This window comes from Streptomyces sp. NPDC051322 (genome assembly GCF_040689485.1).
Classification (GTDB): Bacteria; Actinomycetota; Actinomycetes; order Streptomycetales; family Streptomycetaceae; genus Streptomyces.
In genome coordinates this window covers 129,535-244,877 of sequence record NZ_JBFBAK010000001.1, presented here as the reverse complement: position 1 = coordinate 244,877, position 115,343 = coordinate 129,535, and the positions used below count along the sequence as shown (strand labels likewise).

The 115,343-nt window shown below is 69.4% G+C and carries 90 protein-coding genes, 1 tRNA gene and 2 pseudogenes (1 of these 93 running past the window's edge); 52 read left to right on the top strand and 41 right to left on the bottom strand.

All coding sequences use genetic code 11. From position 1 onward, the window contains the following. From trpA to lgt, 3 genes are all read left to right on the top strand, one after another. Nucleotides 1-138, top strand: partial view of a tryptophan synthase subunit alpha gene (gene trpA / locus AB0436_RS01120; RefSeq protein WP_366465531.1) — the 3' portion only. 675 nt of this gene lie to the left of the window's left edge; the window shows 138 of its 813 coding nt (coding positions 676-813); the start codon falls outside the window, past its left edge; its stop codon occupies nt 136-138. Between the two features lie 72 nt (nt 139-210). After that, nucleotides 211-1,032: a thioredoxin domain-containing protein gene (locus tag AB0436_RS01115; protein WP_366465530.1), complete on the top strand. Its 822-nt coding sequence runs from the start codon at nt 211-213 to the stop codon at nt 1,030-1,032. An 84-nt stretch (nt 1,033-1,116) separates the two neighbouring features. After that, the gene (lgt, locus tag AB0436_RS01110) at nt 1,117-2,076 is read left to right on the top strand and encodes a prolipoprotein diacylglyceryl transferase (RefSeq protein ID WP_366465529.1); all 960 of its coding nucleotides are present in this window, start codon (nt 1,117-1,119) and stop codon (nt 2,074-2,076) included. A gap of 148 nt (nt 2,077-2,224) precedes the next feature. Here the strand turns inward: lgt and AB0436_RS01105 are convergent, their stop codons facing one another. The 11 genes from AB0436_RS01105 to AB0436_RS01055 form a co-directional block, all read right to left on the bottom strand. Further along, nucleotides 2,225-3,070, bottom strand: a complete 846-nt coding sequence (locus tag AB0436_RS01105) for a CoA ester lyase (protein WP_366465528.1) — start codon at nt 3,068-3,070, stop codon at nt 2,225-2,227. Further along, a complete protein-coding gene (locus AB0436_RS01100; protein WP_366465526.1) occupies nt 3,067-4,287 on the bottom strand; it encodes a CoA transferase in 1,221 nt (406 codons plus the stop codon). The genes AB0436_RS01105 and AB0436_RS01100 overlap by 4 nt, the downstream gene beginning before the upstream one ends. Further along, nucleotides 4,284-5,201: a ribokinase gene (gene rbsK / locus AB0436_RS01095; protein ID WP_366465525.1), complete on the bottom strand. Its 918-nt coding sequence runs from the start codon at nt 5,199-5,201 to the stop codon at nt 4,284-4,286. The genes AB0436_RS01100 and rbsK overlap by 4 nt, the downstream gene beginning before the upstream one ends. After that, on the bottom strand, nt 5,198-6,589 hold the full coding sequence (locus tag AB0436_RS01090) for an ADP-ribosylglycohydrolase family protein (RefSeq protein WP_366466105.1): 1,392 nt from the start codon (nt 6,587-6,589) through the stop codon (nt 5,198-5,200). The genes rbsK and AB0436_RS01090 overlap by 4 nt, the downstream gene beginning before the upstream one ends. An 83-nt stretch (nt 6,590-6,672) precedes the next feature. Beyond that, nucleotides 6,673-7,830 (bottom strand): ADP-ribosylglycohydrolase family protein, encoded by a 1,158-nt coding sequence (locus AB0436_RS01085; RefSeq protein WP_366465524.1) that lies wholly within the window; start codon nt 7,828-7,830, stop codon nt 6,673-6,675. Beyond that, complete coding sequence (locus AB0436_RS01080) at nt 7,827-9,032, bottom strand: ADP-ribosylglycohydrolase family protein (RefSeq protein ID WP_366465522.1); 1,206 nt, start codon at nt 9,030-9,032, stop codon at nt 7,827-7,829. Before AB0436_RS01080 ends, AB0436_RS01085 begins: the two co-directional genes overlap by 4 nt. Beyond that, entirely contained in the window at nt 9,029-10,210 is a 1,182-nt protein-coding gene (locus tag AB0436_RS01075; protein ID WP_366466104.1) for an ADP-ribosylglycohydrolase family protein, read from the bottom strand. The genes AB0436_RS01080 and AB0436_RS01075 overlap by 4 nt, the downstream gene beginning before the upstream one ends. A gap of 53 nt (nt 10,211-10,263) precedes the next feature. Beyond that, complete coding sequence (locus AB0436_RS01070) at nt 10,264-11,589, bottom strand: sugar ABC transporter substrate-binding protein (protein WP_366465521.1); 1,326 nt, start codon at nt 11,587-11,589, stop codon at nt 10,264-10,266. Then, nucleotides 11,589-12,443: a carbohydrate ABC transporter permease gene (locus AB0436_RS01065; RefSeq protein WP_366465520.1), complete on the bottom strand. Its 855-nt coding sequence runs from the start codon at nt 12,441-12,443 to the stop codon at nt 11,589-11,591. The genes AB0436_RS01070 and AB0436_RS01065 overlap by 1 nt, the downstream gene beginning before the upstream one ends. Further along, nucleotides 12,440-13,399, bottom strand: a complete 960-nt coding sequence (locus AB0436_RS01060; RefSeq protein ID WP_366465519.1) for a sugar ABC transporter permease — start codon at nt 13,397-13,399, stop codon at nt 12,440-12,442. The genes AB0436_RS01065 and AB0436_RS01060 overlap by 4 nt, the downstream gene beginning before the upstream one ends. After that, nucleotides 13,396-14,433, bottom strand: a complete 1,038-nt coding sequence (locus AB0436_RS01055) for a LacI family DNA-binding transcriptional regulator (RefSeq protein WP_366465518.1) — start codon at nt 14,431-14,433, stop codon at nt 13,396-13,398. The genes AB0436_RS01060 and AB0436_RS01055 overlap by 4 nt, the downstream gene beginning before the upstream one ends. A gap of 232 nt (nt 14,434-14,665) precedes the next feature. On the opposite strand from AB0436_RS01055, the gene AB0436_RS01050 reads away from it, so the two are divergent. The 6 genes and pseudogenes from AB0436_RS01050 to AB0436_RS01025 form a co-directional block, all read left to right on the top strand. Next, a complete protein-coding gene (locus tag AB0436_RS01050) occupies nt 14,666-15,397 on the top strand; it encodes a VIT1/CCC1 transporter family protein (protein WP_366465517.1) in 732 nt (243 codons plus the stop codon). Nucleotides 15,398-15,712: 315 nt separating this feature from the next. Next, entirely contained in the window at nt 15,713-20,308 is a 4,596-nt protein-coding gene (gene gltB, locus AB0436_RS01045; protein WP_366465516.1) for a glutamate synthase large subunit, read from the top strand. Further along, complete coding sequence (locus tag AB0436_RS01040) at nt 20,301-21,761, top strand: glutamate synthase subunit beta (RefSeq protein ID WP_366465515.1); 1,461 nt, start codon at nt 20,301-20,303, stop codon at nt 21,759-21,761. The genes gltB and AB0436_RS01040 overlap by 8 nt, the downstream gene beginning before the upstream one ends. 174 nt (nt 21,762-21,935) lie before the next feature. Then, nucleotides 21,936-22,655 carry a VWA domain-containing protein gene (locus AB0436_RS01035; RefSeq protein ID WP_366465514.1) on the top strand — a complete coding sequence of 240 codons (720 nt, stop codon included), beginning with the start codon at nt 21,936-21,938 and terminating at the stop codon, nt 22,653-22,655. Further along, nucleotides 22,652-23,212: a HutD family protein gene (locus tag AB0436_RS01030; protein ID WP_366465513.1), complete on the top strand. Its 561-nt coding sequence runs from the start codon at nt 22,652-22,654 to the stop codon at nt 23,210-23,212. The genes AB0436_RS01035 and AB0436_RS01030 overlap by 4 nt, the downstream gene beginning before the upstream one ends. A gap of 24 nt (nt 23,213-23,236) precedes the next feature. Beyond that, nucleotides 23,237-23,608, top strand: a pseudogene (locus AB0436_RS01025) (VOC family protein); the annotation flags it as partial. 49 nt (nt 23,609-23,657) lie between these two features. Here AB0436_RS01025 and AB0436_RS01020 read toward each other — a convergent pair. Next, nucleotides 23,658-24,029 carry a VOC family protein gene (locus AB0436_RS01020; protein ID WP_366465512.1) on the bottom strand — a complete coding sequence of 124 codons (372 nt, stop codon included), beginning with the start codon at nt 24,027-24,029 and terminating at the stop codon, nt 23,658-23,660. Nucleotides 24,030-24,532: 503 nt separating this feature from the next. Between AB0436_RS01020 and AB0436_RS01015 the strand changes: the two genes are divergently transcribed. After that, on the top strand, nt 24,533-24,736 hold the full coding sequence (locus tag AB0436_RS01015; RefSeq protein WP_015607926.1) for a cold-shock protein: 204 nt from the start codon (nt 24,533-24,535) through the stop codon (nt 24,734-24,736). A gap of 95 nt (nt 24,737-24,831) precedes the next feature. Then, nucleotides 24,832-26,385: a DEAD/DEAH box helicase gene (locus AB0436_RS01010; protein WP_366465511.1), complete on the top strand. Its 1,554-nt coding sequence runs from the start codon at nt 24,832-24,834 to the stop codon at nt 26,383-26,385. 107 nt (nt 26,386-26,492) lie between these two features. Here the strand turns inward: AB0436_RS01010 and AB0436_RS01005 are convergent, their stop codons facing one another. Continuing rightward, entirely contained in the window at nt 26,493-27,383 is an 891-nt protein-coding gene (locus AB0436_RS01005) for a hypothetical protein (RefSeq protein WP_366465510.1), read from the bottom strand. 193 nt (nt 27,384-27,576) lie between these two features. Between AB0436_RS01005 and AB0436_RS01000 the strand changes: the two genes are divergently transcribed. Then, on the top strand, nt 27,577-28,356 hold the full coding sequence (locus AB0436_RS01000) for a serine protease (RefSeq protein WP_366466103.1): 780 nt from the start codon (nt 27,577-27,579) through the stop codon (nt 28,354-28,356). 111 nt (nt 28,357-28,467) lie between these two features. Further along, nucleotides 28,468-31,554: an endo-alpha-N-acetylgalactosaminidase family protein gene (locus AB0436_RS00995; protein ID WP_366465509.1), complete on the top strand. Its 3,087-nt coding sequence runs from the start codon at nt 28,468-28,470 to the stop codon at nt 31,552-31,554. Nucleotides 31,555-31,629: 75 nt separating this feature from the next. Here the strand turns inward: AB0436_RS00995 and AB0436_RS00990 are convergent, their stop codons facing one another. Beyond that, the gene (locus tag AB0436_RS00990; protein WP_366465508.1) at nt 31,630-33,381 is read right to left on the bottom strand and encodes a beta-galactosidase family protein; all 1,752 of its coding nucleotides are present in this window, start codon (nt 33,379-33,381) and stop codon (nt 31,630-31,632) included. A gap of 105 nt (nt 33,382-33,486) precedes the next feature. Between AB0436_RS00990 and AB0436_RS00985 the strand changes: the two genes are divergently transcribed. From AB0436_RS00985 to AB0436_RS00965, 5 genes are all read left to right on the top strand, one after another. Continuing rightward, a complete protein-coding gene (locus AB0436_RS00985; protein ID WP_366465507.1) occupies nt 33,487-34,365 on the top strand; it encodes an AraC family transcriptional regulator in 879 nt (292 codons plus the stop codon). 11 nt (nt 34,366-34,376) lie between these two features. Then, a complete protein-coding gene (locus AB0436_RS00980; RefSeq protein WP_365855603.1) occupies nt 34,377-34,679 on the top strand; it encodes a chorismate mutase in 303 nt (100 codons plus the stop codon). A gap of 57 nt (nt 34,680-34,736) precedes the next feature. Further along, nucleotides 34,737-37,241, top strand: a complete 2,505-nt coding sequence (pepN, locus tag AB0436_RS00975; RefSeq protein WP_366465506.1) for an aminopeptidase N — start codon at nt 34,737-34,739, stop codon at nt 37,239-37,241. Nucleotides 37,242-37,455: 214 nt separating this feature from the next. Further along, complete coding sequence (locus AB0436_RS00970) at nt 37,456-38,862, top strand: pyridoxal-dependent decarboxylase (RefSeq protein WP_366465505.1); 1,407 nt, start codon at nt 37,456-37,458, stop codon at nt 38,860-38,862. Further along, a complete protein-coding gene (locus AB0436_RS00965; RefSeq protein WP_366465504.1) occupies nt 38,859-40,325 on the top strand; it encodes a SidA/IucD/PvdA family monooxygenase in 1,467 nt (488 codons plus the stop codon). The genes AB0436_RS00970 and AB0436_RS00965 overlap by 4 nt, the downstream gene beginning before the upstream one ends. 64 nt (nt 40,326-40,389) lie before the next feature. Here the strand turns inward: AB0436_RS00965 and AB0436_RS00960 are convergent, their stop codons facing one another. Further along, nucleotides 40,390-42,183 (bottom strand): 5'-nucleotidase C-terminal domain-containing protein, encoded by a 1,794-nt coding sequence (locus tag AB0436_RS00960; RefSeq protein WP_366465503.1) that lies wholly within the window; start codon nt 42,181-42,183, stop codon nt 40,390-40,392. A 127-nt stretch (nt 42,184-42,310) separates the two neighbouring features. On the opposite strand from AB0436_RS00960, the gene AB0436_RS00955 reads away from it, so the two are divergent. Further along, nucleotides 42,311-43,033 (top strand): SIMPL domain-containing protein, encoded by a 723-nt coding sequence (locus AB0436_RS00955; protein ID WP_366465501.1) that lies wholly within the window; start codon nt 42,311-42,313, stop codon nt 43,031-43,033. A 136-nt stretch (nt 43,034-43,169) separates the two neighbouring features. Then, nucleotides 43,170-44,606 (top strand): pyruvate kinase, encoded by a 1,437-nt coding sequence (gene pyk, locus AB0436_RS00950; protein ID WP_366465500.1) that lies wholly within the window; start codon nt 43,170-43,172, stop codon nt 44,604-44,606. Nucleotides 44,607-44,623: 17 nt separating this feature from the next. On the opposite strand, the gene AB0436_RS00945 is transcribed toward pyk, so the two are convergent. Both AB0436_RS00945 and AB0436_RS00940 read right to left on the bottom strand, forming a co-directional pair. Further along, entirely contained in the window at nt 44,624-45,415 is a 792-nt protein-coding gene (locus tag AB0436_RS00945) for a helix-turn-helix domain-containing protein (RefSeq protein ID WP_366465499.1), read from the bottom strand. A gap of 82 nt (nt 45,416-45,497) precedes the next feature. Continuing rightward, nucleotides 45,498-45,580, bottom strand: a tRNA-Leu gene (locus tag AB0436_RS00940). Between the two features lie 100 nt (nt 45,581-45,680). On the opposite strand from AB0436_RS00940, the gene AB0436_RS00935 reads away from it, so the two are divergent. Continuing rightward, on the top strand, nt 45,681-46,337 hold the full coding sequence (locus AB0436_RS00935; RefSeq protein WP_365855619.1) for a response regulator: 657 nt from the start codon (nt 45,681-45,683) through the stop codon (nt 46,335-46,337). Between the two features lie 70 nt (nt 46,338-46,407). On the opposite strand, the gene AB0436_RS00930 is transcribed toward AB0436_RS00935, so the two are convergent. The 7 genes from AB0436_RS00930 to AB0436_RS00900 all read right to left on the bottom strand — a co-directional run bounded on the left by AB0436_RS00930 (nt 46,408) and on the right by AB0436_RS00900 (nt 55,475). Continuing rightward, on the bottom strand, nt 46,408-47,124 hold the full coding sequence (locus AB0436_RS00930; protein WP_366465498.1) for an ABC transporter ATP-binding protein: 717 nt from the start codon (nt 47,122-47,124) through the stop codon (nt 46,408-46,410). Continuing rightward, a complete protein-coding gene (locus tag AB0436_RS00925) occupies nt 47,121-48,092 on the bottom strand; it encodes an ABC transporter ATP-binding protein (protein ID WP_366465497.1) in 972 nt (323 codons plus the stop codon). The genes AB0436_RS00930 and AB0436_RS00925 overlap by 4 nt, the downstream gene beginning before the upstream one ends. A gap of 8 nt (nt 48,093-48,100) precedes the next feature. Next, nucleotides 48,101-49,909: a branched-chain amino acid ABC transporter permease gene (locus AB0436_RS00920; protein ID WP_366465495.1), complete on the bottom strand. Its 1,809-nt coding sequence runs from the start codon at nt 49,907-49,909 to the stop codon at nt 48,101-48,103. A 5-nt stretch (nt 49,910-49,914) separates the two neighbouring features. Continuing rightward, complete coding sequence (locus AB0436_RS00915) at nt 49,915-50,847, bottom strand: branched-chain amino acid ABC transporter permease (RefSeq protein ID WP_366465494.1); 933 nt, start codon at nt 50,845-50,847, stop codon at nt 49,915-49,917. Between the two features lie 104 nt (nt 50,848-50,951). After that, nucleotides 50,952-52,178 carry a branched-chain amino acid ABC transporter substrate-binding protein gene (locus tag AB0436_RS00910; protein WP_366465493.1) on the bottom strand — a complete coding sequence of 409 codons (1,227 nt, stop codon included), beginning with the start codon at nt 52,176-52,178 and terminating at the stop codon, nt 50,952-50,954. A gap of 461 nt (nt 52,179-52,639) precedes the next feature. After that, a complete protein-coding gene (locus AB0436_RS00905; protein ID WP_366465492.1) occupies nt 52,640-53,107 on the bottom strand; it encodes a hotdog fold thioesterase in 468 nt (155 codons plus the stop codon). A gap of 88 nt (nt 53,108-53,195) precedes the next feature. Beyond that, nucleotides 53,196-55,475, bottom strand: coding sequence for an FdhF/YdeP family oxidoreductase (locus tag AB0436_RS00900; RefSeq protein ID WP_366465491.1), 2,280 nt, complete (start codon nt 55,473-55,475; stop codon nt 53,196-53,198). A gap of 124 nt (nt 55,476-55,599) precedes the next feature. Between AB0436_RS00900 and polA the strand changes: the two genes are divergently transcribed. Together polA and AB0436_RS00890 are read left to right on the top strand one after the other, a co-directional pair. After that, nucleotides 55,600-58,311 (top strand): DNA polymerase I, encoded by a 2,712-nt coding sequence (gene polA, locus AB0436_RS00895; protein ID WP_366465490.1) that lies wholly within the window; start codon nt 55,600-55,602, stop codon nt 58,309-58,311. Nucleotides 58,312-58,460: 149 nt separating this feature from the next. Next, nucleotides 58,461-59,594, top strand: a pseudogene (locus tag AB0436_RS00890) (lytic transglycosylase domain-containing protein); the annotation flags it as partial. 149 nt (nt 59,595-59,743) lie between these two features. On the opposite strand, the gene hrpB reads toward AB0436_RS00890, so the two are convergent. Both hrpB and AB0436_RS00880 read right to left on the bottom strand, forming a co-directional pair. Further along, a complete protein-coding gene (gene hrpB / locus AB0436_RS00885) occupies nt 59,744-62,272 on the bottom strand; it encodes an ATP-dependent helicase HrpB (RefSeq protein ID WP_366465489.1) in 2,529 nt (842 codons plus the stop codon). A gap of 4 nt (nt 62,273-62,276) precedes the next feature. Beyond that, entirely contained in the window at nt 62,277-63,092 is an 816-nt protein-coding gene (locus tag AB0436_RS00880) for a class I SAM-dependent methyltransferase (RefSeq protein WP_366465488.1), read from the bottom strand. A 376-nt stretch (nt 63,093-63,468) separates the two neighbouring features. Here AB0436_RS00880 and rpsA point away from each other — a divergent pair, with 376 nt between their 5' ends. From rpsA to AB0436_RS00855, 5 genes are all read left to right on the top strand, one after another. Then, nucleotides 63,469-64,980, top strand: a complete 1,512-nt coding sequence (rpsA, locus tag AB0436_RS00875) for a 30S ribosomal protein S1 (RefSeq protein ID WP_365855639.1) — start codon at nt 63,469-63,471, stop codon at nt 64,978-64,980. Nucleotides 64,981-65,159: 179 nt separating this feature from the next. Next, a complete protein-coding gene (locus tag AB0436_RS00870; protein ID WP_366465487.1) occupies nt 65,160-66,098 on the top strand; it encodes a PAC2 family protein in 939 nt (312 codons plus the stop codon). Between the two features lie 61 nt (nt 66,099-66,159). Then, nucleotides 66,160-66,807 carry a dephospho-CoA kinase gene (coaE, locus tag AB0436_RS00865; protein WP_366465486.1) on the top strand — a complete coding sequence of 216 codons (648 nt, stop codon included), beginning with the start codon at nt 66,160-66,162 and terminating at the stop codon, nt 66,805-66,807. A gap of 25 nt (nt 66,808-66,832) precedes the next feature. Beyond that, nucleotides 66,833-67,252 (top strand): tetratricopeptide repeat protein, encoded by a 420-nt coding sequence (locus AB0436_RS00860; protein ID WP_366465485.1) that lies wholly within the window; start codon nt 66,833-66,835, stop codon nt 67,250-67,252. Nucleotides 67,253-67,301: 49 nt separating this feature from the next. Further along, entirely contained in the window at nt 67,302-67,979 is a 678-nt protein-coding gene (locus AB0436_RS00855) for a class I SAM-dependent methyltransferase (RefSeq protein ID WP_366465484.1), read from the top strand. 29 nt (nt 67,980-68,008) lie between these two features. Here AB0436_RS00855 and AB0436_RS00850 read toward each other — a convergent pair whose 3' ends face one another. After that, the gene (locus AB0436_RS00850) at nt 68,009-68,344 is read right to left on the bottom strand and encodes a hypothetical protein (protein WP_366465483.1); all 336 of its coding nucleotides are present in this window, start codon (nt 68,342-68,344) and stop codon (nt 68,009-68,011) included. A gap of 289 nt (nt 68,345-68,633) precedes the next feature. Here AB0436_RS00850 and AB0436_RS00845 point away from each other — a divergent pair, with 289 nt between their 5' ends. The 4 genes from AB0436_RS00845 (at nt 68,634) to AB0436_RS00830 (ending at nt 75,039) form a co-directional block, all read left to right on the top strand. Beyond that, entirely contained in the window at nt 68,634-70,106 is a 1,473-nt protein-coding gene (locus tag AB0436_RS00845; protein ID WP_366465482.1) for a carboxylesterase family protein, read from the top strand. Between the two features lie 183 nt (nt 70,107-70,289). Next, nucleotides 70,290-73,109 (top strand): DEAD/DEAH box helicase, encoded by a 2,820-nt coding sequence (locus tag AB0436_RS00840; RefSeq protein WP_366465481.1) that lies wholly within the window; start codon nt 70,290-70,292, stop codon nt 73,107-73,109. Continuing rightward, complete coding sequence (locus AB0436_RS00835; protein WP_366465480.1) at nt 73,106-74,272, top strand: SWIM zinc finger family protein; 1,167 nt, start codon at nt 73,106-73,108, stop codon at nt 74,270-74,272. The genes AB0436_RS00840 and AB0436_RS00835 overlap by 4 nt, the downstream gene beginning before the upstream one ends. 128 nt (nt 74,273-74,400) lie before the next feature. Continuing rightward, on the top strand, nt 74,401-75,039 hold the full coding sequence (locus AB0436_RS00830) for a uridine kinase (RefSeq protein WP_366465479.1): 639 nt from the start codon (nt 74,401-74,403) through the stop codon (nt 75,037-75,039). 82 nt (nt 75,040-75,121) lie between these two features. Here the strand turns inward: AB0436_RS00830 and AB0436_RS00825 are convergent, their stop codons facing one another. From AB0436_RS00825 to AB0436_RS00810, 4 genes are all read right to left on the bottom strand, one after another. Then, the gene (locus AB0436_RS00825; RefSeq protein WP_366465478.1) at nt 75,122-76,021 is read right to left on the bottom strand and encodes a sugar kinase; all 900 of its coding nucleotides are present in this window, start codon (nt 76,019-76,021) and stop codon (nt 75,122-75,124) included. Further along, the gene (locus AB0436_RS00820) at nt 76,018-76,926 is read right to left on the bottom strand and encodes a pseudouridine-5'-phosphate glycosidase (RefSeq protein WP_366465477.1); all 909 of its coding nucleotides are present in this window, start codon (nt 76,924-76,926) and stop codon (nt 76,018-76,020) included. The genes AB0436_RS00825 and AB0436_RS00820 overlap by 4 nt, the downstream gene beginning before the upstream one ends. Before the next feature lie 78 nt (nt 76,927-77,004). Next, nucleotides 77,005-78,453 (bottom strand): WGR domain-containing protein, encoded by a 1,449-nt coding sequence (locus AB0436_RS00815; RefSeq protein ID WP_366465475.1) that lies wholly within the window; start codon nt 78,451-78,453, stop codon nt 77,005-77,007. 147 nt (nt 78,454-78,600) lie between these two features. Continuing rightward, entirely contained in the window at nt 78,601-79,146 is a 546-nt protein-coding gene (locus tag AB0436_RS00810; RefSeq protein ID WP_366465473.1) for a methylated-DNA--[protein]-cysteine S-methyltransferase, read from the bottom strand. Between the two features lie 85 nt (nt 79,147-79,231). On the opposite strand from AB0436_RS00810, the gene uvrB reads away from it, so the two are divergent. The 4 genes from uvrB (at nt 79,232) to AB0436_RS00790 (ending at nt 85,304) form a co-directional block, all read left to right on the top strand. Continuing rightward, nucleotides 79,232-81,355, top strand: coding sequence for an excinuclease ABC subunit UvrB (gene uvrB, locus AB0436_RS00805; RefSeq protein ID WP_366465472.1), 2,124 nt, complete (start codon nt 79,232-79,234; stop codon nt 81,353-81,355). Nucleotides 81,356-81,498: 143 nt separating this feature from the next. Next, a complete protein-coding gene (locus tag AB0436_RS00800; protein ID WP_366466102.1) occupies nt 81,499-82,065 on the top strand; it encodes a TerD family protein in 567 nt (188 codons plus the stop codon). 121 nt (nt 82,066-82,186) lie between these two features. Beyond that, complete coding sequence (locus AB0436_RS00795) at nt 82,187-84,043, top strand: TerD family protein (protein WP_366465471.1); 1,857 nt, start codon at nt 82,187-82,189, stop codon at nt 84,041-84,043. Between the two features lie 274 nt (nt 84,044-84,317). After that, nucleotides 84,318-85,304, top strand: coding sequence for a TerC/Alx family metal homeostasis membrane protein (locus tag AB0436_RS00790; protein WP_366465470.1), 987 nt, complete (start codon nt 84,318-84,320; stop codon nt 85,302-85,304). Nucleotides 85,305-85,332: 28 nt separating this feature from the next. Here the strand turns inward: AB0436_RS00790 and AB0436_RS00785 are convergent, their stop codons facing one another. Continuing rightward, nucleotides 85,333-85,989, bottom strand: a complete 657-nt coding sequence (locus AB0436_RS00785) for an MBL fold metallo-hydrolase (RefSeq protein WP_366465469.1) — start codon at nt 85,987-85,989, stop codon at nt 85,333-85,335. Nucleotides 85,990-86,017: 28 nt separating this feature from the next. After that, nucleotides 86,018-86,638 carry a maleylpyruvate isomerase family mycothiol-dependent enzyme gene (locus AB0436_RS00780; RefSeq protein ID WP_366465468.1) on the bottom strand — a complete coding sequence of 207 codons (621 nt, stop codon included), beginning with the start codon at nt 86,636-86,638 and terminating at the stop codon, nt 86,018-86,020. A gap of 187 nt (nt 86,639-86,825) precedes the next feature. On the opposite strand from AB0436_RS00780, the gene uvrA reads away from it, so the two are divergent. The 12 genes from uvrA to pgi all read left to right on the top strand — a co-directional run bounded on the left by uvrA (nt 86,826) and on the right by pgi (nt 101,678). Further along, nucleotides 86,826-89,882 carry an excinuclease ABC subunit UvrA gene (gene uvrA, locus AB0436_RS00775; RefSeq protein WP_366465467.1) on the top strand — a complete coding sequence of 1,019 codons (3,057 nt, stop codon included), beginning with the start codon at nt 86,826-86,828 and terminating at the stop codon, nt 89,880-89,882. A gap of 437 nt (nt 89,883-90,319) precedes the next feature. Continuing rightward, nucleotides 90,320-90,742 carry a Rieske (2Fe-2S) protein gene (locus AB0436_RS00770; RefSeq protein WP_366465466.1) on the top strand — a complete coding sequence of 141 codons (423 nt, stop codon included), beginning with the start codon at nt 90,320-90,322 and terminating at the stop codon, nt 90,740-90,742. A gap of 58 nt (nt 90,743-90,800) precedes the next feature. Continuing rightward, nucleotides 90,801-92,780: an excinuclease ABC subunit UvrC gene (gene uvrC / locus AB0436_RS00765; protein WP_366465465.1), complete on the top strand. Its 1,980-nt coding sequence runs from the start codon at nt 90,801-90,803 to the stop codon at nt 92,778-92,780. Next, on the top strand, nt 92,773-93,711 hold the full coding sequence (gene rapZ, locus AB0436_RS00760) for an RNase adapter RapZ (protein WP_366465463.1): 939 nt from the start codon (nt 92,773-92,775) through the stop codon (nt 93,709-93,711). Before uvrC ends, rapZ begins: the two co-directional genes overlap by 8 nt. Next, nucleotides 93,708-94,736, top strand: a complete 1,029-nt coding sequence (gene yvcK, locus AB0436_RS00755; protein ID WP_366465462.1) for a uridine diphosphate-N-acetylglucosamine-binding protein YvcK — start codon at nt 93,708-93,710, stop codon at nt 94,734-94,736. Before rapZ ends, yvcK begins: the two co-directional genes overlap by 4 nt. Continuing rightward, complete coding sequence (gene whiA, locus AB0436_RS00750; protein WP_365855689.1) at nt 94,727-95,716, top strand: DNA-binding protein WhiA; 990 nt, start codon at nt 94,727-94,729, stop codon at nt 95,714-95,716. The genes yvcK and whiA overlap by 10 nt, the downstream gene beginning before the upstream one ends. Before the next feature lie 223 nt (nt 95,717-95,939). Next, nucleotides 95,940-96,944 (top strand): type I glyceraldehyde-3-phosphate dehydrogenase, encoded by a 1,005-nt coding sequence (gene gap, locus AB0436_RS00745; RefSeq protein WP_366465460.1) that lies wholly within the window; start codon nt 95,940-95,942, stop codon nt 96,942-96,944. A 120-nt stretch (nt 96,945-97,064) separates the two neighbouring features. Continuing rightward, nucleotides 97,065-98,276, top strand: coding sequence for a phosphoglycerate kinase (locus AB0436_RS00740; protein WP_366465459.1), 1,212 nt, complete (start codon nt 97,065-97,067; stop codon nt 98,274-98,276). Between the two features lie 5 nt (nt 98,277-98,281). Continuing rightward, on the top strand, nt 98,282-99,070 hold the full coding sequence (gene tpiA / locus AB0436_RS00735; protein ID WP_366465458.1) for a triose-phosphate isomerase: 789 nt from the start codon (nt 98,282-98,284) through the stop codon (nt 99,068-99,070). A gap of 111 nt (nt 99,071-99,181) precedes the next feature. Further along, complete coding sequence (gene secG, locus AB0436_RS00730; protein ID WP_365855697.1) at nt 99,182-99,412, top strand: preprotein translocase subunit SecG; 231 nt, start codon at nt 99,182-99,184, stop codon at nt 99,410-99,412. 122 nt (nt 99,413-99,534) lie between these two features. Beyond that, complete coding sequence (locus AB0436_RS00725) at nt 99,535-99,870, top strand: RNA polymerase-binding protein RbpA (RefSeq protein WP_366465457.1); 336 nt, start codon at nt 99,535-99,537, stop codon at nt 99,868-99,870. Between the two features lie 146 nt (nt 99,871-100,016). After that, a complete protein-coding gene (gene pgi / locus AB0436_RS00720) occupies nt 100,017-101,678 on the top strand; it encodes a glucose-6-phosphate isomerase (protein ID WP_366466101.1) in 1,662 nt (553 codons plus the stop codon). 73 nt (nt 101,679-101,751) lie between these two features. Here pgi and pgl read toward each other — a convergent pair whose 3' ends face one another. The 5 genes from pgl to tkt are packed head-to-tail and all read right to left on the bottom strand — an operon-like array spanning nt 101,752 to nt 108,344. Beyond that, nucleotides 101,752-102,534: a 6-phosphogluconolactonase gene (gene pgl, locus AB0436_RS00715; protein ID WP_366465456.1), complete on the bottom strand. Its 783-nt coding sequence runs from the start codon at nt 102,532-102,534 to the stop codon at nt 101,752-101,754. Next, nucleotides 102,531-103,580, bottom strand: a complete 1,050-nt coding sequence (opcA, locus tag AB0436_RS00710) for a glucose-6-phosphate dehydrogenase assembly protein OpcA (protein WP_366465455.1) — start codon at nt 103,578-103,580, stop codon at nt 102,531-102,533. The genes pgl and opcA overlap by 4 nt, the downstream gene beginning before the upstream one ends. Further along, nucleotides 103,577-105,100 (bottom strand): glucose-6-phosphate dehydrogenase, encoded by a 1,524-nt coding sequence (gene zwf / locus AB0436_RS00705; protein WP_366465454.1) that lies wholly within the window; start codon nt 105,098-105,100, stop codon nt 103,577-103,579. The genes opcA and zwf overlap by 4 nt, the downstream gene beginning before the upstream one ends. A gap of 3 nt (nt 105,101-105,103) precedes the next feature. Continuing rightward, nucleotides 105,104-106,222, bottom strand: a complete 1,119-nt coding sequence (tal, locus tag AB0436_RS00700) for a transaldolase (RefSeq protein ID WP_366465453.1) — start codon at nt 106,220-106,222, stop codon at nt 105,104-105,106. A 34-nt stretch (nt 106,223-106,256) separates the two neighbouring features. Continuing rightward, nucleotides 106,257-108,344, bottom strand: a complete 2,088-nt coding sequence (tkt, locus tag AB0436_RS00695) for a transketolase (RefSeq protein ID WP_366465452.1) — start codon at nt 108,342-108,344, stop codon at nt 106,257-106,259. A 315-nt stretch (nt 108,345-108,659) separates the two neighbouring features. Between tkt and AB0436_RS00690 the strand changes: the two genes are divergently transcribed. Both AB0436_RS00690 and AB0436_RS00685 read left to right on the top strand, forming a co-directional pair. Then, the gene (locus AB0436_RS00690) at nt 108,660-109,607 is read left to right on the top strand and encodes a heme o synthase (protein WP_365855711.1); all 948 of its coding nucleotides are present in this window, start codon (nt 108,660-108,662) and stop codon (nt 109,605-109,607) included. Between the two features lie 129 nt (nt 109,608-109,736). Then, nucleotides 109,737-110,108, top strand: a complete 372-nt coding sequence (locus AB0436_RS00685; protein ID WP_366465451.1) for a hypothetical protein — start codon at nt 109,737-109,739, stop codon at nt 110,106-110,108. 58 nt (nt 110,109-110,166) lie between these two features. On the opposite strand, the gene AB0436_RS00680 is transcribed toward AB0436_RS00685, so the two are convergent. From AB0436_RS00680 to AB0436_RS00670, 3 genes are all read right to left on the bottom strand, one after another. Next, nucleotides 110,167-111,255: a COX15/CtaA family protein gene (locus AB0436_RS00680; RefSeq protein WP_366465450.1), complete on the bottom strand. Its 1,089-nt coding sequence runs from the start codon at nt 111,253-111,255 to the stop codon at nt 110,167-110,169. A gap of 79 nt (nt 111,256-111,334) precedes the next feature. Beyond that, on the bottom strand, nt 111,335-112,102 hold the full coding sequence (locus AB0436_RS00675; protein ID WP_366465449.1) for an ABC transporter permease: 768 nt from the start codon (nt 112,100-112,102) through the stop codon (nt 111,335-111,337). Beyond that, on the bottom strand, nt 112,099-113,025 hold the full coding sequence (locus AB0436_RS00670; protein ID WP_366465447.1) for an ABC transporter ATP-binding protein: 927 nt from the start codon (nt 113,023-113,025) through the stop codon (nt 112,099-112,101). The genes AB0436_RS00675 and AB0436_RS00670 overlap by 4 nt, the downstream gene beginning before the upstream one ends. Before the next feature lie 151 nt (nt 113,026-113,176). On the opposite strand from AB0436_RS00670, the gene AB0436_RS00665 reads away from it, so the two are divergent. Both AB0436_RS00665 and sufB read left to right on the top strand, forming a co-directional pair. Further along, nucleotides 113,177-113,911, top strand: a complete 735-nt coding sequence (locus AB0436_RS00665) for a metalloregulator ArsR/SmtB family transcription factor (RefSeq protein ID WP_366465445.1) — start codon at nt 113,177-113,179, stop codon at nt 113,909-113,911. Continuing rightward, nucleotides 113,908-115,329: a Fe-S cluster assembly protein SufB gene (gene sufB, locus AB0436_RS00660; protein ID WP_366465444.1), complete on the top strand. Its 1,422-nt coding sequence runs from the start codon at nt 113,908-113,910 to the stop codon at nt 115,327-115,329. Before AB0436_RS00665 ends, sufB begins: the two co-directional genes overlap by 4 nt. Nucleotides 115,330-115,343 lie beyond the last annotated feature (14 nt).

Here is a 115,343-nt window from a genome sequence, read left to right as displayed (position 1 = left end):
GTCGCCGGATTCTCCGACGGTGTGATCGTCGGATCCGCGTTCGTCAAGCGCATGCTGGACGCGGCCGACGAGAGCGCCGGTCTGGCGGCCGTGCGCGAACTGGCGGGCGAGTTGGCCAAGGGCGTACGCCGAAGCTGACGCCGTCGCTCGTACGGGTGGAAGTGCGACCGGGGAGGCACGCTGGTGCCTCCCCGGTTCGTTGCTGCGGGTGTGAGCGAGAAGAACCGAGACGCGAAGAGGGCCGCCCGAGAGCGGCTCATCGAAGAGCGCCAGAAGCAGAAGGCGCGGGACAAGCGCAGGCGCGGACTGATCGTCGGCGGTGCCGTGGTGGGCGTACTGGCGCTGGCCGCCGTGATCGGCGTCGTCGCGGCCGACTCCGGCGACGACAGCGGCACCACCACCGCACATGCGGCGCTCCCGCCGCAGGGCGCGACCGGAAAGGACAGCCTGGCGATCCCGGTGGGCGCGAGCGACGCACCGTCCACGCTCACCGTGTGGGAGGACTTCCGCTGCCCGGCCTGCGATCAGTTCGAGACCGATTTCCGCAGCACCGTCCATCAGCTGGAGCAGTCCGGCCAGGTCAAGGTCGAGTACCACCTCGTCACCCTGATCGACGGCAACATGGGCGGCTCGGGCTCGCTGCGCGCTGCCAACGCGGCCGCCTGTGCGCAGTCCGCGGGGAAGTTCCCCGCCTACCACGACGTGCTGTACGAGAACCAGCCCGAGGAGACCGACGACGCCTTCGCCAAGAACAGCCGGCTGATCGAGCTGGCGGGCAGGGTCCCCGGGCTGAAGACGGCCGCCTTCACCTCCTGTGTGAACGAGGGGAAGCACGACGGCTGGGTGAAGAAGTCCAATGCGGCCTTCCAGAAGGGCAAATTCAGCGGCACGCCCACCGTCCAGCTGAACGGCGAACCGATCTACCCGAAGAAGGGCAATGAGCAGATCACGCCCGCCCATCTGAAGAAGTGGGTCGCCGAGGCGAACAAGGGGAAGAAGCCGGGCACCCTCTCGCCGAGCCCCTCGGCCTGACGCCGTTCGGCCGCCCCTCGTTATCACTACGTTGCCGGGTGGGTTGCCCCCTGCCCCACCCGGCAAGGTAGCGTCGACGGTGCCATGAACCTTGCCTACATCCCCAGTCCGTCGACCGGCGTGGTCCACCTCGGACCGATTCCGCTGCGCGGCTATGCGTTCTGCATCATCATCGGTGTCTTCGTCGCCGTCTGGTACGGCAACAAGCGCTGGGTCGCCCGGGGCGGCAACGCCGGCACGGTGGCCGACATCGCCGTGTGGGCCGTGCCCTTCGGGCTGGTCGGCGGACGGCTCTACCACGTCATCACCGACTACGAGCTGTACTTCACCGATGGCCGGGACTGGGTCAACGCCTTCAAGATCTGGGAGGGCGGCCTCGGCATCTGGGGCGCGGTCGCGCTCGGCGCGGTCGGAGCCTGGATCGGCTGCCGCCGTCGCGGTATCCCGCTGCCGGCCTGGGCCGACACACTGGCGCCCGGCCTCGCCTTCGCCCAGGCCATCGGCCGCTGGGGCAACTGGTTCAACCAAGAGCTGTACGGCAAGCCGACGGACCTGCCGTGGGCGCTCAAGATCAGCCAGGGCCCGGACCGTATCGCCGGGACCTACCACCCGACGTTCCTCTACGAGTCGCTCTGGTGCGTCGGCGTCGGGCTGCTCGTCATCTGGGCGGACCGCCGCTTCAAGCTCGGCCACGGCCGGGCCTTCGCCCTGTATGTCGCCTCCTACTGCGTCGGACGCGGCTGGATCGAGTACATGCGGGTCGACGACGCGCACCACATTCTCGGTCTGCGGCTCAACGACTGGACCGCGATGATCGTGTTCCTGCTCGCGGTGACGTACTTCGTCGTCTCGTCGAAGCTACGCCCGGGCCGCGAGCCGATCGTGGAACCCGCCGCGGGGGCCGGGGCCGCTGAAGCGGCCGAGGAGACCGAGCCCGACGCCGAGGCCACCCCCGAGGCCAACACGGACACCGACCCGGAATCCGACCCGGACGCCCTTCCCGCAGCCGAAGCCAAGGCAGAAGCCAAGGCCGACCAGACCTGACCCCCTGGGGGACGACCTCTGCCGGGCCCCTTGCGGGGATGATCCCTGCCAGGCCCCCCGGGATGTAACCCCCGCGGGGCACAATCCAGCCCCTGCGGCGTTTGAGGAGCGGGGTCCGGGGCGGAGCCCCGGAAGAGGGGGAGGGGCGTCAGCCCCGGCGATCGCGCCCCGCCAACTCAAGCGTGCGCCGCGCCCCCGCCACCACCGCCGCATCCACAAAGCGCCCATCCGGAAGCGCCAGCGCCCCCGCCTCGGACACCGCGGCCAGCACGACGTCCTCCGCCGCCCGGACCTCCGCCGGGGTCGGCAGATACGCCCGCTCGATCACCGGCAGCTGGCGAGGATGGATCGCCGCCCGTCCGAGGAACCCCAGCGCCCGGCCCCGGGCGCAGGACGCGGCCAGGCCGTCCAGATCGCGCACATCGGTGAAGACCGACTGCGCCGGCGGCGCCAGACCGGCGGCCCGCGCGGCGACCACCGTGCGGCTGCGCGGCCAGGCAAGGCCGGCGTCGTCCTGGACGCCCAGATCGGCGCAGAGATCCGCCTCGCCGAGCGCGATACCGCCCACCGCCACCGTGGCGGTGGCGATCTCGTAGGCGCGCTCCACCGCCAGCGCCGACTCCAGTATCGGAAAGAGCGGCAGCTCCGCCGGCCCGCCCGCCGCAGCCACCCGGTCGGCCACGGCGCGCACCTCTCCCGGACCGTTGGCCTTCGGCAGCCGCAGTCCCGCCAGGCCGGGCAGCGTGGCCAGCGCCCGCACATCGTCCGCGGCCAGCGGGCCGTCCAGCGCGTTGATCCGGACGTGCACCGGTGAGGGCCCGGGGACCGGGTCGGTGAGGAGTTCGACGGTCGCCGCGCGGGCATACGCCTTGCGGTCGGGGGCGACCGCGTCCTCCAGGTCGACCAGCACCACATCGGCCCCGCTGTGCAGCGCCTTCGCCACCACTTCCGGCCGGTCCCCGGGGACGTACAGCCAGGTCAGCGCCGCGTTCACCGGACCGCCCCGGACGCGCGCAGCGCCGCGATGGCGGACTCGTCGAGGCCGATCCCGGACAGCACCTCATCGGTGTCCGCGCCGTGCGGCCGGCCCGCCCATCGGATGGCCCCGGGGGTTTCGGAGAGCCGGAACAACACGTTCTGCATCCGGATGGTGCCCAGCTCCTCGTCCGGCACCTCGGCGAAGGTGCCCAGCGCCTGGTACTGCGGGTCGTCCATGGCGTCCGCGATCTCGTAGACCGGGGCGATGGCCGCCTCCGCCTCCTCGAACGCCTTCATCACCGCTGCCCTGTCGTGCCGGGCGATCCAGCGGCTGACCGCCTCATCCAGTTCATCGGCGTGCCGGGCCCGCTGCGCACCGGACGCGAACCAGGGTTCGTCGATGAGCTCCGGGCGCCCCACCAGCCGCATCACCCGTTCCGCGATCGACTGCGCGGAGGTGGACACGGCGACCCACTTGCCGTCCCGGGTGCGGTAGGTGTTGCGCGGCGCGTTGTTGTTGGAACGGTTGCCGGTGCGCGGCTGCACATAGCCGAGCTGGTCGTACCAGATGGCCTGCGGTCCGAGGACCGCGAGCATCGGCTCCACGATCGCCATGTCGACGACCTGCCCCCGCCCGGTACGGTCGCGGCCCGACAGGGCGGCCATCACGGCGTACGCGGTGGACAACGCGGCGACCGAGTCGGCGAGACCGAAGGGCGGCAGCGTCGGCGGGCCGTCCGGCTCGCCGGTCATCGCGGCGAAACCGCTCATCGCTTCGGCGAGCGTGCCGAATCCGGGACGCCGCGCATACGGGCCGAACTGTCCGAAACCCGTCACCCGGGCCAGCACCAGCCGCGGGTTCACCGCCGCGAGCCGGTCCCAGCCCAGGTCCCACTTCTCAAGCGTGCCCGGCCGGAAGTTCTCGATGATCACATCGGCATCGGCCGCCAGTCTGAGCAGCACCTCACGGCCGTCGGGCGCCGACAGATCGAGAGTGATGTTGCGCTTGTTCCGGCCCAGCAGCTTCCACCACAGCCCCACCCCGTCCTTGCTGGGGCCGTGCCCCCGCGAGGGGTCGGGCCTGCGAGGGTGCTCGATCTTGATGACCTCGGCCCCGAAGTCACCGAGCAGCGTCGCGGCCAGCGGCCCGGCGAAGAGCGTCGCGAGGTCCAGGACGCGCATCCCCTCCAGGGGAGCGGGTCGCGGAGTGTCCGTCGGTGTGGTGTCGTTCATCGGTTGTTCCTTACGTACAGCGCTTCGATCTCGGTGCGGTCGGGCATGGAGGCGCCGGCGCCGTGGCGCTGCACGCTCAGCGCGGCGGCGGCCGACGCCCAGGCCAGCGCCTGCCGCGTTTCCCGCCCCTCGCCGACCGCGACCGCGAGCGCGCCGACGAAGGTGTCCCCGGCCGCGGTGGTGTCCACCGCACGGACCCGCAACGCCGGTACGGTCACCGGCTCGGCTCCACGGGCCGCGTGAAGACTGCCCGCGGCGCCCAGCGTGATGACCACCTCGGGGACCCGCTCGAGCAGGGCGGCAGCCGCCTTTTGCGGGTCGCGGCAGCCGGTCAGCGCGGCCGCCTCATGCTCGTTGGGCACCAACAGGTCGGTCAGCGCCAGCAGTTCGTCGGGCAGCGGTTGCGCGGGGGCGGGCGTGAGCACCGTACGAATCCCCCGGGCGTGAGCCGCGCGGGCACCCGCGAGCACCCCGGCCATCGGCAGTTCGAGCTGGAGCAGCAGTGCCCCGGACGCGGCGATCCGGTCCTCGTCCTCCGCGGTGAGCGAGGTGACCGTGCCATTGGCGCCCGGTACGACGACGATGGCGTTGCCCCCCTCGTCGTCGACCACGATGTGCGCGGTCCCGCTGGCGCCCGGTACGGTCCGCAGCCCGGACACCTCCACCCCGGACGCGGCCAGCGCAACGCGCAACCGGGACCCGAAGTCGTCGTCGCCGACCGCGCCGATCATGGTGACCGCGCCGCCCGCCCGGGCCGCGGCCACCGCCTGGTTGGCGCCCTTGCCGCCGGGCACCGTACGGAACTCCCGCCCCGTCACGGTCTCCCCGCGCCGGGGCGCGGCCGCGACATACGCCACCAGGTCCATGTTCGTGGAGCCGAGCACCGTCAGCGTGGCGGATGGTTGCGTGCTCATGCCGTGGTGCCTCTTCCCTGTACGTGGCGCAGCGTGCGCACGGCGAGTTCGTCGAAGCCGACTCCGTCCAGCCCGCCGACCGTGGTGGCCAGCCGGTTCTTCAACGGGGCCGTCCAGCGCGTCGGCAGCACCGACGGGCCGCCCGCGAGCAGACCGGCGACGCTGCCCGCCGTTGCGCCGTTGGAATCGGTGTCCCAACCACCGGACACCGCACGGCAGATGGCACCGGTGAAAGCACCGTCGGCATGCGTCAGCGCAGCTGCCAGCAGCGCGGCGTTCGGCAGCACATGCACCCAGTGGTGGTCTCCGTACGCCGCGTGCAGTTCGTCCACGACCGTCTCGAACCCCTCGGCGTCCCCCCGCGGTTCGGCGGTGGCCCGCTCGATGCCGAAGCGCACCGCCGCGGCATACCGCGAACGCGGCGGGACGACGGCGAGACCGGACCGCAGACAGGCATGAACGTCGGCAGCGCCACCCGCCGCCGAGGCGATCACGGCAGCGGCGAACATCTCGCCGTAGACGCCGTTCGCCGTATGGGTGAGCACCGCGTCACGCCAGGCGGCCGCGGCGGCCCCGGCCGGGTCGCCCGGATGCGTCCAGCCGAAGATGTCGGCCCTGATCTGCGCGCCGATCCACTCCCGGAACGGGTTGCGGTGCACGGCGGTCGCCGGGGGCTCGATCCCGCAGAGCAGATTGCGGTACGCGGCCCGCTCGGCGGTGAACGTACGCCCGGCCGGCAGCTCGTCCAGCCACAGCTGCGCCACATCGGCGGTGCCGAAGCCGTGCCCGTACCGGTCGAGCAGCAACAGGCCGAGCAGCGGGTAGTTGAGGTCGTCGTCCTCCGGGGCGCCGTCGATGTTCTCGGCCAGCGAAGTGGGACGCGAACGACGGTTCCACGGGTGCGCCGCGGCGACCGCCGGATCGAGCCCGGCCTCGGTGAACCAGCCGTCCAGCGGCCAGTTGCCGGTGGAACGGGCGATGGCCCTGATACCGGCCAGGGTCAGCTTCTCGACCGGCTTGCCCAGTACACAGCCGGCCGCCCGGCCCAGCCAGGCGGCCTCCAGCCGGGGAGCCAGCGCCTCCCGGTCGACCGGGGTGGGGTCCGGGGCCGGCCAGTCGGCGCACCGGGCCCGGATCGCGTCCAGCTCGGTGGGTTCGTCCGCCGCCCACGGCGATGCCATCGTGGCCAGTTCGTCCAGCAACTGTTCGGCGAGGCCGCGCAGTTCGGGCCCGGCGGGGGCCGCGGACGCGCCCGCGCGTCCCGGTGCCGGATGGCCCCCCGCAGCGGTCCAGCGGCGCTCGGCGTCCGCCGCGTCGCGCCCGTCCTGGGCGGCCTGGCGCAGCTCATGACCCACCAGGTCCTCGGGCTGCACCCAGGTCAGCCGCAGCGCCCGACCGGTGGCGGCCGGGGAGTCGGCCGGGGCGCCGGTCGACGCGCCGGAGCCGGTGGGAGTGCGGAAGCCGGCGCTGCTCACCTGGCACCCGCGATCGCCTCGAACAGCGCCTCGTGCTCACGGCTCCGCTCCCGGTCACGGGCGAACATCTCACGGGTGACCGCGGCGAGCGCGGCGGCCGGGGCGTGCAGGTCGAGGCGGCTGGCGGTGGCCACCTCGGTCGCCCACTCGGCGGGCACCGCGCACTCGCCGTGCAGCGCACCGACGATCGCACCGCTCATGGTGGCGATGGAGTCGCAGTCGCGGCCGTAGTTGACCGAACCGAGCACGGTCTCCCGGAAGTCGCCCCGGCCGGCCAGCAACATGCCGAGCGCGACCGGCAGTTCCTCGATGGAGTGCAGCCGGGACGGCCGGCGGGCCCCCAGCGACGGCTTGCGGTACTCGGGCCCCACCGTGTCGAACGGCTCCACCGCCGCACGCAGCGGCTTGAGCGCCGATTCGAACCCGTCGTGCCGGGCGGCGACCTCACAGACCGCTTCTATCGCCGCCCGGGTGCCGTCCTTCGCCAGCGCCAGCGCGTCCGCGACGACCGATTCCGGGGTCGCACCGGGCTTGCAGGCCGCGGCCACCGCAGCGGCGAACACCGCGGCCGCCTCCCGCCCGTAACTGGACTGATGGGCACCCGAGATGTCCAGCGCCTCGGCGTACGCGTTCGCCGGGTTGCCCGCGTTGACCAGACCGACCGGCGCCATGTACATCGCGGCGCCGCAGTTGACGATGTTTCCGACGCCCGCCTCGCGCGGGTCGACATGGCCGTAGTGCAGCCGGGCGACGATCCACTTCTCCGCCAGGAAGATCCGCTGCAGCGGCAGCGCCTCCGCCTCCAGCTCGGGAATCCAGCGCGGGGTACCCATCAGGTCGGGCACCAGGTGGTCGGCGACGGCATAGGCGTCGAGGTGGTCGCGGACCGTCTCGTACACCCGGATCAGCGCATGGGTCATCAGGGTGTCGTCGGTGACGTGGCCATCGCCCTTGTGGTAGGGCGCGATGGGGCGGGCGGTGCGCCACTCGTCCTTGTAGAAGGGCTCCACGATGCCCTGGACGCGACCGCCGTGCCGCTCGCTGATGGCCTCGGGCGTCCAGCCTTCCACCGGGCCGCCGAGGGCGTCCCCGACAGCCGCGCCGATCAGGGCACCGGTGGTGCGGTCCTCCAGGGACGGGATGGGGGCGGTCATGAGCGGGTTCCTTCCGGCGAAGCAGACAGATGCAGGGGCAGGTACGACGACAGTTCGGCGGCGACCGCGACGAGGTCGGTGCCCGCGAGCTGGGGCAGCGCGCAGCCGACCAGCGTGCGGCAGCTGTCCCGCCAGGTGGCGGGCAGCGCCTCGGCGCCGCCGATCGCACCGGTGAGGGCGCCGGCCAGCGCGGGCGCCGAATCGGCCACCCGCGACAGGCAGGCCGCGGTGGGCACCGCCTCGGCCAGCGCCCCGCCGGCCGCGAGGGCCATGGCCAGGGCGACGGGCACCGTCTCGGCCGCCGCGATGCCGTAGCTGTAGACGTGGTCGACGATCTGGTGCTCGAGGACGGGGACCAGTTCGAAGGCGCTGCCCGGCCGGCCGGGCCTGGCGGCCGTCGCGGTCCGCGCGAGCGTCACCGCGTGCAGCGCGTTGCGCCGGATCTCGCTGCCCTCCGGCAGTTGCGCCAGCGCCTCGTCCACGCAGCTGCCGACGGACGCGCCGCCGAGTGCGGCGGAGACGGCGGCCGCCATCGCGCGGGCGCCGTGCACCCCGTCACCGTCCTGGGTGTAGCGGGCGTCGAACTCGGCGAGGTCGGCGGCGGCCGCGGGATCACCCGGGTGCACCACCGCGAGCACAGCGGCGCGCACACAGGCGGCGTCGTCGAAGTGGTGCGGATTGTCGTGGCCGGTGGCCGGCGGCCGGAGCCCCGCGGCCAGATTGCCCAGCCCGGCCCGCACCGAGATCCGGGCCCGCAGCGGCATCAGCGCCGACTCGATCTCGTCCGCCTGGGCGGAGGCCGCGGCCACCTCGTCGGCGAGCGCGCTCCAGGCCAGCGCGAGCGACGAACGGACCCGCTGTTGCGGGGAGAGATCGCTGTGCCCGGACGCTGCGGCGGAGAGGATCGCCTGAGCGCTGAACGTCGCCCATTCCGCGTCGTCGGACGGCCCCAGCTGGAGCGGTGCGGGCGGCTGGTTCAGCGCGATGGGCACCGGCAGCGTGGTGGTCGCGTTCTGCTCGGCGAAGGTGTCCAGTTCACGGGTGAGCCTGCGGGTCCAGTTGGGCAGCAGCGCGGCGCGGTGCCGTCCGGCCGGCCAGCCCGCGGCGTCTCCCGCCGCGATACCGAGGAGCAGTCCCTCGACCCGGCGGCAGGGGTCCGTGCCGGACAGTTCCGTCGCGGGATCGGTCAGTTGTGTCGTCACGAGGCGGCCTGCCTGTTGTCGTGGTGCCTGTTGTCGCGCCGGCTGTTGTCGTGCTGCCTGTCGTCGTGCTGCTTGCTGTGCGGGGCGGCGGCGCGGTGTCTGTTGTCGTCCGGCGGAACGAGCCGGTCGGCGACCTCCAGGATGTGGCGCCCGGCCATCGCGGGCAGACAGCTGCCGCCCACCGGGCCGATGGCGTCCGCCCAGCGGGCCGGGATGCCCGACTCACCGCCCAGCGCCCCGGCGAGCGAGCCCGCGACGGCGGCTGTGGTGTCCGCGTCGCGGCCCATGTTGACGGCCATCAGCACGGACGCCGTGAAGTCGCCGCGGGCGGCGATGAACGCGCCGAACGCCAGGCCGACGGCCTCCGGGGCCAGATCGGTCCACGGATACCCGCCGATCACCACCGCCGAGCGCACCGCCCGCTCGACCGGCAGCGGCGAGCCGTCCGGACCGGGCACCGCACGGCGGGCCGCGCTCACCGCACGGTGCAGCGACCGCGCGGTCCAGGAGTCCTCGGGGACCACCGACAGCGCGGCCTGCACCACCGCGTCAGGGCTGTCGCTCACCATGGCGGCGGCCACCCCGGCGGCGACGGCCTGGCCGCCGTAGATCCCCTCACCGTCATGACTGACCGTGCCGTCCACCGCCACCAGCCGGGCCGCCTCGGCCGGCCGGCCGGTCGCGTACACCCCGAACGGCGCCGCCCGCATCGCCAGACCGTCGCTCCAGGCGTGCCGGTGCTGCGCGGAGATGGGTGCGGCGAGTCCGCGCCTCAGGTTCTCCAGGGTGCCGCGCTCGCTGAAACCGGCGCCGCGGAAAGCCCCTTCGTCGCGGTCCGCGATCCACAGATGCCACGCCGCCTCGACATGCGCGACGGTGAGCGCGGAACCGTGCTCGGCGAGCAGCAGCCCCGAGAAGATCGCGTACTCGGTGTCGTCGGTGCCGGCCGGCCGGTCCGAGACGAACCCCTCGATACGCCCCCAGCGTTCGCGGATCTGCGACGGCTTCATGTTCTCCGCCGGGGCGCCCAGCGCATCGCCGACGGCGAGACCGAGCAGCGCGCCGCGCGCACGGTCCCACAGCGAACGGGGCACGTCGGCCCGCTCGGTCCGGAGCCGGGTCACGAGTGGCCCGGATGCTGCGGGGGATGGATCGGGGCTGCCGCTCATGGTGCTGATCGTGCTCATTTCCGGGGTTGTGCTGGTGTGGGGTCGCGCCGGCGCGGGAGGCGTCAGCGCTGGTAACGGTCGAGGACGCGCTGGCCGTCGCCCGCGAGTTTTCCGCGCAGCGAGTCCAGCCCGATCGAGCCGTTGTAGTACTCCTGGAAGGCCGGCGTGGCGATCTTGTCCTTCCATTCGGCGTAGCCGCGCACCCCGAGAACGGGGGAGGGGACCAGGTCACCGGCGAGCTGGATGCCGGTACGCCAGCCGTTTTCGGTGGTGTTCAGCGCCGGGTCCTTCAGCGCCGAACTGCTGTTGGGCAGCAGCCAGTCGCCGAGGGCCAGACGCGCGGCGTTCTTGCCCTGGGTGAGAAAGGAGATGAAGTCGACCGCTGCCTGTTTGTGCTGGGAGTCCTGCGAGACCGAGAGGGTCTGCGGGACGACACCCTGGGCCTGCCCGTGCGGGCCGCTGCCCGCCGGCATCGGCAGCACGGTCCAGTCGAAGCCCTTCGGTGCCTGCTGCTCGACCTGCTGTCGGTACGAGAAGTTCAGCGGAACCATGGCGTACTTACCCGCGAAGAAGCCCGGCAGGGTGTCGGAGCCGGCCATCCCCAGACTGCTCTTCGGCGCGGTGTGCGTCTCGTTGATCTGCCGGTTGATCACCTGGGACACCGCCGAGTCGGCCGCGTCGAAGGTCACCTTGTTCTTGCCGTCCACCCGTTTGAAGATCGTCCCGCCGGTGGAGACGGCGCTGTTGACCGACTGGCTCACCGGTTCTTTCATCGACCAGGCGACGCCGTACTGCCGGGGCCTTCCGCCGGTGCCCCGGACGGTGAGCTTCTTGGCAGCCTGCTCGAACTCCGGCCAGCTCCACGGGTGGGCGGCTGTCGGGATCCGTACGCCGGACGCCGTCAGCAGTTCGGTGTTGGCGACCAGCACCCGCGGTTCCTGGAGGAAGGGCACCCCGTAGACGCCCTTGTCGAAGGTGGTCATGTCCCAGGACTGCTGAGGAATGTCCTGCTTCAGGGACTTCGGCAGTTCGTCCCGCAGATCGGCGAGGTAGCCGCCGTAGGCGAAGTCGGTGAGGTCGGAGGCGTCGTCATGGATGATGTCCGGCGCCTGACCGCCCTCGAAGGAGGTCAGCAACTGGTCGTGGATACCGTCCCAGCTGCCCTGGACATACTTCACCTGGACGTCGGGGTGGGCCGCGTTCCACTCCTTGACCAGCGCCTTGTTGGCGGCGACGGAGTCCTTCTGCCAGGCCAGGCTGAGGAATTCGAGGGTGACATGACCGGAGGAATCGTCACTGCTCCCGCCACCGCAGCCGGTGACGAAGGTGAGTCCGGCAGCGGCGGCCAGCGCCACCGCGGCGGTACGGATCCGGGTACGGGTGCGCATCAGCCCTTCACCGCCCCTGCGAGCATGCCGCTGACAAGCCGGCGCTGGAGCAGCGCGAAGAACAGCAGACTGGGGATGGTGGCGATGACGGAGGCCGCGGCGAGCGGACCGAGGTCCGCCGCGCCCTCCGCACCGGTGAAACGGGTGAGGATCACGGACATCGTCTGGTTCTCCGGGGACTTGAGCAGCACGAGGGCGAAGAAGAACTCGTTCCACGCGGTGACGAAGGTGAACATCGCGGTCGCCACCAGGCCGGGGGTGAGCAGCGGGAAGACCACGCTCACCAGGGTCCGCAGCCGGCCCGCGCCGTCGACGGCCGCGGCCTCCTCCAGCGTGATCGGCACGGCTTTGACGTACCCCTGGAGCATCCAGAGCGAGAACGGCAGGTTCCAGACCACGTACACCGCGATCAGGCCGACCAGCGAGTCGATCAGATGCAGGTTCTTCAGCACCAGGAACAGCGGAATGATGATCAGCACGAACGGGAACATCTGGCTGACCAGCACCCAGCCGTTGGCCACCTTGGACATCCTGCTGCGGAAGCGGACCAGGGCGTACGCCGCGGGCACCGCGAGTGCCACCGATATCACCGTGGCGCTGCCCGAGACGATCAGGCTGTTGAGTGCGGAGTGCAGCAGCGGCTGGGCGTCGAAGGCGGCCCGGAAGTTGTCCAGGGTCGGATGCTGGGGCAACCAGGTCGGATCGATGGACCCGAGCTCCCTGGGGGACTTGAACGCGGTGGAGACCAGCCACAGCAGCGGGAAAGCCAGAAAGACCAGATAGCACAGCAGGGCGAGGTACTGGCCGGTGCGGCCGGCCGTCCGGCGGGCCCGGAGACCTGTGGGGACACTCATGCCGTCTCCTCATTCAGCTTTTTGCGCAGGAACAGGGTGAGGAAGAGAGCGATGACGACCACCATCACCAGGCCCATGGCGGCCGCATAACCGAACTGGCCGTATTTGAAGGCTTCTTCGTACGAAAAGAGACTCGGAAGGCGGGTCTTGCCGCCGGGGCCGCCCTGCGTCAGCACATAGACCAGGCCGAACGAGTTGAAGTTCCAGATGAAGTTCAGTGCGGTCACGGCCACCACCACAGGCTTGATGGCAGGCCAGGTGACCGTGGTGAAGCGGCGCCACAGCCCGGCGCCGTCGAGGTTCGCGGCCTCCTTCAGCTCGACCGGAACGTTCTGCAGTCCGGCCAGAAGTACCACGGTGGTCTGCGGCATGCCCGCCCACACGCCGACCACGATGACAGCCGGAAGTGCGACCGAAAGACTGGTGAGCCAGTCGACGTTCTGATGGATCAGATGCAGCTGCGTCAGCGTCTTGTTGAGAATGCCCGCGTCCGGGTGGTAGACGAGCCGCCACATGATGCCCACCACCACCTCGGGCATCGCCCACGGGACCAGCGCCAGGGTGCGGGCGAGCCAGCGGAAGCGCAGGTTCTCGTTGAGCAGCAGGGCGAGCCCCAGCGCCAGCAGGAACTGCAGCGCGGTGACACTGACCGCCCAGATGACGCCGATCCTGAACGACTCCCAGAACAGCGAGTCGTGCCAGAGATCGGTGAAGTTGGCGAGACCGGTGAACTGCGTCGTCGAGGTGCGCCCGGACTGTGAGTCGCTGAAGGCGAGCGAGATGCCGTAGAGCAGGGGGCCCACGCTCAGCACCAGGATCGGGATCAGGGCGGGCGCCAGCAGGAACCACGCCCCCCGGTCCAGCCCCAGCGCGCGTTTGCGCTGCTCGGGGGAGCGGGGCGGCGGGGTGCCGCGTTCTCCCGGGGCCTCATTGCCCCGGGCTGCGGTGAGACTCATACGGACCTCGGGTTCTCCTGGTCGGTCGCCGACGCGGTCGAAGCGCGTACGACGAGGCGGGGCAGGGCGGTGGTGCGCCGGGGCGCCTGCGGGGCGGGGCCCTGGTCGAGCCGGTCGAGCAACAGTTCGGCCGCCCTTCGGCCGCGTTCGGTGGAGCCCAGGTCCACGCTGGTCAGCGGCGGCCAGGCGGCCTGGGCGAAGCTGCTGTCGTCCATGCCGGCGACAGCGACGTCCTCGGGAATTCGCAGGCCCCGGGAGTGCAGGGCCCGCAGCGCACCGACCGCCAGCACGTCGTTGGCGCAGAAGATCGCGTCGGGACCCGAGCCGAGCAACCGCTCGGCGGCCTCCGCGCCCGCCTCGGTGGCGAACTCGGTGTTCACCACCAGCGACTCGTCGTACGGCAGCCCCAGATCGGCGAGCGCGTTGCGGTACCCGGTCGCGCGGTTGCGCCCCGGCACGGTGTCCAGCGGCCCGTTGACGAAGGCGATCCGGCGCCGACCGGTCTCGTACAGATGCCGCACGGCCAGCCCGACGCCCTGCACCGAGTCGGTCCGCACGCTGTCGACCGGCACGGACTCGGGCACCGAGCCGATGATGACGACCGGTGCGGCGGCCGCGCTCAGCGCCTGGGCGTAGGCGCCGGTGACGCGGATGGGGCAGAGGATCAGACCGTCGCTGGTGCGGTCGCTGAGGCTGCGGATCACCGCGAGCTCGTCGTCGACGACCGCGTCGGTGGAATGCAGCAGCAGCCGGTAACCGGCTGCCTTGGTGACGGCCTGGATCCCGCGGACCATCGCCACGTACACCGGGTTCCCGATGTCCTCCATCGCGAAGGTCAGCTGCCGGGTCCTGCCGCCCTTGAGGGAACGGGCGACCGCGTTCGGTACGTAACCGAGCTCCGTCACCGCGCGCTCGACCTTCTGCACGGTCGCCGGGCGGGCGCTCATCCCGTTGAGCACCCGGGAGACGGACGCGATGGAAACCCCTGCGTGCTCGGCGATCGACACGATGGTCGGTGGCCCGTTGTGCGACATGGCTGCCCCTGAACGGCTGAACTGGAAACGTTTACAGATGGTCCTTACAGGTTTCTCGGACGTCAATGAGCTCGCCGTGTGATCCATCTCTCGACGGCGCTTCCGACGGGGTCGGCACAGTGCCGTTCCGGGCCTCTTCCGCCTTGGTAAGTACGGCCTTCCTTGCTGGCGGGAGGCTCTTTTCGTGCGTACTTTCGAGCTTGTTGATGAACGGAAGAGGGGGCGTGGACCGATGTCCATCATGGAGAACGAGGCGACGCTGCATGTGGCGCATCGCGACAATCACACCCATCGCGACGTCAACGGCGGATGGCTGCGCCCCGCCGTCTTCGGCGCCATGGACGGTCTGGTCTCGAACCTCGCCCTGATGACGGGTGTCGCGGGCGGCGACGTCTCGCACCGGACCATCGTGATCACCGGGCTTGCCGGACTGGCGGCCGGCGCCTTCTCGATGGCCGCAGGCGAGTACACCTCGGTGGCGTCCCAGCGCGAACTCGTCGAGGCCGAGCTGGCCGTCGAACGGCGAGAACTGCGCAAGCACCCGCTGGACGAGATGAAGGAACTCGCCGAGCTCTACGTGTCGCGCGGCGTGGAACCCGAGCTGGCCGCCGCGGTGGCCGAGCAACTGTCCGCCGACCCCGAGCAGGCCCTCGAGATCCATGCCAGGGAAGAACTCGGCATCGACCCCGACGAGCTGCCCTCCCCGCTCGTCGCGGCGCTGTCCTCCTTCGGGGCCTTCGCGCTGGGCGCCCTGCTGCCGCTGCTGCCCTACCTCCTCGGCGCCAGTACGCTCTGGCCGGCCCTGCTGCTCGCGCTGATCGGGCTCTTCGGGTGCGGTGCGGTAGTGGCGAGGGTCACTGCCCGCTCCTGGTGGTACAGCGGGCTCCGGCAGCTCACACTGGGGGGAGCGGCCGCCGGCATCACCTACGCCCTCGGGGCACTGTTCGGTACCGCCGTAGGATGAGACACTATGCAGGGCGCTACATAATTAGTCGATGACTCGTCGGTTACCCGACGGTTTCGAGCGGCTGCCCTGCGGGCATAAGGCGGAGGCGCCGAGGGCAATGACGCCCACTCCGCTCCGGGTCGACGATTCCGGCCGACAGTCACCCTGTCCGCCGCCTCGGCCCCACCCCCACCGCACCCGCGGTGTCCGCATGTTGGAATGATTCATCCGCTTTTCGAGAACCGTTCCATCATGTAACCTGCTCGAAATTTCGCAGAGGGCCAACGTCGTCCCAACGCACTTGCCTATGCCACGACGACGACGGGAGAGCCGATGCGCATCCACGCCTGGTCGCCCATGGACGGTCGCCCCGCCCAGCAGGGGATGTACGACCCCCGCAACGAACACGACGCCTGCGGTGTCGGGTTCGTGGCCACTCTTACCGGTGTGGCCAGCCATGAGCTGGTCGAACAGGCGCTGACCGTACTGCGCAATCTCGAACACCGCGGCGCCACCGGCTCCGAGCCGGACTCCGGTGACGGTGCGGGAATTCTGCTCCAGGTACCGGACGCCTTCCTCCGCGAGGTCGCCGGTTTCGAGCTCCCCGAAGCGGGTGCGTACGCCGTCGGCACCGCCTTCCTGCCGCTCGACGAGACCCCCGCCGCCGTCTCGCAGATTGAGACGATCGCAGCCGAAGAGGGCCTCACCGTCCTCGGCTGGCGCGAGGTCCCGGTCACGCCGGACCTCCTCGGCAACGGCGCCCGCGCCACCATGCCCGAGTTCCGCCAGCTCTTCGTCACCGACGCCGCTGTCACCGACCCGGCCGCAGGCCAGGACGTTGCCCCCGCGACGGGCATCGCGCTCGACCGCAAGGCTTTCGTCCTGCGTAAGCGTGCCGAGCGTGAAGCCGGGGTGTACTTCCCCTCGCTCTCCGCCCGCACCATCGTCTACAAGGGCATGCTCACCACGGGGCAGCTGGAGCCGTTCTTCCCGGACCTCTCCGACCGCCGCTTCGCCACCACCATCGCCCTGGTCCACTCGCGTTTCTCGACCAACACCTTCCCCAGCTGGCCGCTGGCCCACCCGTACCGCTTCGTCGCGCACAACGGCGAAATCAACACGGTCAAGGGCAACCGCAACTGGATGAAGGCCCGTGAGTCCCAGCTGGCCTCCTCCCTCTTCGGGAGCGAGAAGCTGGACCGGATCTTCCCGGTCTGCACCCCGGACGCCTCGGACTCCGCCTCCTTCGACGAGGTCCTCGAGCTGCTCCACCTCGGCGGCCGCTCGCTCCCGCACTCGGTGCTGATGATGGTCCCCGAGGCGTGGGAGAACCACGACTCGATGGACCCGGCCCGCCGCGCCTTCTACCAGTACCACTCCACGATGATGGAGCCCTGGGACGGCCCGGCCTGCGTCACCTTCACCGACGGCACCCAGGTCGGCGCGGTCCTCGACCGCAACGGTCTGCGGCCCGGCCGCTACTGGGTCACCGACGACGGCCTCGTCGTGCTCTCCTCCGAGGTCGGCGTCCTGGACATCGACCCCGCCAAGGTCGTCCGCAAGGGCCGCCTGCAGCCCGGCCGGATGTTCCTGGTCGACACCGCCGAGCACCGCATCATCGAGGACGACGAGATCAAGGCCTCGCTCGCCGCCGAGCAGCCGTACGAGGAATGGCTGGAGACCGGCGAGATCGAGCTCGAGGACCTCCCCGAGCGCGAACACATCGTGCACACCCACGCCTCGGTCACCCGCCGCCAGCAGACCTTCGGCTACACCGAGGAGGAGCTGCGCGTCATCCTGGCGCCGATGGCCCGCACCTCCGGCGAGCCGCTCGGATCCATGGGCACCGACTCGCCCATCGCCGCGCTCTCCGAGCGCCCCCGGCTGCTCTTCGACTACTTCACCCAGCTCTTCGCCCAGGTCACCAACCCGCCGCTGGACGCCATCCGCGAGGAACTGGTCACCTCACTGCGCTCCACGGTCGGCCCCGCGGGCAACATCCTGGAGCCCACCGCGGCCGCCTGCCGCAGTGTGACGCTGCCCTTCCCGGTGATCGACAACGACGAGCTGGCCAAGCTCATACACATCAACGCCGACGGCGACATGCCCGGCATGAAGGCCGCCACCCTGGCCGGCCTCTACCGGGTCGGCGGCGGCGGCGACGCCCTCGCCGCCCGGCTGAAGGAGATCTGCGACGAGACGGACGCCGCCATCGAGGCGGGCGCCCGCCTGATCGTCCTCTCCGACCGGCACTCGGACGCCGAACACGCACCGATCCCCTCGCTGCTGCTCACCTCCGCCGTCCACCACCACCTCATCCGCACCAAGCAGCGCACCCAGGTGGGCCTGCTGGTCGAGGCCGGTGACGTACGCGAGGTGCACCACGTCGCGCTGCTGATCGGCTACGGCGCCGCCGCGGTCAACCCCTACCTCGCCATGGAATCCGTCGAGGACCTGGTCCGCGCGGGCACCTTCATCGAGGGCCTGGACGCCGAGCAGGCCATCCGCAACCTGATCTACGCGCTCGGCAAGGGCGTCCTGAAGGTCATGTCCAAGATGGGCATCTCGACCGTCGCCTCCTACCGCGGCGCCCAGGTCTTCGAGGCCGTCGGTCTCGATCAGTCCTTCGTCGACACCTACTTCAACGGCACCGCCACCAAGATCGGCGGCGCCGGCCTGGACGTCGTCGCCACCGAGGTCGCCGCCCGGCACGCCAAGGCGTACCCCGCATCCGGCATCTCCGCCTCACACCGCAAGCTGGAGATCGGCGGCGAGTACCAGTGGCGCCGCGAGGGCGAGCCGCACCTCTTCGACCCCGAGACGGTCTTCCGGCTCCAGCACGCCGCGCGCTCGCGCCGGTACGACATCTTCAAGAAGTACACGGACCGGGTGAACGAGCAGTCCGAGCGGCTCATGACGCTCCGCGGCCTGTTCGGCTTCAAGAGCGACCGCGAGCCGATCTCCATCGACGAGGTCGAGCCGGTCTCCGAGATCGTCAAGCGCTTCTCCACCGGCGCCATGTCGTACGGCTCCATCTCCAAGGAGGCGCACGAGACCCTCGCCATCGCCATGAACCAGCTGGGCGGCAAGTCCAACACCGGCGAGGGCGGCGAGGACGCCGACCGGCTCTACGACCCCGCACGCCGCTCGTCCATCAAGCAGGTCGCCTCGGGCCGCTTCGGTGTGACCTCGGAGTACCTGGTCAACGCGGACGACATCCAGATCAAGATGGCCCAGGGCGCCAAGCCCGGCGAGGGCGGCCAGCTGCCCGGCCACAAGGTGTACCCCTGGGTCGCCAGGACCCGGCACTCCACCCCCGGCGTCGGCCTGATCTCCCCGCCGCCGCACCACGACATCTACTCCATCGAGGACCTGGCCCAGCTGATCCACGACCTCAAGAACGCGAACCCGCAGGCGCGGATTCACGTCAAGCTGGTCTCCGAGGTCGGCGTCGGCACCGTCGCCGCCGGTGTCTCCAAGGCACACGCGGACGTCGTGCTGATCTCCGGCCACGACGGCGGCACCGGCGCGTCCCCGCTCACCTCGCTGAAGCACGCGGGCGGCCCCTGGGAACTCGGCCTCGCCGAGACCCAGCAGACCCTGCTGCTGAACGGCCTGCGCGACCGCATCGTCGTACAGACCGACGGCCAGCTGAAGACCGGCCGTGACGTCATCATCGCCGCGCTGCTCGGCGCCGAGGAGTTCGGTTTCGCGACCGCGCCCCTCGTCGTCTCCGGCTGCGTCATGATGCGCGTCTGCCACCTCGACACCTGCCCGGTCGGCATCGCCACCCAGAACCCGGTGCTGCGCGACCGCTTCTCCGGCAAGGCCGAGTACATCGTCAACTTCTTCCGGTTCATCGCCGAAGAGGTCCGCGAACTCCTCGCCGAGCTGGGCTTCCGGACCGTCGAGGAAGCCGTCGGCCACGCCGAGCTCCTCGACACCGAGCGCGCCGTGAACCACTGGAAGGCGCAGGGGCTCGACCTCGAGCCGCTCTTCTTCGTGCCGGAGCTGGCCGAGGGCGCCGTACGCCACCAGGTCACCCTGCAGGACCACGGTCTGGAGAAGGCGCTCGACAACCAGCTGATCAAGCTCGCGGCCGACGCCCTCGACGCGGACTCCGCCGAGGCCGCCCAGCCGGTCCGCGCGCAGGTCGCGATCCGCAACATCAACCGGACCGTCGGCACCATGCTCGGCCACGAGGTGACCAAGAAGTTCGGCGGTGCGGGACTGCCCGACGACACCATCGACATCACCTTCACCGGCTCCGCGGGCCAGTCGTTCGGCGCCTTCGTGCCGCACGGCGTGACCCTCCGCCTGGAGGGCGACGCCAACGACTACGTCGGCAAGGGCCTCTCCGGCGGCCGGGTCGTCGTCCGCCCGGACCGCGGCGCCGACCACCTCGCCGAGTACTCCACCATCGCGGGCAACACCATCGCCTACGGCGCCACCGGCGGCGAGCTGTACCTCCGCGGCCGCACCGGCGAGCGGTTCTGCGTCCGCAACTCCGGCGCGACGGTCGTCTCGGAAGGCGTGGGCGACCACGGCTGCGAGTACATGACCGGCGGCCACGCCGTGGTGCTGGGCGAGACCGGGCGTAACTTCGCGGCCGGAATGTCCGGCGGTGTCGCGTACGTTATCGACCTCGACCCCGACAACGTGAACGTCGGCAACGTCGGCGCCATCGAGACCCTCGACGACACCGACAAGCAGTGGCTGCACGACGTCGTGCGCCGCCACCACGAGGAGACCGCGTCCACCGTGGCCGAGAAGCTCCTCGCCGACTGGGACACCGCGGTGGCCCGCTTCAACAAGATCATCCCGACCACCTACAAGGCAGTGCTCGCCGCCAAGGACGCCGCTGAGCTGGCAGGTCTCTCGGAGACCGAAACCACCGAGAAGATGATGGAGGCGGCGACCAATGGCTGACCCCAAGGGCTTTTTGACCACGGGCCGCGAGGTCGCACAGACCCGCCCCGTCGAGGAGCGGGTGAAGGACTGGAACGAGGTCTACGTTCCCGGCTCGCTGCTCCCGATCATCAGCAAGCAGGCCGGCCGCTGCATGGACTGCGGCATCCCGTTCTGCCACAACGGCTGCCCGCTCGGGAACCTCATCCCCGAGTGGAACGACTACGCCTACCGCGAGGACTGGTCGGCGGCGAGCGAGCGGCTGCACGCCACCAACAACTTCCCGGAGTTCACCGGGCGCCTGTGCCCCGCACCCTGCGAGTCGGCGTGCGTGCTGGGCATCAACCAGCCCCCCGTCACCATCAAGAACGTCGAAGTCTCCATCATCGACAAGGCCTGGGACAGCGGCGACGTCACCCCGCAGCCGCCCGAGCGGCTCTCCGGCAAGACGGTCGCCGTCATCGGCTCGGGGCCCGCGGGCCTCGCCGCCGCCCAGCAGCTCACCCGGGCCGGCCACACGGTCGCCGTCTACGAGCGCGCCGACCGCATCGGCGGACTGCTCAGGTACGGCATCCCCGCCTTCAAGATGGAGAAGTCGCACATCAACCGCCGCATCGAGCAGATGCGCGCGGAGGGCACCAAGTTCCGCACCGAGACCGAAATCGGCCGCGACATCGACGCCGCGAAGCTGCGCCGCAGGTACGACGCGGTGGTCATCGCCGCCGGCGCCACGGTCTCCCGCGACCTGCCGGTACCCGGCCGCGAGCTGAACGGCATCCACTTCGCCATGGAGTACCTGCCGCTCGCCAACAAGGTGCAGGAGGGCGACCTCACGGTGGCCCCCATCACCGCCGAGGGCAAGCACGTGGTGGTCATCGGCGGCGGTGACACCGGCGCGGACTGCGTGGGCACCGCCCACCGCCAGGGCGCCGCATCGGTCACCCAGCTCGAGATCATGCCCAAGCCCGGCGAGGAGCGGAACCCGGGCCAGCCCTGGCCGACCTTCCCGATGCTCTACAAGGTCACCTCCGCGCACGAGGAGGGCGGCGAGCGGATCTACGCCGTCTCGACCACCCACTTCGAGGGCGACGAGGACGGCAACGTCCAGTCCCTGCACCTCATCGAGGTGGAGTTCAAGGACGGCAAGCTGGAACAGCTGCCGGGCACCGAGCGCCGGATCCCGGCGCAGCTGGTCACCCTGGCGATGGGTTTCACCGGCACCGACCAGGCCAACGGCCTGGTGCAGCAGTTCGGCCTGGAGCTCGACGCCCGCGGCAACATCGCCCGGGACGCCGACTTCGCGACCAATGTCCCCGGGGTGTACGTTGCCGGTGACGCGGGCCGCGGCCAGTCGCTGATCGTCTGGGCGATCGCCGAGGGCCGCTCCGCGGCACGCGGCGTGGACCGTTTCCTCACGGGCGCCAGCGAACTGCATGCCCCGATCAAGCCGACGGACCGCGCACTCGTGGTCTGACCGGCTCCACGGAACGTCCCGCACAATGGGGTGCGGAACTGATCACGGCGTCTGCCCTGTCCCCGACCGGACCCTGGGTGGGCGCCGTGGCGCGTCCCGGCGGTGTCGTACGCTCAACTCGCCCCGGCCCTCCGACGAACGGGCCCGGGCCGGACGACCGAGCGGGAGCGACGCATGGCCATCAGCCTCCAGAAGATGCAGGAGACGGCGCCCGCGCTCGTCAGCCTCTACAAGAGCGCCGGAATATCCCTGCAGAAGCACGGCCTGCACGGTGAGCGGGTCGCGGTCTACCTGGTCATCGACTACTCGGGGTCGATGAAGCCGTACTACAACGACGGCAGCGTCCAGGCCCTCGCCGACCGCGTCCTGGGACTCTCCGCCCATCTCGACGACGACGGCACCGTCCCCGTGGTCTTCTTCTCCACCGAGGTCGACGCGGTGGAGCACGTGGCGCTCAGCAACCACCACGGACGGGTGAACGAGATCGCCGCGAGCCTCGGGCACATGGGGAAGACCAGCTACCACCTGGCGATGGACGCCGTCATCGACCACTACCTCGACAGCGGTTCGACGGCGCCGGCCCTGGTGGTCTTCCAGACGGACGGCGGCCCCATCAACAAACTCGCCGCCGAGCGCTACGTCTGCAAGGCGGCCGAGCTCCCGCTGTTCTGGCAGTTCATCGGCTTCGGAGACCCGGCGAGCAAACAGTTCGACTTCCTCCGCAAGCTCGACGAACTCGCGGTGCCCGCCCGCAGATCACTCGACAACGCCGGTTTCTTCCATGCGGGCAGCGACCCCCGGAAGGTCTCCGACACGGAGCTGTACGACCGGCTGGTGTCCGAATTCCCGGCCTGGCTGCGGGCGGCCCGCGCCAACGGGACGGTACGACCGTGACCGTCACACTGCTGAGGGCCGCGGAGCGGACGGCCACGCCGTGGAAGAACGGCGGCGGCATCACCCGGGAGATCGCCGCCGCGCCCCCGGGCGCCGGAATGGACGACTTCGCCTGGCGGGTGAGCCTCGCCGAGGTCGGAGGCGACGGTCCCTTCTCCGCCTTCCCCGGCGTCACCCGGACCCTCACCGTGGCCGAGGGCGCGGGCATGGAGCTCACGGTCGACGGAGTCCGGCGAACGGTCGGTGAGCGGTTCCGGCCACAGGACTTCGCCGGGGACGCCCGGACATACGGCCGACTGCTCGACGGTCCGGTGGTCAACTTCAACGTCATGTACCGCCCCGGGCTCACCGAGGCGGTCACCGCCGTCGTACGCGGCCGGCTCACCGTGTGCGTACCGCCCGGCGGGAGCGTCCTGGTCGTCGTGCTCGACGGGACGGCGGTCATCGAGGGAGGCGGAGCGGAACTCGGCCCGCACGACGCCGCGTTGCTGACCGGCGAATCCCCGGGCGTCCTGCGGGCCGACGGTCACACCGCGGTGGTCGCCTTCTGGCGCTGAGACCGGTGCGGCATAGTGGCGATCATGACTTCGTTTGTGCGCCATGTGACCGTCGACTGCGCCGACGCCTACCGGCTCGGCAGCTTCTGGGCCCAGGTTCTCGACATTCCGCTGACCGACGAGGACAAGCCGGGCGACCCGGAAGCGCTGGTGCAGGCGCCCGGCTTCGGCCTGCTGTTCATCCAGGTCCCCGAGCCCAAGTCGGTGAAGAACCGGCTCCACCTGGACCTGCAGCCGACCGACCGCACCCGGGAGGAAGAGGTCGAACGGCTGTTGGCGCTCGGCGCCACCCTGGTGGAGGACCACCGCAGGCCCGACGGACGCGGCTGGGCGACCATGGCCGACATCGAAGGCAACGAGTTCTGCGTGGAGCGCAGCACCGGCGAGCGCTCCGCGTAACCGGCGGTGGGATCGGTGCCGGACCGGGATCGGTGCCGGACCGGGATCAGTGCCGGACCAGGCAGAACGGATGCCCCGCCGGGTCCGCGTACACCCGCCACCCCTGAGCGCTGTCGTCGAGCAGATGGGCGCCCGCGTCCAGGACGTCCACCTCCGCCCGGTCCAGGTCCGGCACCCCGAAGTCCAGATGGAACTGCTGGGGCCGAGTGGGATCGGGCCAGGCCGGCGGCCGATGGTTCTCGGCCCGCTGGAACGCCAGGACCAGCCCGGACCCGGTGTGCAGCGTGGACCAGTCGTCGTCGAGCGACCAGCGGGGATCGGGCCGGTCGACAGTGCCGCCGAGCACCGACCGGTAGAACACCGCCAGGGCGGCCGGGTCGGGGCAGTCCAGCACTATGCACTGCATTTCCGCGATCATGGCCCGAATCCTAGGCCGCCACGACTTCCGCCCGGCACCCGGAGGGGTGGTGTGCCAGGACCGCGGGACACTCGGGGACGAACCCGTACGGGTGAACGTCGGCGGGGGAGACGACCGCGCTCGGTCCCCCCGCGCGAGGCCGGCCGTCGGGGACGACACGACGGTCATCGAACGGATCCGAAGATGCGGACGCCCACGTTCGACCGCGGGATCATTTCAACTGTCTGCACGGGTGGGCGAGTTGACGTGGCGCGCGGAACGGGGCGCCGTTTCCGGGAACACCCGGCCGACACGTGGATCCAAGGCGTCCACACATCCGGGCGACAAGCGTGCTACGCTGACGTTGTTGCAGTTTTGGTACCCATGAACTTTATGTGCGCCTGACGGGAATGCTCCGACAGGCGCATTATTGTTTTCCGGCTTTCTCCGGATGGGGTTCAATGCGGCGACGCGGAATTCGTAAAGTGCGAATTTCCGGCACTGCACCTGTTGAGGAGAATGTTATGGCCACCGGTACCGTGAAGTGGTTCAACTCGGAAAAGGGCTTCGGCTTCATCGAGCAGGACGGCGGCGGCGCCGACGTCTTCGCCCACTACTCCAACATTGCCACCCAGGGCTTCCGTGAGCTCCAGGAGGGCCAGAAGGTCTCCTTCGACGTCACGCAGGGCCAGAAGGGCCCGCAGGCGGAGAACATCGTCCCGGCCTAATTGTCGGACGCGTACCTCGCTGACCGGGGCCCGCACCTCCAAGGTGCGGGTCCCGGTTTGTGCTGTCCTACACCTGGCAGGAAGGCTAAAACTGCATGACCCGCTCCGCTGAACGCCCGGCACGCCCCGCACGCACCAGTCCGCCGAGGGGCCGAGGCAAGGCCCCCGCAAAGTCTCCGGCCCGAAAGGCAGCGCCCAGGCCTGCCGAATTCACGCTGCCGGACACCATCACCCCCGCGCTGCCCGCCGTCGATGCCTTCGCCGAGCTGGACATGCCCGCCGCCCTGCTGAAGACCCTCGGGTCGCAAGGCGTCACCGACCCCTTCCCGATCCAGGCAGCCACCCTGCCGAACTCCCTCGCGGGCCGCGACCTGCTGGGCCGCGGACGCACCGGATCCGGCAAGACCCTCGCCTTCGGCCTCGCCCTGCTCGCCCGCATCGCCGGCCGACGCGCCGAACCGCGCGCACCGCTGGCCCTCGTCCTGGTACCCACCCGGGAACTCGCGCAGCAGGTCACGGACGCTCTGACGCCGTACGCCACCTCGGTGAATCTGCGGCTGACCACCGTCGTGGGCGGTATGTCGATCTCCCGGCAGTCCGGCGCGCTGCGCCGCGGCGCCGAAGTGGTCGTGGCCACCCCCGGCCGCCTCAAGGACCTCATCGAGCGCGGCGACTGCCGCCTCGACCAGGTCGGCATCACGGTGCTCGACGAGGCCGACCAGATGGCCGACATGGGCTTCATGCCGCAGGTCACCGCGCTGCTCAAGCAGGTGGAGCCCGGCGGACAGCGGATGCTGTTCTCCGCGACCCTGGACAAGAACATCGACCGCCTGGTGAAGACGTTCCTGTCCGACCCCGTGGTGCACTCCGTGGACCCGTCGGCCGGTGCGGTCACCACCATGGACCACCACGTGTTCTACATCGCCGACGAGACCGACAAGAAGGCCGTCACCACCCGGATCGCGGCCCGCGACGGACGGGTGCTCCTCTTCCTGGACACCAAGCGCTCGGTGGACCGGCTGGTCAAGCGGCTGCTCGCCAGCGGAGTGCGGGCGGGCGGACTGCACGGCGGCCGTTCGCAGCCGCAGCGCAACCGCACCCTCGACCAGTTCAAGAACGGCCTGGTCAACGTCCTGGTCGCGACGAACGTCGCCGCCCGCGGTATCCACATCGACGACCTCGACCTGGTCGTCAACGTGGACCCGCCGACCGACCACAAGGATTACGTCCACCGCGGCGGACGCACCGCGCGGGCCGGCGGGTCCGGCAGCGTCGTCACGCTGGTGCTCCCGGAGCAGAAGCGGGAGATGACCCGGCTGATGTCGGACGCCGGCATCACCCCGCGGACCGCCCGGCTGAACTCCGGCGACGACGAGCTCACCCGGATCACCGGCGCACGGGAGCCCTCCGGTGTGGCCGTCGTCATCGACGTGCCGCAGCAGGCCACCCAGCCGCAGCGCCGTTCCCGGCCGAGCCGGCCCGCAGCGGGCAGCACGGCGTCGGCCGGCCAGCCGGGCCGCAGCCGCGGCCGCCGTGGCGGCCAGGGGCAGGGCCAGGGCGGCCAGGGCCGCAGCGCGGCGGGTCGCAGCGGTCAGGGCCGTGGCGGTCAGAGCCGAGGCGGCCAGGGCGGCCGCCGGGCAGCCGCCTGAGACGCCCCCCGGCCTTCGTACCCTGACGCCCGCCGGCGCGGGAGCGTGCTCAGCACCTCCCGCGCCCCGGGCCGGTCACCGCAGCCGACGCCTGAGGTGTCGCAGCCTCAGGTGTCGCAGTCGAGGACCGTCCCGCACAACCCGCAACGCGCCCGTACCCGCCCCCGCACCGGTACCCGGATGCGCTGCTGGCAGGTGGGACACGGGAAACTGACCCGCAGTCCGTTCCCGGCCTCCTCGAAGGCGTACGGGGTGCCCGGCGGGCTGTGACTGCCGTGTTCCAGCGCGTACTTGCGGTTCTTGGCATAGGCACGGCGGCCCGCCCAGCCCGCAGCGGCCAGCGGCGGCAGCCGGCTGTCCTGACGGGCCCGGTCCAGACCCTTGTGGTACGCGGTGTACGCCTGCGGGCTGGTGAACCAGATCGACGGGTCCTCGTCGAAGGCCAGAGCTCGCTTGGCCAGCACATAGCCGAACTCCTCCGGGGTGAGATACCCCAGCTTCTGGCTGGACACCCCGTCCTCCCGGTATGCGTCCAGCAGCAGCCAGCCCGCCCCCAGATAGGTGGTCGCGGTGTCGGTGAGGATCTCGTTGTCCCGGGTGCCGGTGAAGCTCAGGTCCAGCCGGTGCAGCAGGACATGCATGACCTCATGGGCCAGCGCCGCGCCGATGTCGTTGCGGTGCGTGCGGAAACGGTTGTTGAGCTCGATGAAGTACTCCGGCCCCGCCGCCAGTTCGACCCCCGCCGCATGGTGCATCTCACGGAAGCTCACGATCATGCGGGCATCCGGCAGATGCAGATGCTGGACCATCGCGTGCGCCACCCGCTGTGCACCCAAATGGAGGTCGTCATGGTCGGAAAAAGCGACGTCGGCCGGGGCGACACTCGGGGCGTAGCCGCGGATGCCGTCGTACGAGAGGCGTTTGTGCAGTGCGGTGATGGCCGCCCGCACGGTCTCCAGGTGCGGAAAGCCGTGCACGACCTCGCTGTCGTCCGTCACACGGCCCACTCTACGGCGGGCGGAATCGCCGGATAGTGACCAGTCTTATGGGACTGATCCTTTTCGGATCGCCGGAACGATTCCCCCCATGAGAGGAAGCCCGTTGAACCGGACACTCTTCGACCCGACCCGGCCCGACCGGTCCCAGTCCGACGGATCCCGGCCCGACCGGAACCAGCCCGACCGGACAGTCCTGCCCCGGACGCTTCGCACCCTCAGACGATCCGCCGCAGCCGGCGCCGTCATACTCGCCGCCGTCAGCCTCCAGCCCACCGCCGCCGCGGCCGCCGCACCGGAGCCCATCGTCGGCGGCACTCGCGCCGCCGAGGGCGAGTTCCCCTTCATGGTGCGTCTCTCGATGGGATGCGGGGGCGCGCTCTACGCCAAGGACATAGTCCTGACCGCCGCGCACTGTGTGTCGGGGACGGGCAACGACACCTCCATCACCGCCACCGCCGGCTCGGTCGACCTGCAGAGCCCCAACGCCGTCGACGTCCCCTCCACCAAAGTCCTCCAGGCCCCCGGCTACGACGGCCGGGGCAAGGACTGGGCGCTGATCAAACTGTCCAAGCCGCTGAACCTGCCGACCCTGAAGACCGCCACCACCACGGACTACGACAAGGGCACTTTCACCGTCGCCGGCTGGGGCGCGACGAGCGAGAACGGCGACCAGCAGCGCTACCTGCGCAAGGCGACCGTCCCCTTCGTGTCCGACACGAAGTGCGAAAAGGCGTACGGGTCGGACCTCACGCCGAGCGACGAGATCTGCGCCGGCGACGTCGCCCAAGGCGGCGTCGACAGCTGCCAGGGGGACTCCGGCGGCCCGATGTTCCGCAAGGACGACGCCGGCGCCTGGATCCAGGTCGGCATCGTGAGCTGGGGCCAGGGCTGCGCCGAACCCGGCTACCCCGGCGTGTACAGCCAGGTGTCGACCTTCGCCGCCGACATCAAAGCGGCCGCGGCCACCCTGTAGGGCCGCGGCCGGCCGTTAGTCCAATACCTCTCCCCGCTTTGTCCATAGGCGCATACGCCGCGCTCCTCCATCGTGACGTGCACGGATGATCGTCGCGATGGAGGAGCGAGCGTGTACCCAGCAGAGCGAGGACCCAGCCGCAGGACCGTTGTGACCGCCACGGCGCTGGCCGGTGCCGGAGCGGCGTTCGCCGCCCCGCAGGCCCGGGCGGCGGAGCCGGCGGCCGAGGCCGTGCTGCGCTCCGGCGACCTCGACGTCCGCGTCGACCGTCGCTTCCCGCGGATCGTGTCGTACACCGACAGAAGGACCGGCGCGTCGCTGTACGGTCAGGCCGACCCGGTCACCACCGTCCTGATCGACGGGACGAAGCACACCCCGGACGTCACCGCGCGACCCGGCCGCGACCGGATCACGTACATCCTGCGCTTCGACGGCGGCACCGAGATCCGGGCCGAGATCCGCGTCGACGGATGGCAGACCCACTGGCGGATCACCCGGATAGCGGACTCGGCCGCCCTTCGGGTCGGCACCCTCGAGATTCCCGGGCTCGCTCTTCTCTCCGTACGCAGCGACCAGCCGGGCGCCACCCTGCTGGCCGCCCGGCTCGACCTCGACAAGGCGAAGAGCGGCGACACCCTGGTCCAGCTCACTGCGCAGACCCCGGCGGACGCCGCCCCTCTCGGCTGTGCGTACGCCGTCGTCGCGCACGACCGCATCGGCGGGGCCGTCGAGACCAACACGGTTTACGACAGACCGACCTCCGCCGCCGGCACCACCTGGGAGAACGGCAGACTGTGGCGGCAGACCGTGCACCGGGACGGCCACGCCGAGGCACGGCTCACCTGCGGGCAGTGGACGCACCGCGCGGTCGGCTCACCCGTCGACGCCACCGAACCGCTGCCGTACGCGACGGTCATCCTCACCCGGGACCGAAACGGCGACGGGGTGGTCGACTGGCAGGACGCCGCCATCGCCTTCCGCGACATCATGGTGACGCCACTCGGCGCGGATGAGACCCACCTGCGGGTCGTCCCGCACATCCCGTTCAACTTCGCCTCGCAGGCCACCAACCCGTTCCTCGCCACACTCGACCACGTCAAGCGGATCTCGCTGGCCACCGACGGGCTGCGGCAGTACACCCTGCTCAAGGGCTACCAGTCGGAGGGCCACGACTCGGCGCACCCCGACTACGCGGGCAACTACAACAAGCGGGCCGGCGGCCTCGACGACCTGAACACGCTGGTCCGTGAGGGCCGCAAGTGGAACAGCGACTTCGGCGTACACGTCAACGCCACCGAGTCATATCCGGTGGCCCACGCCTTCTCCGAGAAGCTCGTCGACAAGAACGACAAACAGTGGGACTGGCTGGACCAGTCCTACCGCATCGACGCCCGGCGCGACCTCGTCTCCGGCGACATCATCAAACGCTTCCAGGACCTTCGCGACGACACCGACCCGGCGCTCAACATGATCTACCCGGACGTCTTCCGGGAGTCCGGCTGGAACTCCGACCGCCTCCAGCTGGCCCTGCGCGAACAGGGCTGGCTGGTCTCCAGCGAATGGGGGCACGGCCTCGAACGTTCGTCACTGTGGTCGCACTGGGCCAACGAGACCGACTACGGCGGCGACACCTCACGCGGCATCAACTCCCGGCTGATCCGCTTCATCCGCAACCACCAGAAGGACGTCTTCGCCAACAAATGGCCCACCCTGCTCGGCGCCGGCCGGATGGGGAACTTCGAGGGCTGGGTCGGCAAGACCGACTGGGACGCCTTCTACACCATCGTGTGGACCGACGCGCTGCCCGCGAAATACCTCCAGGCGTACCCGATCAAACGGTGGACCGAGCACGAGATCACCTTCTTCGGCCCCACCGCGACCGTCGTCGACGACCAGGACGGCTCCCGGCGCATCACCACCGACGGGCGGGTCGTCCACCAGGGCGGCAGCTACCTGCTGCCCTGGGAACCGCGCAACGCCACCGACCCGGCCAAGCTGTACCACTACAATCCGAACGGCGGAACCACCAGCTGGCAACTGCCGCGCGGCTGGTCCGGCGCATCGCGTGTCTCCCTGTACCGGCTCACCGACCAGGGCCGGACACATGAGGGCGATCTGCCGGTCCGCTCCGGGAAGGTCACCCTGGACGCGAAGCCCGGGCAGCCGTACGTGCTCTACCGCCACCGGCCCGCCGCCCCGCCCGCACCCCGCTGGGGGCAGGGCACCCCGGTGTACGACCCCGGCTCCCACTCCGGCTCCCTGACCGGCCTGCACACCGAAGGACCCGCCTCGGTGGTACGCAACGAGCTCGGCGACTACGAACTGGTCATCGGGGCCGGTGCCGGCGCCGCCGTCAGCCGGCGGCTCGGCCGGCTCCCCGCCGGTACCTACGCCGCTTCCGTACAGGTCGAAGTGGGCAGCACACCGGGGGAGCGGCGGCGGGCCGCCCTGGAAGTCCGTACCGCCGACGGAGTCACCGCCATCAACTGGACCGACGTGTCCTGTGCGGGCAACTACGTCGCCGCCGACCGCAAACACGGCTCCCGCTTCCAGTCCATGTTCACCTGGTTCACCGTGCCGGAGAGCGGCGGCCGGGTCGACCTCACGCTGCGGGCAGCCCCGGGCGAGGCCCGGGTGCGCTTCGACAACATCCGGATCACCCCGGCACGCGACATCGGCGGACACACCCACAAGGCCGGCACCCTCGCCTTCGAAGACTTCGAACACGTGCCGCACGGCTGGGGTGTCTTCGTCAAGGGCGACGCCGGCGGCTCGACGGACCCGCGCACCCACATCGCCCAACGGCACGCGCCGTTCACCCAGCGCGGCTGGAACGGCAAGGCCATCGACGACGTCATCGACGGCGGCGAAACACTCAAGTCCCGCGGCGAGAACACCGGCCTGGTCTACCGCACCGTGCGGCACACCGTCCGCTTCGAGGCCGGCAAACGCTACCGGGTCTCCTTCAGATACGAGAACGACACCGCCGGCCAGTACGCCTGGATCACCGGCGTCGACGAGCCCGCCACCCGTGAACTGGACCGCACACCGCTGCCCGTCGCCACCGCACCGACCCCGCTGACCTACGAGTTCACCGCACCCGCCGAAGGCGACAGCTGGGTGGGCCTGCGCAAGGTCGGCGACGACGGGGTCGCGGAATTCGCCCTGGACACCTTCGAGGTACGCGAGGTGCGGTGAGCAGAACCGACCGTCAGGGCACGTCCCCTGCCGGCAACGGCGAATGACACCGCTCAGGGGGCGTGCCCACCGCAGTCACCGCACGGCAGGGGACGGCGGGCCGAGACGCAACCGCGGCTCGCCCGCCGCCTCCAGCTCCAGCACCCACACCTCGTTCCCGCCCTCCCGCAGCACCGGGCCCGGCACATACAGCGAGTCCTGCGGCCCGGCCGACCAGTAGCGGCCCAGGCAGAAGCCGTTGACCCAGACGAAACCCCGCCCCCAGCCCGGCAGTTCCAGGACCGCGTCCCCCGCACCGCGCACCTCGAACCCCGCACGGAACAGGCCCCGGCCTCCGGCCGCACCCTGCTCCACCGGCCGGAACGGCAGCCGCGCGACCGCGCCCGCAACGTCCAGCGAGTCGAGCCGAAGACCACGCGAGCGGAACCCGTGCAGAAACTGCCGCTCGTGCAGCACACCCCCGGTGAGCCCCTTGCACTCACCCAGCCGTGGCCCGTAATTGACCCGGCCCAGCGACTCCACCCACACCTCCACCGACGCAGGCCCCGCCACCCCGGCGCCCGGCTCGGCCCGCACCCCGTCGACGTACATCACCGCCACATCACGCAGCCCCGGCAGCACCAGCGGATACCGCTGCCGCGGGCCGGGCACCTCCACCAGGTAGCGGACCAGGCCGCGGTCCACGTCCAGCTCCTCGAAGGTCGGCGGCGCACCCGTGACCTGCTCCGGACCGCCCAGGCCATCCATCACCTCGTCGAGCGACACCCGCCCGGTGACCGCAACGCCCACCGGACCGGCAAGGGCCGGCGGAGCGGGCGGCAACGGCGGCAGCGGACCGTCGCCGTAACCGGCAAGGACCTCGCGGAACAGCCAGAACTTCTCCGTCGGCCGCCCGTACTCATCGACCGGCGCACCGTAGTCGTACGACGTCACCGTCGGCATCAGCTCACCGTCATGCAGCTCACCCGACCGATTGGCCCCCGCCCAGCCACCGAAGCTCGTCCCGCCGTGCGCCATGTACAGATTCACCGAAGCGCCGCACTCCAGGACCTCCCGCAGTGCCCCGGCCGCGTCCGCCGGATCCCGCACCACACCTTCCGCACCCCAGTGATCGAACCAGCCGCACCAGAACTCCATACACATCAAAGGACCCGACGGCCGGTGCCGGCGCAGCACATCGAAACCCGCCCGCGCGTCCGCCCCGAAATTCGCCGTCGCCAGCACACCGGGCAGCGAACCCCCGGTCAGCATGTGGTCCTCCGGGCCGTCCGACGTGAACAGCGGCACGCTCACTCCGCAGGTCCGCAACAGATCGGCGAGATGACGCAGATACACCTGGTCGGAGCCGTAACTGCCGTACTCGTTCTCGACCTGCACCATGATCACCGGGCCGCCCCGGTCGATCTGCCGGGGCACCACCTCAGGCAGCAGATGCCGGAACCAGCGGTCCACCCGGCGCAGATACTCCGCGTCCCGGGTCCGCACCCGCAGACCCAGCGCACCGGTCAGCCAGTGCGGCAGCCCACCGTTCTCCCACTCCGCACAGATATACGGCCCCGGCCGCACAACGGCCCACAACCCGGCCCGCCGCGCCGCGTCCAGGAACCGGCCGAGCGCCTGCGCATCGCGGAAGTCGCCCTCCCGCGGCTCGTGCAGATTCCACGGCACATACGTCTCCACCGTGTTCAGCCCCAGCGCCCGCAGCATCCGCAGACGATGCTCCCACTGCCCCTCGTGCACCCGAAAATAGTGCAGGGCACCCGACAACAGCCGCACCGGCCGACCGTCGATCCGGAAATCCTCTTCACCCACCGTGAAATCAGCCACCCGCCCACCCTCAGTCCTGGCGGCGGCCCCGGTCCATGGACAAAGATCAACGCGTATTGGACACACCGGCACAGAACGAAGACGGACGAAGGAGGAAGAAAGCGCATGTACCACACCTGGATGCGCTATTTCACCCCCAGCCCCGCGCACCACGCACTCGGCCTCGTCTGTCTCGGCGTCGGACTCCAGCACGGCACCCTCCCCGCTGTCGGCCCCCGCACCCTCGACCACCACGTCGCCGTCATCATCGGAGCAGGCAGCGGCTGGTACACCGGCGCCGACGGACGCACCCACACCGTCACCGCACCCGCACTCATCTGGATCACCCCCGGCATCACCCACCACTACGGAGCAGACCCCGCCACCGGCTGGGACGAATCCTTCGTCGACTTCACCGGACCCGCCACCGACACCTACACCCGACTCGGCTACATCGAGCCCACCAGGCCCGTCGTCCCGCTCTCCGACGCAGCAGCCGCCCGCACCACCGTGGGCCGCATCGCCCGCGCCGCACGACGCGGCAACCCCCTCCTCGAAGTGGAAACCGGCGCCGCCGTCCACGAACTCCTCGTCACCCTGCGCCGCGCCCGCGCCGACACCAACGCCGACGGCGACCCCGTACTCAAAGCCCTCAGCCGCGACGCCTGCCGGCCGCTCACCATCACCGAACACGCCGCCCGCCACGGCATGACCCCCACCGAACTGCGCAACGCGGTACGAAACGGAGCAGGCTGCAGCCCCAAGGACTATCTGCTCGGCATCCGCCTCGGCCGCGCCAAGGAACTCCTCGCCGCCACCGACCTGCCGGTCGCCGCGGTCGCCCGGCGCGTCGGCTACCACGACCCCGCCTACTTCTCCCGGATCTTCACCCGCCGCGTCGGCACACCCCCCGTCGTCTTCCGCAAACAACAGAGCCACACCGTCCACGGCGGCTGGAGTGACCAGATACCGGACCCCGACGACCCACCGACGATCACGACGTAAGCTCGACGACCATGACCGAGACAGCCCCGTCCGTACAGGCCGAACTGGACCGCCTCCGCGAGTCCATCGACAACATCGACGCCGCCGTCGTCCACATGCTCGCCGAACGCTTCAAATGTACCCAGCAGGTCGGCCACCTCAAGGCCCGCCACCACCTGCCCCCCGCCGACCCCGCCCGCGAAGCCCGCCAGATCGCCCGCCTGCGCCGCCTCGCCGAAAGCGCCAAACTCGACCCCGCGTTCGCCGAGAAACTACTCAACTTCATCGTCGCCGAAGTGATCAGGCACCACGAACGGATCGCCGAGAACCACTGACCGCCGGAACCGGCGACCCCATGCGGGCCGTCGGCACCGTACGGCACGATGGGGAGCATGTCCGTACTGACGCGCGACGAAGCGCAGCTCCGAGCCCAACTCCTCGACGTCCAGCGATACACGATCCACCTCGATCTGACGCAGGGCGACGACACCTTCGACTCCCGCACCGCCATCCACTTCACCGCACGCGCGGCCGGGGACACCTTCGTCGAACTCAAGCCCGCAGAGTTGCGATCCATCACCCTCGACGGACACACCCTCGACCCCCAAGCCCTCACCGAAAACCGCTACCCGCTCACCGGCCTCACCGAAGGCCCCCACGAACTCCGCATCGACACCGCCATGCGCTACTCACGCACCGGCGAAGGCATGCACCACTTCACCGACCCCACCGACGGTGAGACCTACCTCTACACCCAGCTCTTCATGGAAGACGTCCAACGGGTCTTCGCCGCGTTCGACCAGCCCGACCTCAAAGCCGTCTTCGCACTCGACGTCACCGCCCCGCCCGGCTGGACCGTCCTCGCCAACAGCATCACCGAACACACCGGCGAAGGCCACTGGCACGCCGCACCCACCCCCCTCATCTCCACCTACCTCGTCGCCGTCGCCGCCGGCCCCTGGCACTCCGTGACCACCGAACACGCCGGACTGCCCTTCGGCATCCACTGCCGCCGCTCCCTCGCCCCCTACCTCGACACCGACGCCGACGAGATCTTCCGGATCACCCGCTCCTGCTACGACCGCTACCACGAAAAATTCGACGAACCCTACCCGTTCGACTCCTACGACCAGGCCTTCGTCCCCGAATTCAACGCGGGCGCCATGGAAAACCCCGGCCTCGTCACCTTCCGCGACGAATTCATCTACCGGTCGGCCGTCACCGACACCGAACGCCAGACCCGCGGCATGGTCATCGCCCACGAAATGGCCCACATGTGGTTCGGCGACCTCGTCACCCTCCAATGGTGGGACGACATCTGGCTCAACGAATCCTTCGCCGAATACATGGGCTACCAGACCCTCACCGAAGCCACCCGATTCGCCGACACCTGGGTCGACTTCGGCATCGCCCGCAAATCCTGGGGATACGACGCCGACCAACGGCCCTCCACCCACCCCGTAGCCCCCGACCCCACCGCCGTCCCCGACACCGCATCCGCGATGCTCAACTTCGACGGCATCTCCTACGCCAAGGGCGCGTCAGCGCTACGCCAACTCGTCACCTGGCTCGGCGAAAAAGACTTCCTGGCCGGCATCAACACCCACTTCGCCCGCCACCGCTTCGGCAACGCCACCCTCGCCGACTTCATCGACAACCTCGCATCCGCCACCGACCGAGACGTCCACGCCTGGGCCGAAAAATGGCTCCGCACCACCGGCGTCGACACCCTTACCCCGCACCTCACCGCAACGCCCACCACCTGGACCCTCACCGCCGACCGCGAAGGCAGCCGCCCCCACCGCATCGCCGTCGGCGCCTACGACCACGACCCCGTCGACCCCGCACACCTCAACCTCCGCGAACGCTTCGAACTCGACATCCCCGCCCAGGAAACCGCCCCGGCACGCCCCGGCCGCCGCCCCGACCTGGTCCTCCTCAACGACCAGGACCTCACCTACGCCAAGGTCCGCCTGGACACGGAATCCTGGGACACCACCCTGCGCGCACTCTCCGGCATCCCCGACCCGCTCACCCGCGCCGTCATCTGGAACGCCGCCCGCGACATGGTCCGCGACGGCGAACTCCCCGCCACCGCCTACCTGGAAGCCGCCGCAGCCCACCTCCCGCAAGAAGACGACCTGGCCATCACCGAAGGTGTACTCGGCTTCGCCGCCACCCACATCGCCGACCGCTACCTCCCCACCGACGACCGCCCCGCCGCGCTCGCCACCCTCACCACCATCTGCCGCGCCATCGTCCGCCGCACCGAAGATGGCAAAGCCCCCGGACTGCGGCTCATCGCCGTACGCCACTTCATCGACGCCGCCACCCAACCCGACGGCATCCAGGCCTGGCTCTCCGACGGCAGCGTCCCCGGCGGACCCGAACTCGACCCCGAACTGCGCTGGCGCATCCTCCACCGCCTCGCCGCCCTCGGCGCCACCGACGACCCCGCCATCACCGCCGAACTCGAACGCGACCCCAGCGCCACCGGGCAGGAAGGCGCCGCCCGCTGCCGCGCCGCACTGCCCACCGCAGAAGCCAAAGCCGCCGCCTGGCACTCCATGTTCACCGGCGACGACCTGTCCAACTACCTCTTCACCGCCACCGCCCAAGGCTTCTGGCAGGCCGAACAAGCCGAACTCGTCCAGCAGTACACCCAGCGGTACTACGATGACGCCGCCGCCCTGGCCGACCGGCGCGGCCCCGCCATCGCCGACGCCGCCGCCCGCTACGCCTTCCCCGCCCACGACATCACCCCCGAAGCACTCGCCCGCGGCGAACGCTGCCTGGCCGAGAAGGACCTGCTCCCCGCACTGCGCCGCAGGCTCGCCGACCAGCTCGACGACCTGCGACGAGCACTGGAAGTCCGCGGCAACCACATGCCGTCCTGACACCCCCTTCCGGGTCCTGACACCCCCCTTCCGTCCTGACAACCCGGATCCCGTCCTGACAACCCGCTGCCGCATAGCACCGCCGGTACACCGAACCCCCCACCCCACCAAGGCAGTACCACTTTCGGGTTGAGATCGTTGTGCTCTTCGGGCGCGCCGCCTGTTCCCCCTACAGGCTGGCACCACAGCCCCACGCGCACCGAAGGACACCCGCATGAGTACGCCGCCCCCAGGACCGGACCTCGCCGGAGGGGCCGCAGGCCCGACCGCCCTGCGGCCCCTCATCGCCACCGTCCTCGACGCCCTGAGCGACGGAGCAGCTCACCGCAACGGGCCCCTCCCCGCCGGCGGACCCCACGCCGTCGCCGCCCACGTACGCGCCACCACCCAACCCGTACTGCCCGAAACCGGCACCGGCGCCGAAGAAGCCCTCCGCACCCTCGTCCACACCCTCGCCCAGGGCGCCGCCGACCCCGCCGACCCCCGATGCGCCGCCCACCTGCACTGCCCGCCGCTCGCCGTCGCCGCCGCAGCAGACCTCGCCGCATCCGCGCTCAACCCGTCGATGGACTCCTGGGACCAGGCCCCCGCAGCCTCCGAACTCGAAACCCTCGTCACCCGGGCACTCGCCGCCGAGATCTACCCCACCGGCGACGCACTCATCACCACCGGCGGCACCGAATCCAACCAACTCGCGCTGCTCCTCGCCCGCGAACGCCACGGCACCGTCCAACTCGTCCACGGCGCCAACGCCCACCACTCACTGCACCGCGCCGCCTGGCTGCTCGGCCTCCCCGAACCCCTCACCGTCCCCACCCCCAACGGCACGCTCGACCCCGCCACACTCCACGAAACCCTGCACACCGCCCGCACCCGCGACACCCGCCGAGGACCGCACCCCGCTACCCTCCTCGTCGCCGCCACCGCAGGCACCACCGACGCCGGACTCATCGACCCACTCCCCGACATCGCCGACGTCTGCGAAAACCACCACGCCGAACTCCACATCGACGCCTCCTACGGCGGCCCACTCCTCTTCAGCGACACCCACAGAACCAAACTCGCCGGACTGCCACGCGCCCACTCAGTAACCCTCGACCTGCACAAACTCGGCTGGCAACCCGTCGCAGCCGGACTCCTCGCCGTCCCCCACCCCACCGACCTCCGCCCCCTCGGCCACCAGGCCGACTACCTCAACGCCGACGACGACACCGAAGCCGGCCTCCCCGACCTCCTCGGCCGCTCACTGCGCACCACCCGCCGACCCGACGTACTCAAAATCGCCGTCACCCTCCGCGCCCTCGGACGCACCGGCCTCGCCGCCCTCATCGACCGCACCTGCGCCATCGCCCAGGAACTCGCCGACCTCATCGAAACCCACCCCGACCTCGAACTGCACCAACGACCCACCATCTCCACCGTCCTCTTCCGCCCCACCCGAGCCGACGACGAAACCGTCGCCCACATCCGCCGCACCCTCCTCACCGCAGGCCACGCCGTACTCGGCCGAGCCCACGCCGACCACCGCCTCTGGCTCAAAGCCACCCTGCTCAACCCCCACGCCACCACCGGTGACCTGGAGGCACTCCTCAAACTCCTGGAAGGCAGCACCCACCGATGACCGACCAGCAACCCACCGACAACCCGCCCAAGAGCAGCAGGCCCACCCACAGCCGGCTCCCCGACGCCGACCGGCCCTTCGACGAACAGCCACACGACCTCCTCGGCATCGGCATCGGCCCGTTCAACCTCTCCCTCGCAGCCCTCGCCCACCCCCTCACCCACCTCTCCACCGCCTTCTACGAACAACGCCCCGCCTTCCACTGGCACCCCGGGCTGCTCATCGAAGACGCCACACTCCAAGTCCCCTTCCTCGCCGACCTGGTCACCCTCGCCCAACCCGCCAGCCCCTGGTCATTCCTCAACTACCTCAAAGAACACGAACGGCTCTACCCCTTCTACTTCGCCGAGCACTTCCACATCCGACGCACCGAATACGACGCCTACTGCCGATGGGTCAGCGAAAACCTCCCCGGACTCCACTTCGGCCACCAGATCGACGCCATCCGCTGGAACACCGAACACGCCCTCTTCGAAATCGACTACACCCAACTCGACCCTGACGGCGAAGCCGAAGCCCTCGGCCGCACCCACACCCGCAACGTGGTACTCGGCGTCGGCACCGAACCCCACATCCCCGAACCCCTCAAACCGCTCGCCGAAGCACCCACCGTCCCCGTCATCCACTCCGCCCACTACCTCGACAACCGCGAACGACTCCTCGCCGCCGAACACATCACCGTCATCGGATCAGGACAATCCGGCGCCGAAATCTTCCTCGACCTGCTCCGCGCCCGCCCCACCGGCCACGAAAACATCCACTGGCTCGCCCGCACCGAAGCCTTCGCCCCCATGGAGTACTCAAAACTCGGCCTCGAACACTTCACCCCCGACTACACCCGCTACTTCCACCACCTGCCCGAAACCACCCGCGACACCCTCAGCGCCCAGCAATGGCAACTCCACAAAGGCATCGACGCCGACACCATCGCCGCCATCCACAACGAGCTCTACCGACGCACCCAACACGGCGGCTGGCCCGACGCCGTCCTCACCCCCGGAGTCACCGTCCGCACCGCAGGACGCGTCGCCACCACCAAAATCGAACTCCACCTCGAACACAGCCGGCAAGGCACCCGCAGTCGCCTCACCACCGACGCCGTCGTCCTCGCCACCGGCTACCACGAACGCCCCATCGACGCCCTGCTCAGCGGCCTCGACCCCTACCTGCGCCGCGACGCATCACAACGCCCCCGCATCGACGACCAATACCGCCTCATCCTCGACCCCCGCGTCACCGGAGCCGTCCACGTCCAGAACGCCGAACGCCACACCCACGGCGTCGGCGCCCCCGACCTCGGCCTCGCCGCCTGGCGCAGCGCCACCATCCTCAACTCCATCACCGGCACCAACCCCTACCCACTGCCGCGCCGCACCGCATTCACCAGCTTCGGCCTCGACCGCGAACACGCCCTCCCCCCACAACACCACCCCGGCCTGGTGCCCCTCGCCGAACGCAACTGAACCAAAAAAGGGGTCCGGCCCGGCCACCACAGCCGAATCGGACCCCGCCGCGCAAAACCACCCGTCAGAACACCGGCGTACCGTCCCGCGTCAGCTTCCAATCAACCGACGCGAACTCCGCCGCATCCACCGTCCCCTTCGCCTGCAACCACGCAATGATCGTGTTCCGGATCTCATCCGAATTCGCCCACAACTGCTGCGCCGCCGGCACATGCGGGAAATTGCCCCCACCACTCGCCCGGTAATTGTTCACCGCCAACACGAACTGCGCAGCCGGGTCAATCGCCTTGCCGCCGAAGCACAGATTCACAATCCGCGAACCAGCGGCCTTCGCGATATCGATCTCATACGTCAGACCCGACACCGCGTCATAGTTGTAATCCGGCGTACCGTCCGCGTTCGTCAGCTTCGAGGTGTCCACCGGACCACCCGCCGGCGTCTGCACATAATACCGCGCCGAGAACTCCAGATAGTCCCTGATCTGCGCACCCGTCACCAGCCGCGCCTCCAACGTGTTCTCGAACGGATACAGCCCCGCCGCATCCTTGATCGTCACATCACCCGCCGGGATCCGCGCCGAACGCGAAAAACACGAAGCCTGCGAAAGCACCGGCAACGCCGCATACTCACCACCCGCAAGTGCCGCCTGCACCGTGTCCGCCTGCACCTTGTTGATCAGATCGATGATCGGCTCGTCCTTCCACGGCGCATCCGCCGTGGTCATCTCCGCCACAGACGTCCCGATCACCTGATTCACATACGCCACCACCTTCTTGTGCTCATCCGCCAGCAGCCCGGTGATCCTCGGGTCCTCCACCGCCGTATTCGAATTGAGCACCCGCGCACCGGCCTTCTCGACCGCCCAACGGCCCCTCTCCCACACCAGATCAAAATCGAAGACCGTCAACCGCTCACCCCACAACAGCGGCTCCGACAACACCACCGGCTTTCCGGTCTCCTTGTTCTCCACCAGACGCTCAGGGATCTCCACATGCGCATGACCCACCAGAATCGCATCGATCCCCGGCACCTTCTCCGCCACCAGACCCGCCGCGTTCTCCACATACGGAATCTGATCCCCGTACGACGACGTACCACTCGCCCCCGAATGCGCCGACACGATCACCACATCCGCGCCCATCGAACGCAACCGCGGCACATACTTCGCCGCCTGCTCCTCCAGACCCGGGAACGTCATCTTCCCCTGCACATTCGCCTTGTCCCAGATCGCGATACCCGGATTCGTCAGACCCAGAATCGCCACCCGCACATCACGCCCGTGCGGAGTAAGCAGCGTCTTCATCACATACGGGGCGAACGCCGGCCGCAACGTCTTCGCATCCAGCGCGTTCGCACCCAGCAGCGGAAAATCACACTGCTCCTCGAACTTACGCAGCAGCGGAATCCCGTAATTGAACTCATGATTACCGAGCGCAGCCGCGTCATAACCGATCACATTCATGGCCTGCGCCATCGGATGCACCGGACCCTGCTTCGCCGTGATCGGATCGATCCGCGCGTAGTAGTACGCCAACTGCGTGCCCTGGATCGTGTCACCCGCATCGATCATCAGGGTGTTGTGACGGCCCTTCTCCGCCCGGATCCCCTCCACCAGAGTCGAGATCTTCGCCAGACCGACGTCATTGTGCGCGGCGTCGTCGTACTCCTTGTCCGTGAAGTAGTCCCAGTTGAAGACATGACCATGCAGATCTGTCGTGCCCATCACGGTGAACGAGTACCGCTTCGGCCCACGCCCACCACCACGGGCCTCGGCAGGCACAGCGGCGCCCCCCACCATCGCCACCCCGGCGCCCGCGGCGGCCGAAGTACCCAGGAACGTCCTACGGTTGAGCGGCATTTGATCTCCCTCGTCACGATGCACAACGCGCGTAGATTCTGACCCAGGAACCACACCACGCAACAGCCCCCGCACATTTCGATCTGATGACCGGCAACCGCCGTACCGCAGTGACAGAGTGAAACCCATGACCGACGAAGCACCCCCGCACACCCAAGCCGCCCCCTACGGCACCCCCGACGTCCCCCGCGTCGCCGTCCGAGGCGAAGCACGCCTGGAAGTCGACCCCGAAACCGCCCGCATCAGCGTCACCGTCAGCGCCCGCGGCAAAGACCGCCGCGCCGCACTCGACGACCTCACCCGCCGCAACGCCTGGCTGCTCGACCTCGCCAAGTCCTACGGCCCGTCCGTCGAGAACATCGAAACCGGCACCTTCTCCGTCACCCCCGAACCGGCCCAGCACGGCCGCGGCGAACGCATCCGCGCCTACCACGGCCGCGTCCACACCACCCTCGTCCTCAACGACTTCACCGCACTCGGCGAACTCATCACCCGCATCGCCGACCTCGACATGACCCGCATCTCAGGACCCTGGTGGTCACTGCGCCCCGACTCACCCGCACACGGCGAAGCCCGCCGCCAAGCCGTCAGAGAAGCCGTCCAACGCGCCCGCGAATACGCCGACGCACTCGGCGCCCGGCTCAGCGCACTCGTAGAACTCGCCGACCTCGGCGCAGAGAACACCGCCCCCGCCCCCGGAATGCCCGCCGCACCCGGCTCCTTCCGCGCCAGAGCCGCCTACGGAGGCAGCGAAGCCGAAGCACCCGCCGCGCTCGACCTCGAACCGCAGCGCCAGACCGTCTACGCCCAGGTAAACGCCCGCTTCACCATGACACCGCCAAAACTCTGAAGACCGACTCTGCAAACTGCTCATCGGAGCGGGCCCCTGCACAATTCAACACTTGTCAATAGCCCTTCACCCAAAGGATGTTGGCTCGTCATGTGCAACCAATTATCTACCCAGCAGTAAGGTCTAGGCTCGAAACATGCGCCGAGCGAAGATCGTCTGCACCCTGGGGCCTGCCACCGACTCGTACGACCAGATCAAAGCACTGGTCGAAGCCGGAATGGACATCGCCCGCCTCAACCTCAGCCACGGCACCTACGCCGAACACGAGGCGCGCTACCGACGCGTGCGCCAGGCATCCGAGGAGACCGGGCGCAGCGTCGGCATCCTCGCCGACCTTCAAGGCCCGAAGATTCGCCTCGGCCACTTCGCCGAAGGACCGGTACTCCTTGAACGCGGCGACGAATTCACCATCTCCGTCGCCCCCGACACCCAGGGCGACCGCAGCACCTGCGGCACCACCTACGACGGACTCGCCGCAGACGTCTCCACCGGCGAAAGCATCCTCGTCGACGACGGAAAAGTCGCCCTCGAAGTCACCGGCATCGAAGGCCCCCGCGTCCACACGATCGTCATCGAAGGCGGCATGGTCTCCGACCACAAGGGACTCAACCTCCCCGGCGTCGCCGTATCCGTCCCCGCCATGTCCGACAAGGACGCCGAAGACCTCCGCTGGGCCCTGCGCACCGGCGCCGACATCATCGCCCTCTCCTTCGTACGCAGCGGACGCGACATCGACGACGTCCACCACATCATGAAGGAGGAGGGCCGCACCCTCCCCGTCATCGCCAAGGTCGAAAAACCCCAGGCCGTCGACAACATCGACGACATCGTCGCCGCCTTCGACGGCATCATGGTCGCCCGCGGCGACCTCGGCGTCGAAATGCCGCTCGAACAGGTCCCGATCGTCCAGAAGCGCGCCATCAAACTCGCCAAGCGCAACGCCAAACCGGTCATCGTCGCCACCCAGATGCTCGAATCGATGATCGACAACTCCCGGCCCACCCGCGCCGAAGCCTCCGACGTGGCCAACGCGGTCATCGACGGCACGGATGCGGTGATGCTCTCCGGCGAGACCAGCATCGGCAAGTACCCCGTCGAGACGGTCCGCACCATGGGCCGCATCGTCGAAGCAGCCGAGGAGGACATCCTCGCCAAGGGCCTCCCGCCGCTCACCGAACGCAACAAGCCCCGCACCCAGGGCGGCGCGGTCGCCCGCGCCGCCGCCGAAATGGGCGACTTCCTGGGCGCGAAACTGCTGGTCGCCTTCACCCAGTCCGGCGACACCGCCAAGCGCCTCTCCCGCTACCGCTCACCCATCCCGCTCCTCGCCTTCACCCCGGACCCGGCCACCCGTGCCCAGCTCAACGTCACCTGGGGCGTCGAGACCTACCTCGGCCCGCAGGTCGACTCGACCGACGAGATGGTCGCCCAGGTCGACGAACAGCTCCTGAAGGCCGGCCGCTGCCGCCAGGGCGACATCGTGGTCATCACCGCGGGCTCCCCGCCGGGGGTGGCCGGCACGACGAATCTGGTCCGGGTGCACCATGTGGGCGAGGACGACTCCCCGAAGTAGCGGTGTCGCCTCGCGGCTCAGAACTTGGGGCCCACGTGTTCGTCCATGAGGGCGACGGATGCGCGTCTGGCGACGGAGACGTTGTACGGCCTGCCGTGGCGGGTGCAGTTCTTCCACTCAATGCCGAGCTTGTCGAGGGTGTTGGTGTAGAGGCGGCGGATGTCGTCCGAGACGTTGGTGAACCAGTAGCGTGGATACTCGTAGCGTTTCCGCTCACCACCCACGATGCGGGTCGTCCAGTTAATGTTCCGGCAGCCGTCGGAGTGGATCAGGCCCCGGATGAACTCCCAGGGGTGCTCATCCACTATCGTCTGCTGCCAGGACTCGAGGATGATCGGGCGTTCATGCTTCCTCCCGGGACCGTGCTGGGGGAAGAGACAGGTCAGGTGCTTGAAGTACACCTTGATGTTGTGGCAGCCCTCCCGGCGTACACGGCACGTGGCGTTATGCGGAAAGACGGCCTTCATGGCTGATTCCACCGCATCTTGCAGGCCAGGCCAGGCATCATCGCACGTGATCATGAGGCTCGGCACCTTGTGTTTGGCGTAGTGGCTGATGTGGCCGTCACCCAGGTAGAGGCCAAGCAGATAGGAGTATGCTGCTCTGTCCAGTGGGCGGTCGTTGCAGCGTGGGCAGAGTAGCGATGGCCTTGTCCGCACCTTCTCCCCCCGCTTGGCCCGGTCCATGTGGAGCCAGTACGAAACGGTGCCGAGCGGCACGTTCAGCTGTCGAGCTACGTCTGCGTTCCGGGAACCGGATCGGATTAGGTCGAGCGCCTTCTGGCGCACCGCAATGCCGTGCATATTCACACCGCCACCTTCTGTAAATTTCGTTGGCGGCGTATAGCAAAAAGCGGATGTTCACGAGAATGTGAGCATCCGCTTTCGTAGGTACCGGGTGCGGGACTCGAACCCGCAAGCCCTCTCGGGCAGAGGTGTTTGAGACCTCCGTGTATGCCATTCCACCAACCCGGCGAGATCGGCTCCCGGAAGTGTACCGGGTCACTGCGCATCGTCGCAGCTAGGTAGGCTGCTTAGGCAGCAACACCTGCCCGGCCCGCAACGAGGAGCCCCCGTGACCGCCCCCGAGTCGCCCCAGCCCGTCGCCGACGACGACAAGTCGCACGTCCCGCCGCTGACGACCCGTGTCGTCATCGCCGAGGACGAGGCCCTGATCCGCCTCGACCTCAAAGAGATGCTCGAAGAAGAGGGCTACGCGGTCGTCGGCGAAGCCGGAGACGGGCAGCGGGCCGTGGAGCTGGCCCGGGAGCACAAGCCCGACCTGGTGATCCTCGACGTGAAGATGCCCGTGCTGGACGGCATCTCGGCCGCCGAGAAGATCACCGAGGAGTCCATCGCGCCGGTCCTGATGCTGACCGCGTTCTCGCAGCGCGACCTGGTCGAGCGGGCCAGGGACGCCGGAGCGATGGCGTACCTGGTGAAGCCGTTCTCCAAGAGCGACGTGGTGCCGGCCATCGAGATGGCCGTGTCCCGGTTCACCGAGCTGAAGGCGCTGGAGCAGGAGGTCGCCGACCTCTCGCAGCGGCTGGAGACGCGAAAGCTGGTGGACCGGGCTAAGTCGGTGCTGCAGACGCAGTACGGGCTGTCGGAGCCGGCCGCGTTCCGGTGGATCCAGAAGACGTCGATGGACCGGCGTATGTCGATGCAGCAGGTCGCCGAGGCGGTCATCGAGGACGGCGAGGAGAAGAAGGCCGCCGCGAAGGGCGAGTAGGACATCAAGCAGAAAGGGCCCGCGCCGCCGTGAGAACGGTGGTGCGGGCCCTTTCGCATGCGTACCCGGGTCAGTCCTCGCCGAGGTACGCCTTGCGGACCGACTCGTCGTGCAGCAGGTCCCGGCCGGTGCCGGAGAGGGAGATTTTACCGATCTCCATGACGTAGCCGTGGTCGGCGAGCGAGAGCGCGGCCTGGGCGTTCTGTTCGACGAGCAGGATGGTCATGCCCTGGGACTTGAGTTCGACGATGGTCTCCATGATCTTCTGCATCATGATCGGGGAGAGGCCCATGGAGGGTTCGTCGAGCATCAGCAGTTTGGGTTGGGACATCAGGGCGCGTCCCATGGCGAGCATCTGCTGTTCGCCGCCGGAGAGGGTGCCCGCCGCCTGTTTCCGTCGTTCGCCGAGGATGGGGAAGAGGTCGTAGGCGCGCTGGATGTCCTTCTCGATGCCCTCTTTGTCGTCCCGCAGGAACGCTCCGAGCTGGAGGTTCTCGAAGATGGTGAGGCGCGGGAAGATGTGCCGGCCTTCGGGGGAATGGGCCATTCCGAGGGCGACGATCTTGTGGGCGGGGACGCCGCTCAGTGGTTTGCCGTCGAAGGTGACGGTGCCGCCGGTCGGTTTGATCAGTCCGGAGAGGGTACGCAGCGTGGTGGTTTTTCCGGCGCCGTTGGTGCCGATGAGGGTGACGACCTGGCCGGCTTCGACGCTGAAGGAGATGCCCTTGACGGCTTCGATCTTGCCGTAGGCGACCCTGAGGTCTGTGACCTCGAGGAGAGGGGTCACTTGCTGTCTCCTTCGGTGCTGGTGGTGCCGGTGTCGCTGGTGGTGCCTGTGCTGCTGTCGGTGTCGGTGTCGGTCCCGGCCTCCGCTTCGGCGATCGTGACCGCTTCCGCTTCGGCGACCGCTTCCGCCGCTTCGACCTCGGCGAGTTCTTCGTCGCCGGGGGCGCCTTCGAAGGGTGTGCCGAGGTAGGCGGCGATGACGCGTTCGTCGCCCTGGACGACCTCTGATGTGCCTTCGACGAGTTTTTCGCCCTGGACGAGGACGGCGACGCGGTCGCAGAGGTTGAAGATGAAGCGCATGTCGTGCTCGATGACGAGGACGGCGATGCCCTGGTCGCGGATGGCGAAGACGAGTTCTTCGGTGGCGCGGGTTTCCTGCGGGTTCATGCCGGCGGTGGGCTCGTCGAGGAGGAGCAGGCCGGGTTCGCTGGCGAGTGCGCGGGCGATTTCGAGCTTGCGCTGTTCGCCGTAGGGGAGGTTGCGTGCGAGGTGGTCGGCCTTGTGGGCGAGGCCGATGAACTCGAGGAGTTCGGTGGCTCGTTCACGGGACTTGGCCTCCGCCTTGTGGAAGCCGGGGCCGCGCAGGATGGCGGACCAGAGGCCTTCCTTGGTCCTGGTGTGGCGTCCGACGAGGACGTTCTCCAGGACGGTCATGTTGGCGAAGAGCCGGATGTTCTGGAAGGTGCGGGCGATGCCTGCCTTGGTGACGAGGTGGGGTTTGGGCGGCAGGACGGTGCCCTTGTAGCTGACGGTGCCTTCGGTGGGTACGTACAGGCCGGTGAGGCAGTTGAAGAAGGTTGTTTTGCCTGCACCGTTGGGGCCGATGAGGCCGACGATTTCTCCGGCGTTGACGGTGAGGTCGACGTCGCGTACGGCGGTGAGGCCGCCGAAGCGCATGATGACGCCTTCGGCCCGGAGCACGGGGGTGCTGGTGGCTTCGGGGGTCTGCGCGATGGTTTCGGTGGTCATGTCGTTCCTCACGCCCCTGCTTTGCTGACCGGGACGGTGTCGTCGCCGAGTACGCGTTGTTCCGGAAGGGCGGTGTTGGGGTCGTCCTCGTGGAATTCGAGTTGGCGGCGGCGGTTGGCGATGACGCCTTCGGGGCGGAAGCGCATGAGCAGGACGAGGGCGAGGCCGAAGGCGAGGAGTTCGTACTGCTTGAGGAAGCCGAGTTTTTCGGGGATGAGGTAGAGGAAGGTCGCGCCGAGGAGGGGGCCGCCGACGGTGCCCATGCCGCCGAGTACGACGGCGGCGAGCAGGAAGGCGGAGTTGGGTGGTGCTGCTCCGGCGAACTGGTAGGGCTGGGGGGTCACGCTGTAGGTGACGTGGGCGCTGACGGTGCCGGCGAGTCCGGCGAGGGTGGCGCCGAGGGCGAAGGCGATGAGTTTGACGCGGAAGCCGTTGATGCCCATGGCGGTGGCTGCGGTTTCGTCTTCGCGGATGGCGATCCAGGAGCGGCCGATTCGGGAGTCCGCTGCGCGGGTGAAGACGAGGACGACGAGGGCGGTGATCACCAGCATGAGCAGGAAGTAGTTGGCGAACCTGCCGAGGGTGATTCCGCCGATGTCGTGGGCGGCGCCGAGGTTGAATCCGAAGAGTTCGAGGTCGGGGATGGAGGGGATGCCGTTGGGGCCGTTGGTGATGTCGGGTCCGGATGAGCCGTCGAGGCTGTTGACGGCGATGCGGAAGATTTCTCCGAAGCCGAGGGTGACGATGGCGAGGTAGTCGCCGCGCAGGCGCAGGGTGGGTGCGCCGATGAGGACGCCGAAGATGAGGGAGGCGGCCATTCCGGTGAGGGCGGCTGCCCAGAAGGGGAATTGGACGCCGGAGAAGGTGGAGAACTCGGAGCCGGATACGAGGGCGGCGGCGTAGGCGCCGACGCCGAGGAAGGCGACGTATCCGAGGTCGAGGAGTCCGGTGAGGCCGACGACGATGTTCAGGCCGAGGGCGACGGTGGCGAAGATGAGGATGTTGACGCCGATGTTGGCGTTGTGGTCCTCGCTCTGCGTGAACGGGAAGATCGCCGCGGCGAGGAAGGCCATGGAGGTGGCGAATCCTTTGTGCCGGGCGTTGAGTGCGGAGAAGCGTTCCATGAGGCCGGCGCCGAAGAGTGCCCAGGCGCCGAAGATGACGAGTAGGACGAAGGAGAGGAAGACTTCGGGCTGTTCGTCGGGGACGCCGATGCCGTAGGTGAAGACGACCAGGGCGAGTGCGGTGCAGGCGGTGACGATGACGCGCTGTCCCCAGGCGGGGAGGCGGTGTGCTGGGGGGAGCGAGTCGGTTTTGGCGAAGTAGTGCTTGAAGGTGGGGCCGGGGCGGGGGAGTGCGAGTGCGCCGGCCACGGAGAGTGCGGTGCCGACGGCGGCTATCCAGCCGCCGGGGTCGAGGTTGACGAGTCCGCCGAGTTCGAAGGCGATGGCGAGGATCGTGTACCAGACGACGGCGAAGGCGGCGAGCGCGGCGAGGAAGACGGGGGCGGTGGCTGCGGCGGGGTTGAGCCAGCGCAGTCCGCGGATTTTCCAGTGGCTGAGGCTGAAGAGCAGGGTGAGGACGCCGCCGATGATGGCGAGGATCTGGAGGCCGGAGGGGTCGCCGGAGTAGGTGAGGTCGTCGGCGAAGTCGGCTTTCCAGGTCCAGGAGAGGAAGGTGCTGACGATGGTGATGAGGGCGCCGATGAGGGTGACGGCGCGGGCGGCGGTGAGGGGGAGCGGGATCAGTGGGGGGTTCCCGGTGGGCGCGGGGGCCTTGGGTGTTTCGGGGGTCTGGGTGAGTTCGTTGGTGGTCATGCCGGTCACGCCCTGTCCGCGACGCGTTCGCCCAGGAGGCCTTGTGGTCGTAGCAGTAGTACCAGGATGAGCAGGACGAAGGCCCAGACCGCGGACCATGCTTGGCCGCCGAGCTGTTGCATGCCGGGTACTTGGTCGATGTAGGCGGTGGCCATGACTTCGGCGACGCCGAGGACGAGGCCGCCGAGCATGGCGCCGTAGATGTTGCCGATGCCGCCGAGGACGGCTGCGGTGAAGGCTTTCAGGCCGGCCTGGAATCCCATGTCGTAGCTGACGTTGCCGATTTTGAATCCGTAGGCGATTCCGGCGACGGCGGCGAAGAGGCCGCCGATGGCGAACGCGATGACGATGATGCGGTTGGTGTCGATGCCCATGAGTTGTGCGGTGTCGGGGTCCTGGGCGGTGGCTTGCATGGCGCGGCCGGTGCGGGAGGTTTTGGTGAAGACGGCGAGGGCGGCCATGCAGAGGGGTGCGGCGATGATCAGGAACACGTCGCCGCTCTGGATGTTGACGGAGCCGAGGTGGTAGGGCCCGCCGGGCAGTTGGGGGAAGACGCGGGCGTTCTCGGCGCCGGGGTACCAGTTGAAGACGGCCTGCTGGAGGGCGAGGGAGAGGCCGATGGCGGTGATGAGCGGCGCGAGTCGTGGGGCGCCGCGCAGGGGTCGGTAGGCGAAGCGTTCGGCTCCGACGGCGACGAGGACGGCGACGATGCCGCCGCCTACGAGCATGGCGGGCAGGGCTATCCACATCGAGGTGCCGTGGGGGAGCACGTAGAGGTAGACGGAGAGGGCGCCGAAGCCGCCGGTCATGAAGATCTCGCCGTGGGCGAAGTTGATGAGCTGGACGATGCCGTACACCATCGTGTAGCCGATGGCGATCAGCCCGTACATCGAGCCGAGGAACAGCCCGTTGGCCAGCTGCTGCGGCAGGGAGTGCACCGCGTGGCCTCCATGTGGGTGTGGTGCGAACAAGGGGAGACTGCGGGCCGCGCGGTGACTCGTGGTCGTGGTCGCGCGGCCCTGGGCACTGCGGTGGTTCCTGGTCAGCTGGTGGGCTCGTAGGTGCCGCTCCTGACGGCCTTCCAGGCGCCGTTCTTGACCTGGTAGACGGTGAGCTGCTTGTTGGTGGTGTCGCCGTACTGGTCGAAGGAGAGGTGTCCGGCGATGCCGTCGAAGTCGGTCTTCTGTACGGCGGCGACGATCTGGGCGCGGGCGTCGGTGGGGACCTTTCCGTCCTTCACGACGGTGCCGACGGCCTTGATGATGGCGGTGGCGGCGTCGTAGGAGTAGCCGCCGTAGGTGCCGTAGTCGCCGGGGTACTTGGCGGTCTTGTACTTGGTGATGAAGTCCTTGGCGGCGGGCAGGCTGTCGACGGGGACGCCGACGGAGGTGGCGAGGTCGCCTTCGGCTGCTTTACCTGCGGTTTTGATGTAGGTCGGGGTGAACATGCCGTCGCCGCCCATCAGCGGGATGTTGGCGCCGGCGTCCTTGAGCTGCTTGGTGATGATCTGCGACTCGTCGTACTGGCCGCCGTAGTAGAGGAGGTCGGCGCCGGAGTTCTTGATCTTGGTGACGAGGGTGGAGAAGTCCTTGTCGCCGACGTTGACGTGGTCTTCGCCGGCGAGTTTGCCGCCGGCCTTGAGGAAGTTGGACTTGAAGAGTTTGGCGAGGCCGGCGCCGTAGGTCTGCTTGTCGTCGACGACGAAGACCTTCTTCTTCTTGAGCGTCTGGCCGGCGTACTGGGCCGCGAAGCCGCCCTGCAGGGCGTCGGTGGTGGCGGTGCGGAAGTACGTCTTGTAGGGGCGCTTCTTGGCGGTCTGCCAGTTCTTGCCCTGGGTGAGTTCGGGGGCGGTGTTGGCCGGTGAGATCTCGACCAGGTTGGCTGCGGCGAAGACCTGCTGCATGGTCTGTGCGACACCGGAGTTGAGCGGGCCGACGACGCCGAGGACGTCCTTGTTCGCGACGAAGGAGGTCGCGTTCTGCTGGCCGGTCGGCGGCAGCGCCTTGTCGTCGAGTGCTTTGATGACGAACTTCACGCCGGGCACGGTGTTGTTCTTGTTGGCGTCGTCGACGGCGACTTTGGCGCCGTACTGGAGGCCGAGGCCGGTGGCGGAGTTCTGGCCGGTCAGGGGCGCGTCGACGCCGATGATGACCTCGGTCTTCGAGTCGCTGCCCTTGCTGTCCTTGTTGTCGCGCGATCCGCAAGCGGTGAGTGTCAGTGCCCCCGTGGTCAGCACGGTGGTGAGTATGAGCAAGGAACGGTGTCGCACGATGAATCCTCTCCCTGGCGCGTCACCTCTGCTGAGGTGACTAGCTCTCGCCGGGCCGTACTGGGTGGTTCAGGGCCGTGCTGTGGACGCGCCCGGCGGCGCGGTGACTGGCCGTGACTCTAAGCGCAGGTGGGGGAGGTGTGGACCGGCGAAGATAAGGATGTGACTGTCTTGTTATGACCGGGGGGAGGGAGCGTGGGCACACTGCGGACAGTTGGGAGGAATGCGGTCACCATCTATCTGCTCGCATGGTGAGAACGTGCAGTTCCGCTAAGGGGCTACTGGCGATCACGCTGCTGTCGGGTGTGCGGGGCGCGGACGGTCGCGACGCCGCCACCGGTGTGGGCACGGGGGGCGTCGCGGACTCGCCGCTTCATTGCATCGCTGTTACGCAGTGTTACGCCGACGGGTTACGCCGACGGGTTACGCCGACGGGTTGTGCGGATGGGTTACGCAGACGGTCACGCCGAGGGGAGGGTGGCGTCGCGCAGCAGGCAGGTCAGCCGGGCGGTGCAGACGCGTTTGTCCTGGTCGTCGGTGATGACGATTTCGTAGGTGGCGGTGGTGCGGCCGCGGTGCACGGGCGTGGCCACTCCGGTGACGAGGCCGCTGCGGGCGCCGCGGTGGTGGGTGCAGTTGAGGTCGACGCCGACGGCGAGTTTGCTGGGGCCGCCGTGCAGCATGGCGCCGACGGAGCCGAGGGTTTCGGCGAGTACGGCGGATGCGCCGCCGTGCAGCAGTCCGTACGGCTGGGTGTTGCCTTCGACGGGCATGGTGCCGACGACGCGGTCGGCGGCCGCTTCGGTGATCCGTACGTCCATGCGCTTGCCCAGGTGGCCGGCGGAGAAGAGTGCGGGCAGGTCGACGCCGAGGGTGGCGTATGCGTCGATGACCTCTTGCGGGAACTTCACGGTGGTCTGCTCGCCCATGGGGTCGGCTCCGATCGTCGTGGGTGGCGTTTGCTGTGGTGGTGCCGGGTGCGCGGGGTGCCCGCTCGCCGGGTGGCTGAGCAAACGCTTAGGCGGTGGGAGATTGTTCCAGACGGACGACCAGGGACTTGCTCACGGGGGTGTTGCTGATGTCCGCTGTCGCGTCCAGCGGGACCAGGACGTTGGTTTCCGGGTAGTAGGCGGCGGCGCAGCCGCGTGCGGTGGGGTAGTGCACTACCCGGAAGCCGGGGGCGCGCCGCTGGGTGCCGTCCTTCCATTCGCTGACGATGTCGGTGTACGAGCCGTCGGCGAGGCCGAGGTCGTGGGCGTCGTCCGGGTTGACGAGGACGACGCGGCGGCCGCCCTTGATGCCGCGGTAGCGGTCGTCGAGGCCGTAGATCGTGGTGTTGTACTGGTCGTGCGAGCGCATGGTCTGGAGCAGCAGCCGCCCTGGGGGCAGGTGGGGGTGCTCCACCGGGGCGGCGGTGAAGTTGGCTTTGCCGGTGGTGGTGGGGAAGCGTCGTTCGTCGCGGGGGGCGTGCGGGAGTGCGAAGCCGCCCGGGGTGGCGACGCGGGCGTTGAAGTCCTCGAAGCCGGGGACGACGCGGGCGATCCGGTCGCGGATGGTGGCGTAGTCCTTTTCGAACTCCGCCCAGTTGACGGGGGACGCGCTGCCGAGGACGGCGTGGGCGAGCCGGGCGACGATGGCTGGTTCGGAGAGCAGGTGGGGGCTCGCGGGGGTGAGGTTGCCGCGGGAGGCGTGGACCAGTCCCATGGAGTCCTCGACGGTCACGAACTGTTTGCCGGCTGCCTGGATGTCCTTGTCGGTGCGGCCGAGGGTGGGCAGGATCAGTGCTCGGCGGCCGGTGACGGCGTGCGAGCGGTTGAGCTTGGTCGATACGTGCACGGTGAGGGAGGCGCGGCGCATCGCGGCTTCGGTGACGTCGGTGTCGGGGGTGGCGCCGACGAAGTTGCCGCCCATGGCGAAGAAGACTTTGGCTCGGCCGTCGCGGAGCGCCTCGATGGACCGTACGACGTCGAAGCCGTGGTGACGGGGTGAGGTGATCCCGAATTCTTTGTCGAGGGCGTCGAGGAAGGCGGGGTCGGGGCGTTCGAAGATGCCCATGGTGCGGTCGCCCTGGACGTTGGAGTGTCCGCGGACGGGGCAGACGCCGGCGCCGGGGCGGCCGATGTTGCCGCGCAGCAGCAGGAAGTTGACGACTTCCCGGATGGTGGGGACGGCGTGTTTGTGCTGGGTCAGGCCCATCGCCCAGCAGACGATGGTGCGTTTCGAGGCGAGGATCATCGTGAGTGCCTGTTCGATGTCCTTGCGGCTGAGGCCGGTGGCGGTGAGTGTTTCGTCCCAGTCGGCGGTGCGGGCGGCGGTGGCGAACTCCTCGTAGCCGTGGGTGTGTTCGCCGATGAACTGCTGGTCGGTCGCGCCCTCGGTTTCGATGATCAGTTTGTTCAGCAGCCGGAAGAGGGCTTGGTCGCCGCCGATCCGGATCTGCAGGAAGAGGTCGTTGAGTGCGGCGCCCCGGACCATGCCCTGGGGGGTTTGCGGGTTTTTGAAGCGTTCCAGGCCTGCCTCGGGCAGCGGGTTGACCGCGATGATCTTCGCGCCGGCCGCTTTGGCCTTTTCCAGTGCGGACAGCATGCGCGGGTGGTTGGTGCCCGGGTTCTGTCCGGCGACGATGATCAGGTCGGCCTGGTGCATGTCGTCGAGGGAGACGCTGCCTTTGCCGACGCCGATGGTCTCGGCCAGCGCGGAGCCGGACGACTCGTGGCACATGTTGGAGCAGTCGGGCAGGTTGTTGGTGCCGAAGGACCGGGCGAAGAGCTGGAGCAGGAAGGCTGCTTCGTTGCTGGTGCGGCCGGAGGTGTAGAAGAGCGCTTCGTCGGGGGAGTCGAGGGCCTTGAGTTCTTCGGCGATGACGTCGAAGGCCTCTTCCCAGGTGATCGCCCGGTAGTGGTCGCTGTCCTCGGTGAGCAGCATCGGGTGGGTGATCCGGCCCTGCTGTCCCAGCCAGTAGCCGCTGCGTGACGCGAGGTCGGCGAGGGAGTGCGCGGCGAAGAAGTCGGGGGTGACGCGGCGGAGAGTGGCTTCTTCGGCGACGGCTTTGGCGCCGTTCTCGCAGAATTCCGCGGTGTGCCGTTTGTCGCCTTCGGGCCAGGCGCAGCCCGGGCAGTCGAAGCCGTCCTTCTGGTTGACCTTGAGAAGGGTCTGCGCGGTGCGGACCACGCCCATCTGCTGCTGGGCGATCTTCAGGGTGTGGCCGATGGCGGGGAGGCCTGCGGCGGCGTGCCGTGGGGCCGCGACCTGCGGCGCGTCCTGGACCGGGTCACCTGTGGGCGGCTTGGCAGCCATGGGCGCTCCCCTTCGAGCGGGCGAATCTGGTGTGCGTGCCCGATCCTGTCATGTGCCCCGGTTGCTGCGGTGGGGAGGTGCCTGGCGGTCTGGATTGTCGGTGCCCCGTGGCAGGATCGGTTCCGTGGCAAAGACAGCATCGAAGCAGACCGCAGACACCCGCCCCCGCCTGCTCCTCATGGACGGGCATTCTCTGGCGTACCGGGCGTTTTTCGCGCTGCCCGCGGAGAATTTCACGACCGCGAGCGGTCAGACGACGAATGCCATCTATGGCTTCGCGTCGATGCTGGCGAACACGCTGCGCGATGAGGCGCCGACGCATTTCGCGGTGGCTTTCGACGTGTCCCGCAAGACCTGGCGGTCGCAGGAGTTCCCGGAATACAAGGCGAACCGTGCGAAGACCCCGGACGAGTTCAAGGGGCAGGTCGAGCTGATCGGTGAGCTGCTCGACGCCATGCGGGTCGACCGGTTCGCGATCGACGGTTTTGAGGCGGACGATGTGATCGCCACGCTGGCCACGCAGGCCGAGGCGGCCGGTTTCGAGGTGCTGATCGTCACCGGTGACCGGGATTCCTTCCAGTTGATCACGGACCGTGTCACGGTGCTGTATCCGACCAAGGGCGTCTCGGAGCTGACGCGTTTCACGCCGGAGAAGGTGGAGGAGAAGTACGGGCTGACTCCGCAGCAGTATCCGGATTTCGCCGCCCTGCGGGGCGACCCGTCGGACAATCTGCCCGGCATCCCGGGGGTCGGTGAGAAGACGGCCGCGAAGTGGATCAACCAGTTCGGGTCGTTCGCCGATCTTGTGGCGCGCGCCGACGAGGTGAAGGGGAAGGCCGGGCAGAATTTCCGCGATCACCTGGAGTCGGTGAAGCTGAACCGCACGCTCACCGAGATGGTGCGTGATGTGGAGTTGTCCAAGGGGCCCGCGGAGCTGGAGCGCGCCGCGTACGACCGGGAGGCGCTGGCGGGCGTGCTGGATGTGCTGGAGATCCGCAATCCGAGTCTGCGGGAGCGTCTGCTGGCCGTCGATCCGGGTGCGGGCGAGGAGCAGAGCGCGCCGGTGGCGGCCGGTGTGGAGATCGACGGTTCGGTGCTGGCTTCGGGGGAGCTGGCGCCCTGGCTGGCTGCGCACGGCGGGCAGCCGCTGGGTGTGGCCATGGTCGGGACGTGGGCGCTGGGCGCCGGGAGCGTCACCGAGATCGCGCTGGCCGCGGCGGGTGGTGCGGCCGCCTGGTTCGACACCACGCAGCTCGATGAGGCGGACGAGCGTGCTTTCGCCGGGTGGATGGCGGATCCGGCGAGCGCCAAGGTGATGCACAACGCGAAGAGCGCCATGCGGGTCTTCCCGGAGCATGGCTGGAGCGTCGACGGTGTCACGATGGACACTGCGCTGGCCGCCTATCTGGTGAAGCCGGGCCGGCGTTCTTTCGCGCTCGACGCGCTGACGGTGGAGTATCTGGGGCGTGAGTTGGCGCCGGCCGCGCCTTCGGACGGGCAGCTCGCTTTCGGCACGGACGAGCGGGCCGAGGCCGACGCCCTGATGACGCAGGCCCGCGCGGTCCTCGACCTGGGTGAGGCGTTCGGTGCGCGGCTCGAGGAGGTCGGCGCGGCAGGGCTGTTGCACGATGTGGAGCTGCCCACGTCTGCACTGCTGGCCCGTATGGAGCGCCATGGCATCGCAGCTGACCGCGCCCATCTGGAGGCTCTGGAGCAGCAGTTCGCGGGCGCCGTCCAGCAGGCGGTGAAGGAGGCGCACGGGGCTGTCGGGCACGAGTTCAACCTCGGTTCGCCCAAGCAGCTTCAGGAGGTGTTCTTCGGCGAGCTGGGGTTGCCGAAGACGAAGAAGACGAAGACCGGCTACACGACGGACGCGGATGCGCTTGCCTGGCTGGCGGCGCAGACCGAGCACGACCTGCCGGTGATCATGTTGCGCCACCGTGAGCAGGCGAAGCTGCGGGTGACAGTCGAGGGTCTGGTCAAGATGGTGGCCGCGGACGGCCGTATCCACACCACGTACAACCAGACGGTGGCCGCCACCGGGCGGCTCTCGTCGACCGACCCCAACCTGCAGAACATTCCGGTGCGTACGGACGAGGGCCGGGCGATCCGCCGGGGCTTTGTCGTCGGTGAGGGCTATGAGTCGCTGATGACCGCCGACTACAGCCAGATCGAACTGCGGGTGATGGCGCATCTGTCGGAGGACGCCGGCCTGATCGAGGCGTTCACCTCGGGCGAGGATCTGCACACCACGGTCGCCTCGCAGGTGTTCGGTGTGGAGAAGTCCGCCGTCGACCCGGAGATGCGCCGCAAGATCAAGGCCATGTCGTACGGACTCGCCTACGGGCTTTCGGCGTTCGGCCTGTCCCAGCAGTTGAACGTCGAGGCGGGTGAGGCGCGCGCGCTGATGAACACCTTCTTCGAGCGGTTCGGCGGGGTGCGGGACTATCTGCAGCGGGTCGTCGAGGAGGCCAGGGCGACCGGCTACACGCAGACCATGCTCGGCCGGCGCCGCTATCTGCCCGACCTCAACAGTGACAATCGCCAGCGCCGCGAGATGGCCGAGCGGATGGCGCTGAATGCCCCGATCCAGGGCACCGCCGCGGACATCGTGAAGGTCGCCATGCTGAACGTCGACCGGGCGCTGACCGAGGCGGGGCTCACCTCGCGGATGCTGCTTCAGGTGCACGACGAAATCGTGCTGGAGATCGCTCCCGGTGAGCGGGTCGCGGTCGAGGAGATCCTCCGCAGGGAGATGGCCGCCGCGGTGCGGCTGCGCGCTCCGCTGGACGTGTCGGTGGGGGTGGGCACGGACTGGGAGTCTGCGGCGCACTGACGCGTGCGGCCCCCGGGGCGGTCCCGAAGCTGAAGAAACGGTGAAAAGCGGCCGGCGACCGGTGTTGTGGCGCGGGGAGTTGTCATAGGGTCACCGGAGTCCTGCGCTGGGGAGCGCGAAGAGCAGTCGACGGGGAGGGGACCACACGTATGGCACCGCATTTCGGGAGCCGGCTGCGCAAGGGTGCGGCAGCGACCACGATGGCCGCGCTCGCGGTGGCGGCGATGACCGCCTCGCAGGCGCCGGGCGCCGTGGTCAGCCAGTCCCCGGGCAACGAGCAGGCAGCGGATGCGACGCCACCACCGGGTACCCCGGTCAGTGGCGGCTCGCCGTACTTCACGGACCTCCCGCCGCTGACCACCCCCGACAAGCCGGCGACCTCGGTCAACACGCCCGCCGGGGCGGCCGAGGCGGGCATTCCCGCCTCGGTGCTCGACGCTTACCGGCAGGCGCAGCAGACGGTCGCGGGCAGCGACCCGCGCTGCCACCTTCCGTGGCAACTGCTCGCGGCGATCGGCAAGGTGGAGTCGGGTCAGGCGCGCGGTGGCCGGGTGGATTCCGCGGGCACCACCCTGTCGCCGATTCTCGGTCCGGTGCTCAACGGGGTCGGTTTCGCCAATATCTCCGACACCGACCACGGTCAGTACGACGGTGACGCGGTGCACGACCGTGCGGTCGGCCCGATGCAGTTCATTCCTGCGACCTGGGCGGTCTGGGGCCAGGACGGGAACGGTGACGGGCGCAAGGACCCGAACAACGTCTTCGACGCCGCGCTCGCCACCGGCCGTTACCTGTGCGCCTACGGCCGGGACCTCGCGGTCAAACACGATCTCGATCAGTCGATTCTGGGCTACAACCACTCGCAGGCGTATCTGAGCACGGTGCTGTCCTGGTTCGATTTCTACAAGAAGGGCAGCCACGGAGTCCCCGACGGCACCGGCGTGCTGCCGGTCGGCACCGGCCCCGAGGGCCAGGGATACGGCGACAGTAACGGCAAGCGGTCCGGCGGCAGTTCGGCGGACCCGACGCCCCCAGCGAGCGCGCGCCCCGAGCCGAGCGCGACGCCGTCGCCGAAGCCCACCAGGACGGGCTCCGGCACGATCTCCACTCCGAGCCCGGCCACGAGCGGAAAGCCCACCCCTTCGGGCAGTGCCAGTCCCTCATCCACGCCCTCCGGCTCCCCGTCCCCCTCGCCGTCGCCCTCGCCGAGCGGCTCCGGCTGCCCGTCGCCGTCGCCCTCGGGCAGTCCCAGCCCCACCCCGTCGCCCTCGGACAGTGCGAGCCCCTCACCTTCGGACCCGTCCGGCCCCACACCCACCCCGTCGGGAAGTGCGAGCGATTCGCCGTCGCCCACTCCCTCGCCGAGCGGCGGCAGCCCGCAGCCCTGCTCCACGCCCTAACGGCCGTAACAGCAGCTGCTCGGAGCCGCCCGCTACCGCCCGCGGTCCTGGCGCGCCTTCGTGTACCGCGTCGGCTGAGCCGCCGAAGGGTCCTCGGGCCACGGGTGGCGGGGGTACCGACCGCGCAGCTCGGCCCGCACCGACCGGTAACCGTCCCGCCAGAAGGACGCCAGATCGGCGGTGACGGCGGCCGGGCGCCCGGCCGGGGACAGCAGATGCACGAGCACCGGCACGCCCGCGACGGACGGGGTCTCGGCCAGGCCGAAGAGCTCCTGCAGCTTCACCGCGAGCACCGGCTGCGGACCGCTGTAGTCCAGCCTGATCCGCGACCCGCTGGGCACCTCGAACCGTTCGGGCGCCAACTCGTCCAGGCGTGAGGCCTCACCGGTCGCCCAGGGCAGCAGCCGGTTCAGCGCCTGCCCTGCCTCGATCCGCGCCAGGTCCGCCCTGCGCCGCGCCCGGGACAGTTCGGGCTCCAGCCACGCGTCGGCACCGGCGAGCAGCGCCGCGTCCGAGACGTCCGGCCAGCCGCCGCCCACTTCGCGGTGCAGGAAGCCCAGCCGCTGCCGCAGTTCCCGGGCGTGCGGCGTCCAGCGCAGCAGTCCGAGCCCTTCCCGCCGCAGCCCGTCCAGGATCGCCGCGCGGACGGCAGCGGGCGCCGGTTTCTTCAGTTGCCGCACGGCGAGTTCGACGGCGCCCAGCCGCTCCACCCGCCGGGCCAGCACATCGCCGTCCTCCCAGCGGACCTCGTCGGCCGAGCCGACCAGATGCCCGGCGGCGCATCGCGCCGTGTCCTCGTCGATGACCGCCGCCAGCCGCACCCGGGCGGATGCGGCCGTGGCGGGCCGGTCCGCGACCGCCACCGCCAGCCAGTCGGAGCCACGCAGCCGTGAGCCGGCCGCCGCCTCGGCGCCGGTCCCCGAAGCCATCAGGAACGCGCCGTCGCCCCGGGCACGGGCGACCCGTTCGGGGAACGCGAGAGCGGCGATCAGCCCGGCCGCGGCGTCGTCGCTCTGCCGCTCGCCGCTGCCCTCACCTCTCGCGGCGCGGCTTTCGATGCCCGAGGCGAGCCGCCGGGCCTCCCGGCGCCAGCGGGCCGCATAGGCGTCGCTTCCGGAGCGGGCGGTGCGCCAGGCCGCCGCCAGGTCGTCGCCGTACTCGCGGGGCGGCTCCTCGCTGAGCAGGGCGACCACCTCCGCCGCGCGGCGCGCGCCCAGTACGGGCGCGCCGTCGAGGAGCGCCCGTGCCAGCCGCGGATGGACACCGAGCCGGGCCATCCGCACCCCGCGGCCGGTGGCCCGGCCGTCCGCGCCCACCGCGCCGATCGCGGCCAGTACCGCACGCGCCGCCCCCATCGCCCCGGCCGGCGGCGGGTCCAGCAGGCCCAGACCGGCGGCCGACGGGTCTCCCCAGCAGGCGGCCTGCAGTGCGAAGGCCGCCAGGTCGGCGACCTTGATCTCGGGTGCCGGAAAGGGGGTGAGCCGATGGTCCTCGGCCTCCGTCCAGCACCGGTACACGGCGCCGGGCGCCTCCCGCCCGGCCCGCCCGGCGCGCTGCCGTGAAGCGGCCTGTGAGGCGCGCACAGTGGTGAGCGCGCTCAGCCCGCGGGCATGGTCGGTGCGCGGCTCGCGGGCCAGGCCCGCATCGACGACCACCCGCACACCGGGCACGGTCAGCGAGGACTCCGCGACCGAGGTGGCAAGCACCACTCGCCGTTCCGCCGATCCGGCGAGCACCGCGTCCTGCACCGCGGCAGGCGCCCGGCCGTGCACCTGGAGGACCTCCGCGTCCAGACCGCTCAACTGCCCGGCGACCCTGCTGATCTCACCGACCCCGGGCAGGAAACACAGCACGTCACCGGTCCGTTCGGCCAGCGCCCGCCGGACGACCGACGCGACATGGCTGAGCAGCGCCGGATCCACTCTCATCCCGTGCGGCGGACGCACCGGCCGGGGCGGCGGCGCCCACACCGTCTCCACCGGGTACGCGACTCCGCTCGCCTCGACGACCGGTGCGTCGTCGAGCAGCCGTGACCACCCCTGGACGTCAGTCGTCGCCGACGCGGCGACCAGCCGCAGCTCGGGCCGGAGCGCCGCCCGCACATCCAGCAGGAACGCTGCCACGGTGTCCGCGTCGAGGTGCCGCTCATGGCACTCGTCGAGGATCACCACGTCGACGCCGGGCAGCTCCTGATCACGTTGGAGGCGCTGCAGCAGGACTCCGGTGGTGACGACCTCCACCACGGTCTCGGGTCCCACCACGCGCTCTCCGCGCACCGAGAAACCCACCCGGCCGCCGGGTTTATCGCCGATCAGCCAGGCCATCCTGCGGGCCGCGGCCCTGGCGGCGATCCTGCGCGGTTCGGCGACGACCACGCCGCGCAGCGGGCGGCGCCCGGCCGTATCCCCGGCCAGGCCCGCGAGCACCAGCGGCACCAGGGTGGTCTTCCCGGTGCCCGGCGGGGCGCACAGTACGGCCGTGCCGTGCTCGTCGAGCGCCTGCTCGAGTGCGGGCACGGCGGTACGGACGGGAAGCACGTCGAGCGCGCCGGTGCGGATCACCCGTTCAGTCCCGTACGCAGAGGAAGATCGCCGACCCGGGGATCAGCATGCCCCGCAGCGGAGACCATCCGCCCCACTCGGAGGTGTTCCAGGCGGGCCACTGCGGTTCGACCAGATCCACCAGCCGGAAACCGCCGGCCACCACGTCGCGCACCCGGTCGCCGAGAGTGCGGTGGTGCTCGACGTACACCGCGTTCCCCTGCTCGTCCTGCTCGACATACGGCGTGCGGTCGAAGTAGGACGAGGTGACCGTGAGGCCCTCGGGCCCGGGCTCGTCGGGGAAGGCCCAGCGGATCGGATGGGTGACGGAGAAGACCCAGCGCCCGCCGGGCCGCAGTACCCGCCGGACCTCACGGAAGACCTTCACCGGGTCGGCCACGAAGGGCACCGCGCCGTAGGCGGAACAGGCAAGGTCGAAGGAGCCGTCCCGGAAGGGCAGGACCGACGCGTCGGCCGCCACCAGCGGTACCCCGGCCGCACCGTTCTCGCTGATGCGCAGGGCGTGCTGGAGCTGGCGGTGCGAGACGTCCAGGGCCACCGGGCGGGCGCCCTGGGCGGCCAGCCAGCGGGAGCACTGCGCGGCGCCCGCGCCGATCTCCAGCACGTCGAGCCCGGCCAGCTCCTCGGCCGGGCCGAGCAGCTCCGCCTCCACTTCGTCGAGCCCCTCGGGGCCCCAGACGAAGCGGTCGTCACCGAGGAACGAGCCGTGCTCGCTCTGGTACTCGTCGGCGTTGCGGTCCCACCAGCCACGATTGGCCCGGCTGCTCTCGGTGTCCCCGGCGGCACGACGTGTCGCTTCGGGCTCGTACTCTGTGGTCATCGTGCCTGTCTGTATCGTCGGGAGGGCGCGGCGGCGTATGTTGATGAGGCCGCCGCGGCCGATCTGGCCTCGTACGACTGAAATGGTGCCGGGATTGGGGTGATCTGCCCCGGGTGTGCGCCTTCGCGCATTGACCGTGTCCAGCCGTCCCCGTATGCTACAAGTTGCGCTGCGAGCCTGCGCTCCTCAGACCTAGCAGGCTGCGCTTGCATCTGTTGCATGTCCCCTCGGTTATCGAGGCGCCACCGACGTGTTCGGCAACGAACGCGGGACCGGATCGGCGCTTCCTAGGCTGTCCGGCGTCTGCAGAGGCGATACGGGCTCCCGGCGTAGCAGTACCTACGACTTCAATGTCCGTACCGGAGCCCTTTCCCACATGACGAGCAGCACCGAGACCACCGCCACCACGCCGCAGGTTGCGGTCAACGACATCGGCGACGCGGACGCGTTCCTCGCGGCGATCGACGAGACGATCAAGTACTTCAACGACGGCGACATCGTTGACGGCGTCATCGTCAAGGTTGACCGGGACGAGGTTCTCCTCGACATCGGTTACAAGACCGAAGGCGTCATCCCGAGCCGCGAGCTGTCGATCAAGCACGACGTCGACCCGAACGAGGTCGTCAAGGTCGGCGACGAGATCGAGGCCCTGGTCCTCCAGAAGGAGGACAAGGAAGGCCGCCTGATCCTCTCGAAGAAGCGCGCTCAGTACGAGCGTGCCTGGGGCACCATCGAGAAGATCAAGGAAGAAGACGGCATCGTCACCGGTACCGTCATCGAGGTCGTCAAGGGTGGTCTCATCCTCGACATCGGCCTCCGTGGCTTCCTCCCGGCGTCCCTCGTCGAGATGCGTCGCGTCCGCGACCTCCAGCCCTACGTGGGCAAGGAGCTCGAGGCCAAGATCATCGAGCTGGACAAGAACCGCAACAACGTGGTCCTGTCCCGCCGTGCCTGGCTCGAGCAGACCCAGTCCGAGGTCCGCCAGACCTTCCTCACGACCCTGCAGAAGGGTCAGGTCCGCTCCGGCGTCGTCTCCTCGATCGTCAACTTCGGTGCGTTCGTGGACCTCGGCGGCGTCGACGGTCTCGTGCACGTCTCCGAGCTCTCCTGGAAGCACATCGACCACCCCTCCGAGGTTGTCGAGGTCGGCCAGGAAGTCACCGTCGAGGTCCTCGACGTCGACATGGACCGCGAGCGCGTCTCGCTGTCGCTCAAGGCGACGCAGGAAGACCCGTGGCAGCAGTTCGCCCGTACGCACCAGATCGGGCAGGTCGTTCCCGGTAAGGTCACCAAGCTCGTTCCGTTCGGTGCGTTCGTCCGTGTCGACGAGGGCATCGAGGGTCTGGTCCACATCTCCGAGCTGGCCGAGCGCCACGTGGAGATCCCGGAGCAGGTCGTCCAGGTCAACGACGAGATCTTCGTCAAGGTCATCGACATCGACCTCGAGCGCCGCCGCATCAGCCTCTCGCTGAAGCAGGCCAACGAGTCCTTCGGTGCCGACCCGGCCTCGGTCGAGTTCGACCCGACGCTGTACGGCATGGCCGCGTCGTACGACGACCAGGGCAACTACATCTACCCCGAGGGCTTCGACCCCGAGACCAACGACTGGCTCGAGGGCTTCGAGACCCAGCGCGAGGCGTGGGAGGGCCAGTACGCCGAGGCGCAGCAGCGCTTCGAGCAGCACCAGGCCCAGGTCATCAAGTCCCGCGAGGCCGACGAGGCCGCCGCTGCCGAGGGCGCTGCCGCCCCGGCTCCCGGCGCCGGCGCCGGTGCGGGTGCCTCCAGCGGTGGTTCGTACTCCTCGGAGTCGGACGACAACTCCGGCGCCCTGGCGTCGGACGAGGCGCTGGCAGCCCTGCGCGAGAAGCTGGCCGGTGGCCAGAGCTGACGCTCCGGTTCCCTGCTGGTGAACAGCTGACAGCAAGGCCCGCTCCCTTCCCGGGGGCGGGCCTTGCTCGTGCCCGGAGCGCCGCCGCCGAAGGCGATCCGCATCGCGCGCCATCACCGGGGGAATGCTCGCGTCCCACGGTGCGTTCTCCTCCATGAACACGAGGAGGAGCGGTAATCGTGCTTGATCCGCAGGATTTGTACGCATGGGAGCCGAAGGGCCTGGCAGTCGTCGACGTGGCACTGGCCCAGGAATCGGCCGGGCTTGTCATGCTCTACCACTTCGATGGGTACATCGACGCGGGCGAGACCGGCGATCAGATCGTCGAAGGCCTGCTGGACGCCCTGCCCAATCAGGTGGTGGCGCGGTTCGACCACGACCGGCTGGTGGACTACCGTGCGCGCCGCCCGCTGCTCACCTTCAAGCGTGACCAGTGGACGGACTACGAGACGCCGACGCTCGACGTGCGCCTGGTGCAGGACACCACCGGTGCGCCGTTCCTGCTGATGTCGGGGCCCGAGCCCGACGTCGAGTGGGAGCGTTTCGCCGCAGCCGTCGAGCAGATCGTCGAGCGGCTCGGCGTGCGCCTCTCGGTGAGCTTCCACGGAATCCCGATGGGCGTGCCGCACACCCGTCCGGTGGGCATCACCCCGCACGGCAACCGTATGGACCTGATGCCCGGGCGCCGTTCGCCCTTCGACGAGGCCCAGGTGCCGGGCAGCGCCGAGTCGCTGGTCGAGTACCGGCTCGCCCAGAAGGGCCACGACGTGCTCGGTGTGTCCGCGCATGTCCCGCATTACGTCGCCCGTTCGTCGTATCCGGACGCCGCGCTGACCGCCCTCGAAGCGGTCACGGCGGCGACCGGGCTGGTGCTGCCCGGCGTGGCGCACTCCCTGCGTACGGAAGCCCAGCGCACGCAGGACGAGATCGAGCGCCAGATCAGCGAGGGCGATGAGGAACTGGTCTCCCTGGTCCAGGGGCTTGAGCACCAGTACGACGCCCTGGCCGGATCCGAGACCCGGGCCAATCTGGTCGCCGAGGCGGTCGAACTGCCGTCGGCCGACGAGATCGGCCGCGAGTTCGAGCGCTTCCTCGCCGAACGCGAGGGCGAGATCTGACGAAGGGAGCCGCCCGGCCCCGGGGAGACCGGTCCAACCGTTCGGCCCGTAGGCTCTCGGCATGCTGAAAGTGGGGTTGACCGGCGGAATCGGTGCCGGAAAGAGCGAAGTGTCCCGTCTGCTCGCTTCGTACGGAGCAGTGCTGGTCGACGCCGACCGTATCGCCCGCGAGGTGGTCGAGCCGGGTACTCCCGGCCTGGCCGCGGTCGTTGAGGCGTTCGGCGAGTCCGTCCTCACGGCGGACGGAACCCTGGACCGTCCCCGGCTCGGCTCGATCGTGTTCTCGGACGCGGACCGCCTGGCGGTTCTGAACGCGATCGTGCACCCACTCGTCCGGGACCGCTCGGCGGAGCTGGAGAGCCGGGCAACGGAGGACGCGGTCGTCGTCCACGACGTACCGCTGCTGACCGAGAACGGTCTCGCTCCGCTGTACGACCTGGTCGTCGTGGTGGACGCCACGCCCGAGACCCAGCTCGAGCGACTGGTACGGCTCCGCGGCATGCGGGAATCCGAGGCACGCGCCCGGATGGCCGCCCAGGCCACGCGGGAACAGCGCCGTGAGATCGCCGACGTACTGATCGACAACGACGGCCCGCTCGAAGCGCTCGAGCCGCAGGTCCGCAAGGTCTGGGCGGAACTGTCGGAGCGTGCGGTGCGCCGGGCGACCGGCAGCGGGAACGACCGGCCACCGGCCACTACGGAAGAGTGAGCAGCAAGGAAAGGAAAGACAGGCCATGTCGCAGAGCACCCCCGAGACCCACGTCATCGACTACCGCGCGGCGGAACAACTGCTGACGGCACGTGACCCGCGAGGCGCGATCAAGCTTCTCGACGAGGTCATCGCGGTCCACCCGGAGAACACCGCGGCCCGTCTGCTGCGCGCCCGCGCCTTCTTCCTGGCCGCTCAGCTGCGCCCGGCCGAGCTGGAGTTCCAACTGGTGCTGGAACGCGAACCGGACAACGCCTTCGCCCACTTCGCACTGGCCCGCACTTTTCAGCGGGCCGGCCGCCCGGATCAGGCCAGGCGCCACTTCCGGCTCGCCGCGGCGCTCGACCCCAAGCCGGAGTACCTCGAAGCGGCCCGCTTCGACGCGGGCCGGCAGGGCGACGCCGACCAGCCCGGACCGGCCGACGAACCCGATCCGCAGGACTGACGGGGACGGCGGCCAGGGCGCGTTCGTTCTGCCCTGCGTGAGCGTTCGGATGCGTGCAGGGTATGCGGGGACAGGGCCCGGAGCCAGGACACCCGACGGTTGCTCCGTCGAGCTGTACAAGCGGCTGCCGGTCGGCGATGAACCGGATGTGATCGAGGCGGCGGTGCCCGCCGGCGCGTCCGTCCTCGAACTGGGCAGCGGAGCGGGCCGGGTGACCCGGCCGCTGCTCGCCCGCGGCTTCACCGTGACGGCGGTCGACGAGTCGCCCGGGATGCTGGAGCACATCCAGGGCGCCCGCACCGTCTGCAGCCCCATCGAGGTCCTCGATCTCGGCGAGACCTTCGACGTGGTGCTGCTGGCGTCGTTTCTGGTGCACTCCGGCGACCCGCAGGTCCGCCGCGGCCTGCTGAGCACCTGCCGACGGCATGTCGGGGACGACGGCTGTGTGCTGATCCAGCGTGAGGGCCTGGACTGGCACAGCGACGTGCCCCGGACACGGGACAACGGCGCCGGAACCGTGCGGATCGTGTCGGCGACGCCCGTCGGTGACGGGGTCGACTCCATGCTCTGCGAGTACACCTACCCGGACGCCACCTGGACGCAGACCTTCCTGTCGCGCCCACTGACCCGGCCGGAGTTCGAGAACCACCTGCTTGCAGCGGGGCTCGCCGTCGACACCTACCTGACGGAGGACGAGACCTGGGTCCGGGCGCTGCCCGTCCGGTGAGTTCGGCGCCGGACAGCCGTGACGGCGCGTCAGTGGACCAGCGAATAACTGCGCCACACCCCCAGCGGAGGCGTCACCCGGATGCTCAGCGTCGTGGCGTTGTACGACGTGGGTTTGCCGGTACAGGCGCGGCCCGGGTACAGCACCATGTCGATCAGGGTGTGATTGTGCACGGTCTTGGCGCCCCCGCGAAGCAGTGGGTGACACCCGGTGACTTTCGGGCTGTGGACGGTGACCGTCTGGTCGGTGGGCGTGACGTACGTGATCGGGCCGACGGCGGTGCGGCCGAGGCCGGAGCATCCGGCGACAGTGAGGGACAGGAGCAGTGCCCCGGCGATGGCGCCGAGACGCCGGTGAACGGACATGGGCGGCCCCGTCTCTGCGGAGAGTCACTGGTGGTGGCAACTCTGCCGGGCGCGGGGCCGCACGGCATCCGCTGTTCCGCCGCACGGGGGACGGCCGTGCGGCGAACCCTCGGTTGCCGTCCCTCGGCTGCGGCCTTTCCGCGAAGCGACAGGTCCGGGATCTTTACGGGGAGGTCCGCCGCACGGTACGAGGGGGAGTAGCCGAAGCGGTGGCTGCGACGACCCGATGGGATCCGAATTGAACACAGAAGCGAAGACAGAGAGCCGCAACCGGACGGAACCGGTATGCATGACGCGCCAAGGGGCGGTCCGGGGGCGGATGAGCGGCCTCGGGGTGGCGTCCTTTCTCGGCATCCCGTTCGCGGCGGCTCCGTTCGGCCCGCGCCGGTTCCGGGCGCCGGAGCCGCCCACGCCGTGGGTCGGCGTACGGGAGGCGCATGCCTACGGCGCGACCGCGCCGAAGGCTCCGTACGCCCCGCCGTTCGACGCCCTGATCCCCGAGGATCTCGACCAGGACGGCGAGAACTGCCTGAACCTGAACGTCTGGACACCGCAGCCGGGTCCCAACGGCGGCCTGCCGGTGCTGGTGTGGCTGCACGGTGGGGCTTTCTCCAACGGCTCGGGTTCGGCGTCGGCCTACCACGGCGGTGCCTTCGCGCGTGACGGGGTGGTCTGTGTGACGGTCAACTACCGCTTGGGGGTGGACGGTTTTCTGCACATCGACGGCGTGCCGGACAACCGTGGGCTGCTCGACCAGATCGCGGCTCTGAAGTGGGTGCGGGAGAACATCGCGTCCTTCGGCGGTGACCCGGACCGGGTGACGGTGTTCGGGGAGTCGGCCGGAGCGATGAGCATCGGAGCACTGCTGGGAATGGAGGAGGCCCGCGGGCTGTTCCGCCGGGCGGCTCTGCAGAGCGGGGCGGCGCATCACTTCCTGCGGCCCGCTTCGGCCGCGCTGATCACGGAGCGACTCGCCGGGAACCTCGGCATCGCACCGACTGCGGAGGCCTTCGCCGCCGTACCGCTCGCCGAGCTGCTGCCCGCGCAGGGGAAGCTGCGCGCCGAGGTCGGCAGCCGGCCGGATCCCGCCCTGTGGGGGGAAGCGGCGCTCAACATGATGCCGTTCGAACCGGTACTCCCGGAGCTCACGCTGCCCGGCCCGGACTGCGGTGTCGACCTGCTGGTGGGCAGCAACCGGGAGGAGAACCGGCTGTTCATGGTTCCCACCGAACGGATGGACACCATCACCGAAGAGCGGCTGCGGCTGGTCGTGGCTGGTTACGGCCTGGACCCGGACACCGCGCTCGCGGTGTATCGGACCGATCGGCCCGGGGCGACGCCCGGCGAACTGTTCGACGCGGTGGTGACCGACTGGTTCTACCGGATTCCCGCGCTCCGCCTCGCCGAGGCCGTCCCCGGTTCGCATGTGTACGAATTCGCCTGGCGCTCCCCGCAGTACGGCGGAAGGCTCGGCGCCTGCCATGCTTCCGAGCTGGGCTTCGTCTTCGACAACCTGGCAGACCCGTCGTACGCCCCGATGCTGGGGGACCACCCGCCGCAGCCGCTCGCGGATGCGATGCACGGCGCGTGGGTGGCTTTCGCGACGACGGGGGACCCCGGCTGGGCGGCATACGACGGGGCGGGCACGGCGACCCGGGGCGCTGTGGCTCCGAGCCGTACCACCATGGTCTTCGGCGAGCAGACAGCCGCGGAGCCGGATCCGCGGCCGGCGGAGCGCGCCCTGTGGAGCGGGGTGCGCTGAGCGTCACGGGCGGCCCCGCGCAACGGCGACGCGCACTGTCAGCAACTGATCATCGGGGCCCCGGCCTGCGGTGCTTCCCCTGGTCGATGCCCGTTGTCGGACCCCCCGCCTAGACTCGCAGACAGATCAGAACCAGGGCGGGGCCGGGGTGCGGAAGCGGGGTGCGGAAGACAGGTGAGCGGGGTGTCGGGGGCAGCGCAGGACAGCGGGGCCGGTTCGGCGACGGCTGCTGTTCTCGGCCGCAGAGCCGCCGTGTTTCTGCCTGCCGCGCTGCCACGGGACGGCCGGTTCGCCTTCTGGGACCCGGCGGGCGAGGGAACGGGGCCTGACGAGCTCATGGTCGTGCGGCAGCAGGGCGTCGCGGCCCGCCGCCGCTCCGTCCCTGCCGTACTCATGCCCGTGGCGGAAGCGCTGCCGCTGCTGATCGCCGCCCGGCATTCCCCGGTGGCGCACCCCGCCGCCCGTTGCTGGGGCGCGGCCGCGCTGCACGCCCTGCAGCTGGTCGCTCGAGGACGGCTGCTCCCCGGGCTGACCGCCGATGACCATGACGCCTGGCGGGCCGGGCCGCTGGACGCCGAGGACATCGCGCACCTGCGGGCCGTCGCCGCAGCCATGCCGCCCGAGGCCCATGCCACGCCGCTGCCCGGCCGCACGCCCATCGAGCTGCCCCAGCCCGAGGCGCTGCTGCGCGCGTTCCTCGATGCAGTCGCCGATAGCCTGCCCCGCACCCCGGCCGCGGCACATGCGGTGGGCGCCCCCTACGCGGCCCTGGCGGCGCAGCATCTGTCGGGGCTGCGCGAGTGGAGCATGGAGGTGGCAGCGGGATCGGACGCCGGCGTGCAGGTCTCCCTGCGCCTCGACTTTTCCGGATACGACCTCTTCGACCACTCCGAGGACCCCGAGTCAGCGGAGCGGCGGGCCGGTGCTGCCGTCGTTCAGGTGCACAGCCTCGCCGACCCGACCCTGGTCATCGACGCCGGCCGGCTCTGGGCCGGCGAGGGCGACGAGCACTTCGGTCCCCGGGTGCGGGTCGACGCGGTGCTCGCCCTGCGGCGTGCGGCGCGGATCTGGCCGCCCCTGGCAGGGCTGCTCGAGCAGCCGGTGCCCGACGTGCTGCCACTCTCCGAGGAGGAGCTGTACGAGCTGCTCGGGCCGGCGGCTCCCCGGCTCGGCGCAGCCGGGGTGGCCGTGCACTGGCCGCGCGACATGGTCCGGTCCCTGACCGCCACCGCCGTGGTGCGGCCCGCGCCGGGCTCGGCGACCGACGGCACCCCGTTCTTCGACGCGGACGAACTCTTCTCCTTCAGTTGGCAACTCGCCCTCGGCGACGACCGGCTGACCGACGCCGAGATGGACACCCTGGCCGAAGCGCACCGCCCGATCGTGCGGCTGCGCGACCAGTGGGTGGTGGTCGACCCCGACCTCGTACGCAAGGCGCGCAAGCGGGAGCTGGGGCTGCTGGAGCCGGTGGACGCGCTGTCCGTCGCGCTCACCGGCAGCGCCGAGGTGGACGGCGTGACGGTCGAAGCCGTACCGGTCGGCGCGCTCGCCGCGCTGCACACCCGGCTGACCACCGAGGCCGCCGCACCGCCCCAGCCGCCGGGGCTGGACGCCACTCTGCGGGACTACCAGCTGCGCGGTCTCGGCTGGCTCGATCTCATGACCTCGCTGGGGCTCGGCGGCTGCCTCGCCGACGACATGGGACTGGGCAAGACGATCACCCTGATCGCCCTCCATCTGCACCGGGCCCGCAGTGAACCGACCCTCGTGGTGTGCCCCGCCTCGCTTCTGGGCAACTGGCAGCGGGAGATCACCCGCTTCGCACCGGGTGTGCCGGTCCGCCGCTTCCACGGCACGGACCGCGCCCTCCCGGGCAGGGACGGCGGTTTCGTCCTCACCACTTACGGAACGATGCGCACCAGCGCAACCGAACTGGCCACCCAGCCCTGGGGCATGGTCGTGGCCGACGAGGCCCAGCACATCAAGAACCCGAACGCGGCGACGGCGAAGGCCCTGCGCACCATCCCCGCACCGGCCCGCGTCGCACTCACCGGCACCCCGGTCGAGAACAACCTGTCCGAGCTGTGGGCGCTGCTCGACTGGACGACACCGGGACTGCTCGGCCCGCTGAAGACGTTCCGGGCACGCCACGCCAGGATCGTCGAGAACGGCGAGGAGGACGGTGCGGTGGAGCGCCTGGCCCATCTGGTCCGGCCGTTCCTGCTCCGCAGGAAGAAGTCCGATCCCGGTATCGCGCCGGAACTGCCGCCGAAGACGGAAACCGACCATCCGGTCTCACTCACCCGGGAACAGGCCTCCCTCTACCAGGCCGTGGTCCGCGAATCCATGGCGGTGATCGAGGCCGACGAAGGCATCGGCCGGCGCGCCCAGATCATGAAACTGCTCACCGCGCTCAAACAGATCTGCAACCATCCCGCGCAGTATCTGAAGGAGGGGCCCAGCCGTCTCGCCGGACGCTCCGGCAAGCTGGCCCTGCTCGACGAACTCCTCGACACGATTCTCTCGGAGGGCGGCTCGGTACTGGTCTTCACCCAGTACGTCGCAATGGCCCGTCTGCTGTCGGAGCACCTCACGGCGCGCGGTATCGCGTCGCAGCTGCTGCACGGCGGCACACCGGTGGCCCGGCGCGAGGAGATGGTCGACGGGTTCCAGTCCGGCCGGTCCCCGGTCTTCCTGCTCTCCTTGAAGGCCGCAGGCACCGGCCTGAACCTCACGCGGGCCGGCCACGTCATCCACTACGACCGCTGGTGGAACCCGGCCGTGGAGGAACAGGCCACCGACCGGGCCTACCGCATCGGCCAGACCCAGCCTGTGCAGGTCCACCGGCTGATCGCGGAAGGCACGGTCGAGGACCGGATCGCCGAGATGCTCGCGGCCAAGCGTGCGCTGGCCGACGCGGTGCTCGGCTCGGGCGAGAGCGCGCTCACCGAACTGGACGACGCGGCCCTCGCCGACCTGGTGTCACTGCGGAGGCCGTCATGAGCAGCTGGTGGGGAAACGCCTGGGTGGCCGCCCTGGAAGCCCTCTCGCTGGATGCCGGACGCCTCGACCGGGGCCGGAAGTACGCCGACGCCGGCCACGTCGCCGCGGTGAACGTCGCCCCGGGCCGCATCCTGGCGTACGTGCACGGCAGCAGGCCGCGCCCCTACCGGTCGGAGTTGCGGCTGCGGACCCTCTCCGACAGCGACTGGGACCAATTCCTGGACGCGGCGGCCGCCCAGCCGGGCCACATCGCCGCCCTGCTCGACAAGGACATGCCGCACTCGCTGGTCGACGCGGCGGCCGATGCGGGCGTCGCTCTGCTTCCGGCCCCCGGCGACCTCACGCCGTCCTGTTCCTGCCCCGACAGCGGCTACCCCTGCAAGCACGCGGCCGCCCTCTGCTACGAAACGGCGAAGCTGCTCGACGCCGACCCGTTCGTCCTGCTGCTGATCCGCGGCAGAAGCGAGCGGGAACTCCTCGACGAACTCGCCAGGCGCAACGCGGCCCAGTCCGCCCGTGAACAGCCCACAGCGGCGCCCATCCGAGGTATCCCCGCCAGAGAAGCACTCACCTCCCGCCCCCTGCCGCCGTTGCCTGCACCCCTGCCGGTCGGACCGCACCCCGGGCAGCCACCGGCCTACCCGGAAGCGCCCGGCGCCCCGGCCGCGCTCTCCCTGGACCAGCTCGCCACCGAGGCCGCCGCCCGAGCGCACGCGCTGCTCACCACCGGCATCGACCCCGTCAGCGGCCTCACCCCCTGGCAGGACGCGGTCAGGCTGGCCGCAGCCCGCCCCACCGCTGGACTGACCGCCACCACCCGCAAGGTGTACCGGGACCTCGCGGCGGCCACCGGCCGCACGCCCACCGAGCTGGCCCGGGCCGTCGCCGCCTGGCGGCAGGGCGGCATCCAGGGCCTGGCCGTACTGGAAGTGCCGTGGGACCCACCGGCCGGCCCCTTCGACCGGGCCCGTCCGGCGCTTGCCGCCGCCGGGCGTGTACGTTTCCAGCCCTGGCGCAACCATCTGACGGTCCCCGGCGGCGCGGTCCAGCTGCGCTTCGGCCAGGACGGCCGGTGGTACGCCTACGAATCCGACCCGGGCAGGGACGACTGGTGGCCCAGGGGTGCCCCGCACGCCGACCCGGTGGAGGCGCTGCGGCGTTAGCGGCCGGCACCGTGCGGGCAGTGAGGGGTCGGCACCCTGCAGGCAGGGCGGGCCGCTGCCTGCGGACGAGAAAACGGGCCCGCTCCATGGGTGCACACCGTCACCGTGCCTTCGGTGATGATGGAAAGGTGCGACTCGAAGCGATCTCCTGGGAGCGGCTGACCGACGCCCTCGCCCGGTGTGCGGAGGCTCTGAAGGCAGCGGACGGCGGCCCGTGGCCGAAGGTCGCGGTGGACGGCGCTCCTGCCGCGCCCACCGGCCGGCTTGCCGAGTCCGTCGCGGAGGAACTCCGGACGCGCGGCCGGTCCGTGCATGTGGTGAGCACCCAGGGCTTTCTGCGCCCGGCATCGCTTCGGTACGAGTACGGCAAGCAGGACCCGGACTCCTACTACGACAGCTGGTTCGACACCGGTGCGCTGTGGCGCGAAATCTTCGGGCCGCTGGAGGTGGGAGGCAGCGGGCGGGTGCTTCCCGATCTATGGGATCCGCTGACGGATCGCGCCACCCGCAGCCCGTACCGGCAACTGCCGGAAGGCACGGTTCTGATCGTCCACGGGCCACTGCTGCTGGGGCACTGGTTTCCCTTCGATCTGAGCGTGCACCTTCACCTGTCGCCGGGCGCCCTGCAACGCCGTACCGAGAAGGACGAGCAGTGGATGCTGCCCGCTTTCCGGCGGTACGAGGACGAGGCCGATCCGGTCGCGAGCGCGGATGTGGTGGTGCGGGCGGACCATCCGGAACATCTGGCCTGGAGTGGATCCGGTTAGGTTCGGTGGGACGCCGGACCCACCCGCAGGACGAGCGGCCCGCAGGACGAGCGGCCCGCAGGGCTGCCGAGTCATGTGGAGGTCAGGACGGCAGCGGGCGGCCCCCGAGCGATGCAACCGCTTGTGCCCCCATCCGGCAGCCCGCGACCGCGGCCGTCGTGTCGTCGGCCCCTGCCAGCCGGGCAGCGAGAAATCCCCCGGTGAAGGCGTCGCCCGCTCCCGTCGAGTCGACCGCACGTACCTCGACCGGCGGGATACGCGCGGTCACTGCCCCGGACGCCGCGAGTAATGCACCCCGAGCGCCCATGGTGACGGCGACCAACGCGGCGTGGCGGCTCAGTTTCGCCGCCGCGTCAGCCGGCTCCGGCAGGTCGGTGAGCAGCCTGGCCTCCTCCTCGTTGGGCAGCAGCACATCCACGCCTTCCGTCAGGGACAGGAACCGGTCCACGCCGACTGCGGTGATGAACCCGCTCGATGCCGGGTCCACACTCACCGGGATGCCCCGCGTGTGCGCGTCCCTCAGGGCCGGCAGGACGGCCCCGCGGCTTGCTTCGGCGAAGAACAGGTATCCGGAAACGTGGAGGTGTGCGACCCCGTCGAGGAAGTCCGGCGACCAGTCGTCGGCCGACAACCGCAGGGCCGCTCCGCTGTCGGTGAGGAAGGTCCGCTCGGCCGCGGAGTCGACAAGGGCGACGACCGTCGCCGTCGGTGTCAGATCGTCGACGACCAGCCGGGTGCGCACGCCGGCACCGCGCAGGTGGCTCTCGTGCCAGGCCGCCGACTCTGCTCCGACCCGTGCCAGGAGCCGAACGTCCTGCAGCCCGGCGTGCACTGCCCAGCAGGCGACATTGGCACCGGCCCCACCCGGCAGACTTCGGATCTCGGCCTCCGTGTCCGTTCCGGGCGCGAGCGGAGCCCGGTGCCGGGCCACGATGTCGGTGACCACATCACCGATGACCAGCAGCGCACCCGGCCCGGTCACATCGCCGCCGCGATCCGCGCCGCCAGCTGCACATTGCCTCGCACCGCCGCCAAGTTGGCCTCCAGCGACGCTCCTTCCGTCCGTCGCATCAGATACTCGAGCAGGAACGGGGTCACCGCCTGCCCGGTGATCCCGCGTGCCCGGCTCGCGTCGAGGGCCTCCTCCAGAACGAGGTCGTGCAGGGCGGGGTCCAGCTGCTCCGACTCGGGCACCGGGTTCACCACGATCAGTGCGGCATCGGGGCCACCGAGCGCATCCTGCGCCCGGATCGCGGCGACCACGTCTTCGGGCGTCTGTACCGTCCAGTCGACCGGCTCTCCCGAACTGCTGAGATAGAACCCGGGGAAGACCGCCGTTCGGTATCCCACGATCCCGACGCCGAGCGTCTCCAGTCGCTGGAGCGTCGCGGGCACGTCCAGGATCGACTTCACCCCGGCGCACACCACCGCGATCCGGACCCGGGCCAGCACCCGCAGGTCCGCCGATTCGTCCTGCGTCTCCGTCCAGCCGCGGTGTACGCCGCCGAGCCCGCCCGTGGCGAAGACCCTGATCCCGGCCCTGGTGGCCAGCAGCGCCGTGGCGGAGACGGTAGTTGCCCCGCTCGCCCCTGCCGCACAGGCCGGGGCCAGATCGCGATGTCCCAGCTTGCGCATCCGGTCGTCACGTGCGACGCGTTCCAACTCGGCTTTGTCCAGGCCGATGCGGGCCCTTCCGTCGAGCACGGCGATGGTTGCCGGGACAGCGCCCGCATCCCGTACCAGCTCCTCCAGTTCCTCGGCGACGTGCAGGTTGCGCGGGCGTGGCAGTCCGTGGGAGATGATCGTCGACTCCAGAGCGACGACGGGACGGCGCCGGTCCAGAGCTTCCCGTACCTCGTCGGACAGCAGCAGCGTGGTATCGGACATGCCCCCATTCCTGGCACACCGCGCCCCGTGCCAAACGTCAGGTACGGCCACAGTCACAGCCGGGCCCGTGTCCGGCGACTACACCAGGCGCTTTATCTCGCCGCGCACCCGGTAGAAGCCACCGGGTGAGGAGTGCAGAGCATCCACCACATAGCGCGCCCCGGGCTGCCGTATCGACCGGGGGAACTGGACGTGCCAGGAAGGCTCATAGCCGTCCGAGACCACCTGCACCCGGAGTCGTCCGCCGGCCTGGACGCACTCCACCACGATCCCGGTCCCCGGGGCGGGCAGCGAACTGACGGTGGCCACGGTCGCCGTGGGGGTGTAGGTGGGGAGCGCGGCGGCCTGCTTCACGTCCATCGCGACCGGCACGTTTCCGCCCTGAGCCGCGGTGATCGCTGCCCCGCTCGCATCGATGCAGGACAGCGCGCCGTCGGTGGTGACGATGTACAGCCTCTCGTCGTGGTACTGCATGGAGAGCGCGGCGCCGCCGCCCGTCCCCAGCTTCCACAGCCGGGTGCCGTCCGCAGCGAAGCAGTAGACGGACGAGGCCAGGTCACCGGCGAAGACGTACTCCCCGTCGGCCGACGTGGCGCAGGAGTACACCGCTGCGTCGCACCGGTAGCTGGCCTCGCTGCGGCCGGTCGCCTTGGCGAGCCGCTCGACGATCTGCCGGCCGGTGCCCGCGTACACCGCGGTGTCCTCCTGCCAGCCGAACAACACATTGCCGAACGTTCTGGTGTGCCACAACTCCCCGCTGCCGTCCGCAGCGTAGGCGGTCACCCCGTCGGTGTGTCCGTGGTAGACCGCGTTTTCGTCGGCGCGCACCATCCAGGCGTTGTCGCCGTTGGACCGGCGTGACCACTGGAATTCGTCTTCGTGGTCGATGACCGTGAGACCACCGCTGCGGTCGGAGACGTTCAGCACGCCCTCATGGATGTCCAGCCAGAAGATGTCCACGTCCTCGGCAATCTCGTACGCGGCGTACGGGACTTTGGACGAAAGGTCGTACACCTTGCCGTCGTCACATCCCGCGTAGATCCAGAAGTCGTCGGCGACCAGGCACTTGACGCCGTCCGGCAACGAGAACCGGGCCAGCACCTCGCCGTCGTGGCCCAGCGTGTAGACATCGCCGCGCTGATTGCCCACCCAGCAGTGGTCCTCATCGATGTGGATGCCGAACGCCGACGCACCGGTGCGAAAACGCCAGATCACCGGCGCCGTTGCTCGAGCGGTCGAAGGCGCCGACGTGACCTGCCGTCGCGTCACCGCCCGGGCCGCGCGCTGCCCCCGCACCGCCGGTGCGTACCCCTTGCGCACCTTCTCGCCGACCTTCTTCGCCGCTGCGGCCTTCGCCTTGTCCGGCGTCGGGAACGATGACACCTGCCGCTGGCCGCCGGCACCGATGCGTCCGTACCGGACGGTGACCGTCGTCCCGTCGACGGTCACTTCGTAGAATTTGTGCGCCCCGCCGTCCTCCTGGGACAGCTCCAGATACGTGGTCTTTCCCGCCTGCCCAGCCGCCATGGCGCACCCCTCCCCACGGACCAGCCCGTGCGGCTGATCTTCAGTGATCCCAAGCTAGACGGGGCCACTGACAATCGGTCATGCGGGGAGCAGAAGCGCAGTTCAGAAGGGGTCCTGGAGCGGAACGACCGGGAGGTCACCAGGAGATCAGAAGAGAGGCTGCGGAAGCACTCCCTCCAATGCCAGCAACCGCCGCTTCGTCTCGAGGCCGCCGCCGAAGCCGCCCAGCCCGCCGTCGCTCTCCACGACCCGGTGGCACGGCACGACGATCGGCAGCGGATTCGCCCCCATCGCCGCGCCCACCGCCTGCGCCGCCCCCGGCTGCCTCACTCGGCTCGCCAGGTCGCCGTACCCCACCACGGAGCCATAGGGCACCCCGGTGGCCAGCTCGCGGAGCACCTGCCGGTTGAAGCCGGACGTCAGCGCCCAGTCGAGCGGCAGCGCGAATTCATGAAGCTCTCCCGCGAAGTAGGCCGCCAGCCGGCTGATGGGCTCGGCCAGCCGCGTGGATTCCGGCGCTTCGACGGGAGGCGCGCCGAAGCGGGCGGCCAGCTGTCGCAGAGCCTTCTCGCGCACTTCGGCATCCGCATGGAAGACGACCCGCACCAGCCCCTTGCCGGTCGCGGCGAGCAGCAGTGGCCCGATATCGCTGCCGACCGCTGCCCACTCGATGATCTGCCCGTCGCTGTCCACGACACCACCGTACGGCGGCTCACCGACAGTCTCGCGGGACCGGCACCGGGGGCCCATTGTCGGTGGTGGGTCGTACGGTGGTTGCATGCGGCCCGTTTCCAAGATCGAACGTACGGTGGCGCCCTTCGAGGTCGTCAGTCCCTATCAGCCCAGCGGTGACCAGCCGACGGCCATCGCCGAGCTGGAGAAACGCATTCGTGCAGGTGAGAAGGATGTCGTCCTGCTCGGAGCAACAGGCACCGGCAAATCGGCGACCACCGCTTGGATGATCGAGAAGCTTCAGCGGCCCACCCTGGTGATGGCCCCGAACAAGACGCTCGCCGCCCAGCTGGCGAACGAGTTCCGCGAGCTGCTCCCGAACAACGCCGTCGAGTACTTCGTCTCCTACTACGACTACTACCAGCCCGAGGCGTATGTACCGCAGTCGGACACCTACATCGAGAAGGACTCCTCCATCAACGAGGAGGTCGAGCGGCTGCGCCACTCGGCGACGAACTCGCTGCTGACCCGCCGCGACGTGGTCGTTGTCGCCTCGGTCTCCTGCATCTACGGCCTCGGTACGCCACAGGAATACGTCGACCGGATGGTGTCCCTGAAGGTCGGCGAGGAGGTCGACCGGGACGAGCTGCTGCGCCGATTCGTGGACATCCAGTACGCGCGCAATGACATGGCGTTCACCCGCGGCACCTTCCGGGTCCGCGGGGACACCATCGAGATTTTCCCGGTGTACGAGGAGCTCGCCGTCCGGATCGAGATGTTCGGCGACGAGATCGAGGCACTGTCCACCCTGCACCCGCTCACCGGCGAGATCATCAGCGAGGACCAGTCGCTCTATGTGTTCCCCGCCACCCACTACGTCGCGGGCCCGGAGCGGATGGAGAAGGCGGTCAACGGGATCGAGACGGAGCTTGAAGGCCGGCTCGCCGAGCTGGACAAGCAGGGCAAGATGCTGGAGTCCCAGCGACTGCGTATGCGAACCACCTATGACCTGGAGATGCTGCGCCAGATCGGCAGCTGTTCCGGTATTGAGAACTACTCGATGCACTTCGACGGCCGCGACCCCGGCACCGCGCCCAACACGCTCATCGACTACTTCCCTGAAGACTTCCTGCTGGTGCTCGATGAATCGCATGTCACGGTTCCACAGATCGGCGCGATGTACGAGGGAGACGCCTCCCGTAAGCGCACCCTCGTCGATCACGGATTCCGGCTCCCCTCCGCATTGGACAACAGGCCGCTGAAATGGGAGGAGTTCCAACAGCGGATCGGCCAGACCGTGTACCTTTCGGCCACCCCCGGCGCGTACGAGCTGTCCCGCGGTGACGGCTTCGTGGAGCAGATCATCCGGCCCACCGGGCTGGTGGATCCCGAGGTGGTCGTCAAGCCCACCGAGGGGCAGATCGACGATCTGGTGCACGAGATCCGCATGCGCACCGAGAAGGACGAGAGGATCCTGGTCACTACGCTCACCAAGAAGATGGCCGAGGACCTCACCGACTATTTCCTCAACCTGGGCATCCAGGTGCGGTATCTGCACAGCGACGTCGACACGCTCCGCCGAATCGAGCTGCTGCGCGAACTGCGGGCCGGTGAATACGACGTGCTGGTCGGCATCAACCTGCTCCGGGAAGGGCTCGACCTTCCCGAGGTGTCGTTGGTCGCCATTCTCGACGCGGACAAGGAAGGCTTCCTGCGGTCGGGGACATCGTTGATCCAGACGATCGGCCGTGCGGCCCGCAATGTCTCCGGACAGGTCCACATGTACGCCGACCGGATCACTCCGGCCATGGAGAAGGCCATCGAGGAGACCAACCGACGGCGGGAGAAGCAGGTCGCGTACAACAAGGAGCGCGGTCTGGACCCGCAACCCCTGCGGAAGAAGATCAATGACATCGTCGCGACGATCGCGCGCGAGGAGGTCGACACCGAGCAACTGCTCGGTACCGGTTACCGCCAGGCAAAGGACGGAAAGCCGGCCCGGACTCCGGTGCCTGCTCCGGGCGGTGCCGCGCGGAAGGGCGCGAAGGGGGCGAAGCCGGTTCTCACAGACCGGCCCGCAGCCGAACTCGCCGGGATCATCGAGGAGATGACTGAGCGGATGCGGGCGGCGGCGGCTGATCTGCAGTTCGAAGTGGCAGCGCGGTTGCGGGACGAAGTCGGTGAGCTGAAGAAGGAGTTGCGCCAGATGAAGGAGGCAGGGCTCGCCTGACCCCCTTGTTGCAACAACGAAACAAAACCGCCCGGGGCCTCCTTTGTCGTCTGCCCGATTGCGTAGGGTGCGGGTAAAACGTGGGGAAACAGGAGAAGGGACAGCGCGTGACGGCCAATTTTGCCAAGGGCCCTGGCGTCAACCTGACCAAGGGGCAGGCCATCAGCCTGCAGAAGAACGACGGGGGCACCCTGACCGCGGTGCGGATGGGACTCGGTTGGCAGGCGGCCCCGCGCCGCGGGCTCTTCGGGTCGCGCACGCGCGAGATCGACCTCGACGCATCAGCGGTGCTGTTCGCCGACAAGCAGCCGGTGGACGTGGTGTTCTTCCGCCACCTGGTCAGCGACGACGGCTCGGTGAAGCACACCGGCGACAATCTGGTCGGCGGCGCCGGCCAGGGCGGTGACGACGAGGCCATCCTGGTCGACCTCCAGCGTGTTCCGGTGCATATCGACCAGATCGTCTTCACGGTGAACTCCTTCACCGGCCAGACGTTCCAGGAGGTGCAGAACGCCTTCTGCCGCATCGTCGACGAGACCAACGGTGACGAGCTCGCCAGGTACACGCTGGACGGCGGCGGTCAGTTCACCGCCCAGATCATGGCCAAGGTCCACCGTGCGGGCGCCGGCTGGCAGATGACGGCTATCGGAAACCCGGCCAACGGCCGCACCTTTCAGGATCTGATGCCGGCCATCCTGCCGCACCTGTAGGCGCGCGCACCGGCAGCGATACCGACGAGCGGCTCCCGGCGGCATGCCGCCGGGAGCCGCAGCACATCGGCGAGCCCGCACCGCACCATCGGGACGGCAACACGACGAGGGGACACGGGCCATGACGGCCGAGCTGGTCCGGGGACAGAATCACCCCCTGCCCCGGACCCGACTGGAAATCCGGATATCGGCCGGGAAGCCGATCATGGCCGGGGCCACGCTCGCTGACGAGCAGGGACAGGTCACTTCCGGGGAATGGGTCGCGCATCCGGGGTCACCGCAGCTGCCCGGCCTCGAAGTGTCCCGGCAGGCTGCCGCCGATCATCGGCTGGCTGTGGATCTGGAGGCGCTGCCGGAGGGCGTCCACCGGGTCAACGTGCTGCTTGCCCTGCCCCTCGGCAGGGGCGGCCCTGCTTCGTTCGCCGCCTTGGCAGCGCCTTTCGTGGCCGTCACAGGACTGGACGGTGCGGAGGTCGCCAGCTACACGGTCACCGGCCTCGACACCGAGTCCGCGGTTGTCGCGATGGAGCTCTACCGCCGCCAGGGAGCCTGGAAGGTCCGCGCGGTCGGTCAGGGGTACGCCGGCGGGCTCGCCGACATGCTCGCCGACCAGGGAGTGGCACAGGCCGGTGAGCTCGCCCGGGTCATCGAGAACGCCGTGGCAAGCGGCTTGGCCCGTTCCGTGGCGGCGCCCCCGCCCCAGCGGCATCTCCCGGACGGCGGGACCGGCGGGTCCGTGACGCCGGACGGTGCGGGCTCGGTCGACTACGCGCACCCGCGTCGGCCGACGACCGCTCCGCCACCCCCGCCGCCCGCCGCGCCGCCCGCCCGACCGGAGCAGCCGGCTCAGCCGGTCGCCGGCGATGCCAACGGGTGGTCGATGGAAGAGCGTCTCTACAACCAGATCTGGGGCATGTTCGAGGACCTGGCCCGAACGGTCGCCGCGTACCGCAGCGCCGTCGACTTCGCGGAGTCACGGATGGAGCAGGAGCTCGACCGGGCTCTCGCTGACCCGCGCAGCCGGATCGGCTCCGCCGGGACCCGGGCCCGCGAACAGGCCCGGTCCAAGCGTGACCAGCTGATGGCGCAGGCGCACGGGGCGCTCGACCGTGACCTTGCCCAGCTCATGGCGGAGTCCCAGGTGGTCGAGGTGGCGCTGCCCCCGGCGTTTGCCCGATGGGACAACCCGGTGTGGCACCGCTACCGCGTTCCGATGGAAATCCCGATGGCGTTGCGGGTCGGAGACCTGTACCTTCCGGAACGGCCCGAGTTGTGCATTCCGATGCTGGTCCGGTTGCCGCTGGAGCGCGGCCTGTGGGTCGACAGCGGCCGCACCGCCGCGGACCCCGGCGCACTGCTGGACCCCGGACAGCTGCGCATGCGGGCCATGGATACCGCCGTGGCGCTCGCCGTCCGGCTGCTTGCGGTCTATCCGGCGGGCGAGTTCGCCGTCCATGTGATCGATCCGGCGGGTTCGGCTGCCGGTCCGCTCGCCCCGCTGGTCCGCTCCGGAGCCCTCGACGTGCCGCCGGTGCCCGGAGCGCCAGGGGTGGCCGCCGTGCTGGCCCGGCTCACCCGGCGGGTGGACCTGGTGCAGATGGCGGTGCGGGGAGGCGCGGCCGACTCTCTCCCGGCCGATCTGGACACCGCGGAGCAGTTGCTGATCGTGAACGACTTTCCGCACGGCTTCGACGACCGGGCGCTCACTCAGCTGCGTTATCTCGCGGACGAGGGTCCGTCCGTCGGCGTCCACTTGCTGTTGGTGGCAGACCGGGAGGACGCGATCGAGTACGGCCCGCTGCTCGATCCGCTGTGGCGTTCGCTGCTGCGTATCACTCCGACGCCGGACGATCACCTTGCCGACCCCTGGGTCGGCCATGCCTGGACCTATGAACCCTTGCTGACGCCGCCTGGCAGCCAGGTGCTGCAGCAGGTCCTCGGTCAGGTCGGGGAGGCTCGCCGGTCCTGGCTTCGCTGAACCAGCGCCGTCGGTGGAGCCCGGCATGTGCTGATCCAGGTCGCTGACCTGCCTCAATGCACAGACTTTGCTAACGCCTTTACCTTCTCTTGGTCATTCCTGTACTCTTACTTTGTGCGGAGGGGAGTACTCCCTAAGTGCGGCGTACCCGTCAATACGGACCGATACCGGTCCCGGGGCGCCGGCCCAATGCGCCGGTGGAGCGGCGTGGGTGGAGAAGACCTCCGGTAGCCACGACGCTGATCAAGTAGCCGTAGCAATCGCCGGAGGCGTGATGAATGTTTCCCTGACACTGTGGGCACTGACCATTCTCGGTCTGGGCGCACTGATCGCGGTCGACTTCGTCATCGGGCGCAAGCCCCATGACGTAGCGATCAAGGAAGCCGGGATCTGGACGGCGGTCTGGATCGGGCTGGCCGGGTTCTTCGGACTGGGTCTGCTGCTCTTCGGAGACAGCCAGGCATCCGGCGAGTTCTTCGCCGGCTTCATCACCGAGAAGTCGCTGAGCGTCGACAATCTTTTCGTCTTCATCCTGATCATGGCGAAGTTCTCGGTGCCGTCCCACCTCCAGCAGCGTGTGCTGCTTTTCGGCGTACTGATCGCTCTCGTCCTGCGCGCGGTGTTCATCGCGGCGGGAGCAGCGATCATCGCGAGTTTCTCGTGGGTGTTCTTCCTCTTCGGGGCGTTCCTGATCTACACCGCCTGGAAACTCATCCAGGAGGCGCGCTCCGGTGAGGAGGAGACGGAGTTCGAGGAGAACCGCCTGCTGAAGTCCATCGAACAGCGCCTCGGCGTTGCGGACAGGTACTACGGAACAAGGCTCTTCATCCAGCGGAACGGCAAGCGTGTCCTCACTCCGCTGATGGTGGTGATGCTCGCCATCGGTACCACCGACGTGCTCTTCGCGATGGACTCGATCCCCGCGATCTTCGGCCTCACCCAGGACCCGTACATCGTCTTCACGGCCAACGCCTTCGCGCTGATGGGCCTGCGGCAGTTGTACTTCCTCATAGGCGGCCTGCTCACCAAGCTGGTTCACCTCAGCTACGGGCTGTCGGTGATCCTGGGCTTCATCGGAGTCAAGCTGCTGCTGCACGCTTTGCACGAGTCGGGGGTGCATGTCCCCGAGATTTCCATACCGGTCTCGCTGGCTGTGATCTGCGGCGTACTGATCATCACTACCGTCACCAGCCTGGCGGCCAACCGGAAGCAGGCGGCGACAGAAGAGCCGAAGCAGGAGCGCATTGACGCAGGACGGTGAGGGGACGCCCTGTCGGGAGCCGACTGGTTCACCAGCCGCGGGCGCGCCACTCGCCGAGGTGTGGACGCTCACTGCCCAGAGTGGTGTCGTGCCCATGGCCCGGATAGACCCAGCTCTCGTCGGGCAGTTCCGCGAAGAGTTTCGCCTCGACGCCGTCCAGCAGGCTGGTGAAGGCCCGGGGGTCCTCGAAGGTGTTCCCGACCCCGCCGGGGAAGAGGCAGTCTCCGGTGAAGACGTGCGGGTGGCCGTGCGGATCGTCGTACACGAGCACGATGGAGCCCGGGGTGTGACCGATCAGTCGGCGGGCAGTCAGCGAGACCTGTCCTACCTCGATCGTGTCGCCGTCCTCGACCGGCACGTCGGTGGGTACCGGGATGCCCTCGGCGTCGTAGCGCCCGGCGTAGGTGCGGGCGCCGGTCGCCGCGACGACGGCCTCCAGCGACTGCCAGTGGTCGCCGTGCCGGTGGGTGGTCACCACGGAAGCGATCGAGTCGTCGCCGATCAGCTGAAGCAGTGTTCCGGTCTCATTGGCCGCGTCGATGAGCAACTGCTCACCGGTGGCCCGGCAGCGCAGCAGATATGCGTTGTTGTTCATCGGGCCGACAGCGACCTTGGAGATCATCAGAGCCGTCAGCTCGTGCACGTCCGCCCCGCCGCCGACCTTCACCGCTCCGCTGTACGTCATGCTGCCGAGTCTATGGCCGGGAGCGGCGCTAGAGCGGAGGGAGGACGGGCAGGGTGTCACCGGGAGCTTTGAGGCCGCTGCCGTCGCTGCGGCCGGACAGCCAGCCCAGGAGCGCCACGGGAGGTCCGGTGACCTCGGCAACGGCCGGGTCGGCGGAGAAGCGCTGCCGCAGAAAGTCGATCTGCCGCTCGGTGAACTCCGCGGGCAGGTCGTGCAGTTCGTAACCGATGTCCAGGTCGACATAGTGCAGGGCGACCTCGACCCAGCGCCGGAAGGGGATCCGGGCGGCCGAGTCCGTCACACCGTTGCGCAGGGTGACGGTGCGGGACCAGTCGGCGGGAAGAGCGGCCCGGGAGCGGAAGCGTGCCGCGCTGTCGCGCACGTCGTCCAGCTGCACGGCTGCCGCCCGGGTGGCATCGCGTTCGATGTCGGCGTCCCGGGCCTCGGCCGACTCGTACATCGGCAGCCCGGCGAGAACGTTGCCGAGCGCATCGGCGTTGTGGGCGATATGGGCCAGTACATGGCCGCGGGACCAGCCGGGGAGCCGTGACGGTTCGGCGACCGCGGCGTTGTCCAGTTCGGTGACGGCGGCGATGAGCCGCTCGGTCGTCTCGTCCAGGGACAGCAGGTCGCGTGCGTGATCAATCATGTGGCTGACGATAGATCCCCCACTCCTTCGGGTGAAGCTGTTCGCCGGAGTCCGTAAATCGAATGCACGTGCTATAGGCTCGTGAGAGACATCCAACAGGTGATCCCAAGACATCGCTGAGGCGCCCCCCATACCCTGGGAAGGGGGCTCCGCCCCTGCTTCTTCTCTCAGAAAGGTGCGGACCGGCGTGGCCGACCGTCTCATCGTTCGTGGCGCTCGCGAGCACAACCTCAAAAACGTCTCGATCGACCTCCCGCGTGACTCCCTGATCGTCTTCACCGGGCTCTCCGGATCGGGCAAGTCCTCCCTCGCGTTCGACACGATCTTCGCCGAGGGGCAGCGACGCTATGTCGAGTCGCTCTCCTCGTACGCCCGGCAGTTCCTCGGCCAGATGGACAAGCCCGATGTGGACTTCATCGAGGGTCTCTCGCCCGCGGTGTCCATCGACCAGAAGTCGACTTCGCGCAACCCGCGCTCGACGGTCGGCACCATCACCGAGGTATACGACTACCTGCGTCTGCTCTTCGCCCGCATCGGCAAGCCGCACTGCCCGCAGTGCGGTCGGCCCATCTCGCGCCAGTCACCGCAGGCCATCGTCGACAAGGTGCTCGAGCTCCCCGAGGGCAGCCGCTTCCAGGTGCTCTCGCCGCTCGTGCGCGAGCGCAAGGGCGAATTCGTGGACCTCTTCGCCGATCTCCAGACCAAGGGCTACAGCCGGGCCCGGGTGGACGGCGAGACCATCCAGCTCTCCGAACCGCCCACGCTCAAGAAGCAGGAGAAGCACACCATCGAGGTGGTCATCGACCGCCTCACGGTGAAGGACAGCGCGAAACGACGCCTGACCGACTCGGTGGAAACCGCACTCGGCCTGGCGGGCGGCATGGTCATCCTGGACTTCGTCGACCTGCCGGCCGACGATCCCGAGCGTGAGCGGATGTACTCCGAGCATCTCTACTGCGCCTACGACGATCTGTCCTTCGAGGAGCTGGAGCCACGCTCCTTCTCCTTCAACTCGCCCTTCGGCGCCTGCCCCGACTGCACCGGCATCGGTACGCGCATGGAGGTGGACCCCGAGCTGATCATTCCCGACGAGGACAAATCGCTCGACGAGGGCGCCATCTCGCCGTGGTCGCTGGGCCACACCAAGGAGTACTTCGCCCGGCTGGTCGGCGCGCTCGCCGATGAGCTCGGGTTCCGGACGGACATTCCGTGGGCCGGTCTGCCGCAGCGCGCCAGGAAGGCGCTGCTGTACGGACACAAGACCCAGATCGCGGTCCGCTACCGCAACCGCTACGGCCGGGAGCGTGCGTACACGACCTCCTTCGAAGGGGCCGTGCCGTTCGTCAAACGCCGCCACTCGGAGGCGGAGAGCGACTCGAGCCGCGAGCGCTTCGAGGGCTATATGCGCGAGGTGCACTGCCCCACCTGTGAGGGCACCCGACTGAAGCCCATCGTGCTCGCGGTCACCGTGATGGAGAAGTCCATCGCCGAGGTCGCCGCCATGTCGATCAGTGAATGCGCCGACTTCCTGGGCCGGCTGAAGCTCAATGCCCGCGACAAGAAGATCGCCGAGCGAGTGCTCAAGGAGGTCAACGAACGGCTGAAGTTCCTGGTCGACGTGGGCCTCGACTACCTCTCCCTGAACCGCGCCGCGGGCACTCTGTCGGGCGGTGAGGCGCAGCGCATCCGATTGGCCACCCAGATCGGCTCCGGCCTGGTCGGCGTGTTGTACGTCCTGGATGAGCCGTCCATCGGGCTGCACCAGCGTGACAACCACCGGCTCATCGAGACGCTGGTCCGGCTCCGGGACATGGGCAACACGCTCATCGTCGTCGAGCACGACGAGGACACCATCAAGGTCGCCGACTGGGTGGTCGACATCGGCCCCGGGGCCGGCGAGCACGGCGGCAAGGTGGTGCACTCCGGCTCCTTGAAGGAGCTGCTCACCAACGAGGAATCGCTGACCGGTCAGTACTTGGCGGGCAAGAGGTCGATCCCGATCCCCGATGTCCGCAGGCCGGTGGACCCGGGCCGGCAGCTGACGGTGCACGGTGCCCGTGAGAACAACCTGCAGGACATCGATGTGTCCTTCCCGCTGGGCGTGCTGACCGCGGTCACCGGTGTCTCCGGCTCCGGAAAGTCGACCTTGGTCAACGACATCCTCTACACCCACCTGGCGCGCGAGCTCAACGGTGCCCGTACGGTGCCCGGCAGGCACACCCGGGTGGACGGCGACGACCTCGTCGACAAGGTGGTCCATGTCGACCAGTCGCCCATCGGCCGCACCCCCCGCTCCAATCCGGCGACCTACACGGGCGTCTTCGATCACGTCCGCCGGCTCTTCGCGGAGACGATGGAGGCCAAGGTCCGCGGCTATCTGCCCGGCCGCTTCTCCTTCAACGTCAAGGGCGGTCGCTGTGAGAACTGCTCGGGTGACGGCACGATCAAGATCGAGATGAACTTCCTGCCGGATGTGTACGTCCCCTGCGAGGTCTGCCACGGGGCGCGCTACAACCGCGAGACACTGGAGGTCCACTACAAGGGCAAGTCCATTGCCGAGGTCCTCGATATGCCGATCGAGGAGGGCCTGGACTTCTTCGAGGCTGTCCCGACGATCGCCCGCCATCTGCGCACCCTCCATGAGGTCGGCCTCGGGTACGTCCGCCTCGGTCAGTCCGCGCCGACCCTGTCGGGTGGCGAGGCACAGCGGGTGAAGCTGGCGAGCGAGCTCCAGAAGCGCTCCACCGGCCGCACCGTGTATGTGCTGGACGAGCCCACGACCGGACTGCACTTCGAGGACATCAGCAAGCTCATCAACGTGCTGTCCGGTCTGGTCGACAAGGGGAACTCGGTGGTCGTCATCGAGCACAACCTGGACGTCGTCAAAACTGCGGACTGGGTCATCGACATGGGCCCCGAGGGCGGCAGCGGCGGTGGTCTGGTGATCGCCGAGGGCACCCCGGAACAGGTCGCCGGTATCCCGGCCAGCCACACCGGAAAGTTCCTGCGCGACATCCTCGACACCGAGCGGATCAGCGACGCGACCCCGCATAACAGGAAGGCGCCCACGAAGAAGGCGCCTGCGAAGAAGGCACCTGCGAAGAAGGCGCCTACGACGAAGGCGGCAGCCGCGAAAGCTTCCGCCGCGCAGGCATCGCCCACCGAAGCGATCTCATCCAAGGCCGTGCCCGCCCAGAAGACGGCGGTCGCCAAACGAGCGACCCGGGCTCGCCGCGCCTCTTGAGCGCGGAGACCGTGAGGAGAGACGACGGCGCCCGCCTCCGGGCCGAGCGCCGCGGTGCCGGGCCGCCGTGGTTTTCTACCACGGCGGCCCCGGCCTCTGGGGCGCCCTGGGCCATCGAGCCGACCGGGTGCCGGGCGTCCGTCACCCCCTTTGTCCGCGCGTGCGACATCGTGGAGGCTCGGGAGCAGAAACTCACCGGAGCGCCCATCCGTACCGGGCAGCGGCCCGCCGGGTGCGGCGGCGGCCTGCGGCACCAGGTCGGTCAGGGCTTCTGCGGCGGCGGTTATCACAGCGGCCGGAGCCAGCCGAAGATCCACGAGCCGTAAACGTCACCGGAGGGCGCCGGAAGTGTCCCGGATGTGCGCCGGTATCGTCGAGCGCGTCAGCCTGCCTGCGCATGCCTGCAAGCGACAGAGCAATGGAGCAAGGGAGCCACCATGTCCGACCTGCCCCCCGCCCGCCGTACCGTCCTCATGGGAGCAGCTCTCGCGGGGGCCGCCGGGCTCGGGCTCACCGCCTGCTCGGGCGGGGGCGGCACGTCGACGGGACCGGACAAGCCGGTCGACCTCGGCGCAGCGGACGCGGTGCCGGTCGGCGGCGTCAAGTACTACCGCGACGAGTTCCTGCTCGTGAGCCGCCCGAGCGCGGACGAGTACAAAGCGCTCTGGTCCCGCTGCACCCACCAGAACTGCCCGCTGCAGAAGATCGAGGGCAAAGTGGGCGTCTGCCCCTGCCACGGCAGCCGGTTCGACGTCACCAGCGGCAAGGTGCTGCACGGGCCGGCCGACCGTCCACTCTCCAAGGTTCCGGTCAAGGTTGTCGGCGGCAAGCTGATCGCAGGTCCCGACCAGAAGGCGTGACCGCCGAGGTCCCCGCAGCGGCCTCACGGTGTCAGTCCCCGCCAGTAGGGTGGGAGGCATGGCAGACCCCTCCAGTTACCGCCCCAAGCCGGGACAGATCCCCGACTCGCCGGGGGTCTACAAATTCCGCGACGAGCACCGCCGGGTGATTTACGTCGGGAAGGCGAAGAGCCTGCGCCCGCGCCTGTCCTCGTACTTCCAGGACCTGGCCAATCTTCATCCACGCACCCGCACGATGGTCACCACGGCTGCCTCCGTGGAGTGGACCGTCGTCGGCACCGAGGTCGAGGCGCTGCAGCTCGAGTACTCCTGGATCAAGGAGTTCGACCCCCGCTTCAACGTCAAGTACCGCGACGACAAAAGCTATCCGTCCCTCGCTGTGACCCTCAACGAGGAGTTCCCGCGGGTCCAGGTGATGCGGGGCCCCAAGAAGAAGGGGGTGCGGTATTTCGGTCCCTACGGCCACGCCTGGGCCATTCGCGAAACGGTCGACCTGATGCTGCGGGTCTTCCCGGTACGCACCTGCTCCGCCGGGGTGTTCAAGCGCTCCGCCCAGATCGGGCGGCCGTGTCTGCTCGGCTACATCGGCAAGTGCTCGGCGCCCTGTGTCGGCCGGGTCACCCCCGAGGAACACCGCGAACTGGCCGAGGAGTTCTGCGACTTCATGGCCGGCCGCACCGGTGCGTACATCCGCCGCATCGAGCAGGACATGCACCGGGCCGCCGAGGAGATGGAGTACGAGAAGGCGGCCCGGCTGCGCGACGACATAGAGGCGCTCAAGCGCGCCCTGGAGAAGAATGCCATCGTCTTCAACGACGCCACCGACGCCGATCTGATCGCCGTGGCCGAGGACGAACTCGAGGCCGCCGTGCAGATCTTCCACGTCCGAGGAGGCCGGGTCCGCGGCCAGCGCGGCTGGGTGACCGACAAGGTCGAGGCCGTGGACACCGCCGGCCTGGTGGAGCACGCGCTCCAGCAGTTGTACGGCGAGGAGAAGGGCGACGCGGTGCCCAAGGAAGTGCTGGTCCCCGCCCTGCCCGAGGAGGCCCTGGCCGTCACCCAGTGGCTCGCCGGCCGGCGCGGCTCCCAGGTCTCCCTGCGCATCCCGCAGCGCGGTGACAAGAAGGACCTGATGGCGACGGTCCAGCGCAACGCCCAGCAGGCCCTGGTGCTGCACAAGACCAAGCGGGCGTCCGACCTCACCACCCGTTCGCGGGCGCTGGAGGAGATCGCGGAGGCGCTGGCCCTGGACAGCGCGCCGCTGCGCATCGAGTGCTACGACATCTCCCATCTGCAGGGTGACGACGTGGTGGCCTCCATGGTGGTCTTCGAGGACGGCCTGGCCCGCAAGAGCGAGTACCGCCGCTTCCAGATCAAGAGCTTCGAAGGGCAGGACGACGTCCGCTCCATGCACGAGGTGATCACCCGGCGCTTCCGGCGTTATCTGCAGGACAAGGAGAAGACGGGGGAGTGGACCGAGGAGCAGACGGCGGATGCCGTCGAGGAGGACGGACGGCCCAAGCGGTTCGCCTACCCTCCCCAACTGGTCGTGGTCGACGGCGGCCGGCCCCAGGTGGCGGCGGCCGAGCGAGCTCTCGACGAGCTGGGCATCGACGATGTCGCCGTCTGCGGCCTCGCCAAGCGCCTCGAAGAGGTCTGGCTGCCCGATGACGAGGACCCGGTTGTGCTGCCCCGGTCGAGCGAAGGGCTCTACCTCCTCCAGCGGGTGCGTGACGAGGCGCATCGCTTCGCCATCACCTACCAGCGCGCCAAACGCGCCAAGCGTTTCAAGTCGAGTCCGCTGGACTCGGTCGCCGGACTCGGCGAGACCAGGAAACAGGCTCTGATCAAGCACTTCGGTTCGGTGAAGAAGCTGAAACAGGCGACAATCGAGGAGATCTGCGAAGTTCCCGGGATAGGCCGCAAGACGGCCGAGACCGTGGCCGTGGCCCTGGCACAGGCGGCTCCGGCCGCACCCGCCGTGAACACGGCGACAGGAGAGATCATGGAAGACAACGGGGACGGCACCGATGAATGACGAGCAGGAACGGGACGGAGCACACGTGAGTACGGGCAGCACGGGCACACCGGCCGAGGCCACCGAAGCGGCCATCCCGGAGCTGGTGATCATCTCCGGGATGTCCGGTGCGGGGCGTTCCACCGCTGCCAAATGTCTGGAGGACCTCGGCTGGTTCGTCGTCGACAACCTGCCGCCCGCCCTGATCCCCACCATGGTGGAGCTGGGCGCCCGCTCGCAGGGCAACGTGGCCCGCATCGCCGTCGTCGTCGACGTGCGCGGCCGCCGGTTCTTCGACAATCTCCGGGACTCCCTCGCCGATCTCGACGCCAAGCAGGTCACCCGGCGGATCGTCTTCCTGGAGTCCTCCGACGACGCTCTGGTGCGTCGCTTCGAGTCGGTCCGCCGGCCGCATCCGCTGCAGGGCGACGGCCGGATCACCGACGGCATCGCCGCCGAGCGCGATCTGCTGCGCGAGCTGCGCGGCGACGCCGACCTGGTGATCGACACCTCCAGCCTGAACGTGCACGAACTGCGCGCCAAGATGGACGCCCAGTTCGCCGGCGAGGAAGAGCCCGAGCTGCGGGCCACCGTCATGTCGTTCGGCTACAAGTACGGTCTGCCGGTCGACGCCGACCTGGTCGTCGACTGCCGCTTCCTGCCCAACCCGCACTGGGTTCCGGAACTGCGCCCCTTCACCGGGCTCAACGAGGAGGTCTCCGCCTACGTCTTCAACCAGCCAGGCGCCAAGGAGTTCCTCAACCAGTACAGCGAGCTGCTCCAGATCATCGCCAACGGTTACCGCCGTGAGGGCAAGCGTTATGTGACCATCGCGGTCGGCTGTACCGGCGGGAAGCACCGCTCGGTGGCGATGTCCGAGAAGCTCGCCGCCCGGCTGGCGTCGGAGGGGATCGAGACGGTGCTCGTCCACCGCGACATGGGGCGCGAGTGACGGGCCGGACGACGCCCAAGCTGCGTCGGGTGCGGCTGGTCCCCGGCCGTGCACGGCGTGGCGCCCAGCCGAAGGTCGTGGCCCTCGGCGGCGGCATGGGCCTGTCCGCCTCGCTCGCCTCGCTGCGCCGCATCACCGGCGATGTCACCGCGGTGGTCACCGTCGCGGACGACGGCGGCTCCAGCGGTCGGCTCCGTGAGGAGCTGGGTGTGCTGCCGCCCGGCGATCTGCGCAAAGCGCTCGCCGCGCTGTGCGGGGACGACGACTGGGGCCAGACCTGGGCGCGCGTCATCCAGCACCGTTTTCAGTCCCACGGTGACCTGCACGAACACGCGGTCGGCAATCTGCTGATCGTGGCCCTCTGGGAACAACTGGGCGACCATGTGCAGGCCCTTGACCTGGTCGGCAAGCTGCTCGGCGCGCACGGCCGGGTACTGCCGATGTCCGCGGTGCCGCTGGAGCTCCAGGCGCTGGTGCGGGGTCACGACCCGGACCGGCCCGACGACGTCGACACCGTCCGCGGACAGGCCACGGTGGCACTCACCCCCGGCGAGGTGCAGTCCGTGCATCTCGTCCCCAACGACCCGCCGGCTGTCCCGGAGGCTGTCGCCGCGGTGCTCGACGCGGACTGGGTGGTGCTCGGCCCCGGCTCCTGGTTCTCCTCCGTCATCCCCCATCTCCTGGTGCCCGAACTACTGGACGCACTGATCGAGACAAAGGCCCGCAAAGTCCTCTCGCTCAACCTCGCACCGCAACCCGGCGAAACCGATGGCTTCTCACCGCAGCGTCATTTGGAGGTTTTGGCCCGACACGCCCCTAAACTCGCCCTGGACGTGGTGCTCGCCGATGAGGCCGCCGTGCCCGACCGCGCATCTCTCGCCGAAGCCGCCAAGCGGCTCGGCGCGACGGTCGAGCTGGCGCCCGTGGCCTCGCCCGATGGCTCCCCGACGCATGACCGGGAGCTGCTGGCCGCCGCGTACGACCGTATTTTTCGGATGCATGGAAGGATCGGCCCATGGCGATGACGGCAGCGGTGAAGGACGAGATTTCCCGGCTTCCCGTCACCCGGACCTGCTGCAGGAAGGCGGAGGTCTCGGCGATTCTTCGGTTTGCCGGCGGTCTGCACCTGGTGAGCGGCCGGATCGTGATCGAGGCGGAGCTGGACACCGCGATGGCGGCGCGCAGGCTCAAGCGGGACATCCTGGAGATCTTCGGGCACAACTCCGAACTGATCGTGATGGCCCCCGGCGGACTGCGCAGAGGCAGCCGTTACGTCGTCAGGGTGGTGGCCGGCGGCGACCAGCTGGCGCGTCAGACCGGCCTGGTGGACGGCCGTGGCCGTCCGATCCGCGGCCTCCCCCCGCAGGTGGTCTCGGGGGCCACCTGCGACGCGGAGGCGGCCTGGCGCGGCGCCTTCCTGGCTCACGGCTCGCTCACCGAGCCGGGCCGCTCGTCCTCGCTGGAGGTGACCTGCCCCGGTCCCGAGGCGGCGCTCGCCCTGGTGGGCGCGGCCCGCAGGCTGCAGATCGCATCGAAGGCACGCGAAGTGCGAGGCGTGGACCGGGTCGTCGTCCGGGACGGCGATGCCATCGGCGCCCTGCTGACCCGGCTCGGTGCCCACGAGTCGGTGCTGGCCTGGGAGGAGCGGCGGATGCGCCGCGAGGTCCGCGCCACGGCGAACCGCCTCGCCAACTTCGACGACGCCAACCTGCGCCGCTCGGCACGGGCCGCGGTCGCCGCCGGAGCCCGGGTGCAGCGTGCACTGGAGATCCTCGCCGACGAGGTACCCGAGCATCTCGCGGCGGCGGGCCGCCTGCGGATGGAGCACAAGCAGGCGTCCCTGGAGGAACTGGGCGCCCTGGCCGATCCGCCGCTGACCAAGGATGCCGTGGCCGGCCGTATCCGCCGGCTGCTGGCGATGGCGGACAAGCGGGCCCAGGACCTGGGCATCCCCGGCACCGAGTCGACGCTCTCCGAGGAGTTGGACGACAGCCTGGTCGGCTGAGCCGACCGACGGAGCGCGAGGCGACCGACCGGGTACGCACGCGGTGCCGCGATCCGTATCTCTACTGGTGGGTACGGGTTATCGGGCCGTGTGCGGATTTCCGTACGGACATGTTCGATATGACCCTGAGGGCTCCGGAGAGGTAGGGTCGGAGGCGGTCGGGGACATCCCATACAACTCGCCGTGGCGTCGAAACCCGGCGTACCAACGAGGAGATCGGTTCGTGACGATCCGCGTAGGCATCAACGGCTTCGGCCGCATCGGGCGCAACTACTTCCGCGCGCTGCTGGAGCAGGGTGCGGACATCGAGATCGTGGCTGTCAACGACCTGGGTGACACTGCGACCACCGCCCACCTGCTGAAGTACGACACCATCCTCGGCCGTCTCAAGGCCGACGTCTCGCACACCGCAGACACCATCACCGTCGACGGTCGCACCATCAAGGTGCTGTCCGAGCGCAACCCGGCCGACATCCCCTGGGGCGAGCTGGGCGTCGACATCGTCATCGAGTCGACCGGCTTCTTCACGAAGAAGGCCGATGCCGAGAAGCACATCGCGGGCGGCGCCAAGAAGGTCCTCATCTCGGCTCCGGCCAAGGGCGAGGACATCACCATCGTGATGGGCGTCAACCAGGACAAGTACGACGCGGCCAACCACCACGTCATCTCCAACGCCTCCTGCACCACCAACTGTGTGGCGCCGATGGCCAAGGTTCTCCTGGAGAACTTCGGCATCGTCAAGGGCATGATGACGACGGTCCACGCGTACACCAACGACCAGCGCATCCTGGACTACCCGCACTCGGACCTGCGTCGCGCCCGTGCCGCAGCCGAGAACATCATCCCGACCACCACGGGTGCCGCCAAGGCCACCGCCCTGGTCATCCCGGAGCTCGAGGGCAAGCTCGACGGCATCGCGATGCGCGTCCCGGTTCCGACCGGCTCCGTCACCGACCTCGTCATCGAGCTGGAGCGCGAGGTGACCAAGGACGAGGTCAACGCCGCGTTCCAGAAGGCGTCCGAGGGACAGCTCAAGGGTCTCCTCGAGTACACCGAGGACCCGATCGTCTCCTCCGACATCGTCAACTGGCCGGCCTCCTGCACCTTCGACTCCTCCCTGACCATGGTCCAGGGCAAGAACGTCAAGGTCATCGGCTGGTACGACAACGAGTGGGGCTACTCCAACCGTCTGGTCGACCTGACCGTCTTCGTCGGCGGCCAGCTCTGATCAGCAGGTAGACACCTCGATGTGAGCACGGGGCTCGGACCGCGCAAGGAAGCGCGGCCGGGCCCCGTCGCCTGTCCCGATCTGTTGCCTGTCCGGATTGTCCAAGGAGTCCAGGAACTCATGAAGACCATCGACGAACTTCTCGCCGAAGGGGTCGCGGGCAAGCGGGTATTCGTCCGCGCCGACCTCAACGTGCCGCTCTCCGGCACCACCATCACCGACGACGGCCGGATCCGTGCCGTCCAGCCGACGGTGGCCAAACTCGCCGAGGCCGGCGCGCGCGTCGTCGTCGCCTCCCACCTCGGCCGCCCCAAGGGCGCACCGGACCCGGCGTTCTCGCTGGCCCCCGCTGCCGCCCGTCTCGGCGAACTCCTCGGCGCCGACGTCGCGTTCGCGACCGACACGGTCGGCGACTCCGCCCGCGCCACGGTCGCCGCCCTCACCGACGGCCAGGTCGCCGTCATCGAGAACCTCCGCTTCAACGCCGGCGAGACCTCGAAGGACGACGCCGAACGCGGCGCCTTCGCGGACCAGCTGGCCGAGCTGGCCGATGTGTATGTCGGCGACGGCTTCGGAGCCGTGCACCGCAAGCACGCATCCGTCTTCGACCTGCCTGCCCGGCTTCCGCACGCCGCGGGCTACCTCATCGCGACCGAGGTCGGCGTGCTCAAGAAGCTGACATCGGACGTCAAGCGTCCGTACGCGGTGGTGCTCGGCGGCGCCAAGGTGTCCGACAAGCTGGGTGTGATCGACCACCTGCTGGAGCGGGCCGACCGCATCCTCATCGGCGGCGGTATGGCCTACACCTTCCTCAAGGCCCAGGGCCACGAGGTCGGCAGCTCGCTCCTCCAGGAGGACCAGATCCCGGTGGTGCTGGAGTATCTGAAGCGCGCCAAGGAAAAGGGCGTGGAGTTCGTGCTCCCCATCGACGTCGTGGTCTCCGAGCAGTTCCCGGACCTCAAGGCCAAGGCCGCGACCCACCCCGCCGCCGTGGCGGCGGATGCGATCCCGGCCGGCCAGATGGGCCTGGACAACGGTCCCGCGACCAACAAGCTGTACGCCTCGAAGCTCGCCGACGCGGCCACCGTCTTCTGGAACGGCCCGATGGGCGTCTTCGAGCACCCCGACTACGCGGACGGCACCAGGGCCGTGGCGCAGGCGCTTCTCGACAGCTCCGCGTTCACGGTCGTCGGCGGTGGCGACTCCGCCGCGGCGGTCCGCATCCTGGGCTTCGACGAAAACGAATTCGGACATATTTCGACCGGTGGCGGCGCGAGTCTCGAGTATCTCGAGGGCAAGACGCTTCCCGGCCTCGCCGCACTGGAGGGCTGAACCCAATGAGCGTCAACGATCAAGGCCGCATCCCGCTGATGGCGGGCAACTGGAAGATGAACCTCAACCACCTCGAGGCCATCGCGCACGTCCAGAAGCTCTCCTTCGGGCTCACCGACAAGGACCACGACGCGGTGGAGGTGGCGGTCCTGCCGCCCTTCGTGGACCTGCGCTCCGTCCAGACCCTGGTCGACGGTGACAAACTGAAGATCAAGTATGGCGCCCAGGACATCTCGGCGCACGACTCGGGCGCCTACACCGGCGAGATCTCCGGACCCATGCTGGCCAAGCTGAAGTGCACCTTCGTGGCCGTCGGGCACAGCGAGCGCCGGCAGTACCACGCCGAGAACGACGAGATCTGCAACGCCAAGGTCAAGGCCGCCTACCGGCACGGGCTCACCCCGATCCTGTGTGTCGGCGAGGGCCTGGACATCCGCAAGGCCGGCCGCCAGGTCGCGTACACGCTGGAGCAGCTCGACGGGGGCCTGAAGGACATCCCGGCCGAGCAGGCCGAGTCGATCGTGATCGCCTACGAGCCGGTCTGGGCGATCGGTACCGGCGAGGTCGCCACCCCCGAGGACGCGCAGGAGGTCTGCGGAGCGATCCGCGCGCGGCTGGCCGAGCTGTACTCGCAGGAGCTGGCCGACAAGGTCCGCATCCAGTACGGCGGCTCGGTGAAGTCCGGAAACGTCGCCGCGATCATGGCGCAGCCGGACGTGGACGGTGCGCTGATCGGTGGCGCCGCTCTGGACGCCGACGAGTTCGTCAAGATCGTCCGGTTCCGCGACCAGTGAGTATGCGGTAGCGCGGATCCGTCGTACCCTTGCGGGGCCGAGACGGCTGGCACCAGCCGTCCGGCCCCGATGTCCGTATTGAGCTCCGAGGAAGTTGGTCCAGCCGTGATTATGGGGTTCTCGATCGCCCTGATCGTCTTCAGCCTGCTGCTGATGCTGCTGGTGCTGATGCACAAGGGAAAGGGCGGCGGTCTCTCCGACATGTTCGGTGGCGGCATGCAGTCGTCCGTCGGCGGCTCCTCGGTCGCCGAGCGCAACCTCGACCGCATCACCGTGGTGCTCGGCATCGGGTGGTTCGCGTGCATTGTCGTACTGGGTCTGCTGATGAAGCTGAACCGCTGACCTTCCGGCATCTTGCGTTCTCCGCGTTTCGGTGCGGGGGTGTAACTCCAATCACTGGACGCGCGTTGGGCCTTCCGTAGACTGGGGCATCTTCGAGCACCATCACGCAGGGAGTTACGACCGTGGCAAGTGGCAACGCGATCCGGGGAAGCCGGGTTGGAGCGGGCCCGATGGGGGAGGCCGAGCGAGGCGAGTCAGCACCGCGTCTCCGCATCTCCTTCTGGTGCTCGAACGGGCATGAGACGCAGCCGAGCTTCGCCAGCGACGCGCAGGTTCCGGAGACCTGGGACTGTCCGCGCTGCGGGTTCCCGGCCGGCCAGAACCGCGACAACCCACCGGCCCCACCGCGCACCGAACCGTACAAGACGCATCTCGCGTATGTGCGGGAGCGGCGCAGCGACGCGGACGGTGAGGCGATCCTCGCCGAAGCGCTTGCCAAACTGCGGGGCGAGATCTGAACACATCACATCCGGCCGGACCTCCTCGGGGGTCCGGCCGGAGTGCGTTGCCGGTGCCGCCCACGGTCTTCAACCGCCAGATCAATTAGGTTGGACGGACAGCGGGGTATGTACGCAGGTACGAGAAGAATGGACCGATGCCCGAGATGAACGCAGAAGGCCGTACCAGGCTCAACCAGATGCCCGAATGGACCGCGCTGGGCAAGCACCGGGAGCAACTGGGCGACACGCGTCTGCGGGAGCTTTTCGACAGAGATCCCGAGCGAGGGACGGCATACACCCTCCGGGCGGGCGATCTGTATCTCGACTACTCCAAGCACCTGGTGACCGACGAGACGCTCGGCCTGCTCCGTGAGCTGGCCGCTGCCGCCGGGGTGGCCGGTCTGCGTGACGCGATGTTCCGCGGCGAGAAGATCAACACCACCGAGGACCGTGCGGTGCTGCACACCGCACTGCGCGCCCCGCGCGACGCGGTGATCGAGGTCGACGGGGAGAACGTCGTGCCGGCCGTGCACGCGGTGCTCGACAAGATGGCCGCTTTCGCGGACAAGGTCAGGTCGGGGGAGTGGACGGGCCACACCGGCAAGCGCATCCGGACCGTCGTCAACATCGGCATCGGCGGCTCCGACCTGGGCCCGGCGATGGCGTACGAGGCACTGCGTTCGTTCACCGCACGCGAGCTGCAGTTCCGCTTCGTCTCCAATGTCGACGGCGCCGACCTGCACGAGGCGGTCAGGGACCTGGACCCGGCCGAGACGCTGTTCATCATCGCGTCGAAGACCTTCACCACCATCGAGACCATCACCAATGCCACCTCCGCGCGCAACTGGCTGCTGACCGGTCTGCGGGCCGATGCGGGAGCGGTGGCCAAGCACTTCGTCGCCCTGTCGACGAATGCCGAGAAGGTTGCCGACTTCGGTATCGACACGGCCAACATGTTCGAGTTCTGGGACTGGGTCGGCGGCCGGTACTCCTACGACTCGGCCATCGGGCTCTCCCTGATGATCGCGATCGGCCCGGACCGCTTCCGGGAGATGCTCGGCGGGTTCCATCTGATCGACGAGCACTTCCGCACCGCCCCGCCGGAGCAGAACATCCCGCTGCTGCTGGGGCTGTTGGGCGTCTGGTACGGCGCGTTCTTCGACGCGCAGGCGCACGCCGTGCTGCCGTACTCGCACTACCTCTCCAAGTTCACCGCCTACCTCCAGCAGCTGGACATGGAGTCGAACGGCAAGTCCGTGGACCGGGAAGGCAATCCGGTCGACTGGCAGACGGGTCCGGTCGTCTGGGGCACCCCCGGGACCAACGGACAGCACGCCTACTACCAGTTGCTGCACCAGGGCACGAAGGTCGTCCCCGCCGACTTCATCGGCTTCGCCAGGCCGGTCGACGACCTGACGTCCGGTCTGGAGGCCCAGCACGACCTGCTGATGGCGAACTTCTTCGCCCAGACGCAGGCCCTGGCCTTCGGCAAGACACCCGATGAGGTCCGGGCGGAGGGCGTCGCCGAGGAACTGGTGCCGCACAAGACGTTCCGCGGCAACCACCCGACGACGACGATCCTCGCGGACACTCTCACGCCTTCCGTGCTGGGCCAGCTGATCGCCCTCTACGAGCACAAGGTGTTCGTCCAGGGGGCGATCTGGAACATCGACTCCTTCGACCAGTGGGGCGTCGAACTCGGCAAGGTCCTCGCCAAGAAGATCGAGCCGCTCCTCACCGAAACCGCCCCGGGGAAGGATGCCGGGCAGCTGGACAGCTCCACCGCCGCTCTGGTGCGCAAGTACCGCACGCTGCGCGGTCGTTAGGCGGGCGGACACGGAACCGGCCCGCACTCCGAGGAGTGCGGGCCGGTTCCGGCAAAGATCGGCCGGACAGGACCTAGGCGATGGGCCGCCCGTAGAGCTGCGGAGGCAGCTGGGAGGCCGCCGCCGAGTCCAGCAGCCAGAGCGTGCGCCCGCGGCCGTACGCGCCGGCGGCCGGCGCCTGTACCTCACCGGTCCCGGACAGCGCTAGAGCGGCCGCCCCTGCCTTGTCCTGGCCGGCGGCCAGCAGCCACACCTCACGTGCGGCCCGGATCGCGGGCAGCGTCAGCGAGATACGGGTGGGCGGCGGCTTGGGCGCACCGTGCACTCCGACGACATTGCGTTCGGTCTCCCGTACGGCGGGAAGCTCGGGGAAGAGCGAGGCCACATGCGCGTCCGGGCCGACCCCCAGCATCAGGACGTCGAAGGTCGGCACATCGCCGTGGTCCTCGGGCCCCGATGCGGCGGCCAGTTCGGCCGCGTAAGCGGCAGCAGCGGCTTCCACATCGTTGCCGTGCGGGCCGTCCGACGGGGCCATGGCGTGCACCCGGGCGGGGTCCACCCCTACCGAGTCGAGCAGTGCGGCACGGGCCTGCGTGATGTTGCGCTCCGGATCGCCGTCCGGCAGGAACCGCTCGTCACCCCACCACAGGTCGATCCGCGACCAGTCGACGGCGTCCCGGGCGGGCGCCTCGGCGAGGGCCGCGAGCAGCCCGTTGCCGTTGCGCCCACCGGTGAGCACCACCGAGGCGGAGCCGCGTGCGGCCTGGGCGTCCACCACCTTCGTGATGAGCCGTGCCGCGGCGGCCTGTGCCATCAGCTCCTTGTCGCGGTGCACGACGAGTTGCGGGGAGCTCACTTCGATGCCGCCCTCTTGGCCGGCGCTGCCTTCTTGGCGGCCGGCGCCGCCTTCGGCTCATCCGGACTGTCGGACTCCCGGGCCCGGTCGGGGCCCGCACCACCGGAAGTCCGGGGGGACGGCGCGCCGATCCGGTCCACGCCGTACTTCAGCGTGGCCGCGTAGGTGTCGTCCGGGTCGAGCCTGCGCAGCTCCTCGGCGAGCAGCTCGGAGGTCTCCCGCCGCTTCAGCGCCACCGCACGATCCGGCTGCCCCGGCATGCAGAGGGTGGCCAGCGACCCGTTGGCACGGTCCAGGATGATGACGCCGTGGTCCGTCTCCATCCGTACGGACGTGAGACCGGGCCCGGACGAGACGGCGCGTGCCACCGGTACGTCCAGCCGGTCGGCTAGCCACATCGCGAGCAGCTCGCAACTCGGGTTGAACTCCTCGCCCTCCACCTCGATGCCTGTCACCTGGCACGGCAGCTGGTCGAGTGCGGCCGCCAGCATCGAACGCCACGGCGTGATGCGCGACCAGGACAGGTCGGTGTCACCCGGTGCGTAGACGGCGGAGCGGGCCGTCAGCTCCTGTATCGGCTGCTCGGCGGCGTACGAGTCGGTGACGCGGCGCTGGGCCAGCGCACCGAGCGGATCCTTCGCCGGGTCGAGCGGTGCGTTCACCGGCCACCAGACCACCACCGGGGCGTCCGGCAGCAGCAGCGGCAGAACCACCGACTGCGCATGGTGCAGCGCCTCGCCGTACATCCGCAGGACCACCGTTTCGCCGGTGCCCGCGTCGGCGCCGACCCGCACCTCGGCGTCGAGCCGCGCCGCCGCACGGTCGCGCGGGGAGCGGGAGACCCGCTTGATGACCACGAGCGTGCGCGAGGGGTGCTCGCGTGACGCTTCGTTGGCCGCCTTCTGGGCGTCGTAGGCGTTCTCCTCGTCGGTCACGATGACGAGGGTCAACACCATGCCGACGGCGGGGGTGCCGCTGGCGCGACGGCCCTGTACGAGGGCCTTGTTGACCTTGCTGGCCGTGGTTTCCGTCAGATCGATTTTCATGGCCGGCGCCAGCTCCGTCCTTCTCGTGCGAGCATTTCGTCCGCCTCGGCGGGCCCCCACGTGCCCGACTCGTACTGAGCCGGCTTGCCGTGAGTGTCCCAGTACCGCTCGATCGGGTCGAGGATCCGCCAGGACTGCTCGACCTCCTCCAGCCGGGGGAAGAGGTTCGCGTCGCCGAGCAGCACATCGAGGATGAGCCGCTCGTACGCCTCGGGGCTGGACTCGGTGAAGGACTCGCCGTAGGCGAAGTCCATCGAGACGTCCCGGATCTCCATCGAGGTGCCGGGCACCTTGGAGCCGAACCGCATGGTGATGCCCTCGTCGGGCTGCACCCGGATGACGATCGCGTTGTGTCCGAGTTCCTCCGTCGCCGTGTGGTCGAAGGGCGAGTGCGGGGCGCGCTGGAAGACGACCGCGATCTCGGTGACCCGGCGGCCCAGCCGCTTGCCGGTGCGGAGGTAGAAGGGGACGCCCGCCCAGCGGCGGTTGTCGATCTCCAGGCGCACCGCCGCGTAGGTGTCGGTCTTCGACTTGGGGTCGATGCCGTCTTCCTCGAGGTAGCCGACGGCCTGTTCGCCGCCCTGCCAGCCCGCGGCGTACTGCCCGCGCACGGTCTCCTTGCCCAGGTCCCTGGGCGGCTTGATGGCCCCGAGCACCTTGGTCTTCTCGGCCACCAGCGCGTCGGCGTCGAAGGAGGCGGGCTCCTCCATCGCGGTCAGCGCGAGCAACTGGAGCAGGTGATTCTGGATGACGTCACGGGCCGCGCCGATGCCGTCGTAGTAGCCGGCCCGGCCGCCGATGCCGATGTCCTCGGCCATCGTGATCTGGACGTGGTCGACGTACGACCGGTTCCAGACCGGCTCGAAGAGGGTGTTGGCGAAGCGCAGCGCCAGGATGTTCTGGACGGTCTCCTTGCCGAGGTAGTGGTCGATCCGGAAGACCTCGTTCGGCGGAAAGACCTCGTGTACGACCTCGTTGAGCTCCTGGGCGCTCTTCAGGTCGTGGCCGAAGGGCTTCTCGATGACCGCGCGGCGCCAGGAGCCCTCCTGCTGGTCGGCCAGTCCGTGCTTCTTGAGCTGCTGGACGACCTTGGGGAAGAACTTCGGCGGCACGGACAGATAGAAGGCGAAGTTGCCGCCGGTGCCCTGCGCCTTGTCGAGATCCTCGATCGTCGACTTCAGGGTGTCGAACGCCGTGTCGTCGTCGAAGGTGCCCTGCACGAAGCGCATGCCCTGGCTCAGCTGCTGCCAGACCTCTTCGCGGAAGGGGGTACGGGAGTGTTCCTTGACGGAGTCGTGGACCACCTGGGCGAAGTCTTCGTTCTCCCAGTCGCGGCGCGCGAAGCCGATGAGCGAGAAGCCCGGCGGCAGCAGGCCGCGGTTGGCCAGATCGTAGACAGCAGGCATCAGCTTTTTACGGGACAAATCGCCTGTGACGCCGAAGATGACCAGGCCCGACGGCCCCGCGATACGCGGGAGCCGCCGGTCCTGGGCGTCACGCAGCGGATTGCTGCTGGACAATGTTTAGCCCTCCGAAGGAGCGAGGCGCTTGAGCTCTGCCTCAGTGGACTTGAGCAGGTCGTTCCAGGACGCCTCGAACTTCTCGACGCCCTCGTCCTCCAGGACCTGGACGACGTCGTCGTAGGAGATCCCGAGCTTCTCTACGGCGGCGAGGTCCGCGCGGGCCTGCTCGTAGGTGCCGGACACGGCGTTCCCGGTGATCTCGCCGTGGTCCGCGGTGGCGTCGAGCGTCGCCTCCGGCATGGTGTTCACCGTGTTCGGCGCGACCAGGTCCACCACGTACATGGTGTCCCGGTACGCCGGGTCCTTGACGCCGGTCGAGGCCCACAGCGGGCGCTGCTTGTTGGCCTGCGCCTTGTCCAGGGCGGCCCAGCGGTCGGAGGCGAAGATCTCCTCGTACGCCTCGTACGCCAGACGGGCGTTGGCGACCGCAGCCTTGCCCTTGGCGGCCTTCGCCTCGTCGGTGCCCAGGGCGTCAAGACGCTTGTCGATCTCGGTGTCCACCCGGGATACGAAGAAGGACGCCACCGAGAAGATCTTAGAGAGGTCCAGGCCGGCGGCCTTGGCCTTCTCCAGACCGGAGAGGTAGGCGTCCATGACCGCGCGGTAGCGCTCCAGCGAGAAGATCAGCGTGACGTTGACGCTGATGCCCCGGCCGATGGTCTCGGTGATGGCCGGCAGACCGGCCTTGGTCGCCGGGATCTTGATGTAGGTGTTCGGCCGGTCCACCAGCCAGGCGAGCTGCTTGGCCTCGGCCACCGTGGCCCTGGTGTTGTGCGCGAGCCGCGGGTCCACCTCGATGGAGACCCGGCCGTCCTGGCCCTGCGTGGCGTCGAAGGTCGGCCGCAGGATGTCGGCGGCGTCCCGGACGTCCGCCGTCGTGATCATGCGGATGGCTTCCTCGACGGTGAGCCTGCGGGCCGCCAGGTCCGTGAGCTGCGTGTCGTAGCCGTCGCCCTGCGAGATCGCCTTCTGGAAGATGGACGGGTTGGTGGTGACACCCACCACGTGCTGCTGGTCGATCAGTTCGGCGAGATTGCCGGACGTGATGCGCTTGCGGGAAAGGTCGTCGAGCCAGATCGCGACGCCTTCGTCGGAGAGGCGCTTGAGTGCGTCTGTCATGGGATTTGCATCTCCTACTGGTCGTATACAGGCGTCAGCGCGCTGCGGCTTCAATCGATTCCCGGGCTGCGGCCGCGACCGCGTCGGCGGTGAAGCCGAACTCGCGGAAGAGGACCTTGGCGTCGGCGGAGGCACCGAAGTGCTCCAGCGACACGATGCGGCCCGCGTCGCCCACGAAACGGTGCCAGGTCAGACCGATACCGGCCTCGACCGCCACCCGCGCCTTCACGGACGGCGGCAGCACCGAGTCCCGGTACCCCTGGTCCTGCTCGTCGAACCACTCGACCGACGGCATCGAGACGACCCGGGTCGGCACCCCTGCGGCCTCCAGCTGCTCGCGGGCCTCCACGGCCAGCTGGACCTCCGAGCCGGTACCGATCAGCACCACCTGGGGGGCGCCGCCATCGGCGTCGAGGAGTACGTAGCCGCCCTTGGCCGCGTCCTCGTTCGCCTCGTACGTCGGCACGCCCTGGCGGGTCAGCGCGAGGCCGTGCGGGGCGCCCTTGCCGAACTCCTTGGTGTAGCGCTTGAGGATCTCGCGCCAGGCGATCGCCGTCTCGTTGGCGTCCGCGGGGCGGACGACGTTCAGACCCGGGATGGCGCGCAGCGAGGCGAGGTGCTCCACCGGCTGGTGGGTCGGGCCGTCCTCACCGAGGCCGATCGAGTCGTGCGTCCATACATAGGTGACCGGCACCTGCATCAGCGCGGACAGCCGGACCGCGTTGCGCATGTAGTCGGAGAACACCAGGAAGGTGCCGCCGTAGATCCGGGTGTGGCCGTGCAGCGCGATGCCGTTCATGGTCGCGGCCATGGCGTGCTCGCGGATGCCGAAGTGGATCGTCCGGCCGTACGGATCGGCGCCGGGCAGCGGGTTGCCCACCGGCAGGAACGAGGAGTTCTTGTCGATGGTGGTGTTGTTCGAGCCCGCGAGGTCGGCGGAACCGCCCCACAGCTCCGGAACGATATCGCCGAGCGCCTGGAGCACCTTGCCGGAAGCGGCGCGGGTGGCGACCGCCTTGCCGGCCTCGAACACCGGGAGCTTGTCCTGCCAGCCCTTGGGCAGCTCGCCCGCACTGATGCGGTCGAACTCCGCGGCGCGCTCCGGGTTCGCGGTGCGCCAGGCGGCGAAGCCCTTCTCCCACTCGGCCTTGGCGTCACGGCCGCGGTCGAGGATGGCGCGGGTGTGGGCCAGAACTTCCTCGGAAACCTCGAAGGACTTCGTCGGGTCGAAGCCCAGAACCTTCTTGATCGCGGCGACTTCCTCGTCGCCGAGCGCCGAGCCGTGCGCGGCCTCGGTGTTCTGGGCGTTCGGGGCGGGCCAGGCGATGATCGAGCGCATCGCGATGAACGAGGGACGCCCGGTCTCGGCCTTGGCGGCCTGGATCGCGGCGTACAGCGCGGCCGGGTCGAGGTCGCCGTTCTCCTTCGGCGTCACCCGCTGGACGTGCCAGCCGTAGGCCTCGTACCGGTTGATGGTGTCCTCGGAGACCGCGGTCTCCGTGTCACCCTCGATGGAGATGTGGTTGTCGTCCCACAGCAGTACGAGATTGCCGAGCTTCTGGTGCCCGGCCAGCGAGGAGGCCTCCGCGGAGATGCCCTCCTGGAGGCAGCCGTCGCCGGCGATCGCGAAGACGAAGTGGTCGAACGGGGAAGTGCCGGGGGCCGCTTCCGGGTCGAAGAGACCGCGCTCGTAGCGGGCGGCCATCGCCATGCCCACCGCATTGGCGACACCCTGGCCCAGCGGGCCCGTGGTGGTCTCCACACCGGTGGTGTGTCCGTACTCCGGGTGCCCCGGGGTCTTCGAGCCCCAGGTGCGGAAAGCCTTCAGATCATCCAGCTCCAGGCCGAACCCGGCCAGGTAGAGCTGGGTGTAAAGGGTCAGCGAGGAGTGTCCGGCAGAGAGGACGAACCGGTCACGACCGGTCCACTCGGGGTCGGCCGGATCGTGCCGCATCACCTTCTGGAAGAGGGTGTACGCGGCCGGGGCCAGGCTCATGGCCGTACCGGGATGGCCGTTGCCGACCTTCTGTACGGCGTCCGCGGCCAGCACGCGGGCGGTGTCGACGGCCCGCTGGTCCAATTCGGTCCACTCGAGGTCTGTGGTGGTCGGCTTGGTACTCACCCTGGGTCAGGGCTCCTCTCCACATCATGTAAGCCCGGTTACGGTCGATGCACCGGGCGTTGTCGAGCCTACCCCCGCCGCAACACTCGTCTTTTCGGGTTCCCGCCGATAAAAGAGGGACACCTGCCAGGGTGCCGGTGACCGCTCCCGTTCGCTCGTCGGCAGGGGCGACTGCCCCTTGACACGGGCCTCAACACGACCCGACCCCGGCGGATAACGGCGGACGGGCAACGTCTAGAGTGACGTGGTACGCGCAAGTGTCGACCGGGCTCTCACCGCCGGAACTTGCTGGAAAATTCTCTGTCAGGGGTGTACGTGACGGCCGTCGAGTCCCGACCCGCAGGGGTCGTCCAGACTCCCAGCCCGGGGGGCCATCGGCCATTCGGGGCTCGCGTCAAGGCTTTCGTGACGCTGACCAAACCGCGGATCATCGAGCTGCTGCTGATCACCACGGTGCCGGTGATGTTCCTGGCCCAGCAGGGCGTGCCCGATCTGTGGCTGGTCCTGGTGACCACGATCGGCGGCTATCTCTCGGCCGGTGGCGCGAACGCGTTCAACATGTACATCGACCGCGACATCGACGCGCTGATGGACCGGACGTCGCAGCGACCGCTGGTGACCGGGATGGTGACCCCGCGGGAGTGCCTGGTCTTCGCCTTCACGCTGGCCACGGTCTCGACGCTGTGGTTCGGGTTCCTGGTCAACTGGCTCTCCGCCGCGCTGGCGCTGGGCGCGCTGCTCTTCTACGTGGTCGTCTACACGATGCTCCTCAAGCGCCGCACCTCGCAGAACATCGTCTGGGGCGGCATCGCGGGATGCATGCCGGTCCTCATCGGCTGGACCGCCGTCAGGGACTCGCTCTCATGGGCCCCGGTCATCCTCTTCCTCGTGATGTTCTTCTGGACGCCGCCGCACTACTGGCCGCTCTCCATGAAGGTGAAGGCGGACTACGCCAGGGTCGGCGTCCCGATGCTCCCGGTCATCGCCACCAACCAGGTCGTGGCCCGGCAGATCGTGGTCTACAGCTGGGTGATGGTCGGTGTGTCGCTGCTGCTGACGCCGCTCGGGTACACCGGCTGGTTCTACACCTCGGTGGCTCTGCTGGCCGGCGGATGGTGGCTCTGGGAGGCGCACGGCCTCCAGTCCCGGGCCAAGAGCGGCGCAGCCGGCGCGAAGCTGAAGGAAATGCGGCTGTTCCACTGGTCGATCACCTATGTCTCGCTGATCTTCGTGGCCGTCGCCGTGGACCCGTTCCTGCGCTAGAAGTCACGCCGGGACCCCCGGCGTCCGAGAGCCCCCGCACCTCGTGCGGGGGCTCTCGGCTTCGCCGTGTGGCCCGCGCCACCCCACCCACCCGTCGCACGCTCGGCTACCCGGAAGTAGCATGCGGCCATGGCAGACACCCAGGTGGACGACGAGCAGCACGACGCGGCCGTCGACAACGAGAAGCAGCAGGCCAAGGCCGACCGGAAGGCAGCGCGGCTGGCCAAGCAGATCGTGTCCTTCCGGCAGGCACACGGCGGGGCCGAGGCGCAGCTCGCCTACATCGGCCGGCGAGGGGCCCGCATCGTGCTGGTGGGCGAGGACGGCGATTGGGGCGACCTGATGGCCCCGTCGTTCGCCATAGCGCAGAGTGCGACCACGAAGGCCGGCGTCACGGTTCACGAGACGTTCGACGGCGACTTCGCGGCCAAGGTCCGCACCGGACCCTACGAATGGAAGCGGATGGCGGGCATTCAGCTCGGCAGCCCCGGCAAGCACTGAAAAGCCCCGCCCGCAACGGAAAAGCCCTGCCCGCGACGGGCAGGGCCGTACGCCGCGTTCAGCGGCCGGAAGGGACTTCCCGGACGGCCGGGAGCGCGGCGTCGTCGGTCACCGGGGGCTGCACGGGCACAGCCTGCGCGTTCGTCTCCGCGACCTTCCGTGCAGCAGCCCGCCCAGCAGTCACCGGAGCCTCCTGCGGCCGCTCCCGGAGCGAGAGCAGCATCCGCATGACACCGATCCACACCAGGGTCGCGCCGAGCATGTGGATGCCGACCAGGATCTCGGGGGTGTGGGTGAAGTACTGGACGTAGCCGATCACGCCCTGCGCCATCAGCACCAGGAAGAGATCGCGGGCCCGGTGCAGCGGTCCCACCGGTGCGTCCACGGCTTTCAGCACGAACCAGAGCGCGACGGTGAGCGCGACCACGACCCAGGCCAGATCGGCGTGCAGTTGCGCGATCATCTCCCAGTCGACCGGGATGCGGGCCACCTCGCTGGAGTCGCCCGCGTGCCGGCCGGCGCCGGAGACGACCGTGCCGACCGCGATCAGCGCGCCGGATGCCACGACGAGCAACCAGGTCAGCTGAGTGACCGCCTTGCCCACCAGCGGGCGGGGCGCGCCGTCGCCCTCGCGGGTGCGTTGCCAGGTCAGCACCGCCACCGTGATCAGCGCCGTGGTGAGCAGGAAGTGTGCGGCCACGGTGTACGGGTTCAGGCCGACCAGCACCACGATGCCGCCCAGCACCGCGTTACCCATGACCACCCAGAACTGGGCCCAGCCCAGTCGGGTCACCGAGCGCCGCCAGGGCTTCGAGGAACGAGCGGCGATGATCGCCCAGCCGACCGCCGCGCACAGCACGTACGTCAGCATCCGGTTCGAGAACTCGATCGCGCCGTGCACGCCCATCGCACCGGTCGTCGTCAGGCTCCCGTCGGTGCACTCGGGCCAGGTCGGGCAGCCGAGTCCGGACCCGGTCAGCCGGACCGCCCCGCCGGTGACGACGATGATCACCGCCATCACGACAGCGGCGAGAGCCGCCCGCCGGACGGTCCGGGGAGCCGGGGTCCAGTGATCGGCGATGTAGGCGAGGGGGTTGCGCACCGCTCGAACGGCTTCGGCGCGGGTCATGTTCGGCACGGGATACATGGTAGGCCGGATGCTTGTGCGTACTTTCACGAGGGGGTCTCCCGGCACCCGAGCCGGCCGGCAGGGCCGCTACGTCCCGCTACTCCCAGCGGAAGAAGCGCGCGGCGGCGCCCAGGGCGAGCGCCGCCCACACGCCGAGAATTCCCACATCGCCCCAGGGCATCGAAGCCCCGTGCTGGAGCACGTCGCGCAGTCCGTCGGAGAGCGCGGAGATGGGCAGCACGTCCAGCACGGACCGGATCCCGCCGGGGAACTTGTCCATCGGGACGATCACCCCGCCGCCGACGAGCAGCAGCAGAAAGACCAGGTTGGCTGCGGCCAGGGTGGCCTCCGCCTTGAGCGTCCCCGCCATCAGCAGGCCGAGGCCGGAGAAGGCGGCGGTGCCGAGGACGAGGAGCAGCAGAACGGCGAACGGGCCGCCGTGCGGCGACCAGCCGAGTGCGAACGCGATCACCGTGAGCAGCACGATCTGCAAGACCTCGGTGACCAGTACGGAAAGCGTCTTGGAGGCCATCAGCGCCCAGCGGGGGAGCGGCGAGGCGCCGAGCCGCTTGAGTACCCCGTACCGGCGTTCGAATCCGGTGGCGATGGCCTGCCCGGTGAAGGCCGTGGACATCACGGCGAGTGCGAGGATGCCCGGCGCCAGGAAGTCGACGGACTTGCCCGCTCCGGTGTCGACGATGTCCACCGCCGAGAAGAGGACCAGCAACAGCGAGGGGATGATCACCGTCAGCAGCAGCTGCTCGCCGTTGCGCAGCATCATCTTCGTCTCGAACGCCGTCTGCGCCGTGATCATCCGGGCCAGCGGGGCCGCGCCGGGGCGCGGGGTGTACGTACCGGCGCTCATGCGCGCAGCTCCTTGCCGGTCAGTTCCAGGAAGACGTCTTCGAGGGTGTGGCTCTCCACCGAGATCCGGTCCGGCATCACGCCGTGCTGGGCGCACCAGGAGGTGACGGTGGCCAGCAACTGGGGGTCGACCGTTCCGGTGATCCGGTAGGAGCCGGTGGTCAGCTCGGCGGCCTCGGTGCCGTCCGGCAGGGCCTTCAGCAGCGATCCGAGGTCGAGCCCCGGCCGGCCGACGAAACGCAGGGTGTTCTCCGCGCCGCCGCGGCACAGCGCCTGGGGGCTGCCGTGGGCGATGACCCGGCCGCTGTCGATGATGGCGACATCGTCGGCGAGCTGCTCGGCCTCGTCCATGAAGTGGGTGGTCAGCACGGTGGTCACCCCGTCGTTGCGCAGCTCCCGTACGAGCTCCCAGGTGGACCTGCGGGCCTGCGGGTCGAGACCGGCGGTCGGCTCGTCGAGAAAGACGAGCTCGGGCCGGCCGACCACGGCCATCGCCAGGGCGAGCCGCTGCTGCTGGCCGCCGGAGAGCCTGCGGTAGGACGTACGGCCGCAGCCCTCCAGGCCGAGCCGCTCGATCAGCGCGTCCACGTCCAGCGGGTGAGCATGCAGCCTGGCCGTGTGGCGCAGCATCTCCTCGGCCCGGGCGCCGGAGTAGACGCCGCCGGACTGGAGCATCACCCCGATCCGGGGGCGCAGCGCCGCGCTGTCGGCCACCGGGTCCAGGCCCAGCACCCGGACCGTGCCGGAGTCGGCGCGACGATAGCCCTCGCAGGTCTCCACCGTGGTGGTCTTGCCCGCGCCGTTCGGTCCGAGGACCGCGGTGACGGTGCCGGCCCCGACGCTCAGGTCCAGACCGTCCACCGCGGTCCTGCTGCCGTACCGCTTGACGAGGCCGTGGACCTCAACGGCGGGATCTGTGCTCATGCGGGCGAGTCTACGAACCGTGCACAAGCCGCCCGGCCCCGGGGCCAGGGGGCCCGGAGCACCGCTTAGGTCACCCTAAGTGACCGAGACCACCGCAGGCGATGCCGATCTTCGCTTGTCGCGGGCCGGGGAATTACGCAACAATGGCGTTGTGAAAAACGTCGGCGAGGCTCCGCAGGAGGAACTCGCGACCGGTGAGCGGTCCACCCGCAACCGCGTCGCGCGCTCCATCCTGGACCACGGCCCCTCCACGGTGGCCGAGCTCGCCGGGCGTCTCGGGCTGACCCAGGCGGCGGTCCGCCGTCATCTGGACGCCCTGCTCGCCGACGACGTGATCGCCGCCCGCGAGCAGCGGGTGTACGGCGCGCGGACCCGAGGGCGCCCCGCCAAGGTCTTCGCCCTCACGGACTGCGGCCGCGACGCCTTCGATCAGTCCTACGACAAGCTCGCCGCCGACGCCCTGCGCTGGATATCCCGGCATTCGGGCGACGAGGCCGTGATGGATTTCGCCCGTGACCGGCTCGCCGGTCAGGCCGAGGCCTATCGGAGCGCCATCGAGGCGGCGGCGCCCGAGGACCGGGCCGAGGCGCTGGCCAAGGCGTTGACCTCCGACGGGTACGCTGCTACGGCGCGTACTGCGCCGGTGGGTGAGCAGCTGTGCCAGCACCACTGCCCGGTGGCCCATGTGGCCGAGCAGTTCCCGCAACTGTGCGAGGCGGAGACCGAGGTCTTCTCCCGTTTGCTCGGGACCCATGTGCAGCGTCTGGCCACCATCGCCCATGGTGACGGGGTGTGTACGACCTTCATCCCGAAGGCCCCGCACCGCCCCGCTCCGCAGACCACCGATTCAGCATCCGCAAGCAAGGCCGGGAGGAACCCCGCATGACTCTCCCCACGGAGACTGCCCACCCCGAACTCGAGGGTCTGGGTACGTACGAATTCGGCTGGGCCGACTCCGACGCGGCAGGCGCCGCGGCCAAGCGTGGCCTGTCCGAAGCTGTCGTCCGAGACATCTCGGCGAAGAAGAACGAGCCCGAGTGGATGCTGAAGATGCGGCTGAAGGGCCTGCGTCTGTTCGGCAAGAAGCCGATGCCGAGCTGGGGCTCCGACCTGTCGGGCATCCACTTCGACAACATCAAGTACTTCGTGCGGTCCACCGAGAAGCAGGCGGAGTCCTGGGAGGAACTGCCCGAGGACATCAAGAACACGTACGACAAGCTCGGCATCCCCGAGGCGGAGAAGCAGCGCCTGGTCGCCGGTGTCGCGGCTCAGTACGAGTCCGAGGTGGTGTACCACCAGATCCGTGAGGACCTGGAGGAACAGGGCGTCATCTTCCTCGACACGGACACCGCGCTGAAGGAGCACCCGGAGCTCTTCCAGGAGTACTTCGGCACCGTCATCCCGGTCGGCGACAACAAGTTCGCCTCGCTGAACTCGGCCGTGTGGTCCGGTGGCTCGTTCATCTACGTGCCGAAGGGCGTGCACGTCGATATCCCGCTGCAGGCCTACTTCCGTATCAACACGGAGAACATGGGCCAGTTCGAGCGGACGCTGATCATCGTCGACGAGGACGCCTACGTCCACTACGTCGAGGGCTGCACCGCACCGATCTACTCCTCCGACTCGCTGCACAGCGCCGTGGTCGAGATCATCGTGAAGAAGGGCGGCCGCTGCCGCTACACGACGATCCAGAACTGGTCGAACAACGTCTACAACCTGGTCACCAAGCGTGCCGTGGCGTACGAGGGCGCGACCATGGAGTGGGTCGACGGCAACATCGGCTCCAAGGTCACCATGAAGTACCCGGCCGTCTACCTGATGGGTGAGCACGCCAAGGGTGAGACCCTGTCGATCGCCTTCGCGGGCGAGGGCCAGCACCAGGACGCCGGCGCGAAGATGGTGCACATGGCGCCGAACACCTCCTCCAACATCGTCTCCAAGTCGGTGGCGCGAGGCGGCGGCCGCACCTCCTACCGCGGACTGATCGAGATCGGCGAGGGCGCCGAGGGCTCCAAGTCGAACGTGCTCTGTGACGCGCTGCTGGTCGACACCATCTCCCGCTCGGACACCTACCCCTATGTGGACGTCCGCGAGGACGACGTGTCCATGGGCCACGAGGCGACCGTCTCCAAGGTCTCCGACGACCAGCTCTTCTATCTGATGAGCCGCGGGATGACGGAGTTCGAGGCGATGGCGATGATCGTCCGCGGTTTCGTCGAGCCGATCGCCAAGGAGCTCCCGATGGAGTACGCCCTGGAGCTCAACCGGCTGATCGAGCTGCAGATGGAGGGTTCGGTCGGCTAGCAGCCGCCCGACCA

Coding starts and splice junctions, on each gene's coding strand:
- gltB (WP_366465516.1), top strand. CDS start 15,713: ATGCGCATCCACGCCTGGTCGCCCATGGACGGTCGCCCCGCCCAGCAG.
- AB0436_RS00985 (WP_366465507.1), top strand. CDS start 33,487: ATGTACCACACCTGGATGCGCTATTTCACCCCCAGCCCCGCGCACCAC.
- pepN (WP_366465506.1), top strand. CDS start 34,737: ATGTCCGTACTGACGCGCGACGAAGCGCAGCTCCGAGCCCAACTCCTC.
- AB0436_RS01010 (WP_366465511.1), top strand. CDS start 24,832: ATGACCCGCTCCGCTGAACGCCCGGCACGCCCCGCACGCACCAGTCCG.
- AB0436_RS00790 (WP_366465470.1), top strand. CDS start 84,318: ATGAATGTTTCCCTGACACTGTGGGCACTGACCATTCTCGGTCTGGGC.
- AB0436_RS01060 (WP_366465519.1), bottom strand. CDS start 13,399: ATGAGTCTCACCGCAGCCCGGGGCAATGAGGCCCCGGGAGAACGCGGC.
- coaE (WP_366465486.1), top strand. CDS start 66,160: ATGCTGAAAGTGGGGTTGACCGGCGGAATCGGTGCCGGAAAGAGCGAA.
- AB0436_RS00955 (WP_366465501.1), top strand. CDS start 42,311: ATGACCGACGAAGCACCCCCGCACACCCAAGCCGCCCCCTACGGCACC.
- AB0436_RS00965 (WP_366465504.1), top strand. CDS start 38,859: ATGACCGACCAGCAACCCACCGACAACCCGCCCAAGAGCAGCAGGCCC.
- AB0436_RS01070 (WP_366465521.1), bottom strand. CDS start 11,589: ATGCGCACCCGTACCCGGATCCGTACCGCCGCGGTGGCGCTGGCCGCC.
- AB0436_RS01100 (WP_366465526.1), bottom strand. CDS start 4,287: ATGAACGACACCACACCGACGGACACTCCGCGACCCGCTCCCCTGGAG.
- AB0436_RS00740 (WP_366465459.1), top strand. CDS start 97,065: ATGAAGACCATCGACGAACTTCTCGCCGAAGGGGTCGCGGGCAAGCGG.
- AB0436_RS00670 (WP_366465447.1), bottom strand. CDS start 113,025: ATGAGCACAGATCCCGCCGTTGAGGTCCACGGCCTCGTCAAGCGGTAC.
- sufB (WP_366465444.1), top strand. CDS start 113,908: ATGACTCTCCCCACGGAGACTGCCCACCCCGAACTCGAGGGTCTGGGT.
- AB0436_RS01065 (WP_366465520.1), bottom strand. CDS start 12,443: ATGAGTGTCCCCACAGGTCTCCGGGCCCGCCGGACGGCCGGCCGCACC.
- AB0436_RS00905 (WP_366465492.1), bottom strand. CDS start 53,107: ATGGGCGAGCAGACCACCGTGAAGTTCCCGCAAGAGGTCATCGACGCA.
- AB0436_RS00835 (WP_366465480.1), top strand. CDS start 73,106: ATGAGCAGCTGGTGGGGAAACGCCTGGGTGGCCGCCCTGGAAGCCCTC.
- uvrB (WP_366465472.1), top strand. CDS start 79,232: ATGCGGCCCGTTTCCAAGATCGAACGTACGGTGGCGCCCTTCGAGGTC.
- tal (WP_366465453.1), bottom strand. CDS start 106,222: ATGACAGACGCACTCAAGCGCCTCTCCGACGAAGGCGTCGCGATCTGG.
- AB0436_RS01040 (WP_366465515.1), top strand. CDS start 20,301: ATGGCTGACCCCAAGGGCTTTTTGACCACGGGCCGCGAGGTCGCACAG.
- AB0436_RS01035 (WP_366465514.1), top strand. CDS start 21,936: ATGGCCATCAGCCTCCAGAAGATGCAGGAGACGGCGCCCGCGCTCGTC.
- AB0436_RS00980 (WP_365855603.1), top strand. CDS start 34,377: ATGACCGAGACAGCCCCGTCCGTACAGGCCGAACTGGACCGCCTCCGC.
- AB0436_RS01055 (WP_366465518.1), bottom strand. CDS start 14,433: ATGTCGCACAACGGGCCACCGACCATCGTGTCGATCGCCGAGCACGCA.
- AB0436_RS00845 (WP_366465482.1), top strand. CDS start 68,634: ATGACGCGCCAAGGGGCGGTCCGGGGGCGGATGAGCGGCCTCGGGGTG.
- AB0436_RS00770 (WP_366465466.1), top strand. CDS start 90,320: ATGTCCGACCTGCCCCCCGCCCGCCGTACCGTCCTCATGGGAGCAGCT.
- AB0436_RS00780 (WP_366465468.1), bottom strand. CDS start 86,638: ATGATTGATCACGCACGCGACCTGCTGTCCCTGGACGAGACGACCGAG.
- whiA (WP_365855689.1), top strand. CDS start 94,727: ATGGCGATGACGGCAGCGGTGAAGGACGAGATTTCCCGGCTTCCCGTC.
- AB0436_RS00795 (WP_366465471.1), top strand. CDS start 82,187: ATGACGGCCGAGCTGGTCCGGGGACAGAATCACCCCCTGCCCCGGACC.
- AB0436_RS00680 (WP_366465450.1), bottom strand. CDS start 111,255: ATGTATCCCGTGCCGAACATGACCCGCGCCGAAGCCGTTCGAGCGGTG.
- AB0436_RS00785 (WP_366465469.1), bottom strand. CDS start 85,989: ATGACGTACAGCGGAGCGGTGAAGGTCGGCGGCGGGGCGGACGTGCAC.
- AB0436_RS00820 (WP_366465477.1), bottom strand. CDS start 76,926: ATGTCCGATACCACGCTGCTGCTGTCCGACGAGGTACGGGAAGCTCTG.
- AB0436_RS00920 (WP_366465495.1), bottom strand. CDS start 49,909: ATGACCACCAACGAACTCACCCAGACCCCCGAAACACCCAAGGCCCCC.
- AB0436_RS00675 (WP_366465449.1), bottom strand. CDS start 112,102: ATGAGCGCCGGTACGTACACCCCGCGCCCCGGCGCGGCCCCGCTGGCC.
- AB0436_RS01020 (WP_366465512.1), bottom strand. CDS start 24,029: ATGATCGCGGAAATGCAGTGCATAGTGCTGGACTGCCCCGACCCGGCC.
- tpiA (WP_366465458.1), top strand. CDS start 98,282: ATGAGCGTCAACGATCAAGGCCGCATCCCGCTGATGGCGGGCAACTGG.
- AB0436_RS00900 (WP_366465491.1), bottom strand. CDS start 55,475: ATGGCTGCCAAGCCGCCCACAGGTGACCCGGTCCAGGACGCGCCGCAG.
- AB0436_RS00925 (WP_366465497.1), bottom strand. CDS start 48,092: ATGACCACCGAAACCATCGCGCAGACCCCCGAAGCCACCAGCACCCCC.
- AB0436_RS01085 (WP_366465524.1), bottom strand. CDS start 7,830: ATGACCGCCCCCATCCCGTCCCTGGAGGACCGCACCACCGGTGCCCTG.
- AB0436_RS00815 (WP_366465475.1), bottom strand. CDS start 78,453: ATGGCGGCTGGGCAGGCGGGAAAGACCACGTATCTGGAGCTGTCCCAG.
- pgi (WP_366466101.1), top strand. CDS start 100,017: ATGAACGCAGAAGGCCGTACCAGGCTCAACCAGATGCCCGAATGGACC.
- rpsA (WP_365855639.1), top strand. CDS start 63,469: ATGACGAGCAGCACCGAGACCACCGCCACCACGCCGCAGGTTGCGGTC.
- opcA (WP_366465455.1), bottom strand. CDS start 103,580: ATGAAAATCGATCTGACGGAAACCACGGCCAGCAAGGTCAACAAGGCC.
- secG (WP_365855697.1), top strand. CDS start 99,182: ATGGGGTTCTCGATCGCCCTGATCGTCTTCAGCCTGCTGCTGATGCTG.
- AB0436_RS00855 (WP_366465484.1), top strand. CDS start 67,302: ATGCGTGCAGGGTATGCGGGGACAGGGCCCGGAGCCAGGACACCCGAC.
- AB0436_RS01015 (WP_015607926.1), top strand. CDS start 24,533: ATGGCCACCGGTACCGTGAAGTGGTTCAACTCGGAAAAGGGCTTCGGC.
- AB0436_RS01050 (WP_366465517.1), top strand. CDS start 14,666: ATGTCCATCATGGAGAACGAGGCGACGCTGCATGTGGCGCATCGCGAC.
- lgt (WP_366465529.1), top strand. CDS start 1,117: ATGAACCTTGCCTACATCCCCAGTCCGTCGACCGGCGTGGTCCACCTC.
- AB0436_RS00685 (WP_366465451.1), top strand. CDS start 109,737: ATGGCAGACACCCAGGTGGACGACGAGCAGCACGACGCGGCCGTCGAC.
- rbsK (WP_366465525.1), bottom strand. CDS start 5,201: ATGAGCACGCAACCATCCGCCACGCTGACGGTGCTCGGCTCCACGAAC.
- AB0436_RS00850 (WP_366465483.1), bottom strand. CDS start 68,344: ATGTCCGTTCACCGGCGTCTCGGCGCCATCGCCGGGGCACTGCTCCTG.
- AB0436_RS00960 (WP_366465503.1), bottom strand. CDS start 42,183: ATGCCGCTCAACCGTAGGACGTTCCTGGGTACTTCGGCCGCCGCGGGC.
- AB0436_RS00970 (WP_366465505.1), top strand. CDS start 37,456: ATGAGTACGCCGCCCCCAGGACCGGACCTCGCCGGAGGGGCCGCAGGC.
- rapZ (WP_366465463.1), top strand. CDS start 92,773: ATGAATGACGAGCAGGAACGGGACGGAGCACACGTGAGTACGGGCAGC.
- AB0436_RS00880 (WP_366465488.1), bottom strand. CDS start 63,092: ATGACCACAGAGTACGAGCCCGAAGCGACACGTCGTGCCGCCGGGGAC.
- AB0436_RS00860 (WP_366465485.1), top strand. CDS start 66,833: ATGTCGCAGAGCACCCCCGAGACCCACGTCATCGACTACCGCGCGGCG.
- pyk (WP_366465500.1), top strand. CDS start 43,170: ATGCGCCGAGCGAAGATCGTCTGCACCCTGGGGCCTGCCACCGACTCG.
- uvrC (WP_366465465.1), top strand. CDS start 90,801: ATGGCAGACCCCTCCAGTTACCGCCCCAAGCCGGGACAGATCCCCGAC.